Source organism: Streptomyces sp. NPDC088817 (genome assembly GCF_044750345.1).
Lineage (GTDB): Bacteria > Actinomycetota > Actinomycetes > Streptomycetales > Streptomycetaceae > Streptomyces.
The window spans coordinates 1-112,374 of sequence record NZ_JBIVJN010000012.1 but is presented as its reverse complement, the minus strand read 5'-3'; the positions used below and the strand labels follow the sequence as shown (position 1 = coordinate 112,374).

Here is a 112,374-nt window from a genome sequence, read left to right as displayed (position 1 = left end):
CTGTGGGTGGTGCTGCCCTACCTCGCCCTCGCCGTCTTCGTCCTCGGGCACATCTGGCGCTACCGCTACGACAAGTTCGGCTGGACCACCCGTTCCTCGCAGCTCTACGAGAAACGGCTGCTGCGGATCGGCAGCCCGCTGTTCCACTTCGGCATCCTCGTCGTGCTCCTCGGCCACATCGGCGGCCTGGCCGTTCCCGAGAGCTGGACACGGGCGGTGGGCATCAGCGAGACCACCTACCACTGGCTGGCCGTCGTCCTCGGCACCATCGCCGGGCTGTGCACGGTGGGCGGTCTCGCCATCCTCATCCACCGCCGCCGCACGGTGGGTTCGGTGTTCTCCGCCACCACCCGCAACGACAAGGCGATGTACGTCTCGCTCACCGTGACCATCGCGCTCGGACTGTCCGCGACCGTCGCCGCCAACGTCGTCGGCGGGGGCTACGACTACCGGCGGACCATCTCCCCCTGGTTCCGGTCCATCTTCGCCGTGCAACCGCGCCCGGACCTGATGAGCGGCGTACCGCTGCTGTTCCAACTCCACGCCGTCAGCGCCATGCTGCTCTTCGCCGCCTGGCCCTTCACCCGGCTGGTCCACATGCTCACCGCGCCGCTCGGCTACCTCACCCGCCCCTACATCGTCTACCGCAGCCGCGACCCCCGCCTCGGCACGCGGCCGCCCCGACGCGGCTGGGAACGCATCGGATGACGGCGGGCGCCGCCACCGTAATTCGGTGGCGGCGCCTCACCGCGCTCCCCTACGGTGAGGCGCGCGACCAGCGGAGGCCGACGGCCCTCGCTGCCGGTCGGCTCCGGTGCGCTGAGCTCCCGTGAGTTCCGGTGAGTTCTCGTTGAGAAAGAGGAGGTGTGACCCATGGCTGTCTCGGTGATGGGCGCTGCCCGCAATCCCAGGATCATCCACTCCACCTCCGCGGCCACCGGCTGACACCGCCACGCCCGCGCACACCCGCGCGGGCCGTCGGGGCCGCCCTCGTGAAGGGTCCCCCCCTTGGGTACCTCCGCTTCTTCCGTTCCTTCCGTTCCTTCTCTCCCTTCTCTCCCTTCTCTCCCTTCTCTTCCGTCTTCCGTCTCACCGCACCCTCTCGCCCCCTACGGCTGGGACGAGGGCTGGGAGACGGCCTTCACCCCGTACACCGCCGAAGGCCTGCTGCCGGGCCGGGTGATCCGCGTCGACCGGGGACAGTGCGACGTCGTCACCGCCGGCGGTGTGCTGCGCGCCGACACCGCGTTCGTCACCCCGCACGACCCGCTGCGGGTGGTGTGCACCGGCGACTGGGTCGCCGTCGAGCCCGGCGGCAACCCGCGCTACGTCCGTACGACACTGCCGCGCCGCACCGCCTTCGTGCGCTCCACCTCCTCCAAGCGGTCCGAGGGGCAGATCCTCGCCGCCAACGTCGACCACGCGATCGTCGCGGTGTCCCTCGCCGTCGAACTCGATCTCGGCCGTATCGAGCGCTACCTGGCGCTGGCCTGGGAGTCGGGCGCGCAGCCGCTGATCGTCCTGACCAAGGCCGACCTCGTGCCCGACGCGACGGGACTCGGGTACCTCGTCCAGGACGTGGAGACGAGCGCGCCCGGCGTGCCCGTGCTGCCCGTCAGCGCCCTGACCGGGGACGGGCTCGACGTCCTCCTCGCCGTCGTCTCCTCGGGCACGTCCGTGCTGCTCGGCTCGTCCGGAGCGGGCAAGTCCACGCTCGCGAACGCGCTGCTCGGCGACGACGTCATGGTCGTACAGGCCGCGCGCGACGTCGACGGCAAGGGCCGGCACACGACCACCACCCGCAACCTGCTCGCGCTGCCCGGCGGCGGTGTGCTGATCGACACCCCGGGGCTGCGCGGAGTGGGCCTGTGGGACGCCGAGGGCGGGGTCGGACAGGTGTTCTCCGAGATCGAGGAGCTGGCCGGGCGGTGCCGGTTCCACAACTGCGCCCACGACAGCGAGCCCGGGTGCGCGGTGCTCGCCGCCCTCGACGCCGGTGAACTGCCCCAGCGGCGGCTGGAGAGCTACCGCAAGCTCCTGCGCGAGAACCAGTGGATCGTCGCCAAGACCGACGCGCGGCTGCGCGCGGAGATCCGGCGGGACTGGAAACGCAAGGGCGCCGAGGGCCGGGCCGCGATGGAGGCCAAGCGGGGGCGGTGGCACTGACTCGTCACCTTGGCCGCAGTGTCCGATTTCCGCCAGCGGCGTCCCCGTGCGGGGGCGGACACTGGACGGCGTGATGGACGAGGACAGCAGGTACGAGGCCGTACGCAGCCGGGACGGCCGGTTCGACGGGGAGTTCTTCTTCGCCGTCGAGACGACCGGGATCTACTGCCGTCCCAGCTGCCCGGCCGTCACCCCCAAACGGCACCACGTGCGGTTCTACGCCACGGCGGCCGCCGCGCAGGGCGAGGGCTTCCGCGCCTGCCGGCGCTGCCGGCCGGACGCGGTGCCCGGCTCCGCCGACTGGAACGTCCGGGCCGACGCCGTCGGGCGGGCCATGCGGATGATCGGCGACGGCGTGATCGACCGGGAGGGCGTCGCCGGACTCGCCGCGCGGCTCGGCTACAGCGAGCGGCAGGTGCGCCGACAGATCACCGCCGAACTGGGCGCCGGGCCCGTCGCGCTCGCCCGTACCCAGCGGGCGCACAGCGCGCGCGTCCTGCTCCAGACCACGGACCTGCCGGTCACCCGGATCGCGTTCGCGGCCGGGTTCGCCAGCGTGCGGCAGTTCAACGACACGATGCGGTCCGTCTACGCCGCGACCCCCAGCGAACTGCGCGCCACCGCCCGCAGAGCCCGGGGCCGCCCCGAGGCACCCACCGCGGGCATCCCGCTGCGGCTCGCCCACCGGGGCCCCTACCAGTCGGGCCCGGTCTTCGACCTGCTGGAGCGCGAGGCCGTGCCCGGCGTCGAGGAGATCGGCGGCCCGCCCGGCCGGCGGACCTACCGGCGCACCCTGCGTCTGCCGTACGGCACCGGGACCGTCGCCGTGGACGAGCGCTCCGGCGCGCCGCGGACCGGGTCCGGCGCCCATCCGGGCGGCTGGCTGGAGGCCCGGCTCCACCTGACCGACCCGCGCGATCTGACCACGGCCGTGCAGCGGCTGCGCCGCCTGTTCGACCTGGACGCCGACCCGTACGCCGTCGACGAGCGGCTCGGCGCGGACCCGCGGCTGGCCCCGCTGGTCGCCGTCCGGCCAGGACTGCGCTCGCCGGGCTCGGCGGACCCGCCGGAGACCGCGATCCGCGCGCTGGTGGGCCCGGCGGCCGCCGCCGAGCTGGTACGGCGCCACGGCAAGGCCCTGGACGCGCCCAGCGGCACGCTGACCCACCTCTTCCCCGAGCCTGACGCCCTCGCCGGGGCCGAGCCGGACGGTCCCCTGGGCGCCCTGGCCGCCGCCCTCGCCGACGGCGCCGTACGGCTCGACCCCGGCGCCGACCGCGACGACACGCACCGCGCGCTGCTCGCCCTGCCCGGCCTCGATCCGGCCACGGCCGCCGTCATCCGCACCCGCGCCCTCGGCGACCCCGACGTGGCCCCGCCCGGCGCGGACACCCCCGAAAGCTGGCGCCCCTGGCGCTCGTACGCCCTGCGGCACCTGTGTGCCGCCGAAGAGCTGGAGACGACCCCATGACCACGCACCCGCTCACGACCCCTGCCGGTACGACGTACTGGACCACCCTCGACAGCCCGCTGTGCCCGCTGCTGCTGACCGCCGACTCCTCCGGCGCGCTGACCTCGCTGTCCGTGCCCGGCCAGAAGGGCGGTCGCGAGGTCCAGGCCGCCTGGCGGCGGGACGCCGGGCCCTTCCGCGAGGCCGAGGAACAGCTCCGGGCCTACTTCGCCGGTGAACTCAAGGAGTTCCGGCTGCCGTTGCGCACCTTTGGCACCGAATTCCGGGAGCGGGTGTGGGCCGCCCTCGACGACGTTCCGTACGGCTCGACGACCACGTACGGCGAGATCGCCGCGCGGATCGGCGCTCCCCGCCCCGCCGTCCGGGCCGTCGGCGGAGCCATCGGCGCCAACCCGCTTCTGCTGCTGCGTCCCTGCCACCGCGTGATCGGCGCGGACGGTTCCCTGACCGGGTACGCGGGCGGCCTGGAGCGGAAGGTGCGGCTGCTCACGCTGGAGGGCGCGCTGTAGCCGCCTCAGCCGTGGCGTTCACGGGCCACCCAGCCCCGTTCGTAGGCGTGCCAGCCCAGTTGGAGCCTGGTGCTCACCCCGGTCAGCTCCATCAGCCGCTTCACCCGGCGCTGCACGGTCCGCAGGCCCAGGTCGAGCTGCTTGGCGACGCTCGCGTCGGTCAGCCCGGCCAGCAGCAGCGACAGCACCTCCAGGTCGATGGCGTCGGGGCCGTCCGGGCCCTCCTCGGTCACCCCGGACGCCCCGAGCCGCAGCGGCAGCGCCTGCCGCCACACCGACTCGAACAGCCCGTACAGCAGCTCCAGCATGCCGCTGGCGTGCACGACCAGCGCGGTGGGCTCCGGGGTGTGCGAGGTGAGGGGCACCATGGCCAGCGTGCCGTCGGCGACGACCAGTTTGGTCGGCACCGTCTCGACCACCCGCACCTCTTCGTCGCGGCTGAGCGCGGCGGTCAGCTCGGTGACACCGTTAGGCCGGTCCAGTACGGCGCGCTCGAGGACCACCCGGTAGCGGACCCCGCGGGCGACCGCCTGCTCCTCGGCGTGGTTCTCCAGCGAGGAGACGGCGATCGGGTTGCCCGTGACCAGCGCGCACACCTCGTCGCTCGCCCCGAGCTGGAGCTGGAGGAAGCGCTGCGCGACCGCGGGGGCGCCGGTGACCACCTCGACCAGGTCGTGCACGGCGGGCTCGGAGGCCGCGGCGCGGAACTCCTCGGCGAGCAGCGCGGCGGCCAGTTCCGCCCGTTCCAGTTCGTGGCGCTGCTGGGTGAGCAGTGCGCCCAGCGCCACCCCGGGCGGCGCGGCCACCCAGCGGCCGGGCCGGGTCGGGGACTGGGCGGCGAGTCCGTACCGCTCCAGGTGGCGCAGGGCGTGCTCGGTGTCCCGCTCGCCGAGCGTCAGCCGGCGCGCGAGATCGGGGACCTCGGCGGCGCCCACGGACACCAGGGCCCGGTACGCCGCCTCATGTGTCTCGTCCAGGCCTATCGCTGCCAGCATCAGCTGCTGTCCCTCCCCTTTCGGAACCACGGCATCGCGTTGCGCGGCGCGTCGGCGGTGGCGGGAAACAGCCACGGCGCAAACCCGCCGCGGCACATCATCGCTGTACCACCGGTCACTCTGACAAGGTGGCGCCACCGAGGCATCGACGAGTGCCCGGTGTCCGGCCACCGGTGTGGCCTGCGCGGATACGCGGCCCGTGCGGTGGCCGGGGCGTCCGGCGGCCCCGGCCCGCCGTGCCCGGTCCGGACACGGGGGGCCGCGTCGGGGTGTTCCGGACGGCGGGGTTTCGGCCGACCGGACCGTGGTCGCGCCGGGCGGCTCCTCCGTGGGGGGTGGAGCCGCCCGGCGACTTCGTCCGGATTTCCCCATGCCCCGTTCCCACGGGGCCCGTGCGGTGGACAATTGGCGGCATGAGCCAGCAGGGGGGACGTCCCACCGGTCAGGACGACGACTGGTGGGGCCAGTTGTACAACGACTTCGCCGGGGACACCGGCCCCGCGTCCGAGGCCGACACCCTGGACGACCGCTTCGCCTCGGCGACCGGAACGCTGGGCGGCCCGACCCGGGGCACGCCACCACCCGCCCCGGCCGACGGCCCGGCCAACGCCCCGTCTCCGGAACGCGACTGGTGGCGAGACACCCCCGACACCGCACCGGAGGCCCCGCCTTCGGGTACGGCCCCGTCCGACGGCCCGGCGCCGGGGGTCGCTTGGGGGTCCGGGGCGGATTCGAGGGTGACCAGGGACGAGGGACGCTCGGCATCGGAATGGCCGCCCCAACCGCCCACCTCCACCGAGGAACCGGGCGAGAGCCGACGGCCGGGGTCGGCCGAGCCGACGCCCTGGAACGCCACCGGTTCCGGTCCGGGCGGTTCCTCGCGGAGGGGGGCTGCCGACTCGGCCGGTGCCGCTGAGTCGGCGTCGTGGGGTGACACTGGCTCTGGTTCGGGGGGTTCCTCGCCGAGGAGCGCCACCGACTCGGCCGGGCCCGCCGAGTCGACGCCCTGGGGCGTGACCGGCTCTGGTTCGGGCGGCTCCTCGCCCAGGAGCGCTGCCGACCCGACCGGCCCCGCCGCGAGGCGGCCCCCGTCCTCGTCACCTCCTCCGTCCTCGTCACCTCCTCCGTCCGCGCCCCCGTGGGCGTCTTCGCCTCCTGCGTCCTCGCCTCCACCCGCGCCCGCTTCTACGCCCTCGTCCTCGCCTCCATCCGGGCCGGCTTCTCCGCCCCCGTCCTCGCCTCCGCGAGCGTCCGTGCCCGCGCCCGCCTCTCCGCCCCCGTCCTCGCCCCCGGAAGCTTCCGTGCCCTCCGTCCCACCCGCTCGTCCGTCCTCCGCCGCGCCTCCGCCGCACTCCGCACCTCCTCCTCCGTCGGGATCCCCGGACGTCGTAGGGGGCTCCGGGCGTGGGGTGGTGTACGTCGCTGCGGGTGCTCGCGAGGACGGGCTTGCCGTTGCCTATGTCGGATCCCGGCCGCCCACCTACGCGGCCGAGCCCACCGCGTTGCCGGTGGCCGATCCGGAGGGGCTGGACGACGTGGTGCCGGACACCGTGCTGGACGGGGCCGCGTACGGGAGTTGCACGCTGCGGGCGGCGTCGGTGCGCGGGGACTCCGCGAGGTACCGGGGCGAGTCGCGGCGCGACGCGATGCTCACCGCGCGCTTCGGCGCGGGGGACCAGGCACTCGTGCTGGTCGCGATGGCCACCGGCCCCCGCGCCGCCCCGGGCGCGCACCGCGCGGCCGCCGAGGTGTGCCGTTGGATCGCCGAGGCCGTGGGCCGCAGCCACGAACGGCTGACCGAGGACATCCGCGCCGCCCGGCGCGGCGACCTGAAGTCCGGCCTGCACCGACTCACCGACCGCAGCCTCGGCAGACTCCGCGCGGACGCCGCCGAACAGGGCGTGGACCCGGGGCAGTACTCGGCCGGCCTGCGCTGCCTGCTCCTGCCCGCCGACCCCGACTGCCGCGTGCGCGTGTTCTTCGGCGTCGGCCCCGGCGGCCTGTTCCGGCTGCGCGAGGGCGAGTGGCAGGACATCGAACCCGGTGTCGCCGAGACGCCCGGCCACCCCGTGGTCGGCTTCGGCTCGCCGCCGTCCGGGACGCCGGACGGCGACCGGCTCACCATCGACCTCGGCATCACCACCCCGCCGAACCCGTACGACCCGGCCCCCGAACCGCCCCGCGAACCCTTCCGCTTCCGCGCCTCCGTGGCCCAACCGGGTGACACGCTGCTGATGTGTACCGCCGGTCTGGCCGACCCGCTCCGCGGCGAGCCGGAGCTGTCCGCCCACCTCGCCCGACGGTGGTCCGAGCCCGCCCCGCCGGGCCTCGCCGCGTTCCTCGCGGACGCCCAGGCGCGGGTCAAGGGATACGCGGACGACCGTACGGCCGCCGCCGTGTGGGAGGCGTGAGCGCCGGGGCTGTGCCTTCATGGAGGCTGAGGATCCGCGGCAGACCGAAGGGGTGCCCGAGAGCCATGGCCAAGCAGAGCGTCGCAGAGCAGTTCGTCGACATCCTCGTCCGCGCCGGGGTCAAGCGCCTGTACGGCGTGGTCGGGGACAGCCTGAACCCGGTCGTCGACGCGGTCCGCCGCAACGCCGCCATCGACTGGATCCACGTCCGCCACGAGGAGACCGCCGCCTTCGCGGCCGGCGCCGAGGCCCAGATCACGGGGCATCTGACGGCCTGCGCCGGCTCCTGCGGGCCCGGCAACCTGCACCTGATCAACGGCCTGTACGACGCCCACCGCTCCATGGCCCCGGTCCTCGCCCTCGCCTCGCACATCCCCTCCGGCGAGATCGGCCTCGGCTACTTCCAGGAGACCCACCCCGACCGGCTGTTCGCCGGGTGCAGCCACTACAGCGAACTGATCTCCAACCCCAAGCAGATGCCCCGGCTGCTCCAGACGGCCATCCAGAACGCGGTGGGACGCCGGGGCGTCAGCGTGGTGGCCCTGCCCGGCGACATCGCCGCCGAGCCCGCGCCCGAGCGGTCCGCCGAGACCGCCATCGTCACCTCCCGGCCCACCGTCCGGCCCGGCGACGCCGAGATCGACCGGCTCGTCGAGCTGATCGACGAGGCCGACCGGATCACCCTCTTCTGCGGCAGCGGCACGGCGGGCGCGCACGCGGAGGTGATGGAGTTCGCCGAGCGGATCAAGTCCCCGGTCGGGCACGCGCTGCGCGGCAAGGAGTTCATCCAGTACGACAACCCGTACGACGTCGGCATGAGCGGACTGCTCGGCTACGGCGCCGCCTACGAGGCCACCCACGAGTGCGACCTGCTGATCCTGCTCGGCACGGACTTCCCGTACAACGCCTTCCTGCCCACCGATGTGAAGATCGCCCAGGTCGACGTCCGGCCGGAGAACCTCGGCCGCCGCTCCCGCCTCGACCTCGCGGTGTGGGGCGATGTGAAGGAGACCCTGCGCTGTCTCGTGCCGAGGGTGCGGGTCAAGACCGACCGGCGTTTTCTGGACCGGATGCTGAAGAAGCACGCGGACGCCCTTGAGGGGGTCGTCAAGGCGTACACGAGGAAGGTGGACAAGCACGTCCCGATCCACCCCGAGTACGTGGCCGCCGTCCTGGACGAAGTGGCCGACGACGACGCCGTGTTCACCATCGACACCGGCATGTGCAACGTCTGGGGCGCCCGTTACATCTCGCCCAACGGGCGCCGCCGCGTCATCGGGTCCTTCTCGCACGGCTCGATGGCCAACGCGCTGCCGATGGCGATCGGCGCGCAGTTCACCGACCGCCGCCGTCAGGTCGTGTCCATGTCCGGGGACGGCGGATTCGCCATGCTGATGGGCGACTTTCTGACCCTGGTGCAGTACGACCTGCCCGTGAAGGTCGTCCTGTTCAACAACTCCTCCCTGGGCATGGTCGAGTTGGAGATGATGGTGGCGGGACTTCCCTCCTACGGCACGGCCATGAGGAACCCCGACTTCGCCGCCGTCGCCCGCGCCTGCGGCGCCCACGGCGTCCGGGTGGAGAAGCCGAAACATCTCGCCGGCGCCCTGAAGGAGGCCTTCAGCCACAAGGGCCCCGCCCTCGTGGACGTCGTCACCGACCCCAACGCCCTGTCGATCCCGCCGAAGATCAGGGCCGAGATGGTCACCGGGTTCGCGCTGTCGGCGTCGAAGATGGTGCTGGACGGAGGCGTCGGCCGGATGGTGCAGATGGCCCGCTCCAACCTGCGCAACGTGCCCCGCCCGTAGGCCCGTCGGGAGAGCGGCGGCTCCGGACATCCGGACGTGGGCCATTCCACATGACTGGCGAGCGCCCTACGGGGCATGGATCTCCGTGAACGTGTTCGAACCGGAGGGGAACCGACATCGGCACGCGGACGGGGGACATGGAGAGGCAGGCACGAGGGGGCGGTCCCGCGAAGGCCGGGGCCTCCTCGGCTCGTACGACGGAGGAACACACCGAAAGAGCGGCGGACGCACGGTCGGACGGCTTACCCGGGTGGCCCGTGCCGCCCCAGCTCAGACGCAGGCTGGGACGGGCCGACCTCAAGGCGGTGCCCGAGGCACGACGGGCGCTGCGCGCACTGCTGCGCCACTGGGGCGGGCCGGGCACGTCGGACGTCGCGGAACTGCTCACCAGCGAACTGGTCACCAACGCGCTCGTCCACACCGACGCCGACGCGGTCCTGACGGCCACCGTGTCCACGCACGGACTGCGCGTCGAGGTACGGGACTTCGTGGCCCGCCGGCCCCGGCCCCGGGCCCAGGGGACGGGCGAGAGCACCGGCGGGCGCGGCCTGGTCCTGGTGCAGTCCCTCGCCGACACCTGGGGCGTGTGCATGCACGGCGTAGGAAAGTCCGTCTGGTTCGAACTGGGCGCACAGGCCGCGTGAAACGGGTGGGGCGCGGCCCGCACGGCCGCGCCCCACCCGTCACCGGTCCGATCGACCGGTTCCTAGCCGAACTGCTGCTCCAGGTCCTTGAGCTTGCGCTCCAGGGAGTCGAGACGCGGCAGAGCCATTGTGTCGTCCTCCGCGGTGAGGTCCAGGGCGCCGCTCTCGGAACCCTTGCGGACGGGCTGGAGGGACGGGCGCGTGAGCGCCGGAAGCTCCGCCGCCGCTATGGCAGGCTCCGCGGTGACCTGGCTGGAGCCGCGCTCCAGGGCCTGCTGCTCCGTCTGCCGCGCGCCGCGCCCGACGAAGCCGCGGTGACCCCGGCTGAGCGCCTTGAGCTGCGCCCGCTCCATGCGCTCCTGCTCGCGCCGCACCCGCCGGTTCTCCGTCTTCTGACGCTCGTCCTCGCGCACCTCCTCGACCGCCTCGTCCAGGCTGCGCACGCCCTCCAGGAGCATCAGCGACCAGGCCTTGTAGGTCTCACGCGGCGCCCGCAGCCAGCGCACTATGCGGATCTGCGGCAGCGGGCGCGGCACCAGACCCTGCTCGCGCAGGGCGGCCCGGCGGGTCTGCTTCAGCGCGCGGTCGAACAGGACCGCGGCCGAGAGCGACATGCCCGCGAAGAAGTGCGGCGCCCCCGCGTGGTCGAGGCCCCTGGGCGCGTGCACCCAGTTGAACCAGGCCGCGGCGGCGGCGAACATCCACACGAGTATGCGGGAGCCGAGCGCCGCGTCACCGTGGCTGGCCTCGCGCACCGCGAGAACGGAACAGAACATCGCCGCGCCGTCCAGGCCGAACGGCACGAGGTACTGCCAGCCGTCGCTCAGGCCGAGGTTCTGCTCGCCGAAGCCGACCAGGCCGTGGAAGGAGAGCGCGGCGGCCACCGCCGCACAGCAGAACAGCAGCACGTAGGAGGCTGTTCCGTAGACGGCCTCCTTGCGCCTGCGACGCTCCTCGCTGCGCTCCCACGAGTCGTCCGCGCTCGCGTTCTCCCCGGAGGAGCGCTTGCCGCGCACGAGCACCGCAACCGCCGCCAGCACGCCCAGGAGCAGCACGGCGCCCGGAAGCAGCCAGTTCAGCGATATGTCGGTCAGTCTCATCTGGGGTCCCTTGCATTGGGATAGGGCGTAACGCCCGCCATAGTGACCCAATCCCAGCGGCCCTCAGGGGTTTTCGGGGCAAGAGGCCGCCAAGGAGGTGCAAGGGGATGCCCGGGGCGGCGTTCTGCTCGAACTGCCGCTTGAGGGGCGGGAGTTGAGTTCGAATAAGACTACCCATACGGATGGTTCCGCGGATAGTTCCCGCGGCAGGTGAGGATTTTGTGAATCACCTGTGACCTTGTGGGCGTCCCAGTCGCAGATGATCCTACGCGATCGCGGGGGGTGGGATGGACCACCGGGCCGGGTTCGTCCCGGTGTGACGGGGATTCAACCCGTGGCCGCGGCCGTCAGTTTGGCGATCCGGTCCGTGTCGCGGGTGCGCGGGCAGGTGACGCACGGGTCCTCGGGGCGCACGGTGTAGAACATGCAGCAGCTCGCCCGGTCGCGGGTGGGCAGCGACTCGCCGTGCGGCCCGGTCAGCTCCCGGAAGGCGGCGGAGCCGACGTACGGCCGGGTCGCCCCCGGCAGCAGCAGTTCCAGTTCGCGCATCGCCCGCCGCCGCTCGCCGAACAGATGGGCGACGTACCAGAGCCCCTCGACGATCTCGTCGGTCGCCATGCCCCACAGGGCGCGCCCGCGCCGGCGCATACGGGGGCCGAACCCGGTCAGCACGGGCTCAAGGTGCTCGGCGACGGCCGCGCGCAGTTCGGCGCGCAGCGCTTCCTCGTCGGGCACGACGCGCGCGCCGGGCAGCGCGGCCGCCGGGTCGCCCGGCAGGCAGGCGAAGGCGGTGGGGCGTACGGCCATGCGGCCCGCGGCGCGGTCGTAGGAGACGTGGGTCACGGGGAGGCGGGGCACCCGGCGGTGCAGGAACCACGGCACGGTGAACAGCAGGCAGGCGGGCCAGGCGTAGCGGTGCAGTCCGAAGCTCGCCACGACGTCCGGGCGGGCCGGTGTGCCGTAGTCCCGCAGCACCTGGGCGTCGTCCCAGGCCAGAAAGGCGTCCAGGCCGGTCCCGCCCGCCGCGAGGGAGGCGGCCGGAGTCCAGCCGCCGCCGTCCGGGACGGGCTCGCCGGGGCCGGGCTCCGTCACCGTGAGGCCGGGAAAGACCTCGGTGAGGCGGGCGTAGGCGTCCGCCACGGCCGAAGAGGGCACAGGCATGCCGGATCCACCGTTTTCACGTCGACTGTAGGTAAGGCTTACCTTACTTCACTCAATCGGAATGTGAAGCCTTGGCCTACAGTGCCTAAGGTGCTTGACGGCCGGGCGACAACCCGCCGTAATGACCACAAGCACCTCAAGCACCCCAAGCCCGGAGGAGAACCGTGAAGCAGGGCGCGCAGGACTCCACCGGCATCCGGACCTCCGGGGCCGGCGGGAGCGCCGTGCCGCGTGTGCCGCGCCAGCCGCAGGCCGGGCGCCTGCGGCGCGAGCAGGAAGCCGCTGATCCGCGGCGGGAGCGGAAGGCCGCGGGCGGCCCGGCGGAGGGCGTCCGCGGCGAGCACACGCACGGCGAACCGCCCGTGCCGGGCCCCCGGCCCCTGGTGAGGCGCTCCTCCGTGCGCGGTCAGATCCTGCAGGCCCTGCGCACCGCCCTGGTGGCGGGGGAGCTGAAACCCGGCGAGGTCTACTCGGCGCCCGCGCTCGGCGAGCGGTTCGGGGTGTCCGCGACGCCCGTGCGCGAGGCGATGCAGCAGCTCACGCTGGAGGGCGCCGTGGAGGTCGTGCCCAACCGCGGCTTCCGGGTGGTCGAGCGCGACGGCCGTGAGTTCGCCGAACTGGCCGAGGTGCGGGCCCTGCTGGAGGTGCCGGTGATGCTGCGGCTGGCCCGCCGCGTGCCCGTCGAGCGCTGGGCCGAACTGCGGCCGCTCGCCGAGGCCACCGTGCGGGCCGCGTCCTCCGGCTGCCGGGCGACCTACGCCGACGCCGACCGCGCCTTCCACCGCGCGGTGCTGGCCCTCTCCGGGAACGAGCAGCTCGTCCAGATCGCCGAGGACCTGCACCGCCGCGCGCAGTGGCCGCTCGTCGGCGGCGCCGTGCGCCCGGCCCGCGCCGACCTGCTCGCCGACGCGGCCGAACACACCGCCCTCCTCGACGCCCTCGTCGCCCGCGACGTGGAAGTGGTCCGCACCCTGGCCACCGAACACTTCGCGGGAGCGGAGTAGCGGAGTAGCGGAGTAGCGGACCAGCGGGACGGCGGACTGAAGGGCGCGGGCCGTGGGCGGCCCGCGCCCTGTTCAGACCGTCGCCGCGCCCGGTGTCGGTGGGGCCGGGGTCAGGCGGTGGGCCAGCCAGGTCGGTACGCCGCCCAGGAGACGGAACAGACGGCGGGCCTCCTCGCGCAGGCGGGACGCCTCCGGTTCGGATTCCGTGTCGGCCAGGGAGACCAGGGCCGGCGCCGTGCCGACGAGGTAGCCCAGCTCCTCGCTGATGCGGAGCGATTCCGCGAAACCGTTCCGGGCCTCGGCCAACTCGCCGTCCCGCAGCGCCAGTCCGGCCAGATGGCGCCAGGTGAAGGAGAGCAGCAGCGTGTCGGCGTGGGCGACCGCGCCCGCGTGCGCGCGGCGGAACGCGGCGTGCGCGGCCTGCGGGGACCGGGTGAGGTTCTCCGCGATCAGACCGCGCCGGAAGTCCAGCAGGGCCCGCCCCGGCGCCCCGGGCGGCACCAGCGCAGCGGCCCGGCCGAGCGCCGACCGCGCCTCGTCCGCCCGGTCCCGTACGCCGTGCAGCGTGGCCGCGTAGGCAAGGTACCCGCGTTCACAAGCGGCCGCGCCCCGCTCCTCGTCGGTGTCGGCCAGCGCCTCCGCGGTGCGCAGCGCGTCCTCGGCCTCCTCCCAGCCCGCCTCGGTGTACAGACAGCGTTCGACCAGCAACGCCGCTCTCTGGAGCGCGGCGGCCGCGGTGGCCGACTGGAGCAGCGCCGCCGCGTCGGCCCAGCACGCGCGTGAGCGCAGCCGCCATACCGCGGTCTGGAGTGGATCGTCACCAGGGGTCGTTCCGTTACCAGACATGGCGGTATGCGCCACGTTGCCCTCCCCGAGCACGCCATCGAGCCTTGAGTGGTGGCGGCATCTCAGCACGAAATCCGTGGCCCGGCCAAGAGGATGGGTGAAAAATTTCACAAAGTCGTGGGACGGAGGAGGGCGCAGGTGGCGCGCCCCCCTCGTCCGTCACGGCCTCAACTCATGCGCAGCGCCAGGAAGAAGTCCAGCTTGTCCTCCAGACGGGACAGGTCACGGCCCGTCAACTGCTCGATACGCCCGACCCGGTAGCGCAGCGTGTTGACGTGCAGGTGGAGCCGGGTGGCGCAGCGGGTCCAGGAGCCGTCGCAGTCGAGGAATGCCTCCAGGGTGGGGATCAGCTCGGCCCGGTGCCGGCGGTCGTACTCCCGCAGCGGGTCGAGGAGCCGCGCGGTGAAGGCGCGGCGCACGTCGTCCGGGACGAAGGGCAGCAGCAGCACGTGGGAGGCCAGCTCCTGGTGCCCGGCCGCGCAGACGCGTCCCGGGCGCGCCGCCGCGACCCGCCGGGCGTGCCGGGCCTCCTCCAGCGCCCCGCGCAGCCCCTCGGCCGAGTGCACGGTCGCGCTGACGCCCAGCGTGAGCCGCCCGTCGCCGTCGAGTCCGGCCGACAGCGGATCGCGTACGGCCTCCAGGAGCGCGTCGGCGAGGATCCCGGTCTCGGAGCCGTCGTGCTCGGCCGGGACGGCGGGGAGCGGTACGAGCGCGACCGCCTCGTCGTCCGTGTGGGCGACGGCCGTCCGGGCGGCGGGCTCGGGACCGCCCCCGGCCGTCCCCCCGCCCGAGGAGCCCGGGGGAGCGTCGACGAGGATCTCCTCCAGGAGCGCCTGGGCGATCCGCCCGCCCTCGCCCTGCCCGTCGTCCCACTCGACGCTCGCCACGACCACCTGCCAGTGCGGCGCCGCCCCGACACCGGGCAGCAGCACCGGCGCGGCCACCCTCAGCCGCGCGGCGACCTCCGCGGGCGGCGCGCCGGTCTGCACCAGCTCCAGCACCTCCTGGGCCAGGCGCCTGCGCACCGTGCGGGCCGCGTCGCGGCGGTCCCGTTCGACCGCGATGAGCTGGGTGACGCCCTGGAGCAGGTCCAGCCGCTCGTCGGGCCACTCGCCCGCGTCCGCCTCCACGGCCAGCAGCCAGTCCGACAGCACCGTCTCGCGCACGTCCGGCTCGGTCTGCGGGGCTTGCGCGGGCTGCGCGGCCTGCGGCGAGCGGCCGCCGCGGATGGGGAACAGCGAGTACGTCGCCGGGCCCAGCGTCACCCGGTGCGGGGCGCGCCGGCCGGTGCGGGCGGCCGACAGGTACTCGGCGGCGAGCCGGGCGCACACGTCGGGGGCCGGCGCCGGCCCCGGCACCCCGGGCCCGGCGATGAGCCGGCCGGTGGGCGAGAGCAGCCAGGCCCGCAGGTCCAGGTCGGAGCCCAGCAGGTCGAGGACCACGTCCGGGCCGCCGCCCGCCGGGCCGGCCGTCATCATCCTGCGGTGCCGCTCCACCACGGCGGCCAGGTCACCGGCGCGCTCGCCGGACACCTGCCGCACGACGTGCTCGGTGATCGTCGCGAACGCCACCGACTCGTTCACCGCGAACAGCGGCAGCCGGTGCCGGGCGCAGGCCGCCACCAGGTCGTCGGGCGCGGGCCCCAGTTCCGCCTCGCCCGCGGCCAGGGCGGCCACCCCGGCCCGTACCAGGATGCGTACGAACGGCTCGGAGTCGGCGGCGTCCCGGCGCCAGGCGAGCCCCGACAGCACCAGCTCACCGCCGGAGAGGTAGCGGCTGGGATCGCGCAGGTCGGTGGTCATGACACCCCGGACGGTGCGGTCCAGCTCCTCCTCCCCGCCGAGCAGCTTCAGGCCCAGCGCATCGGTGTTGTCCAGCAGGGCGCGCAGCCGCATTCTCGTCGCCGCCGTTCTGTGTCTCGAAAACTACGATGGATCATGTGGCGAGGGCCCGTCCGTGTGGCCGGGCAGCAGCTCCGCCAGGAGGTGAGACCGCGTCCCCTCGGCCACCGCTGTTTCCAGGGGAACGGAAGAGGTTTCTGAAGGCCTCGTTTCATACGAATCTACAAGATGCCCGCGCTGGCCAGCCAAACCCTTCATGGTTTCGGTGACTGACCGGGCCGGAGCGGTGAACGGTGTACTGACCCCACTCCGCGTAAAAGGGACAGGAACGAGCCGGGCCCGCCGCACACGGATTGGCTCAATCCGTACGACTCACGACGACTCAAGAGACGAAGAAGAGAGCCGGTCATGGACTTCCTTCGCCCCGCCACCTGGGAGGAGGCGCTCGCCGCGAAGGCCGAGCACCCCGCCGCCGTGCCGATCGCGGGCGGCACCGACGTGATGGTCGAGATCAACTTCGACCACCGCCGGCCCGAGTACCTCCTCGACCTGAACCGGGTCGCCGACCTCCAGGAGTGGGAGGTCGGAGAGGACGCCGTGCGGCTCGGCGCCTCCGTTCCGTACACGAGGATCATGGAGAACCTGCGGGCCGAGCTGCCGGGCCTGGCCCTCGCCTCGCACACGGTCGCCTCCCCGCAGATCCGCAACCGCGGCGGGGTCGGCGGCAACCTCGGCACCGCCTCCCCGGCGGGCGACGCCCACCCCGCCCTGCTGGCGGCCGGCGCCGAGGTCGAGGTGGAGTCGGTCCGCGGCTCCCGCCGCATCCCGATCGACGACTTCTACACCGGCGTCAAGCGCAACGCCCTGGAGCCCGACGAGCTGATCCGCGCCGTCCACGTCGCCAGGGCCGACGGACCGCAGCAGTTCTCCAAGGTCGGCACCCGCAACGCCATGGTCATCGCCGTGTGCGCCTTCGGCCTCGCCCTGCACCCGGAGACCCGGACGGTGCGTACCGGCATCGGCTCGGCCGCGCCCACGCCCGTCCGGGCCAGGGCCGCCGAGGAGTTCCTGAACGCCGCGCTCGACGAGGGCGGCTTCTGGGACAGCGGGGAGATCATCACCCCGTCGGTCGCCAGGCAGTTCGCGCAGCTCTGCTCCGCCGCCTGCAACCCGATCGACGACGTCCGGGGCACCGCGAGCTACCGCCGCCACGCGGTGGGCGTCATGGCCCGCCGGACACTCTCCTGGACCTGGGAGTCCTACCGCGGCGCACGAGGCACCGCCTGTCAGAGGGGAGGCGCTGCGTGATGCGCGTCAACTTGACCGTCAACGGACGACCGCAGCAGGCCGACGACGTCTGGGAGGGCGAGTCCCTGCTCTACGTCCTGCGCGAGCGGCTGGGACTTCCCGGCTCCAAGAACGCCTGCGAGCAGGGCGAGTGCGGCTCGTGCACGGTGCGCCTCGACGGTGTGCCGGTGTGCTCCTGCCTGGTCGCCGCCGGGCAGGCCGAGGGTCGCGAGGTGGTGACCGTCGAGGGCCTGGCCGACTTCGCCGAGCAGCGGTCGCGCGGCACCGAGGCCCGCGGTACGACGCTGGAGGACGCCCAGCGGTGGCAGGCGGCGGGCGCGCAGACCGGCGCGGGCGGTGAACTCTCGCCGATCCAGCAGGCGTTCATCGACGCGGGCGCCGTCCAGTGCGGGTTCTGCACCCCGGGTCTGCTGGTCGCCGCCGACGAGATGCTGGAGCGCAACCCCGACCCGACCGACGGGGACATCCGCGAGGCCCTGTCGGGCAACCTGTGCCGCTGCACGGGCTACGAGAAGATCATGGACGCGGTCCGCCTGGCGGCCGCCCGGCAGTCCGAGGGGGTCTGAACATGGCCTCCTCCGAGACCTCCACCACGTTCGGCCGGGACCGCGGCCCCACCGGCGTCCCCACCAAGGTCACCCAGGGCTCCGGGACCAGGGGCGGCATCGGCGAGTCCACGCTCCGCCCGGACGGCATCCTCAAGGTCACCGGCGAGTTCGCGTACTCCTCCGACATGTGGCACGAGGACATGCTCTGGGGCCAGATCCTGCGGTCCACGGTCGCGCACGCCGAGATCGTCTCGATCGACACCGCCGAGGCCCTCGCCATGCCGGGCGTGTACGCCGTGCTGACGTACGACGACCTGCCCACCGAGGTGAGGAACTACGGCCTGGAGATCCAGGACACCCCGGTCCTGGCCCACGGCAAGGTCCGCCACCACGGCGAGCCCGTCGCCGTCGTCGCCGCCGACCACCCGGAGACCGCCCGCCGCGCCGCCGCCAGGATCAGGGTGGAGTACCGGGAACTGCCGGTGATCACCGACGAGGCCTCCGCGACCGCGCCGGACGCCGTCCTCGTTCACGAGAACCGCACCGACCACCACGTTGGTCACGTCCCGCACCCCAACATCGTGCACCGCCAGCCCATCGTCCGTGGGAACGCCGAACAGGCCGCGCAGAGAGCCGACTTCGTCGTCAAGGGCGAGTACCACTTCGGCATGCAGGACCAGGCATTCCTCGGCCCCGAGTCCGGGCTCGCCGTGCCCGAGGAGGACGGCGGCGTCCACCTCTACGTCGCCACCCAGTGGCTGCACAGCGACCTGCGCCAGATCGCCCCGGTGCTCGGACTGCCGCCGGAGAAGGTCCGTATGACGCTGTCCGGCGTCGGCGGCGCCTTCGGCGGGCGCGAGGACCTGTCGATGCAGATCCACGCCTGCCTGCTGGCGCTGCGCACCGGCAAGCCCGTCAAGATCGTCTACAACCGGTTCGAGTCCTTCTTCGGGCACGTCCACCGCCACCCGGCCAAGCTGTACTACGAGCACGGGGCCACCAAGGACGGCAGGCTCACCCACGTCAAGTGCCGGATCGTGCTGGACGGCGGCGCGTACGCATCCGCCTCGCCGGCGGTCGTCGGCAACGCCTCCTCGCTCGGCATCGGCCCCTACGAGGTCGACGACGTCGACATCGAGGCCATCGCCCTCTACACCAACAACCCGCCCTGCGGCGCCATGCGCGGCTTCGGCGCGGTCCAGGCGTGCTTCGCCTACGAGGCGCAGATGGACAGGCTCGCCGACGCCGTCGGCATGGACCGGGTGGAGTTCCGGCAGCTCAACGCCATGTCCCAGGGCACGATCATGCCGACCGGGCAGCCGGTCGACTCCCCGGCCCCGGTCGCCGAACTCCTGCGCCGCGTCAAGGCGATGCCGATGCCGCCGGAGCGCCAGTGGGAGAGCTCCGAGGGCGCCGACGTCCGGCAGCTGCCCGGTGGCCTGTCCAACACCACGCACGGCGAAGGCGTCGTCCGCGGGGTGGGCTACGCGGTCGGCATCAAGAACGTCGGCTTCTCCGAGGGCTTCGACGACTACTCCACCGCCAGGGTCCGCGTGGAGGTCGTCGGCGGCCGGCCGGTCGCCACCGTGCACACCGCGATGGCGGAGGTCGGCCAGGGCGGCGTCACCGTCCACGCGCAGATCGCCCGCACCGAACTGGGCGTCACCCAGGTGACCATCCACCCGGCCGACACACGGGTCGGCAGCGCCGGTTCGACGTCCGCGTCCCGGCAGACGTACGTCACCGGCGGCGCCGTCAAGAACGCCTGCGAGCTGGTGCGCGAGAAGGTCCTGGAGATCGGGCGCCGCAAGTTCGGCTCCTACCACCCGGCCTGGGCCACCGCCGAACTCCTGCTGGAGGGCGGCAAGGTGGTCACCGACGGCGGCGAGGCCCTCGCCGACCTGGCGGACCTCCTGGAGGACGAGGCCGTCGAGGTGGAGGCGGAGTGGCGTCACCGGCCGACCGAACCCTTCGACCTGCGCACCGGTCAGGGCAACGGCCATGTGCAGTACTCCTTCGCCGCGCACCGCGCCGTCGTCGAGGTCGACACCGAACTCGGCCTGGTGAAGGTGATCGAGCTGGCCTGCGCCCAGGACGTCGGCAAGGCGCTCAACCCGCTGTCCGTCGTCGGACAGATCCAGGGCGGCACCACCCAGGGCCTCGGCGTGGCGGTCATGGAGGAGATCGTCGTCGACCCGAAGACCGCGAAGGTGCGCAACCCGTCCTTCACGGACTACCTCATCCCCACCATCCTCGACACGCCGACCATCCCCGTCGACGTGCTCGAACTCGCCGACGACCACGCGCCGTACGGGCTGCGCGGCATCGGCGAGGCCCCCACCCTGTCGTCGACACCCGCCGTCCTGGCGGCGATCCGCAACGCGACGGGGCTGGAGCTGAACCGCACGCCGGTCCGGCCGGAGCACCTCACCGGCATGTGAGCCCACGGCGTCCGAACCGCTGAACCCCCGGGGGGAGTTCGCCCCCCGGGGACCCCAACTGTTCGTCTCGGGCCGTCCCCCGGGTCGTCCATTCCCAGATCCCGCATGCCCGTCCACGGCATCGGGTGTCCCTGTGAACCTTGGGAGATGGCCCATGACCCAGCAGTCAGTGGAGCCGAGGACCACCGCCGAGGACGCGGGCGCGGGCAGCCGCGTCCCGGCGGGCCGGTCCTGGCTCGACCGCTACTTCCACATATCCCGGCGGGGGTCCACGGTCGCGCGTGAAGTGCGCGGCGGCGTCACCACCTTCATCGCGATGGCGTACATCCTGCTCCTCAACCCGCTGATCCTGTCCGGCAAGGACGCCGCCGGCGACACCCTCGGCCAGAAGGCCCTGATCACCGCGACCGCGTTCGCCGCGGCCCTCACCACCCTGCTGATGGGCCTCGTCGGCAGGGTGCCGCTCGCCCTCGCCGCCGGGCTGTCCGTCTCCGGTGTGCTGTCCTCGCAGGTCGCGCCGCAGATGACCTGGCCGCAGGCGATGGGCATGTGCGTGGTCTACGGCGTCGTCATCATGCTGCTGGTGGTCACCGGCCTGCGCGAGATGATCATGAACGCCATCCCGCAGGCGCTCAAGCACGGCATCACCATCGGCATCGGCCTGTTCATCGCGCTCATCGGCTTCTACAAGTCCGGCTTCGTGCACCAGGGCAGGTCCACGCCGCTCGCCCTCGGCCCGGCGGGCGAACTCGCCGGCTGGCCGGTGCTGCTCTTCGCCTGCACCCTGCTGCTGATCTTCATGCTCCAGGCCCGCGACGTCCCCGGCGCCATCCTCATCGGCATCGTCGGCGGCACCGTGGCGGCGGCCGTCCTGAACGGCGCGGGGGTCGTCAAGGCCGACGCCTGGGCCGGCGGCGCGCCCGCCCTGCACGGCAGCGCGGTGTCGGTGCCCGACTTCTCGCTCTTCGGGCACGTCGAGTTCGGCGGCTGGGGACAGGTCGGCGCGATGACGGTCGGCGTGATCGTCTTCACCCTGGTCCTGGCCGGCTTCTTCGACGCGATGGCCACCGTCATCGGCGTCGGCACCGAGGCGAAGCTGGCCGACGCACAGGGCCGGATGCCCGGCCTGTCCAAGGCGCTGTTCATCGACGGCGCGGGCGGCGCGATCGGCGGAGTGGCCGGCGGATCCGGGCAGACCGTGTTCATCGAGTCGGCGACCGGCGTCGGCGAGGGCGCCCGCACGGGACTCGCCTCCGTCGTCACCGGCCTGTTCTTCGCGGCCTGCCTGTTCTTCACCCCGCTCACCGCGATCGTCCCGCAGGAGGTCGCCGCCGCCGCGCTGGTGGTCATCGGCGCCATGATGCTGATGAACGCCCGGCACGTGGACTGGGCCGACCGGTCCACCGCGATCCCGGTCTTCCTCACCGTGGTCCTGATGCCGTTCACGTACACCATCACCACGGGTGTCGCCGCGGGCGTCGTCTCGTACACCGCCATCAAGGCCGCGCAGGGCAGGGCCCGGGAGATCGGCGCCTTCATGTGGGGCCTGACGGCGGTCTTCCTCGTCTACTTCGCACTCCACCCCATCGAGAGCTGGCTCGGCGTGCGCTAGAACCTCTCGCCCGCCCTCCCCACGACCGTCGCAAGGAGACCGACAGATGCTGGACATCGCCGAGGAACTGGACCGGTGGGTCGCGCAGGGACGCGACTTCGCCGTGGCCACCGTGGTGGCCGTCGGCGGCAGCGCACCGCGCCGGCCGGGTGCCGCCCTCGCGGTGGACGCCGAGGGCACGGCCGTCGGCTCCGTCTCCGGCGGCTGTGTGGAGGGCGCCGTGTACGAGCTGTGCCGGCAGGCGCTCGAGGACGGCGAAACCGTCCTGGAGCGCTTCGGCTACAGCGACGAGGACGCCTTCGCCGTCGGCCTGACCTGCGGCGGCGTCATCGACATCCTCGTCACACCGCTGCGGGCCGCCGATCCGGCCCGTGCGGTGGCCGCGTCCGCGCTGGCCGCCGCCGCGCGGGGGGAGGCGGCGGCCCTGGCGCGGATCGTGTCCGGCCCGACGGGGCTGCCGGGCCGGGCCCTGCTGGTCCGCCCGGACGGTTCCCGGGAGGGCCATCTCGGCGGTCACCCGGAACTGGACCGCACGGTCGCCGCCGAGGCGTCCGCCTTCCTGGACGCCGGACGCACCGGCACCCTGGAGATCGGCGAGCGGGGATCGCGCTGCGGCGCCCCGCTCACCGTCCTCGTCGAGTCCGCCGTGCCGCCGCCCCGGATGATCGTCTTCGGGGCGATCGACTTCGCCTCGGCGCTGGTACGCGTCGGCAAGTTCCTCGGCTTCCACGTCACCGTGTGCGACGCCCGGCCCGTCTTCGCCACCCGGGCGCGCTTCCCGGAGGCCGACGAGATCGTCGTCGAGTGGCCGCACGAGTACCTCGCCCGCACCGGCGTCGACGCCCGTACGGTGCTGTGCGTTCTGACCCACGACGCCAAGTTCGACGTCCCGCTGCTCAGGCTGGCGCTGCGCCTCCCGGTCGCCTACGTCGGCGCCATGGGCTCCCGCCGCACCCACCTCGACCGCAACCGCCGGCTGCGCGAAGTCGGCGTGACCGAACGGGAGCTGGCGCGGCTGCGGTCCCCGATCGGCCTCGACCTCGGCGCCCGTACGCCCGAGGAGACGGCCCTGTCGATCGCCTCAGAGATCGTCGCCGCCCGGCGCGGCGGCAGCGGGATGTCCCTCACCGGCGCGCACACCCCGATCCACCACGACGGCCTATCGACGGCCAACGGGCGGATCAGCTGGGTGGCCTGACGTCACGACAGCTCTACGAGGACTGCCTGAGCAGCCGGTTCATCGCCCGCCCGAACACCGAACGGGCCGCGCCGCGCAGTGGCTCGTCGAAAAGACCCGGCAGGAAGCGGACCCGCAGCTCCTCCCGCCACACCACCCGCGTCCGGCCCCCGGGACCGGGCCGGACCTCGAACTCGGCCCAGCCCAGCACCACCCGGCCCCGCTTCTCCACCCGGCACAGCCCCGGCTCGCCGTCGGCCGGCGGACGCCAGACGGTGACCTCCATCGGATCGTCGAAGCCGAGCGGGCCGATCCCCGAACGGGCCACGAACACCGTGCCCTCACCGGTCGGCGCGGGCGTGACCACGCGGATACGGGTCAGCGGCACCGAGTCGGCATGCCGCGACCACCACGTGATCCGCCGCCACGCCTCGTCGAGGGGGAGCGGCGCGGTGCGTTCGAGCGAGAAGTTGACCACGGCACGATCGTAGGCAATCGGGGGCACCCCACCGCGCTTTCGCCACCCGCTCACACGGTTGGCCGAGCGCCCCGGCGCACCGCGGACCGGCCGCCGCGCGCAAGGCGGTGCGTCAGGGCTCCGCCCGGCGGCACAGCAGCCGCAGCACGCAGAACAGCGTCACCGGCCACACCGCCGCGAACGCCCAGATCACGCCCGGCTCCGCGGTGACGGCACCGGCCGTCAGGAGGGCGAGCGAGACCGCCGTCAGCAGCATCACGGCCCACATCGGAGGGGCGTAGGACGCCACCCGGGAGAGGACCGGCAGCCTGCGCCCGGACCGCAGCCGCCGGACCAGACGGCGGTCACGGCTCAGGGCGCGTTCTATCTCGTTCAGGATCCGCTGTTCGCGGTCGGGGAGTCGGCCTGTCGACACTGTTGCTCCTACGGGGAACCGGTCTGCCGTGAGTCCTCTCCGACTGCCCCTCCCACCCCGGACTAACCGGCGCGCCGAACCGCGCCCGCGGCATGTGGCCGGAAGGGTGCCCCGGGGTACCCGGTCGGCAGGGCGGAAGGAGGGACGCCCATGAGGTTCGAGGACCGGACGCAGGCCGGCCGGCGATTGGCCGAACGGCTGCGCCCCCGGTACGAGGCGGGCGCACTGCCCGACCCCGTCGTGCTGGCGCTGCCCCGCGGCGGTGTCGCGGTGGCCCGGGAGGTCGCGCGGGCGCTGGACGCCCCGCTGGACGTGGTCGTGGTCCGCAAGATCGGCGCGCCCTCGCAGGAGGAGTACGGCCTCGGCGCGATCGCCGGGGAGGACCCGCCGCTGTTCGACAAGACGGCCCTGCACCTGCTCGGCCTCACCGAGGAGGACCTCGCCCCGGTGGTCGAGCGCGAACGCGCCGAACTCCGCCGCCGCACCCGCCGCTACCGCCACGGCCGCCCCGCCCTCGACCTGCGCGGACGTACCGCGATCGTCGTCGACGACGGCCTGGCCACCGGCTCCACCGCCCGCGCCGCGCTGCGGCACGTGCGGCGCGGCTCGCCCGCGCACACCGTCCTCGCCGTCCCCGTCGGCGCTCCCGAGGCCGTACGGGCGCTGAGCGGCGAGGCCGACGAGCTGATCTGCCTCCACCAGCCGTCCTGCTTCACCGCCGTGGGCGTCTGGTACGGCGACTTCGAGCAGCTGACGGACGAGGAGGTGCTGCGGGCCCTGACGGACGGCTGAGAGGAGGCACGCCCGTGCCCCGCATGGACCCCGGCGAGGCGCGCCGCCGGTTCCTCGCCGCCCGGGTGGCGCGGCTGGCCACGGTGGACGCGGCGGGCCGCCCGCACCTGGTGCCCACGGTGTTCGCCGCCCTCGGCGACGACGGCCTCGTCACGGCCGTCGACCGCAAGCCGAAGACCACGACCCGGCTCGCCCGCCTGCGCCACATCGAGGCCACCGGGTCCGTGTCCCTGCTGGCGGACGACTACGACGAGGACTGGGACCGCCTGTGGTGGGCCCGCGCCGACGGCGACGCCCGGATCGTGCCGCCCGACGCGGACGACGAGCGGACCGTGGCGGAGTACGGGACCGCGCTCGCCCCGCTGCTGCGCAAGTACCCGCAGTACCGCGAGGTCCCGCCGCACGGACCGGTGATCGCGATCACCGTCCGCCACTGGACGGGCTGGTACGCCACCGAACCGCCCCTCGCCGCCGGCGACCGCGGCCCCGGCGAAGGACCGCCACGTCCCTGACGGAAGAGGACCGACGAAAGAGGACAGATCCTGTCCTCGATGGCCGCTACCGTGCGGCCATGACGAAGACGACGACCACCGCGTCGGCCCCCGTGCTGGGTGCGCGCGCCCTCAACCGGGCGACCCTGGACCGGCAGTTGCTGCTGCGCCGCGCACCGCTGACGGCCGGGGCGGCCGTGGAGCACCTGGTGGGCCTCCAGGCGCAGAACGTCAGGCCGCCGTACTACGCGCTCGCCGCCCGCCTCGACGGTTTCGCGCCGGAGCGGCTGGCGGAGCCGATGGCCGCCCGCGAGGTGGTCCGCATCGTCACCCTGCGCTCCACCATCCACACCCACACCGCCGACGACTGTCTCACCCTGCGGCCGCTCGTGCAGGGCGCCCGTGACCGCGAGCTGCACCTGTTCCGCAAGGGCCTGCACGGCGTCGACCTCGACCGGCTCACCGCGCTCGCCCGCGACCTCGTCGAAGCCGAGCCGCGCACGATGGCCCAGCTGCGCGCCGCGCTCGGTGCCCAGTGGCCCGACGCCGACCCGCAGGCCCTCGGCGTCGCCGCCCGCTGCCGGCTCCCGCTGGTGCAGGTCACCCCGCGCGGACTGTGGGACAGGGGCGGGCAGGTCGCCCTCACCACCGCCGAGCACTGGCTCGGCCGTCCCGCGGCCCCCACCCCTCGGGAAGGGGACCACCGGGAAGGGGACCACACCGCCCTCGAAGCCGCCGTCCTGCGCTACCTCGCCGCCTTCGGTCCGGCCTCCGTCCGGGACATGCAGACCTGGGCGGGCCTGACCCGGCTGCGCCCCGTCTTCGAACGCCTCCGACCCCGGCTCCTCACGTTCCGGGACGACGGCGGCACCGAGCTGTTCGACCTTCCCGGCGCTCCCCGGCCCGACCCGGACACCCCGGCACCGCCCCGCTTCCTGCCCGAGTACGACAACCTGCTCCTCTCCCACGCCGACCGCGCCCGCGTGGTGCCCGCGCGGTACCGGGGCCGCAACGCGACGGGCAACCAGGCCCATCGCACCCTCCTCGTCGACGGCTTCCTGGCGGGGCTGTGGAAACCGGAGGGCGACACCCTGGTCATCGAGTCCTTCGACCCGCTGACCCGGGCGCAGCGGCAGGACGTGACCGCCGAGGCCGAGCGGATGCTCGCCGCCCTGCACCCGGGGGCGTCGTACGACATACGGTTCGGGACCGTCGTAGGACGGTGAGGCTCCGGAAAGCCGGGGCGTGGACGTGGAAAGGGGGCGTTGCGGGCCGCTCGTGGTGGCTCGCAACGCCCCCTGGCTTCACCGGGGCGCGGCGCTCAGGTCAGAACCTGCTCGGTCACGAGGCTGGAGAAGGAGGCCAGCCGGGTGTAGACACCCGGCCGGCCCGCCTCGGCGCAGCCGTCGCCCCAGGAAGTGATCCCTGCCAGGACGCCCCCGATGAGCAGGGGACCGCCGCTGTCGCCCTGGCAGGTGTCTACGCCACCGGATGTGTATCCGGCGCAAACCATGTCGCTCGCGACGAAGTCGGAGCCGTAGGAGTCGCGGCAGCCGCTGTCGGACACGACGGGCACCGCCGCCGTCCGCAACTGGTCGGAGGAGCCGCCGTCCTTGCCGCGGGTGCCCCAGCCCAGGACACGGGCGGTCATGCCGGGCGCGTACACCCCGCCGCCGGTGGGGGAGACGTACGGCGCCGTGGCGTACGGCATCGGCGCCTTCAGGGTGAGCACGGCCACGTCGGCGCCGCTGACGGCGTCCGTGTAGGCCGGGTCGAACCAGACCCCGCCGACCTCGCCCACCGTGCCGTCGGTGCCGTCGAGGCGGGTGCGTCCGCCCACCACGCGCAGGCTGTCCGCGATATCGCCGACCACGCAGTGCGCGGCGGTGACCACCTTCGTGGGGGCGACCAGGGTGCCGCCGCAGAACTGCGCGCCGGCCGCGTCCGTGATCTGCATGACGAACGGGTACTCCGCCGTCGTGGTCGCCGTGCCGCCGACGACCGGCCGGGGAGCGGCGGCCGCGGAGGGTGCGGTGAGCGCGGCCGCGGCAGCGCCGACCGCGACCGCGGCGGCGGTCCGTCTGGCGCGGGTGAGGCCGGACATGCGTCTCCTCTGGGCAGGCCGTCGGGGGATCGCGCGGGCGGGGGAGCACGGGGGTCGTGGGGTCCGTGCTCGGGTCCCGTGTGCCCGGGCGAGCGGCACGCCCCTTACGCTAGGACCGGGCCCACCCTCCTCCAATGAGGGAACTCCCTAGGGGAGCCGGGCAGGGAAATCCCTCGGTCCCGTCCCGGTGGGCTCCGGCGGTCCGCTCTCGTCGCGCGGCGCGCCCCGGTGCCGGTCCTCACTGCGTTCACGCGGTCGTCCACGCGGTCAGTCAACCCGCGCCGCGCTCACTTCGCGCGCCGGCCTGCCGCCAATCGGACGATGTCGACGCGCGACCGGATCCCCAGCTTGCGGTAGACCCGGGTCAGGGTCGCCTCCACCGTCTTGACGCTGATGAACAGCCGCGCGGCGATCTCCCGGTTGGTCGCGCCCTCCATGACCAGCGACGCCACCTGACGCTCCATCGCCGCCAGTCCGTCCAGCGCCGCCGGGGCCACCTCCGGCTGCCGCGCGGGCCGGGCGGCGGCGGCCTCCTCCACCCGGCGCAGCCACGGCAGCGCGCGGCAGCGCCGGAACAGCCGTGCCGCCTCGTCGTACGCCGTCGGCCCCGGCGCGGGAGCCGCTTCGCCCCGGCCGACTCCCAGGGCCGGGGCGAGGGTGCGCAGCCGGGCCAGCGCGAACGCGGCTCGGGCTTCCTCCAGACCGTTGCCGAGTTTCGCCAGCCGGTCCTGTGCGGACGTCAACTGGGCTATGGCGGCGTCCCGTTCGCCGTGCGCGGCGCGCACCTGCGCCTCGGAGCGGTCGAGGACGGCCAGCACGCTCTCGCGGCCGAGCCGCAGCGCGTGCTCGCGGGCCGCGTCGATGACGCGCCGGGCCTCGGTGAGCTCCCCGGTCCGCACCAGGGCCTCCGCGAGGTCGCCGTGCCAGCGGCCGCGTGCCGGATCGGTGATGTTGAGTCCCAGCTCCAGCTCCCGGACCCGGTACAGCGCCGTCACGGCGGCCTGGTCGTCCCCGGCCACCAACTGGGCGTGCCCCAGGGCGGTCAGGGCGCGCGAGAGGTACATCTGGTCGCCGTCCTCCTCGGCGTGCCCCACCGCCTCACGGGCCAGCGCCAGCGCCCGGTCGGTGCTGCCGCCGGAGGCCTCGGCGAGGGAGGCGAGGGTGGCCGAGGCGCTCTCGCCGATGCCGGTGTCCCGGGCCATCCGCAGGCTCTCCCGGGCCAGGTCGAGGGCCCGGCCGCAGTGGCCGGAGCGCAGTTCGGTCTCGCCGAGCAGCCGCAGGAAGTGCACCTCGCTCTCGACCATGCCGCGCCGCCGCACCTCGCGCAGCAGCGCGGTGATGGTCGCGCGGGCCTCGGGCAGCCGGTCGCTCATCAGCAGCCAGCGGTAGCGGGCCGAGCCGACGCCGTTGTGATGGCAGGCCACGTAGGGGTCCTGAGGCTCCCTCAGCGCCCGCTTGATGGTGACCGGTGCGTTCGGATGCCCCATCAGGGTCTCGGTGGAGGCCTGGAAGGCGAGCGCCATCAGCTCGATGCGCCGGTCCCGGCCGCGCTCCGCCAGTTCGGCGGCGTGCGCGGCCTCCTGGCGGGCCTCGGCGAAGTCGCCCTCCACGACCAGTCCGCGCCAGGCGAGCTGGTAGTGGACCAGGGCGAGCAGCCGGGGGTCGTCGCCCGCGTCGGCGAGCGCCTGCGGGAAGACCCCGTCCACGTCCCCGAGGGCCTGGCCGGCCGACTCGATCACCACCATCCAGGCCCGCACCCGTTCGGCGGGCACGGTGGCCCGGGTCAGCACCTCGCGGGCTATGTCCCGGGCGAGGTCCACCTCGCCGGCCGTGATGGCGTCCTCGGCGGCCTGCAACCGCCGGTCGTCCGGGCCCGGTTCGCTGCCGGGCGGGGTGTGCCGGGCGGCGAGCAGGCCCAGTGAGGCGGCTACCGAGGGCGCCCCGCGGTCCCGGGCCAGCGCGGCGGCCTCGGCGAGCCGGGAGGCCACCTCAGGGTCGGTGCCGGTGGTGGCCAGGGCCAGGTGCCGGGCCCGTTCGATGGGGTCGGGTGCGGCGGTGGCCAGGGCGGCGTGGGCGGCCCGCCGCTCCTGGGCGGGCGCCTCCGCGTACAGGGCGGCCGATATCAGCGGGTGCGCGAACCGAACGGCGGGGCCCTCCGGTTCGGTGGCCAGCAGGCCGAGTTCGGCGGCCTGCGCGCACTCCCCCTCGGCGTTGCCGCGGCCGGCGGCGTGCAGCAGGGCGGGGGTGGGGCGGGCGCCGGCACTGGCCACCAGCAGGGTGCGGCGGGCCTCGTCCGAGAGCATCTCGAGGCGGCTCAGGACGAGGGCGCGCAGCGAGGTCGGCACCGGCAGCGGCTCGCCGGGCCGGGGCGGGGTGGGGCTCTCGGCCAGGGCGCGGCCCAGCTCCAGCGCGAACAGGGGATTGCCGCCGCTGGTGCGGTGGATGTCGCGGACGGTGGAGCGGGGCAGGTTGGAGTAGCCGCGGTGGCCGAGCAGGGCGGAGACCTGGGTACGGGTCAGCGGGCCCAGCCGGACGGAGAGGGTGTCGGGCGGGCAGGCGCGCAGATGGCGGTCGTACTCCTCCTCCTCGGTCCGCACCGCGCACAGCATCTGCACGGGCGTCTCGCCGAGGCGGCGGGCGGCGAAGCCGAGCAGTTCGGCGCTGGCCGAGTCCAGCCACTGGAGGTCGTCGGCGACGATCAGGACCGGGCCCTTCGCGGCGAGCGCGCGCAACGTGGAGAGCACGGCGAGGCGCAGGGCGAGTCCGTCGCGCTGGAGGGTGGACTCGCCGCGGCCGGTGAGCGCCGACTCCAGCGCGGTGTGCTGGGCGGCGGGCAGCTTGCCGGACACCTCGTCCAGGACCAGGCCGAAGAGGTCGGCCAGGGCGAGGAAGGGCAGGTGGGATTCGGACTCGGTGGCGGAGCAGCGCAACACGATGCGGGCGCTCGGGGCGTATTCCGCGGCCAATGCCCGCAGCACCGTCGACTTTCCTATTCCGGCCGGGCCGTGCAGCAGCACACTCCCACCGCGCGCGAGCTGCTCCCGCGCCGCAGCGGAGGGCTCCTCCTGGCCGATGACCAGCTCGGAACGGCAGTTCGCAGGGCCCTTCAAGTCCCGTCGCACGGTCACCGCTCCCCTCGAGTGTCGTGTTCGGGCCAAATTCTAGGCAACCCGTCCGTGAATTTCGGACAGCCGGGGAGGTGAGCGAAATAACAGCGCCCGAAGCATGGCCATATTCAAAGCACCACTGAATGAATACGACCCCCGTGGGCGGACGGGCGGACGGGTGGACGGGCGGGCTGGCGCGGCCCGGGTCGGCGGGGGCAGCGGTCCTACGGCAATACCCCCGCCCGGCGGGCCGAGGCCACCGCCTCGCCCCTGGTGTGGGCGCCCAGTTTGCGCATGGCCGAGCGGAGGTAGCTCTTGACGGTCTCCGGGCTCAGGCCCAGGCGGGACGCCGCGGTGGCGTTGGTCGCGCCGGCGGCCACGCAGGTCAGTACGTCGATCTCGCGCGGGGCCAGGCTGACACCCGCCACCGGGGTGGCCACCGGGGTCAACAGGCCACAGACGTCGAGGAGTTCGGCGCGCAGGGCGGGGTCGGAGATCCGCGGGGCCAGGGCGCGCAGGGCCGCGTGGGCCTCGCGGACCTGCTCCCAGGCCGCCCCGTCCGCCGGGTCCGGGGCGCGCACCGTACGGGACGCGGCCAGCAGGTCCCGCGCCCGCTCCTGGGCCACCAGCGCCTGCTCCACGTCCCGCGCCGCCTCCACGGCCGCGCCCAGCGTCCGGTCGCCCAGCGGCTGGGCTGTGCGCAGTGCGCCGTACAGCACGCCGCGCACCCGGCGCCCCACCACCACCGGCACGGCCAGCACCGAGCGCAACCCCTCCGCGGCGACCGGGACGTCGTACTCGTGACTGATCCGCGGCGACAGCGAATAGTCGGTGACCGCGCACGGGCGGCCCAGCGCCACCGCCTTGCCGCCGAGCCCGTTGCCGGAGTTCACCGCGAGCGCCCGGAGCGCGCACGTCGTCGTGCCGGTCAGCTCGCTGATCCGCACCCGCGGCCGGCCCGGCTCGACCAGACCGCCGAAGGCGACCGGAAGGCCCGTCGCACGCCGCAGCCGCACCAGCGCACCACGGATCTCCGCCGCCCCGGCCGCGTCCGCCCTCACCCGCTCGCCCCTTCGCCGTGGACCGTCCGGACCCGCCCGCCCACCACACCCCCGTTCGGGGGTAGTGAGACACACATCACGGATTACACGATGGCAGAGAGCCGCCCGGCAATGGTCCGGAACCAAGGAGGACAGATGACGACGGCGACGGAGCTCTTCCGCAGGGCGCGGGACTTCCTGCTGGAACACCGTGAGGACTACGCCACCGCCTACACCGGCTTCGAGTGGCCCCGCCCCACCCACTTCAACTGGGCGCTGGACTGGTTCGACGCCGTCGCCGAGGGGAACGACCGCACCGCCCTGCACATCGTCGAGGAGGACGGCACCGAGACACGCCTCTCCTTCGCCGAGATGTCCGAGCGTTCCAGCCGCGCCGCGAACTGGCTGCGCGACCGCGGCGTCGCCGCCGAGGACCGCATCCTCGTCATGCTCGGCAACCAGGCCGAGTTGTGGGAGACCGCGCTCGCCGCGATGAAGCTGCGCGCGGTCGTCATCCCCGCCACCCCGCTGCTCGGCGCGGCCGACCTGACCGACCGCGTCGAACGCGGCCGGGTCAAGCACGTGATCGCGCGCGCCGCCGACACCGCCAAGTTCGCCGATGTCCCCGGCACCTACACCCGCATCTCCGTCGGCGGCCTTCCGGAGGAGGGCTGGGAGCCCTACGAGGACGCCTATGTCGCCCCCGCCGGATTCGTCCCGGACGGGCCCACCCTCGCCGACGACCCGCTGATGCTGTACTTCACCTCGGGCACCACGGCCCGCCCCAAGCTGGTGGAGCACACCCATGTCTCGTACCCCGTCGGGCACCTGGCCACCATGTACTGGATCGGCCTGAAGCCGGGGGACGTGCACCTCAACATCTCCTCGCCCGGCTGGGCCAAGCACGCCTGGTCGAACCTGTTCGCGCCGTGGAACGCCGAGGCGACCGTCTTCATCCACAACTACACCCGCTTCGACGCCGCCCGTTTGATGGCCGAGATGGACCGCGCGGGCGTCACCACCTTCTGCGCCCCGCCGACCGTGTGGCGCATGCTGATCCAGGCCGACCTCTCGCAGCTTCGCACCCCGCCGCGCGCGGCCGTGGCCGCGGGCGAACCCCTCAACCCCGAGGTCATCGAGCAGGTCCGGCGCGCCTGGGGCGTGACCATCCGGGACGGCTTCGGGCAGACCGAGACCGCCGTGCAGGTCTCCAACAGCCCCGGCCAGCCGCTGAAGACCGGCTCCATGGGCCGGCCCAGCCCCGGCTACCGCGTCGAACTGCTCGACCCGGTCTCCGGCGCGCCCGGCGCCGCCGAGGGCGAGATCGCGCTCGACCTGTCCGCGCGCCCGGTCGGCCTGATGACCGGCTACCACGGCGACCCGGAACGCACCGCGGAGGCGATGGCCGGCGGCTACTACCGGACGGGGGACGTCGCCTCAAGGGACGAAGAGGGATATCTGACGTATATCGGACGCTCCGACGATGTCTTCAAGGCGTCCGACTACAAGATCAGTCCGTTCGAGCTGGAGAGCGCGCTGCTGGAGCACGAGGCGGTGGCCGAGGCGGCGGTCGTGCCCGCGCCGGACCCGCTGCGGCTGGCGGTGCCGAAGGCGTACGTCGTCCTCGCCGAGGGCTGGGAGCCGGACACCGGCACCGCGAAGGCCCTCTTCGAGCACTCCCGGGAGGTGCTCGCGCCCTACAAGCGCATCCGCCGCCTGGAGTTCGGCGAGCTGCCCAAGACCGTCTCCGGCAAGATCCGCCGGATCGAGCTGCGCGAGGCGACGGCCCAGGGCTCGGCGAACGAGTACCGCGAGGAGGACTTCCGGTGAGCGAACCTCGCGTCAGCGAGCCGTCCTACGCCCACGGAACCAGCGGCACACCGCTGCTGGGCGACACCATCGGCGCCCGCCTCGACCGGTCGGTCGCCGCCTTCGGCGACCGCGAGGCGCTCGTCGACGCGCCCTCCGGACGCCGCTGGACCTACGCCGAGTTCGGCGCCGCCGTCGACGAGGTGGCCCGCGGACTGCTCGCCAAGGGCGTGGCCAGGGGCGACCGGGTCGGGATCTGGGCGGTCAACTGCCCTGAGTGGGTGCTCGTCCAGTACGCCACCGCGCGCATCGGCGTGATCATGGTGAACATCAACCCGGCCTACCGGGCCCACGAGGTGGAGTACGTGCTCCGGCAGGCCGGCATCTCGCTGCTGGTCGCCTCGCGGTCCCACCGGGGCACCGACTACCGGGCACTGGTCGAACAGGTCCGCGGCAGGTGCCCCGAGCTGCGCGAGACGATCTACATCGGCGATCCGTCGTGGGACGCGCTGACGGCGGCCGCGGCGGAGGTGCCGGCGGATCGACCGGCCGCCGTCCAGGCGGAGTTGAGCTGCGACGACCCGGTCAACATCCAGTACACCTCGGGCACCACGGGCTTCCCCAAGGGGGCCACGCTCTCCCACCACAACATCCTCAACAACGGCTACTGGGTGGGCCGTACGGTCGGCTACACCGAACAGGACCGGATCTGCATCCCCGTTCCGTACTATCACTGCTTCGGCATGGTCATGGGTAATCTGGCGGCCACCTCGCACGGCGCGTGCATGGTGATCCCGGCGCCGTCCTTCGATCCGAAGGCCACCCTGGAGACGGTCCAGCGGGAACGCTGCACCTCGCTGTACGGGGTGCCGACCATGTTCATCGCGGAGCTGAACCTCCCCGACTTCGCCTCGTACGACCTGTCGTCCCTGCGCACTGGCATCATGGCGGGCTCGCCCTGCCCGGTGGAGGTGATGAAGCGGGTGGTCGCCGAGATGCACATGGAGGAGGTGTCCATCTGCTACGGCATGACCGAGACCTCGCCGGTCTCCCTCCAGACCCGGATGGACGACGACCTCGAACACCGCACCGGCACGGTCGGCCGTGTCCTGCCGCATCTGGAGGTCAAGGTCGTCGACCCGGCCACCGGGGTCACCCGGCCCCGCGGCACGGCGGGTGAGCTGTGCACCCGCGGCTACAGCGTGATGCTCGGCTACTGGAACGAGCCGGAGAGGACCGCGGAGGCGGTGGACGCGGGCCGCTGGATGCACACCGGGGACCTCGCGGTGATGCGCGAGGACGGGTACGTCGAGATCGTCGGCCGCATCAAGGACATGATCATCCGTGGCGGCGAGAACGTCTACCCGCGTGAGATCGAGGAGTTCCTCCACGGCCACCCGAAGATCCGCGACGTCCAGGTGGTCGGCGTGCCGCACGAGAAGTACGGCGAGGCGGTGCTGGCCTGCGTCATCCCGCTGGACGCGGACGACGCGCCGACCCTGGAGGATCTGCGGGCCTTCTGCGAAGGCCGGCTCGCCCACTACAAGATCCCGACCCTGCTGCGGATCCTGGACTCCTTCCCGATGACCGTCTCCGGAAAGGTGCGCAAGATCGAACTCCGCGAGAAGTACGCCCTGTGAGCGGACGGCCGGCGCTCACGCACCCGGAGTGCGTGGAGCGCCGGCCGCGCGGTTCACCGGCCGCGGGGCGACCCTCGCCATGGACACCCTTCAGAGGCTGCGGGCGGTGATGTCGCCCCGGGAAGTGGTGGCGCGGATGTCGAGTTCCACGGTGCCGTCGTTCTTGAGGGCGTTGCTGACACGGCCGTAGCCGGTGTCGGCGTCCAGCGCGGCCGAGACGCCGCCGGCGGCCACGACCGAGATGTCGCCGGACTGGGTGCGGAGCACGACCGTGCCGCGCACGGCCTCGTTGATCCGGATGTCGCCCCTCGGGGTGCTGATCTCCGCGGGGCCGCCCAGCCGGCCGACCTCGACATCGCCGTCGACCGCGGTGAGGCGGACGCTCGCGGCCTCGTCGATCTTGATCTGACGGTACGCGCCCTCGAAGACGACGTCGCCGAGGCGGCCGACGCCGCGGAGTTCGGAGCCGGCGGCCTTGCCCTCGACGCGGGAGCCGGCGGGCACCTGGACGGTGACCTCAAGGGATCCGGAAGGACCGAAGACCTGGTTCCGGGCTTCGGGGGCGTGGACCCGCAGAACGCCGTCGGCGTAGGCGACGGTGGTCTGCTCGGCGGCCTGGACGTCACGCTTCTTGGAGACGTCGGCGGGCAGGACCTCGACGGTGGTGTCCGCGCGGTCGGCGGCGATGAACTGGACGCGTCCGGCGGGGATGTCCAGGACGACGGAGATCGGGGCGGGGGTGTCGAACTTCTGCATCATGCTCTCCTGTGCTCGCTCGTTGTTTCCGATGTCAGAAACGCTACGTTGCATTCCAGGAACCATCAACATGCTTGTTGCACTGAAATGGCATTCATGCAGGCTGGGGCCGAAAAAGTGTTGCAACGGTCGCGCCGGTAATGCAACGACGACTGCTCCGGTCGTTGCAATGGGTGATGAGTGAAAGCTAGGGTGAGAGCCGGGGACACCACGAAGGATCAGCAAGGAGATCGCGATGCCGGGAGGCAGACTCACCCATCAGGAGCGTCAGCAGATCGCGCTGGGGCTGGCCGACGGCCTCCCCTACGCCGAGATCGCCCGCCGCCTCGACCGTCCGACGTCGACGGTCACGCGTGAGGTGATGCGCAACGGCGGCCCCACCGCCTACCGCGCCGACCTGGCCCACCGCGCCACCGAACGGCGCGCTCGCAGGCGCGGGACGGCCCCGTCCCGCAGGCCGGAGTCGGTCGCCCAGTCGCACGGCCGCGACGCCGAGGCCGTGGCCGAGTACGAGGAGACGCTCACCACCGTCCTCATGGCCTCGGGCCTGCCCAAGATGACGGCCAGGGTGCTGACCTGCCTGTTCACCACCGACGCCGGCAGTCTCACCGCGTCCCAGCTCGCCCAGCGCCTCCAGGTCAGCCCGGCCTCCATCTCCAAGGCGATCGCCTTCCTGGAGAGCCAGAGCCTCGTTCGCAGGGAACGCGACGAACGCCGCCGCGACCGGTACATCGTCGACGACGAGCTCTTCTACCAGGCGACGATCGCCAGCGCCCGGTCCAACGACCAGCTCGTCGAGACCGCACGCCAGGGCGTCGCCGTCCTCGGCCCCCACACTCCCGCAGCCACCCGTCTGGAGAATATCGCCCGCTTTCTCGACTTCATCAGCGAAAGCATCACCCGCGCCGCCGAGCAGGCCCGCGAGGTCCTCCACACCAAACCCGGAACGACCTCGCACGACTCCCCCCGGCCGGGTCCGGGTCGCGAATAGACGGGCTGTCGGGCTCCGTCGAACCCCTGCCCGCTCGGGGAATCCGCCGCCCGGGGTCACTGTCTGCCCGCTCTTGACGCACTTCGCGGGCCCCACTTACATTGCTTCCAGATAGTAGAAAGTATTTTCCGCTATACGGAATAGTCACAACCGCGGGGCGCGACGGGCGTGCGAATCCGACAGCCGAAGACAGCCGAAGCAGGAGAACTCGATGGCTCGTATGACCGCTGCCCGTGCGGCAGTTGAGATCCTCAAGCGCGAGGGCGTCACCGCCGCGTTCGGTGTGCCGGGCGCGGCGATCAACCCCTTCTACGCGGCGCTCAAGGCGTCCGGCGGCGTCAACCACACCCTCGCCCGCCACGTGGAGGGCGCCTCGCACATGGCCGAGGGCTACACGAGGACCCGCGCGGGCAACATCGGCGTCTGCATCGGCACGTCCGGCCCCGCCGGCACCGACATGATCACCGGGCTGTACTCGGCCACCGGCGACTCCATCCCGATCCTGTGCATCACGGGCCAGGCCCCGACCGCCGTGATCCACAAGGAGGACTTCCAGGCCGTCGACATCGCCTCGATCGCCAAGCCGGTGACCAAGATGGCCGTCACCGTCCTGGAGGCCGCGCAGGTCCCCGGCGTCTTCCAGCAGGCCTTCCACCTGATGCGTTCCGGGCGTCCCGGCCCGGTCCTGATCGACCTGCCGATCGACGTCCAGCTCACCGAGATCGAGTTCGACCCGGAGACGTACGAGCCGCTGCCCGTCTACAAGCCGGCCGCGACCCGCGCCCAGATCGAGAAGGCGATCGCGCTGCTCAACGAGTCCGAGCGGCCCCTGATCGTCGCGGGCGGCGGGGTCATCAACGCCGACGCGTCCGAACTCCTGGTGGAGTTCGCCGAGCTGACGGGCGTTCCGGTCGTGCCGACTCTGATGGGCTGGGGCGTCCTGCCCGACGACCACGAGCTGAACGCGGGCATGGTCGGCCTCCAGACCTCGCACCGCTACGGCAACGCGACCTTCCTGGAGTCCGACTTCGTCCTCGGCATCGGCAACCGCTGGGCCAACCGCCACACCGGGAAGCTGGACGTCTACACGGCCGGCCGGAAGTTCGTCCACGTCGACATCGAGCCCACCCAGATCGGCAGGATCTTCGCCCCGGACTACGGCATCGCCTCCGACGCGAAGGCCGCGCTGGAGCTGTTCGTCCAGGTGGCCCGCGAGCTGAAGGCGGCCGGACGGCTGCCCGACCGCTCCGCGTGGGCCGCCGCCGCGCAGGAGAGGCGCGCGAAGCTCCAGCGCCGTACGCACTTCGACAACGTCCCGATCAAGCCGCAGCGCGTCTACGAGGAGATGAACAAGGCCTTCGGGCCCGAGACCCGGTACGTCTCCACCATCGGCCTCTCGCAGATCGCCGGCGCCCAGATGCTGCACGTGTTCAGGCCGCGGCACTGGATCAACTGCGGCCAGGCCGGACCGCTCGGCTGGACCGTCCCGGCCGCGCTCGGTGTGGCCAAGGCCGACCCTGAGGCGTCCGTCGTCGCCCTCTCCGGCGACTACGACTTCCAGTTCATGATCGAGGAACTGGCGGTCGGGGCGCAGCACCGGATCCCGTACGTCCACGTGCTGGTCAACAACTCCTATCTGGGCCTGATCCGCCAGGCGCAGCGCGCCTTCGACATCGACTTCCAGGTCAACCTGGAGTTCGAGAACATCAACTCGCCCGAGCTGGGCGTGTACGGCGTCGACCACGTCAAGGTCGCCGAGGGTCTGGGCTGCAAGGCGATCCGGGTGACCGACCCGGACGAGCTGGGCGCGGCTTTCGAGCAGGCCAGGAAGCTGGCCGCCGAGCACCGTGTGCCGGTCGTCGTCGAGGCGATCCTGGAGCGGGTCACCAACATCTCGATGTCGGGCACCAACGACATCGGCAACGTGGTCGAGTTCGAGGACGTCGCCACCGAGCCGGGTCATGCCCCGACCGCCATCAGGGCCTTGAAGGTCTGACGCGCACGTCGATCGAAGGGGGCGGCCCGCCAGCTGGGGCCGCCCCCTTCTCGCTGTTCCGGCGTGCCTCGGCGGTGCCGTCACGCGGAGGCGCAGCTGAAGCCGCCCGAGCCGCCGCCCCAGGAGTGCGGCAGCTCGCCCTCGGTCGTTCCGCCCCGCCCGAGGAGCCCCGCCTCCCGCGCGAAGCGCGGCATGAGCCGGGTCAGCGCCGGGTTCCCGTACAGGGCCACGGCCAGCAGCCGGTCGTCGGCCGACAGGCCCTTTCCGGCCGTGGGCAGCGGGTGCCGGTCCCGCAGGTCCCTCAGGGCCTGCCGGCCGGCCCGGGTGCGTCCGGGCGGGAAGACGCGCAGCAGGCCGGCGTCGGTGAGCTCGTGGCGCAGGTCGGTCAGCGCGCGGGCGACGGGCTCGCGATCCAGTAACTGCCGCATGCCCGCGGGGCGGTAGAGAGCGGCGTGGACGGTCTTCGTCAGGTGGGGGAGGGCGCCGCGGGCCGGTCCCGTGGTGCGCATCGTGCCGCCGCGTCCGGGACCGACGGCGTCCTTCGCCCGCAGGGCGAGCACGGCGACGGTGACGGCGGCGCGGCGGCCGCCGCGCAGGAAAGCGATCTCGTGCGGCGCGAGGCGGTTCGTCGCGTCACTGTCCATGGGAACCCCCAGCGGCCGGAACGGAGCCCGCCACCCCCGTACCGGCGGGCCCCGTCGAGAGGAATGTGCCCGCTCCGGGGGGTGCCCGATACCTGCGGGCCCGGCTTCAGAGCATGATTTGAGCATGCCGTAGCCCCCCTACGCCCACTGCCGTAGCCACCCGGCCTCCCGTCCGACCCGGCCACCTCACCACTCGGGCCCCGCCAGGCATCACCACACTCCGGCCTGGGGCCCGACGTTTCGGCCTCCGGCCTGCGTCCGGCCTGCGTCCGGCCTGCGTCCGGCCTGGCGGCCCGGCCTGGCGGCCCGGCCTGCGCCCGGCCCGCGCCGGGTCATCCGGTCTGCGGTCCGGTCGCTCCCGGGCCTCCGGGCGCCCCCGGTCCGTCGATCCGGCTGCCCGGAGTCGTCAGGTGTCGTCGTGGGCCGGTAGGCCCGGCCAGTTGTCCGGGCCGCCGCCCTGCCATTCGATGAGGTCGCTCTCCTCCACCTCTACGCGGTCCAGGTCGGCCAGGCGGAGGATCTCGACCACGTCGTCCAGGTGGGACGCGAGTCCGAGGGTCACGTCGCCCTCGGTCACCCGCCGGGAGCCGTCCAGGGCCGGCGCGTGCACCACGATGTGCGGATGCTGCGTGGGGTAGTTCATGTCCTCAAGCCTCCTGACCCTCAGCCTCCTGCCGTGGCACCCGGTCCGCACGCCGAGAAGCGCCGGACCCGGGTGACGACCCGGGTCCGGCGCTTCCGCCGCCAACCGCTTGGTTGCCGTCCGACGGCGCGAGACTGGGCGCGACAGGACGTTCGCGCCGCCGGACGGGATCAGAGGGCCTCGCGCCAGGAACCGCACGCGCGAGGCGGAGGGCCGGGACCGCGGCGGGTGCGACGGCTCCGGGACGGCCTCCCTCAGGTCGAGAGGACGCTCCCGTCGCTTTCACCACCGCACTGGCTCACACGCCGCCGCGGTCCCTGTGCCCTGCCCGCACCGCCGTCGGGCGGCCACCCCTCATCCGGGTCGCCCGACGGCCCGGGCGGGCCGTACGCGTACGGGATCCGGGGCATGACCTCCCGGCGGACCCCGTACGCGGCTCGGTGTCAGTCCTCGCGCAGGGCGCGCACCGCCTCCTCCACGCGCCTGCCGTAGTCCGGGTCGGCGGCGTGGAAGTGCGCGAGGTTCTTCCTGATCACGTCGTCGCGGGAGACCTGCGCGAGGCCGCCGGCGATGTTCGCGACCAGACGCCGCTTCTCCTCCTCGGACATGAGCCGGTACAGCTCGCCCGCCTGGAAGAAGTCGTCGTCCTTGGTGTGGGCGGGCGCCGCGTGGGTGCCCGTGTGGCCGTTCACCGCGAGCGGGGCCGACAGCGGACGGCCGGTCTCGACGGGGCCGTCGTGGGAGTTCGGCTCGTAGTTCTTGGCGTACCGGCCCTGGGAGTTGGCCGCCATGAGGCCGTCGCGGCCGTAGTTGTCCGCGCCGCCGGGTACCGCCTTCGGGGCGTTCACCGCGAGCTGGGTGTGGTTGACGCCCAGGCGGTAGCGGTGGGCGTCGGCGTAGGCGAACAGCCGGCCCTGGAGCATCTTGTCCGGCGACGGGCCGATGCCCGGCACGAAGTTGTTCGGGGAGAACGCGGCCTGCTCGACCTCGGCGAACACGTTGTCCGGGTTGCGGTCCAGGACCAGCCGGCCCACCCGCCGCAGGGGGTGGTCCCCGTGCGGCCAGACCTTGGTCAGGTCGAAGGGGTTGAAGCGGTAACCGGCCGCCTCGGCCGCCGTCATGATCTGGACGTACAGCGTCCAGGACGGGCGCACCCCGCGCTCGATGGCCTGGAGCAGGTCCGTCTGGTGGGAGGCCGGGTCCGTGCCCGCGATCTCCTGGGCCTGCTCGGTGGTCAGGCAGCGGATGCCCTGGTCCGTCTTGAAGTGGTACTTGACGAAGAAGGCCTCGCCGTCGGCGTTCGTCCACTGGTAGGTGTGCGAGCCGTAGCCGTTCATGTGGCGGTACGACGCCGGGATGCCGCGGTCGCCCATCAGCCACGTCACCTGGTGCGTGGCCTCGGGGGCGTGCGCCCAGAAGTCCCAGACGTTGTCCGGCTCCTGACGGCCCGTGAACGGGTCGCGCTTCTGCGAGTGGATGAAGTCGGGGAACTTGATCGGGTCCTTGATGAAGAACACCGGGGTGTTGTTGCCGACGAGGTCGTAGTTGCCCTCCTCGGTGTAGAACTTCACCGCGAATCCGCGCGGGTCCCGCACCGCGTCCGCGCCGCCGAGGGAGTCCGCCACGGTGGAGAAGCGCACGAACACCTCGGTGCGCTTGCCGACCGCGCCCAGGAAGTCGGCGTGGGTGTAGGCGGTGACGTCGTCGGTCACCTCGAAGTACCCGTGGGCGCCGGAGCCGCGGGCGTGCACCACGCGCTCCGGGATGCGCTCGCGGTTGAAGCGCGCCAGCTTCTCCAACAGGTGCTGGTCCTGGAGGAGGAGAGGGCCGCCGATGCCGGCGGAGGCGGAGTTCTGGTTGTCGGCGACCGGGGCGCCGGACTCGGTCGTGAGCACGCGCTTCGACATCGGGGACCTTCCGTGCAGAGTGCATGCGGAAATATGTTTCCGCTTCGTGGAGTTTCCGCTGGCGTGGAGCCTAGGAGCGGCGCGATCGCCTCGTCAACAGTTTGTTGAACAAGAGGTGGTGGCAATCCGGACGGCGCCGCCGCCTGGGCGCGACATGACAGATGTCGGCGGCGGCGCCGTCCGGAGGTCCGGGGGGCCGGTCAGACCTGGGCGCCGGAGAGGCGCTCCACGGCCCGCAGCAGGGCCGAGTGATCCAGGCCGCCGTCGCCCTGCGCGCGCAGGGAGGCCACCAACTGGGCCACCACGGCGCCGACGGGCAGGGCGGCACCCACGGTGCGGGCCGCGTCCGTCACGATTCCCATGTCCTTGTGGTGCAGGTCGATACGGAAGCCCGGCTTGAAGTCGCGCTGGAGGAAGTTGTCCTTCTTCCGTGTCAGCACGGTCGAGCCCGCCAGACCGCCGTTCAGGACGTCCAGCGCCGCCTTCAGGTCCACGCCCGACTTCTCCAGGAAGACCACGGCCTCGGCGCACGCCTGGATGTTGACGGCGACGATGAGCTGGTTGGCGGCCTTCACGGTCTGGCCGGAGCCGTGCGGACCGCACAGCACGATGGTCCTGCCCAGCGCCTCGAAGAGCGGCTCGGCCGCGTCGAAGTCGGCCTGCTCGCCGCCGACCATGATCGACAGCACCGCCTCGACGGCGCCCGCCTCACCGCCCGAGACGGGGGCGTCCAGGACCCGGATTCCCTTGTCCTTGGCGGCGGCGGCCAGATCGATCGAGGTCTGCGGGGTGATCGAGGACATGTCGATCAGCAGCGCGCCGGAGCGTGCGTTCTCCAGGATGCCGTCCGGGCCGTACGCGATGGCCTCGACCTGCGGCGACGCGGGCACCATCGTGACGATCACGTCGGCGTCCCGGACCGCCTCGGCGATCGAGCCCGCCGCGGTGCCGCCCGCGGCGGTCAGCCGGTCCAGCTTCGCCTGCTCCAGCGTGTGGCCGGTGACGTCGTAGCCCGCCTTGATCAGGTTCTCGGACATGGGGGAGCCCATGATGCCGAGGCCGATCCAAGCAACCTTGGGGAGGGTGGTGGTCATGTGCGGGTGCCTTTCTGACTTCTGTGCTGCGTCTGGGAGTCGGGGCCCGGTGAAAGGGGTCCGGGTGGGTCAGCGGGCCGCTCGGGCCACGGCCGGCAGCCACCCGAAGGCCTCGGCGCTCGGGCGATCGCCCGGCTTGTACTCCAGGCCGACCCAGCCGTCGTAACCGGCCTTCCCCAGCTGGTCGAGGAGGTCCTCCAGGGGGAGCGAGCCCGTGCCGGGCGCGCCGCGGCCGGGGTTGTCCGCGATCTGGACGTGGCCGGTCCGCGCGGCGTACCGCTCGATCACCGACGGCAGGTCCTCGCCGTTCATGGACAGGTGGTACAGGTCCATCAGGAACCTGGCGTTGCCGAGACCCGACGCCGCGTTCACCTTGTCCACCACCTCGACGGCGGCGGGGGCGCTCACCAGCGGGTACAGCGGCGACTCCGGCTTGTTGAGCGCCTCGACCAGCAGGATCGCGCCGATGCCGTCGGCGGCCCGGGCCGCGAGGACGAGGTTGTCCAGCGCGAGCGCGTCCTGCTCGGCCGGGTCCACGCCCTCGACCCGGTTGCCGTACAGGGCGTTGAGGGCCGTGCAGCCGAGGGACCGGGCGAGCTCCGCGGCCACGTCGATGTTGGCGCGGAACCGCTCCGACTCCTCACCGGGCACGGACAGCGCGCCGCGGTCGGGGCCCGGGAGCCGTCCGGCGTAGAAGTTCAGGCCGGTGAGCTGTACGCCCGCGTCCTCGATCGCCTTCTTCAGGGCGTCGGTCGCGGCACGCTCCGGGGTGGGGGAGTCGATCCACGGCCACCACAGCTCGACCGCGGTGAAGCCGGCCGCGGCGGCGGCCGCCGGCCGCTCCAGGAGCGGGAGTTCCGTGAAGAGGATCGACAGGTTGACGTTGAAGCGCTGGTCTGCGAATCCCATCAGGGCCGCGCTCCCTTCCGTTGTCGCCGGTATTCCGTATTGCGGAAGTTTGTTTCTGCTTAATGGAAGACTGCCGGGGGGTGTCGCGGCTTGTCAAGAGGGTGCGGGCTCCCGCATGGATCCCCGCCGCGAGGGGCTGCCCGGTAACCGGCCCGCGCGTTAGGTTGTGCGCGTGCGATTGAGAGTGGAGTTCACGACCGAACCCTTCGATCTGGACGAGGCCCCCCAGCACGCGCTGGTGGCACGGGAGGTCGTCGAGGACGCCGAGCTGGACGCCGTGGACGTCGGCCCGTTCGGCAACACGGCCGAGGGGGGCGCCGAGGTCGTCCTGGACGCCGTGGACGCCCTGCTGCGCAGGACCCTCGGGGCCGGCGCCACCCGGATCTCCCTCCAGGTCACCGTGCTCGGGGAGGACGCGAGGTGATCGGGGAGGAGTCCTTCATCGCGGCCCTGAAGCCGCTGGTCGACGCGATCGGCGGCCGGATGCTCCCGCCCGACGAGGCGGGCCCCGACGACGTCGTGCTCCTCTGGGAGGGTGACGTCGCCGTCGCCGTGCGCCTGCCGCAGCTCGCCGACTCCCTGGACCACATCCTGGCCGCCATGGAGCGCAGGAAGGGCATGCCGCTCGCGGATCTGGACCGCAAGGCCAAGCAGGAGGTCGTGCGGGTCCTGGAGTCGCGCGGCGCCTTCTCCGTCCGGCACGGGGTGGAGACCGTGGCGAGCGCGCTGGGCGTCAGCCGCTTCACCGTCTACAACTACCTCAACCGCGACAAGCAGAGCTGAGCCACAGCCGGGCAGGACGACGGCCCGGAATTTTCAACAAACTGTTGACGCGGTGTTCGTCAGGGCGTTAGCTGTCCGCAGCCCGTTCCACGCGAAGGCCGTCAACAGCCCACGGAGGCTCCCGTGACTTCGACCTCAACGCCACCGGGCCTCGCCCGATTCAACGCCCTCCCCGAAGACGCGGCCCGAGTCGCCCTTCTGGAGGCGTGCGCCAGCACGGCGTGGGCCGACCGGCTGCTGGCGGCCCGCCCCTGCGACACCCCCGACGACCTCGAAGCCGTGAGCGACGCCGCCATGGCGGAGCTGACCCCAGCGGACCTCGAGGAGGCGATGGCCGGCCATCCACCGATCGGCCGTCCCAAGCCCGGCGACCCGGCCTCGGCCCGCGAACAGCGCGGAATGGCCGGCGCCTCCGAGGAACTCAAGGCCGAGATGCTCGACCTCAACCTGGCCTACCAGGACAAGTTCGGCCACGTCTTCCTCATCTGCGCCACCGGCCGGACCGGCGAGCAGATGCGCGACGCGCTCAAGGAGCGGATCGGCAACGCGCCGGAGCAGGAACGCGAGATCGTCCGCAGCGAACTGGGGAAGATCAACCGCATCCGGCTCGCCCGGCTGCTCGAAGACGCCTGAGAAGACGCCCGAAGAGGAAACCATGAGCACCGAGACCACCGCCTCCGTGTCCACGCACATCCTGGACACCTCCGCCGGCCGCCCCGCCGACGGCGTCGCCGTCCGCCTTCTGGCCCGCTCGGGCCGGGAAGCCGACTGGCAGGCGCTCGGCGGCTCCTCGACCGACGCCGACGGGCGGTGCAAGGACCTACCGGCACCGCCGGAGGGCACCACCCACGTACGGCTCGAGTTCGACACCGAGACGTACTTCGCCAAGAAACAAGCCGCGGCCCAGCAGGACGCCCCCGCGCTCCGGGACAGCGAGAACGGCCGGCCCGTGTTCTTCCCCGAGGTCACCATCGCCTTCGCGGTGGTGCCCGGCGAGCACTACCACGTTCCGCTGCTGCTCAACCCGTTCGGCTACTCCGTTTACCGAGGGAGCTGACCGACACCATGACCCGTTTCGTCCTGGGACAGAACCAGTACGGCAAGGCCGAGAACCGAGTCGTCAAGATCACGCGTGACGGCGACACGCACCACATCAAGGACCTGAACGTCTCCGTCGCCCTGTCCGGCGACATGGAGGAGGTCCACCGCAGCGGCTCCAACGCGAACGTCCTGCCGACCGACACCACCAAGAACACGGTGTTCGCCTTCGCCAAGGAGCACGGGATCCGGAGCGCCGAGGACTTCGGCGTCAGGCTCGCCCGCCACTTCGTGGACAACACCGAGCCCATCCACCGGGCCCGCATCCGCGTCGAGGAGTACGCCTGGGAGCGGATCGAGACCTCGCAGTCCGGCGCGCGCTTCGTCGGCTCGGAGGAGATCGCCCACTCCTTCGTCCGCAAGGGCCAGGAGACCCGCGTCGCGCAGATCACCTACGACGGCCACGGAATCCAGGTGCTCTCCGGGTTCAAGGACCTGACCGTACTGAACTCGACCAACTCCGAGTTCTTCGGCTTCCTCAAGGACAAGTACACCTCCCTCCCGGAGGACCACGACCGCATCCTCGCCACCACCGTCTCCACCTGGTGGCGGCACAACTGGAACGGCATCGACTCCGACGCCCCCGACTGGGAGCGCTCGTACAACGGAGTGCGCAAACACGCGCTGCAGGCGTTCGCCGAGACCTACTCGTACTCGCTCCAGCAGACCCTCTTCGAGATGGGTGTGCGGGTGCTGAACTCCCGCGACGAGGTCGACGAGATCCGCTTCTCGATGCCCAACAAGCACCACTTCCGCTCGGACCTGTCGCCCTTCGGGATCGACAACGAGGCCAAGGACGGTGCCGTCTACTACGCCGCCGACCGCCCGTACGGCCTGATCGAGGCCACCATCCTGCGGGACGGCGCCGAGCAGCTCATCCCGGTCGACATGACAAACCTCTGACGCGGGACGCGCGCCACCGGACCCGCTCCGGACCGGTGGCGCGCCACACCGGAGGGAACGAAATGGCACTGCCTGCTCAAGGGTCCGTCGAAGGCCCGTGTTCCACCCCGCCGGTGCACACCGAGGACGCCGTCACGTCCGTGCACCCGGTGGACGAGAGACTCCACCCCTCGCGGCTCGCCCCCGCCGCGCTCCAGCACATCGCCGCCATGTACGCGGGCGTTGTCACCCCTCCGCTCATCATCGGCCAGGCCTGCGGACTCGACATCGCGGCCCGCACCCGGCTCATCGCCGCCAGCCTGCTGATCGCCGGCGTCGCGACGATCCTCCAGACCATCGGCGTCAAGCAACTCGTGGGCAACCGCCTGCCGTTCGTGAACGCCGCCTCCTCGGCCGGCATCGCCCCGATCCTCGCCATCGCCGAGACCAACACCAAGGGCCACCAACTCCCCGCGATCTACGGCGCCGTGATGGTCGCCGGCGCCTTCTGCCTGGCCGTCGGCCCGTTCTTCGGCAGGCTGCTGAAATACTTCCCGCCGCTCGTCACCGGCGTGGTGATCACCCTCATCGGGGTCACGCTGATGCCCGTGCCCGTCGGCTGGGCGCAGGGCGGCGACAGGACCGCCGCCGGCTTCGGCTCCATGAAGAACCTCGCCCTCGCCGCGTTCACCCTCGTCGTCATCCTGCTGATCCAGCGCTTCGGCAAGGGCTTCGTCAAACAGGTCGCCCTGCTGTTCGGACTGCTCGTCGGCACCCTGGCCGCGCTCCCGTTCGGCATGGCCGACTTCCGCGGCATCACCTCCGCCCCCCTCGCCGCGCTGCCCACCCCCTTCGCCTTCGGCACGCCCGTCTTCCAGCCAGCGGCCATCCTGTCGCTGTGCATCGTGATGCTGGTGCTGATGACCGAGTCCAGCGCCGGCATGCTCGCCCTCGGCGAGATCTGCGACCGCCGCGCCGACGCCCGGACCATCACCCGCGGACTGCGCACCGACGGCATCGCCACCCTGCTCGGCCCCGTCTTCGGCGGCTTCCCCACCTCCGCCTTCGCCCAGAACGTCGGCGTCGTCTCACTGACCCGGGTGCGCAGCCGTTACGTCGTCGCCGCCGCCGGCTCCGCCCTGCTCGTCCTCGGCGCCTTCCCGGTCCTCGGCGCGGTCGTCTCCCTGGTACCGATGCCGGTCCTCGGCGGCGCCGGCATCGTACTGTTCGGCTCGATCGCCGTCAGCGGCATCCGCACCCTGTCCGAGGCCGGACTGGACGACAGCTCCAACATCATCCTGGTCGCCGTGGCCCTCGGCGCCGGCATCATCCCGCTGGCCGCCCCCACCTTCTACACCCAGTTCCCGGCCTGGGCCCAGACCGTGCTCGGCTCCGGGATCAGCGCCGGCGCCATCGCCGCCGTCCTGCTCAACCTGTTCTTCCACCACCTCGGCACCCGGAGCGGCACCGCTCCGGCACTCAAATCCTCCTAGGGTCCTGCCGTGCCCTCCCCGCGGACGTCCCACGTCCACGGGCCGCCACCAAAGACAAGGAAGCGCAATGGCACCATCGGCAGCCCAGCGCGTTGTCATCGAGAACTGCGCGATCGCGACCGTCGACGCGGACGACACCGAGTACGCCCTCGGACACCTCGTCCTCGCCGGCAACCGGATCGAGTCGGTCGGCGCGGGCAAGGCCCCCGAAGGGCTGAAGGACGTAACACGCCGGATCGACGCGAGCGGCCATCTGGCCACGCCCGGTCTGGTCAACACCCACCACCACTTCTACCAGTGGATCACCCGGGGCCTGGCCACCGACCACAACCTGTTCGACTGGCTTGTCGCGCTCTACCCGACCTGGGCGCGCATCGACGAGGAGATGGTCTCCGCGGCGGCCCGCGGCTCGCTGGCGATGATGGCCCGCGGCGGCGTCACCACCGCCATGGACCACCACTACGTCTTCCCGCGGGGCTCCGGAGACCTGTCCGGCGCGATCATCCGGGCCGCCCGCGAGACGGGCGTCCGGTTCACCCTCGCCCGCGGCTCGATGGACCGCGGCGAGAAGGACGGCGGATTGCCGCCGGACTTCGCCGTGGAGACGCTCCAGGACGCGCTCGCATCCACCGAGGAGACCGTGCGACAGCACCACGACGCCTCCTTCGACGCCATGACGCAGGTCGCCGTCGCCCCCTGCTCACCCTTCTCCGTCTCCACCGAACTGCTCGAGCAGGCCGCCGAACTGGCCCGCCGGCTCGGCGTACGGCTGCACACCCACGGCTCGGAGACGGTCGAGGAGGAGAAGTTCTGCCACGAGCTGTTCGGCAGGGGACCCACCGACTACTTCGAGTCCACGGGCTGGCTGGGCGAGGACGTGTGGATGGCGCACTGCGTCCACATGAACGACTCCGACATCGCCGCCTTCGCCCGCACGAGGACCGGCGTGGCGCACTGCCCCTCGTCCAACGCCCGCCTGGCGGCCGGAATCGCGCGTGTCCCCGACATGCTGGCGGCCGGCGTCCCGGTCGGCCTCGGCGTCGACGGCACCGCCTCCAACGAGTCCGGCGAACTCCACACCGAACTGCGCAACGCCCTGCTGATCAACCGCCTCGGCGCACACCGCGAGGCGGCCCTCACCGCCCGCCAGGCACTGCGCCTGGGTACCTACGGCGGCGCCCAGGTGCTCGGCCGGGCCGGCCAGATCGGCTCACTGGAGCCGGGCAAGCTGGCCGACCTGGTGCTGTGGAAGATGGACACACTGGCCCACGCCTCGATCGCCGACCCGGTGGCCGCCCTGGTCCTCGGCGCGGCGGCACCGGTCACCGCCTCCTTCGTGGACGGGCGGCAGATCGTCGAGGACGGCCGGCTGCTGACCGCCGACGAGGACGCCATCGCCCGCGCCACACGGGCCGAGGCACAGCGGCTGGCGCGGATCACTGCGCGAAGCTGACCGATTCAAGGAACTCCGGGCGGGAGGGACGGCTCCCGACCGGTAGCCGTGGACCCGAGCGGGGTCCACGGCGGGCCGGCTCCGGGGCGCGCTTGGACACGCGCCCCGGAACGGTCCTCCGTCGCCCACCGCGGGCCCCCGAGGGCCCGTCCCCGGTCCCTCCCCCAAGCTCTCGGCTTCGCTCGAGCAGGGAGGTACCCCCATGCCCACACGCACCACCTCCTTGACACCCACGTCGAAGACGACGTGTCAACCGACCGGAGGAGCAGCCGTGGCCGCTCACCCCACGTCCCGCGACGAGGCACGACAGCCAGCCGAGTCCACCACCCACCCCGTGGACGAGAAACTCCCCGTCCTGAAGATGGCGACCAGCGGCCTCCAGCACGTGGCCGCCATGTACGCGGGCGTCGTCGCCCCGCCCCTGATCGTCGGCGCGGCCGTCGGCCTGTCCGGCACCGAGCTGACCTTCCTCACCGGGGCCTGCCTGTTCACGGCCGGTCTCGCCACGTTCCTTCAGACCCTCGGCATCTGGAAGATCGGCGCCCGGCTCCCCTTCGTCAACGGCGTCACCTTCGCCGGTGTCGCCCCCATGACCGCGATCGTCGCCTCCACCAAGGACAAGTCCGACGCCCTGCCGATCATCTTCGGCGCGGTCATCGTGGCGGGCGTCCTAGGCTTCCTGGCCGCGCCGATCTTCTGCAAGGCGATCCGCTTCTTCCCGCCCGTGGTCACCGGCACCGTGATCACCCTCATCGGCGTCTCCCTGCTGCCCGTCGCCTTCGGCTGGGCCCAGGGCCCCAATCCGGCCGCGCACGACTACGGCTCGGCGACCAACCTCACCCTCGCCGGCATCACCCTGGTCATCGTGCTGCTGCTGCGCCGCTTCACCCGCGGCTTCGTCAAGCAGATCGCGGTCCTGCTCGGCCTGGTCGCCGGCACGATCATCGCGATCCCGTTCGGGGTCACGGACTTCGGCCCGGTGGCGGAGGCGCGGGTGGTCGGCTTCCCGACCCCGTTCCACTTCGGCGCGCCGCAGTTCAAGGTCGCCGCGATCCTGTCGATGTGCGTGGTCATGGTGGTCTCGATGACCGAGTCCACCGCCGACATGCTGGCCCTCGGCGAGATCGTGGAACGCCCGGCCGACGAGAAGACGATCGCCGCCGGCCTGCGTGCCGACACCCTCGGCTCCGCCCTCAGCCCCCTGTTCAACGGCTTCATGTGCAGCGCCTTCGCGCAGAACATCGGCCTGGTGGCCATGACCCGGATCCGCAGCCGCTTCGTGGTGGCCTTCGGCGGCGGCTTCCTGGTCCTGATGGGCCTGTGTCCGATGGCCGCCTCGCTCATCGCCGTCGTACCGCGCCCGGTGCTCGGCGGCGCGGGCGTGGTCCTGTTCGGCTCGGTCGCCGCCAGCGGCATCCAGACCCTGGCACGGGCCGGCCTCGACAAGGACAACAACGTGCTGATCGTCGCCGTCTCGATCGCCGTCGGCATCATCCCGATCACGGCGCCGAACTTCTACCACGCCTTCCCGGAGACCGCCCGGATCGTCCTCGACTCCGGCATCTCCACCGGTTGCGTCGCGGCCGTCCTGCTCAACTTCGTCTTCAACCACCTGGGCAAGCCGGGCTCCGTGGGCGCCCAGGACGTCACTCACCCGATGGAGGCGGGGGAGGAGATCGCGGTGGTGCGCTGACCCCCGCGGGACGCGGGGTGAAAGGGGTACGGCGGCTTCGCCGTGCCCCTGCCTCTCACACCCTGCGCGGCGAGGCCAGCAGGTACCGGGCCCTCGTGCGGGGCTCGGTGTACTCCCCGGCCTGCCAGCCCGCCCGCTCCAGCGCGGCCGCGCACGCCCGCAGCGCCGCGCCGTCGGGCCCGTACACCGCGACCGCCTCCGGCTGCGGGGTCGCCCGCACCCGGTAACCGCCGGCGCCCGGCCCGTCGGGCCGCAGCCCCGCCGCCTCCAGGGCGAGCGCGGCGGCCCGCACCAGATGCGCGCGCTCCCAGCCACACGGCCGCTCGACGGCACCGTCCGGATTGGTCATCCGGCGCAGCTCCAGCAGCCCCTGCCAGGCACTGTGCACCTCGCGCACCCGCCCGGGACCGTCGTACGGCTCCTCCTCACCGCCGACGCGGGCGGAGAACACACCGGTACCGTCGGCCGCCTCCCCGGCCGGGGAAGCCTTCTCCTCCTTATCTCCTTCTTTCTCCTCCCGTATTCGATGCCCGGCGGGAGTGAGGAAATGGTCGTGCGGCGGGCGCGGGTGCCGGAACGCGAGCCCGCGCTTCACCAGCGCCGCGAGCTGCGCCTCCGTACCCCTGAGCCGGCCGGTCACGGGGTCGGCGGCGTCGATGACGCGGCGCTGCGCGGCGGTGGGCGGTCGAGTCACGGCGCGGCCTCCCCGTATCGTCGGACGGTCGTCGGTCAGCTGCTTCGAAGAGTAGGACCCGGCACTGACAACGACCCGCAGCCGCTCACGCCGAAGGCGCCGCCTGGATGTTCCAGCCCGCGATCACCGGCCGCCCGTGCTCCGTGCCCAGCCGGCCCACCGTGCCCGTGGCGAGCTGGAACAGCGCGCCCGCCGACGGCGGCAGTCCGAGCCGCCGGGCGGTGAGCACCCGCAGGAAGTGCCCGTGCGCCACCAGCAGGACGGCCGCCCCGGTGTCGGCGAGCGCGGCGTCCACCTTGCCCAGCATCCGGTCGGCCCGCTCCCCGACCTGTTCCACGCTCTCCCCGGGATGCTCCGGCGGTCCCGGGGCGACGCCGTCCGTGAACAGGAACCAGCCGGGACGCGTCCGCTGGATCTCGTCGGTCGTGATGCCCTCGTAGCCGCCGTAGTCCCACTCCCGCAGATCGGCGTCGACCCGCGCGTCGTGGACCCCGATCAGCTCGGCCGTCTCCCGCGCCCGCTGCGAGGGGCTGACGAAGGCCGCCCCGATCCGGTACGAGCGGATCAACGGCGCCAGCCGCCGCGCCTCTTCCTGCCCGTGTTCGGTGAGCGGTACGTCCGTCCATCCGGTGTGGCGCCCGGACCGCGACCACTCGGTCTCCCCGTGCCGTACGAGAAAGAGATCACCCATGCCTCCCAGGCTACGAGCCCGCCCCCGCCCACCCGCGGACGCACGCGCCCACGGCGGGGCCTCGCGCCCCGGGCACTTTCGGAGCACGGACCGGCACCGCGACATCACCACCGCGCCGCAGGCGAGGAACGTGACGGCATGTTGGCCGAGCAAGGCGACGGTTACTTGTCACCGCGACCACCAGGTTGTCCACGACCACATCGAGCGGTACGGCAAGCACTCGGCAGATCCGTCGCGGACGGCGCACCTGGCCAGGGGTTGCTGGTTCGACTGACGGGGCGGAGCGGGGTATTTGGCCGTCTCAAATCGATCTTGGCGACGATTTCGTCCTTGTGCAACCTTTCACGTTCGCAGCAGGTCTGGTCTGTCGGGTCAGCAGACCCACAGAGCAGACTTGGGGAACAAATGCGTATTCGCGCCACTGTTGCCGCTGTCTCCGGCACCCTGGCCCTGTCCGCCTTCGCCGTGCCGGTTTCTCATGCGAGCAGCCCATCGTTCGCGCTGACGGGGGCGGACGCCGCCCCGGTGATCAGCAAGGTCGTTGTGAACAGTGGAAAGCCGATCGTGCTCGGTACCACCGCCACCAAGAAGGAGACGGTTTCCGTCACCGCGTCCCACTCCTCGGGCATCGAGGACGCTCTCTCCTACATGTGGAGAGGCCGCGACAGCAACCCGAATCTGTACGGCTTCGGGTTCCACCCGGACGGGGAAAGGGCCAAGTGCAGGTCCGCGAAAGCCACAACCTCGACCTGTACCTTCATCATCACGGTCGATCCCGGATACCTGTGGAACACCAACGCCACGACCTGGCGGGTCTACGCCGCAGCATGGGGCAAGGACGGGAGCTTCACCGAGAATGACAAGTTCTCCTCGGTCAGGTTCCAGCGGCTGTCACGGCTGACGGTCAAAGCCTCCCCGAAGCCCGTGAAGAAGGGCAGCACCATTACGGTCACGGGCAAGCTGGACCGGGCCGACTGGGACACCCGTAAGTACGCGGGCTACACGTCCCAGTCGGTCAAACTCCAGTTCCGGAAGAAGAACAGCAGCACATACACCACCGTCAAGACGGTGAAGAGCTCCAACACCGGCACGCTGAAGACCACGGTCAAGGCAGTGAAGGACGGCTACTGGCGCTGGAGTTTCGCCGGTACGACCTCGACTCCCGCAGTCAACGCCACTGGTGACTTCGTCCACGTGAAGTAGTTCCGCAGCGCGCAGTAGCGAGAGAACCGAAGGGCTCGGCAGGCTGGGCCCTTCGCCCGCGTGACCTCCGCAGTTCTCCGTGGCTCCGCGTCGTCGAAGCTCCCTGTGGGGCATGGGGGGCACGCTTGGAACCTGGCTATGCGGTCGGCAACGTGAACTCGCTCACCGTGTGCCACGAACCTGGTGTGTCACTCCCAGCGATCAAGCGGACGCGGTCGATTCGGGCCTGGATCGGCAGCTCCGCTTCCAATTCCGTGGCTGCCTGTTGCATGGAGAGGAGATCAGCCAGGTGCGTGCTCCCGACAGTCAGGTGCGGCGTCGGGTCTGGATGTGCTCCCCGGTACGGCGGACACTCAGGGAACTGACGCACCCCGGCTTCAGTGAGCGCGCGGAACGGCGCATCGGGGTCTGGCGCCAGCCACATGACGTCCTGTCCGAACCATGCGACCTGGGAGAAGGTGCAGGTGAAGGCGGGCACCGTTGCCAAGCATGCTCGCAGATCGTCGATCACGCTCTTGGTGATGCGGTCAGGCATGAGGAACGGATAGAGGACCGTGATGTGCGCCGGAACGGGACAGGATGCCGTGTGGTCAAAGATGTGCCGGAAGGGCCCCACGACCGCCTCCGCCTCAGGTATGGGAGCGATGATTGCCGTCTTCGTTGCGCCTGCGAGATTGTCCACGCGCACACTCAACACCATCCGTGACGCGCCAACCGGCCATACATACTGAGGTCTGACGTGCGCCTACATGGTCGCCGACTGTCATCGTTTGTCAACGTCGGTTCGCCTCGGGCGGCTACATGACGCTCGTCGAGGAACGTGACGAAACCGGGGATGCCGCCCCAAGTCACGTTCCATGTACGCTGCCCGGTCCGCCAGGGCGGTGGCGGAGTCCTGGAACGCGTCGTGGGCGTCATCCATGTGCGGGCGGACTATTTCGCCGAACTTCTTCCGGAAGGCTTAGACCGGTTCGCTTCGGCGACTTCGGCGTCCAACTCCTCGAAGGACTGTTTGGCCGTCAGTAGTGGTTACCCGAACGCGCAGTTGAGTGGGTCACTCGGTGCGGTGGAGGATGGGGGAACGCGCCATGGTCGCTCGCACGGGAGTCTACGGTCGGTGACCGTGAAGTTGGTGGTGCAGGTGAGGCTGCTGCCTACGCCCGTGCAGGCGGCGGCACTCGAGGCGAGCCTGCACGCCTGTAATGAGGCGGCGACTTGGGCGAGCGGCGTTGCGTTCGACAAGGACGTGAAGAAGAGCTTCGCGCTGCGTGAGCACGCCTACCGTGAGATCAAAACGCGGTGGGGGCTGGGCGCGCAGGCTGCCCAGCATGTGATCAAGAAGACCTGCGATGCCTACGCCACGCTGCGAGCGAACCTGAAGGCCGGAAATCTGGGCAGGCCGGGTTCCAAGCGCTACCGCAGGGCCGCCGAGAAGCCGATCGCCTTCCGGGCGGAGAGTGCGCAGCCCTACGACGACCGGATGCTGTCCTGGCAGATACCCAAGCGGCGGATCTCGATCTGGACGACGGCCGGGCGGGTGAAGGACGTGGCGTTCACCGCCTCTGTCGAACAGCTGGCCACCCTGGCCCGTTACCGCCGGGGCGAGTCGGACCTGCTGGTGCGGGACGGCATGTGGTTCCTGAACGCCACCTGCGATGTCCCCGAGCAGCCGCCGAACACCGATCCGGTGGACTTCCTCGGCGTCGACCTGGGCATCGTGAACATCGCCACCACGTCCGACGGCGAGATCATGGCCGGACGGGAGCTGAACCGCACCCGGGTCAGGGAACGCAAGCTGCGGGCGAAGCTGCAAAAGAAGGGCACCCCGTCCGCCAAGCGCCGCCTGAAGAAGCGGCGGCGCAAGGAGGCGCGGCGGGCGAAGGACATCAACCACAAGATCGCGAAGCATGTCGTGGCCGAGGCAGAACGCACCGCTCGCGGGGTCGCCCTGGAGTATCTGACGGGCATCCGCGAGCGGGTACGGCTCCGCAAGCCCCAACGGGCCACCCTGCACTCCTGGGCGTTCCACCAGCTCGGGCAGTTCATCGCGTACAAGCCCCGCAGGGTCGGGGTACCGGTGGTGTACGTCGATCCGGCGTACACCTCCCGCACCTGCGCCGAGTGCGGGCACATCGACAGGGCGAACCGGGTGAGCCAGGCCCGGTTCGCGTGCCGGTCCTGCGGATTCGTTGATCACGCGGACCGGAACGGCTCCCGCAACATCCGCGCCCGAGCGTGGGAGTTGTGGCGACGCGGGGCTGCGTCAACGGCCCCTGCCCCAGCACCGGAGCAGACGCGCCGGGCCGGGGCTGGACGCAAACGCAGCGTCATACCCAGTGACGCCCGTTGTGCAAACGCGTCACCTCGGTGACGAGTAGTTGACAGGCAGGTTCCGGAAGTCGCGCCGAAGTCCCGCGGCCGACTCCGGGACCGTAGCACGGCGCGGGTGGCGGGCTCGAAGGGGTTTCCGCACGGTGCCGGACCCTACTGCCGGTAGCCGCCGAGGAACCGGCCGATCCTGCTGATCGCCGTGTCCAGGACGTCGGCGTGGGGGAGCGTGAGGATGCGGAAGTGGTCGGGGGCGGGCCAGTTGAAGCCCGTTCCCTGCACCACCTGGATCTTCTCGCGCAGCAGCAGGTCCAGGACGAATTTCTCGTCGTCGTGGATCGGATGGACCTTGGGGTCCAGGCGGGCGAACGCGTACAGCGCGCCCCTGGGCTTCACGCACGTCACGCCCGGGATCTCGTTCAGCTTCCGCCAGGCCACGTCGCGCTGTTCGCGCAGCCGGCCGCCCGGCGCGGTCAGCTCGCGGATGGACTGGCGGCCGCCGAGGGCGGCCTGGATGGCGTACTGGGCGGGGGCGTTGGCGCACAGGCGCATGGAGGCCAGCATCGTCAGGCCCTCCAGGTAGTCCTTCGCGTGCTGTCCGGGGCCGGTGACCACCAGCCAGCCGGAACGGAAGCCCGCCACGCGGTACGTCTTGGACAGGCCGCAGAAGGTGAGGACGACCAGGTCGGGGGCGAGCGCCGCGGTGGAGTGGTGGACGGCGTCGTCGTAGAGGATCTGGTCGTAGATCTCGTCGGCGAGGACCATCAGGCCGTGGCGGCGGGCGAGGTCGAGGATGCCTTCGAGGATCTCCTTGGGGTAGACCGCGCCCGTCGGGTTGTTGGGGTTGATGATCACGACGGCCTTCGTACGGTCGGTGATCTTCGCGGCCATGTCGTCCAGGTCCGGGTACCAGTCGGCCTGCTCGTCGCACAGGTAGTGGACCGCCTTGCCGCCCGCCAGGGTCGTCACCGCCGTCCACAGGGGGAAGTCCGGGGCGGGGACGAGGATCTCGTCGCCGTCCTCGACCAGTGCCTGGACGGCCATCGAGACCAGTTCCGAGACGCCGTTGCCCAGGAAGACGTCGTCGACGTCCACCTCGAGACCGAGGGTCTGGTAGCGCTGGGCGACGGCCCTGCGGGCGGAGAGTATGCCGCGCGAGTCGGTGTACCCGTGCGCCCGCGGCAGCATCCGGATCATGTCCTGGAGGATCTCCTCCGGCGCCTCGAAGCCGAAGAGCGCCGGGTTGCCGGTGTTCAGCCGCAGCACGCTGTGGCCGGCCTCCTCCAGTGCGTCCGCGTGCTCGATCACCGGGCCGCGGATCTCGTAACAGACCTCGCTGAGCTTGCTCGACTGCCGGAACTCCATGCGCCGCATCCCTCCGGTGACTGATCCTGCTTGGTTTTACCAAGTGAGAGCTTGGAAAGTCCAACAACGCGTCTACACTGCCTCGCATGTCGCCTCGACGTAGCTACGACCAGTTCTGCTCCGCCGCCCGCGCGCTCGATGCCGTCGGGGACCGCTGGACCCTGCTGATCGTCCGGGAGTTGCTGGCCGGGCCGCGCCGCTACACCGATCTGCACGCCGACCTGCCGGGAGTGAGCACGGACATGCTCGCCTCACGGCTGAAGGACATGGAACGGGACGGGCTGACGACCCGGCGCCGGCTGCCGCCACCCGGAGCCGCCCACGTCTACGAACTCACATCACGAGGTCGGGAGTTGCTGCCCGTGCTGCGCGCGCTCGGGGAGTGGGGGCAGGCGGAGCTGGGGGAGCGGCGGCCCACCGACGCACTGCGCGCCCACTGGTTCGCGCTGCCCCTGCTGCGGGCCCTGGAAGAGACCGGAGTCGAGGCGGGCGTCGTCGAAGTCCGGCTGGACGAAGGCGACTTCCATCTGTACGTCGGAGCCGAGGAGGGCGCGCTCTACGGGTACGGCCCCGCCCCGGAGGAACCGGACGCCCGGCTGGCTCTGGACTCCGCCACGTGCACGGCCGTCAGCCGCGGGGAGTTGGGCCTCGCGGAGGCGCTACGGGACGGACGCGTCGAGGTGACCGGAGGCGGCCCCGCCGCCAAGGCCCTGCGCGCGAACGGGGCATGAGCGAAGGCCCGCCCCCCGAGGGGAGCGGGCCTTCACGGTTCGTGTCGGGCGAAGGTGTGTGTCAGACCCCCGGCGGCATCCGCGAGGGGCGACCCGATCCGCGTGTCAGCGCGTATCCGCCGATGCCCGCCAGCGCGGCCAGGACGCCGCCGATGCCGGTCCACACCCAGCGGTCGGACCACCAGCCGGAGGACCAGCCGCCGTCGGGTTCGATGCTCGACAGCACGGCCGACTTCTTCTTGCCGCCGTCGTCGTTCGAACCGCCGCTGTCCTGCTCGGACTTGACCGCGATGCCCGGGGTCAGCGGCTGCGCGAGCGAACCGTCGACCGCGGCCGCGCCGCCGATCTCCTTGGACTCGGCCTTCACCTCGGCGCTGACCGGCAGCCCCAGGTCGGACGCCGGCAGGCCGACCGCCGTCAGCCGCACGTAGTACGTGCCCGGCAGCGGGTCGTTGGCCCACGGCTCGGCCCAGGCCCGCACCGTGCGCAGCACGCAGGCCAGGTCGACCGATGCCGTGCCCTGGCCCGCGGTGCGGGTCTGCACGCCGTACTGGCAGGACTGGCGGCGCCGCAGACCGTCGTAGACGTCGATCTGCCACGTCTGCGAGGCGTGCGAGTCGGGCAGCTTCACCGTCGCCTTGACGGTGGGGCGCTGCCCGGCGTCCGCGGCGAACGACCAGTACATGTAGTCGCCCGTGGAGCCGTTGGCGGTCGCCTGCTGCCCCTGCTCGATCTCGGTCGCGCTACGGAAGGAGGTGCCGGCCTGGCTGGGCGCCCCGCTGTCGCCGGACGGGTCCGCCGAGGGCGACGAGTCGGCGGCCGCGGGGCCCGCGGCCAGCCCGAGCGCCAGCAGTGCGGCGCCCAGCACACGGTTGATACGCATCAGTTCGTCCTCCAGATCGCGACGCGCCAACGCGACACCCAGCCCCACAGCAGGCCCGCGACGAAGCCGGTCAGCACCAGCGCGCCGAGCAGCCACCAGCCGCGGCCGAGACCGAAGGAGGCCACGTCGCTCGACTTGCCCGGACCGTCCACCACGTCCACGGTCAGCTCCAGCGGCATGCCCGGAGTGGTCTTCACCCCGGAGGCCGCCGAGAAGGCGTTGGTGATCTGAAGGCACACGGTCTCGGCCGGGGCGCTCTCGTCGTCGCTCTCCGGCTTCGGGTAGCGCAGACCCGTGGAGATCACGTCCGTACGGCCGTTGCCCGCCGCCTCGCCGCGTACGATCTCCCGGCCATGCTCCGTCACGGCGCGCACCAGCAGGCCGTAGTCGGGGTCGACGGCACGGTCCGCGGCGACGCTCACCGAGGCCCGCAGCTCCTGACCCGGGTTGACGTCCACCCGGTACCAGCGCTGCTGCCCGAACTCCTCACGGTCGGTGTAGAGACCGGACTTGAGCGTCGGAGCCTTCGCGCACTCGGTGGCGCCCTCCGCGGCCACCGGCGTCACCACCGGGTCGGCCGCCCGGTCGACCAACTGGCCGACGCGGTCGCTGAGTTCCTCCTTGTGCTGCACGGAGGTGTAGGTGCCGCCGGTCGCCTCCGCGATGCAGATGAGCTGGTCGCGGGTCTTGGCGTCGGGCACCAGGCCGAGGGTGTCGATGGTCAGACCGATGCCCTTGGCCGCTATCTCGCGGGCCACCTCGCACGGGTCCAGCGGCTGGCAGGTGTCCTCACCGTCGGTGATCAGGACGATCCGGCGCATGCCGTTGCCGCCGTCGAGGTCGGTGGCCGCCTTCTGCAGCGCCGGTCCGATCGGGGTCCAGCCGGTCGGCACCAGCGTCGCCACCGCCGTCTTGGCCTCGGTCCGGTTCAGCGGGCCCACCGGGTAGAGCTGGGCGGTGTCCTTGCAGCCCGTCTGCCGGTCGTTGCCGGGGTAGTTGGCACCGAGGGTGCGGATTCCGAGCTGGACCTCCTCCGGGGTCGCGTCGAGCACCTCGTTGAACGCCTGCTTGGCCGCGGCCATCCGCGACCCGCCGTCCATGTCCCGGGTCCGCATGGACCCGCTGACATCCAGGACGAGTTCGACCTTCGGGGCGTCCTGCCCCTCCGTCTCGTCGGCTACCGCACCGGTGGGAAAGGCCATCCCCACCGTCAGGGCGGCGAGCAGAGCACAGACTCCCGCCGCCAGCCGTTGTCTTGTGATCATCGGCGGATCTTATTGATCCGACGCGCCGGGGACCAAAACGAGCGGGTTGGGCAGCACGGTCCACTGGTCGCCGGGGGTGCCGGGAGACAGCCGCATCAGCGTCAACGCCTTGGCCGGAACAGGCTGTTCGCGCAGCGCGACGAGGTCCGGGGTGCGCGGCAGCTCCCCTACGGCCGGCTCCAGCGCGGCCCGCAGCGCCGCCGCCGATCCGGCCGTTCCCGCCAGCGCGCCCGCCACCAGCGAGCCGAACAGCTTGCGGCGCAGGGCGGTCGGGTCGTCGGTGAGGTTCCGGGCCGGCAACTCCGGTACGGCGATACCGTGCCGGGAGAGCCGGGCGGGACTGATCCGGATGTCGGCGAGGTCGCGGTAGACCAGCCGCAGCGGGGAGCCGGACCCGGACAGCACCACGAGCAGGTTCTGGCCGTGCGCCTCCAGGGCCACCCCCAGCTCCAGCAGATGCAGGCCGACGGTCAGCGCCAGCCGCGTGAACTCCCGCATCCAGGCGGGCGAGTCGGGCAGGTCCGTGGTGGGCAGCGCCGCCACCGGCACGACATGCTCCCCGGGCGCCGCGTACGTCCGCGGCGACTCGCGCCACAGGGCGGCCAGTTCGGGGGAGCCCGCGGTGGCCGCGCCCAGTGTGCGGGTGATGTGCAGCAGGCCGTCCGTGCGGGCCGCCAGGTCCACGGCGAAGTCCGACAGGGCGGCGGAGGCGGTCACCGAGCCGACCGAGATGTCCCGGACCGAGGACGTCAGCCGGGCGCTGAGCGAGGTCTTGACATGCGGTCCGCCGGGCACGGCCAGCGTCCGCAGCGACATCAGCGGATGCGCCGCGAGGACACGTTCCGCACGGGGCTGCTCGAGCACGTGCGCCGCCTGCCAGGGATGCACGGGGATCAGCAGCCGCCCGCCGTCCCGCAGATCCTCCGGCCACGCCCCGCTCACCAGGCAGTCCCGCTCCGGGACGGGTAGCAGGCCCAGCTCGACCGACGGCCGGTGCTCGGGCCCGTACGCGAGCTGCTCGGCGACCGAGAAACCCGGCCGGGAACGGCAGTTGGGGTGGAACGGGTGACCGTCGACGACCCGCTGCTCCCACTGCCAGTCCGTCACCGGCCACTCCCGTGGGGAGGCCGCCCCCTCGGGCGGCTGGTCGGCCCGCGACAGCGCCAGCGAGGCGACACTGTGTCCCAGTTCGGCGGCGAGGGAGCCGCCGTGCGGCACGGCGAGGTCGCGCATCAGTCGCGCCGGATCCTCGTGGACCGTCCCGGCCAGACGTACGGCCGTGACGTACCCGGAGGTGGCGTACGGGTCCGGTGGCGGACCCTCCAGCAGGCGGCCGTCGCGCAGCCGCAGGACGAGCGCGTTCCGCGTGCGCTCCCGGCCGGTGATCCACGGCAGCGGCTCATGGGCGAGCGCCCGCCACAGCCGGGTCAGTACGGCGGCCCGCGCGCCGCGCAGCCGCGCCGCGTACCGTGGGGCCAGGTCGGGCCGCACGGCGGCCAGCTCCTCGGCGACCTCGGTCTCGGTGGCTGGGGGACGGTGCACGGTCGGACTCCTCCGATACGGGCGGGCGTCAGGTCGGCGCGCGCCGGGCAGACATACTGATCACCTTCGCACCGTGTGGACTTATGGACCGAACGGACCGAGTAAAACGCATGGAGTTCACGCCCCCCACCGACGGCACCGCGCCTGACACCGGCGACATCGCGTCCCTGACAGGCGACCTCGCGGAGCGCGCCGACGCGTACGCGGCCGCGCCCCTGCTGAACTGCCTGCTCCGCGAGGTCGCGCAGCCGTGCCGGGACTCGGACGGGTCCCGCACGTACCGGCTGCCGGGCGGAGGCCGGCTGCTGCGGGTGCGCGGCGGGCGGCGGCCCACCGCGCCGGAGGTGTACGCAGCGGACGGCTGGCAGCGGATCGGCCACCCGGAACTGGTCAAACTCGTGACCGAGGAGCTGCGCCGGTACACGGGCCTGTCCAACGACGAACTGCCCGCCGAGATGATCGACAGCCGGGAGGCGGTGGCGGCGCTGCTCGCCGCCCGCGACCGCGCGCCCGTGCCCGAGGACCCGTACGTCCGCTCCGAGCAGTCGCTCGTCACCGGCCACCCGTACCATCCGGCGCCCAAGGCGCGCGGGGGCGGCCCGGTCGCCTCCTGGCTGCCGTACGCGCCCGAGGCGCACGCCCGCTTCCCGCTGGTGCTGCTCGGGGTGCGCGAGGACGTGGCCGTCGAGGAGGGCGACACCTCGGCGCTCGGCGCGCTGGGCCAGGCCCCGCCCGGCTACCGCCTGCTGCCCGCCCACCCCTGGCAGCTCGACCTGGTCGGCCGCGACCTGGCCGGGGCCTTCACCGACGGGCGGCTGCTGCGGCTGGGCACGACGGACCGCGCGGTGTGGCCCACGGCGGCCGTCCGCACCGTCCATATCCCCGACGCGGACCTCTTCCTGAAGTTCAGCCTGGACGTACGGATCACCAACGACGTACGACGGCTGTGGCGGCGCGACCTGCGCGAGCTGCGCCGCACCGACACGGCCGTCGTGACCGCGTTCGGCCGGCTGCCGGGCCCGGCGGCCTGGCTGTCCGACCGCGGCTACCGCACCGCCGCGTTCGCCTTCGAGGAACTCGCCGTCGTCGTCCGCGACGGACTCGGCGAGCACCTGGTGCCCGGGTCGACCCCGCTGCTCGCCGCCGCCCTGGCCGAGGGCTTCGGCGGCAACCCGCTGGACGGCCCGGTGGACCCGGCACTGTGGTGGGAGGCGTATCTGCGCCAGGTCGTACCCCCCGCCCTCGGGGCCTTCGCCCGGCACGGCGTCGTCCTTGAGGCCCATCTGCAGAACTCGCTGATCGCCGTGGACGCCGACGGCATGCCCGTGCAGGCGCTCTTCCGGGACGCGGAGGGCGTCAAGCTGGTGCCGGACGTCCCCCGGGCCGCCGGATGGGAGCGGCTGGTGTACTGCCTGGTCGTCAACCATCTCGGTGAGATCGCCGCCGCCCTCGCCGAACGCCACCCGGGCCTCGACCCCTGGCCCGCCGCCCGCCGCGAACTGGCCCGCCAGGAGCTGCCCGAGGCCGCCGCCCTGCTCACCTCGCCCACCGTGCCCGGCAAGACGAACCTGCTGCTGCGCTGGACGGGCGCGGACGGCGCGGCGGCCCGTTACCAGCCGCTGCCGAACCCGCTGGTCACCACCCGAATCCCGCGCTGACCCCGGCGGGTGCGGCGAACGGCGCTCCGGCGCGTGACGGCCGCCCGTGGGTCAAGGCGTGCTCAGCCGCGCAATTCTGACGCCCCCTCATGCAGCCGTCCTGGTTTTGGAGAGATCGAGACAAACCGTTCACCCGCCGTTGGGATACCGGCCGGGAGTCACGGTTTTACTCGCTTCGCCTTGTTCGGTCGTACCCGGGTTCCAGTTGCCCCGTGCCGCCGTTCTCCAATTTCAGGAGCGACTCCATGTCTCTTCCTCTTCCGAGGAACTCCCGGTCCCGTCGGACTCTGGTCCGGGCCACCGGCATCGTGCTTGCCGTGACCGGTCTCAGCAGCTTCCTCGCGGGGCCTGCCGACGCCAACCCGGCCGGTACCGCACTGGTGATCAACGAGGTGTACGGCGGGGGCGGCAACTCCGGCTCCACCTACACCAATGACTACATAGAGCTCTTCAACCCGACCGACGCGGCCGTCAGCGTGAGCGGCTGGTCGGTGTCGTACTTCAGCGCCAAGGGCAACCTCGGCGGGACGACGGCCCTCTCCGGCAGCGTGCCGGCCCACGGCTACTACCTGGTCCAGGAGGCGAAGGGCACCGGCGGCACCACGCCGCTGCCCACACCCGACGTGAGCGGTCAGCTGGCGATGTCGGCGACCGACGGCTCGGTGACGCTGAACGACGCCGCCAGTGCCGTCATCGACACGGTCGGCTTCGGCACCGCCTCGGTCGTCGAGGGCGCGGCCGCTCCCGCGCCGAGCAACACCACGGCCGTCACTCGCGTGACCCCTGGTGTGGACACGGACAACAACAGCGTCGACTTCACCACTCGTCAGCCCGCCCCCAAGAACTCGGGCAACGCGCCCGGCGACGGCGGCTCGGGCGGCGACGGCTCGGGTGGTGACGCCGGCGAGGTGACGATCGCCGAGATCCAGGGCACCAACACCGACACCTCGCCGCTGGCGGGCAAGACGGTCACCACCGAGGGTGTCGTCACGGCGGTGTACGCGACCGGCGGGTTCAACGGCTTCTACATCCAGACGGGAGGCTCCGGCGGCACCGTCGCCGACGACAAGACCCCGGGAGCCTCGGACGCCGTGTTCGTCTACGGGTCGCAGGCCGCCGGCACCGTGGCCATCGGCGACAGCGTCCAGGTGCGCGGTACGGTCCAGGAGTTCGCGGGCACCACCGAGATCATCTTCCCGGCCGTCACGAAGCTGTCCACCCCGCTGCCGTCCGTCACGCCCCTCAGGATCGCGTGGAGCGACCTGGAGACGGACGCCCAGAAGGAGGCGCACGAAGGCGAGCTCATCGCGCCCCAGGGCGACTTCACGGTGACGGACAACTACAACACCAACTTCTACGGGCAGATCGGGCTGGCCGCCGGCAACAAGATGCTGCGCCAGCCGACGGACGCGGGCACCGCCGGCAGCGACGCCGCGCAGCAGGCCGCCGACTACAACGCCTCCCACGCCATCACTCTCGATGACGGAGCGAGCGTCGGCTACACCGCCACCGGCGCCGCCGCCAGCGACCCGCTGCCCTGGCTCACCGCCGACAACTCGGTCAGCGTGGGCGCCAAGGTGACCTTCCACAAGCCCGTGGTCCTGGAGTACCGCAACTCGCTGTGGAACTTCCAGCCGACCGGCCAGGTCAAGGGCGCCGGCACGGACATCGTCACCTTCTCCGACACGCGCGCCCAGAAGGCGAAGCCGGCGGCCGTGGGCGGCGAGGTCCGCCTCGCGACCTTCAACGTGCAGAACTACTTCCCGATGACGGGCGACCTGTACATCGCCAAGGGCCTGGGGAAGTGCTCCTTCTACAACGACCGCCAGGGCAACCACATCGCGGTCAACGACTGCGGTGCCACCGGCCCGCGCGGTGCCGCCGACGAGGTCAGCTTCAAGCGCCAGCAGAGCAAGATCGTCACCGGCATCAACGGTCTCGGGGCCAGCGTGGTCTCGCTGGAGGAGGTCGAGAACTCGGCCAAGTTCGGGCAGGACCGCGACACGGCGCTCGCGGGCCTGGTCGACGCCCTCAACGCCAAGGCGGGCGCTGGCACCTGGGCCTTCACTCCGTCGCCGGCGGCCGTGGACCGGCCTGCGGTGAGCGCCGAGGACGTCATCCGGACCGCGTTCATCTACAAGCCGGCCGACGTCTCCCCGGTGGGGGTCTCGCACATCCTGAAGGACCTCTCCGGTCCCGGTCAGGACTTCTCCATCGCGCGCGAGCCGCTGGCCCAGGGCTTCAAGGCCTTCGGCACCAACGACTCCGACGCCTTCCTGGTCGTGGCCAACCACCTGAAGTCGAAGGGCGGAACCGGCGCCGGTCTCTACCCCGGCGACAAGGAGGACCCCCGCCCCGCCTACAACCAGGGCGCCTACAACGAGACGCGCACGCACCAGGCGCACGACATGCTCGGCTTCGCGCAGGAGCAGGCGCAGGCGCTGAAGACGGACAAGGTGTTCCTCGTCGGCGACTTCAACGCCTACAACCACGAGGACCCGATGGAGTACCTGTACAGCCAGGGCTACAGCGACCTCGGGTCGGCGTACGACCCGGACCACTACTCCTACGCCTTCCACGGCCTCCAGGGCACCCTCGATCACATCGTCGCCAGCCCGGCCGCGCGGTCGATGGTCACCGGCGCGACGGTCTGGCAGATCAACGCCCAGGAGTCGGTCGCCTACAACTACAGCCGCTACAACTACAACGTCACGCAGCTCTTCAACGCCGACGACCCGTTCTCGGCCTCCGACCACGACCCCGTCGTCGTCGGCCTCAACACGCGCTCGGAGTCCGGGAAGATCGCCTCCAAGGTCGGCCTCAAGGTCACCCCGAACAAGGTCGTGGTGAACAAGACCGAGGCCATGGCGCACGTGACGGTCACGGCCGCCGGCGCCAAGCCGACCGGCACCGTCACGGTGACCGTCGACGGCCGGACGTGCGGCGCCAAGCTCAGCGGCGGCGTGGCGAACGTCAAGCTGCCGGTGTTCCGCAAGGCGGGCACGCACACCGTGACGGTGAAGTACTCCGGTGACGCCAAGGTGCTCGCCGGGACGGCTGACGCGTCGGTGACGGTCACCACCAAGTAGGACGGGAAAGCGCGCACGCGCGGACGCGCGCAGGCCGACGGGAGCCTGCCCTCCGGGGCAGGCTCCCGATCGTGCGACCCGCGGCGGCCCCCGGGGACGTCATGCCTTGTGCTGCATGCTGCGCCGTGCGGGGCTGCCCTGCTCGGCGGCCTTCGGATCCTTCTCGTCGGCCTTGGAGCGCACGCCGTCGGCAATGCGCTTGCCGATCGTCTCGTCGATGTTCGACCAGTACGTGAAGGCCCGCTCCAGGACCGGTTCGCTGACCCCGTTGAGGAGGTGTCCGACGACGTTGTCGACCAGACGGTCCCGCGCGGCGTCGTCCAGGACCTGGCGGACCAGCGTGCCGGGCTGCCCCCAGTCGTCGTCCTCGGGGTGGGAGACGTACGCGGTACGGACGATCTCGCCGTCGGCCGTCCAGCTGGGCGGCGGTCCGAAGCGGTCGGGGTCGGCGGCAGGACCGCCCTTGGAGTTCGGCGCGTACACCGGATCGGTCCGCTTCCGGTACGCCATCGCCCCGTCCTTCGAGTAGGTGTGGACGTCGACGATGGGGGCGTTCACGGGAAGCTGCTGGTAGTTGGCGCCGATGCGGTGCCGGTGGGCGTCCGCGTAGGAGAACAGCCGGGCCAGCAGCATGCGGTCCGGACTCGGCCCGATCCCGGGGATGAAGTTGTTGGGCTGGAACGCCGCCTGCTCGATCTCCGCGTGGTTGTCGGTCGGATTGCGGTCCAGCGTCATCCGGCCGACCGGAATGAGCGGGTAGTCGCCGTGCGGCCACACCTTGGTGAGGTCGAACGGGTTGAAGCGGTAGTGCGCGGCCTCCGCGTACGGCATGACCTGCACGTACAGGGTCCAGCTGGGGAAGTCGCCGTCACGGATGTGCTCGAAGAGATCGCGCGTGTGGTAGTCCGTGTCGACGGCGGCCATCTGGTCGCCCTCGTGCTGGGTGAAGAACTCGATCCCCTGGTCGGTCTTGAAGTGGTATTTCACCCAGAACCGCTCACCCCTGGCGTTGATCCACATGTAGGTGTGGGAGGTGTAGCCGTTCATGTGGCGCCAGCTGCGGGGGATGCCGCGGTCTCCCATCAGCCAGGTCACCTGGTGCGCGGACTCCGGCGAGAGCGTCCAGAAGTCCCACTGCATGTCGTGGTCGCGCAGGTTGTTGTCCGCGCGGCGCTTCTGGGAGCGGATGAAGTGCTGGAACTTCATCGGGTCCTTCACGAAGAACACCGGCGTGTTGTTGCCGACCATGTCGTAGTTGCCGTCGGTGGTGTAGAACTTCACGGCGAAGCCGCGCGGGTCACGCCAGGTGTCGGGGCTGCCCCGCTCGCCGGCGACCGTCGAGAAACGGATGACCAGGTCGGTGCGGGTGCCCGGCTGGAACACGGTCGCCATGGTGTAGGCGCTGACGTCCTCGGTCACCTCGAAGTGGCCGAAGGCGCCGCTCCCCTTGGCGTGAGGCTGGCGCTCGGGAATCCGCTCCCGGTTGAACTGGGCCATCTGCTCGATCAGGTAGGCGTCCTGCAGCAGGACCGGCCCGCCCGGGCCCAGGGTGAGCGAGTGCTCGTCACTCTCCACCGGCGCGCCGGAGTCCGTCGTGGTGGCGGGATGGAACTCCGTCATGAGTCTGCCCTTTCGTTGTGCCGGTGCTCCATGCACTTCCACCTTCGCGTGACCGTGAGGACCCGTGCTAAACACGCCACCGCCGAATGCGGTGCGAGGATCTTTCGATCCCGGCTGTCACGCTTCGTTACCATGGAGTTTTCCCGGGTCGCACCGCATCGGAGCCGGCCGTGGAATGTCAGGCAAGCGACCCCTGGGGCATTGGAAGATGATGAGAGAGGTCACCGCAACCCACTACATCGAGCCCCTGCGGTCCGGCGGCTCGGTGCCCGGCGTCGTCGAGGCCGACGACCTGGGGACGTACGTGGTCAAGTTCACCGGCTCCGCGCAGGGCCGCAAGGCGCTGGTCGCCGAGGTCATCGTGGGTGAGCTGGCGCGCGCCCTCGGACTGCGTTTCCCCGAGCTGGTCCTCGTGCACTTCGACCCGGTGATCGCCGCGCACGAACCGCACCAGGAGGTGCGCGACCTGCTCGACGCGAGCCCGGGCGTGAACCTCGGCATGGACTACCTGCCGGGCGCCGCGGACTTCACCCCCGAGGTCGCCGAGCACTTCCCGGTGGACCCCGTGGAGGCGGGCCGGATCGTCTGGCTGGACGCGCTGACCGTCAACGTGGACCGCACCGTCCACAGCTCCAACCTGATGGTGTGGCCGACCTTCGGCACCGCGCCGCCGCGCCTGTGGCTCATCGACCACGGCGCGGCCCTGGTCTTCCACCACCGCTGGGACGCCGCGGAGCCGCAGAAGGCCTACGACTTCCGCCATCACGCCCTCGGCCGGTACGCGCCGGACGTGCGCGCCGCCGACGCCGAGCTGGCCCCCAGGGTGACCCGCGAGCTGCTGCGGTCCGTCCTCGCCGAGGTGCCGGACGCCTGGCTCGCCGACGAGCCCGGCTTCGCCACCGCGGACGACGTCCGGCACGCCTACGTCGACCACCTGGCCGCCCGCGTCGAGGCGTCCCCGGCCTGGCTGCCCACCGACTTCCCCAGCCGCGAGGAGCTGGCGGCGGAGGAGTCCCGGCGCGCGGCGCGTACCCGGGCGGGCCGCCCGGACTGGCTCAAGACCGTCCCCGACCTGCACGGCAGACCGGCGGCCGCACAGGACTGGTCCGCGCACCTGGGATGAGCCGGGGCACGACGCGCGACGGCCCCGGAGACGAGAGTTCCGGGGCCGTTCGACGCGGTGCGGGGGGTCAGCCCTTGAGCTGCTGGTACGCCGGCAGGGTCAGGAAGTCGGCGTAGTCCTCGTCGAGGGAGACCTGGAGCAGCAGGTCGTGGGCCTGCTGCCAGTGACCGGCGGCGAAGGCATTGTCGCCGATCTCCTCGCGGATGTTCTGCAGTTCCTCGTCGGCGACCTTGCGGGCCAGTTCCGGCGTGACCTTCTCGCCGTTCTCGAACTCGACACCGGCGTTGATCCACTGCCAGATCTGCGAGCGGGAGATCTCCGCGGTGGCCGCGTCCTCCATCAGGTTGAAGATGGCGACCGCGCCCAGTCCGCGCAGCCAGGCCTCGATGTAGCGGATGCCGACCTGGACGGCGTTGACGAGGCCCGCGTACGTCGGCCTGGCGTCGAGGGAGTCGATCGCGATCAGGTCGGCCGCCTCGACGTGCACGTCCCCGCGCAGCCGGTCCTTCTGGTTCGGCCTGTCGCCGAGGACCTTGTCGAAGGACTCCGCGCAGATCGGCACCAGGTCGGGGTGGGCCACCCAGGAGCCGTCGAAGCCGTCGCCCGCCTCGCGGTCCTTGTCGGCGCGGACCTTCTCGAAGGCCACCTTGTTGACCTCGGCGTCCCGGCGGGAGGGGATGAAGGCCGCCATGCCGCCGATCGCGTGTGCGCCGCGCTTGTGGCAGGTGCGCACGAGGAGTTCGGTGTAGGCGCGCATGAACGGAGCCGTCATCGTGACCGCGTTGCGGTCCGGCAGGACGAACCTGGGCCCGCCGTCACGGAAGTTCTTGACGATGGAGAACAGGTAGTCCCAGCGGCCCGCGTTCAGCCCGGCGGCGTGGTCGCGCAGCTCGTAGAGGATCTCCTCCATCTCGTACGCGGCGGTGATCGTCTCGATCAGGACGGTGGCGCGGACGGTGCCCTGCGGGATGCCGACGTAGTCCTGGGCGAAGACGAACACGTCGTTCCACAGCCGCGCCTCCAGGTGCGACTCCGTCTTCGGCAGGTAGAAGTAGGGGCCCTTGCCGAGGTCGAGCAGACGCTTGGCGTTGTGGAAGAAGTACAGGCCGAAGTCGACGAGGCCGCCGGGCACCTGGGTGCCGTCCGCGTCGACGAGGTGACGCTCGTCCAGGTGCCAGCCGCGCGGGCGCATGACGACCGTGGCGAGTTCGTCGTTCGGGCGCAGCGCGTAGGACTTGCCGGAGCCGGGGTCCGTGAAGTCGATGTTCCGGGTGTAGGCGTCGATCAGGTTGAGCTGGCCGAGGACGACGTTCTCCCAGGTGGGGGCGGAGGCGTCCTCGAAGTCGGCGAGCCAGACCTTCGCGCCCGAGTTGAGCGCGTTGATGGTCATCTTGCGGTCGGTGGGACCGGTGATCTCGACCCGGCGGTCGTTCAGGGCCGCGGGGGCGGGGGCGACCTTCCACGAGTCGTCCGCGCGGATCGCGGCCGTCTCCGGGAGGAAGTCGAGCGTGGAGGTGCGGGCGATCTCGGCGCGGCGCTCCGCACGGCGGGCGAGGAGTTCGTCGCGGCGCGGGGTGAACCGCCGGTGCAACTCGGCCACGAAGGCGAGCGCCGCGTCGGAGAGGACCTCATCCTGCCGGGGCAGGGGCTCGGCGTCGACGATGGCCAGCGGGGACGGCGCTGGTGCGGACATGAGCTGTCACTTCCTTCGGGGGAGCTTCTTCGGCGAACCACGTTCAGTGCCACCTTGCCGTGGCACCGGGTGCCCATGGCCACGAAAGCGGCATACCGCACCCGGGGGGCGACGGGTGCTTCTGAAATGTGGATAGTAGTTTCCTCATGGTGGAAGTTCAAGGTGTGTTGATGTCGAGAATCTTCGGGTCGAGGGAAGGTGGCGCTCGGTGCCGTCCCGCTCACTCAAGGTGGCCCAGGTCGGCCTCGGTGTCGATGTCGTACGCCCGTGCCACGTCCCCGCACTCGACGAGGGTGATCGCTCCCTCGTGCGCCCTCAGATAGGCGCGTGCCCCCCGGTCGCCGGTCGCACTCGCCGCGACACCGTCCCAGTGGGCCGCCCCGAGGAGCACCGGATGACCGCGCACGCCGTCGTACGTGGCCGAGACCAGCGCGCCCTCGTCCCGGTACGCGGCCCGCACCCGGGCCACCGCCTCCGCGCTCACGCCGGGCTGGTCCACGAGCAGGACCAGGGCGGCCCGCGCCCCCGTGCCGGCGAGGGAGTCCAGTCCGGCCCGCAGCGAGGAGCCCATGCCCTGCTCCCAGTACGGGTTGTCCACGAGCGCACAGCCGGGCAGCTCCGCGCGCCGCCGCACCTCGGCCGACCGCGCACCCAGGACCACGTGGACGCGCTCGCATCCGGCCGCCCGCAGGGTCCCGACCGCGTGCTCCACCAGCGGCCGGCCCCGGTGCGCGAGCAGGGCCTTGGGCTGCCCGCCGAGCCGGCGCCCGCCGCCGGCCGCCAGCACCAGTCCCGCGATCTCGTCCTCTGTGCGTGTCATGGCTCCTGCATACCGCGCACCGGCCGTTGTCGAGCCGGTGTGCGGGGGCTGAATTTCGGTCCCCGCGGTGGCGCGCCCGGGCCCGGGTGGCGTTTACTGATCTGCGTCCCCCGGCGCCCGACCCGCTCCACAGGGATGTCCGACGGGACCACGGAGGGGACGGCGCACGACGGCGTGCGAGGGGGAGGGGCTGTGTTGCGGAGCTTGGACCGGCGGCCGGCGACCGGCGGCAAAGAGGATCCCAGAGTGACGGAACTGCGGACCGCGGTGGCCCGGCTGCGCCGCGAACTCGCATCGTATCCGGCGGAGTTCACCGACCGAGTCGTCGCCGAGGACGAACTGGCCGCACTCGCCGCGATGACCACCCACGGCACCCCCGAACTCCCGCGCCTGCGCCGCTCCCTGCTCCTGATCGCCGGCTCCATCGGCTCGGTCAGCGCCCTGGCGTCCGGACTGTCCCAGGTGCGTACGGCGGTGGACCTGTTCGGCGAGCAGCCGCGAGGCTGACGAGCCGACGGCGACCGGGCGCCGGGCCACGCCGGCGCCCGTGCCCGCAGACCGGGTTCCGCGCAGGCAGGCTCTTGGTGTCCGTGTCCCTCACGGCCTCAGGCGCCGGATGAGGCCCCGCTCGGTCGCCGCCGCCACCGCCGCGGTGCGCGACTCCACGCCCAGCTTGGCGTAGATGTGCACCAGATGGGATTTCACCGTGGCCTGGCTCAGGAACAGGTGCTTGCTGATCCGGAGGTTCGACAGGCCGTCGCGGACCAGTTCCAGCACCTCCAGCTCGCGGCGGCTGAGCGCGGCCGCTGGCGTGCGCATGCGGTCCATCAGCCGGTGGGCGACCAGGGGCGCGAGGGCCGAGCGGCCGGAGGCGGCGGTGCGCACCGCGGCGGCCAGTTCCCGCGGCGGCGCGTCCTTCAGGAGGTAGCCGGCCGCGCCGGCCTCCACCGCGGCGAGGATGTCCGCGTCGGTGTCGTACGTGGTGAGCACCAGGACGCGCGGTGCGCCGGGTCGTGCGGTGATCGCCGCCGTCGCCTCCGCGCCGTGCGCTCCGCCCGGACCGAACTGCAGATCCATCAGCACCACGTCCACACCCCCCGCCGCGGCCAGCTCCACGGCGCGTTCCGCCGTCGGCGCCTCCCCGGCGATCTCGAAGTCGGGCTCGGCGGCCAGCACCGCCTTCAGGCCCGCGCGGACCACGGGATGGTCGTCCGCCAGCAGCAGCCGGATCGTCACGCGCCGCCTCCTGAGTCCGGGTACGGCAGCGTGACCGCCACCGCGGTGCCCTGGCCGGGCGACGACTCCACGGTGAACGTCCCGCCCAGCGCCTCCGCCCGCGAGCGCATCGCGGGCAGCCCGAAACCGCCGTCCGCCGTCCGGCCGGGCCGTGCGGCGGAGTGCTCGGCACCGGGGTCGAAACCGGCACCGTCGTCGACGACGTCCAGCGCCACCGCCGTGTCCATGAAGCTCAGGGTGATCTCCGCGCGCCGGGCGCGGGCATGCCGCAGGGTGTTGCCGAGCGCCGACTGGGCGATCCTGAGCAGTGCCACCTCGTAGGGGGTGGGCAGCCCGGCCGGGGCGCCGCTCACCGTGAAGCGGACCTCGGGCGGGGCGGCCGGGCCCGAGCACAGCCGTTCCAGCGCTTTGGCCAGCGAGCCGCGTTCCAGGTCCGGAGGGGTCAGCGCGTGCACGAAGCGGCGGGCCTCGGCGAGGTTGTCCTGTGCGGTCGCGCGGGCCTGCTCGATGTGCGCGGCGGCCGGTGAGCCGTCGGGCAGCGCGCGCTGGGCGGCGCGCAGCAGAAGCTGGATGCTGGACAGGCCCTGGGCCAGCGTGTCGTGGATCTCCCGGGCCAGCCGCTCCCGTTCGGCGAGCGTGCCGGCGGTGCGCTCGGCGTCGGCCAGCTCGGCGCGGGTGGCCACCAGTTCCTCGATCAGCTCACGGCGCCGCTCGCTCTCCCGGTACAGCGCCTCGTAGCCGAGGACCGTGGCGACGGCCACCCCGGCGCCGAGCAGCGGGCCGATGAAGGCGCCCACGCTCAGCCGTTCTCCGTGCCCGACGAAACCGGCGATGGCCGCGCCCGCGGTCACGGTGACCGCGGGCAGGCCCCAGCGCACGGGCAGCAGATGGAGCTGGAGGAAGTACAGCGGGAAGGCCGCCCACACCGCTTCGGGGGAGAACGCGAGCAGCACCAGCCAGGCCGCGCAGAGCGCCGCCAGCCACACCGCGGCCACGCGCTGCGAGCGGTGGGTGGCCGGGCTCAGCGCGCCCCAGGCGAACACCGCGCCGGTTCCCAGCGCGGCCGCCACGGTGGCCGCGTCGTGCGCGCGGGCCGCGGCGAGCACGAGCAGGCCGGCGAACAGCGCGTACAGGCACAGGCGCAGCGTGGCGACGACGGGGGAGCGGGGGCGGATGTCCATGACGGGTCCAGGGTAGGCGGGCCGGGCGGTGCGCCGGTCAACCGAAAGTTCGAAAGTCGGCTGCTTCCTACGATCCGCGACAGCCGTGCCCCGGCGCGATGCCTGGCGGGGGCGGCGCCGCGCAGGGTGGACGGCATGTTCGTCGCATGGAGAGACCTGCGGTTCGCCAAGGGGCGGTTCGCCCTGATGGGAGCCGTCGTCACACTGATCACCCTGCTCGTGGGGCTGCTGTCCGGACTCACCGCCGGGCTCGCCGAGGAGAACGTCTCCGCGGTGCGGGCCCTGCCCGCCGACCACCTCGCCTTCGCCGCGCCGCCCGGCGGCCGGCCGGTGTCGTTCACCGGTTCCTCGCTGCCGCCCGAGGCCGTCCGGCGATGGGCGGAGCGCGCTCCGTACGCGGAGCCGGTCGCGATCCGCACGCTCGACGCGGCCGCCGGGAGCCGCACGGCGGCGGTGTCCGAGTTCGCCGTACGCCCGTCGGCCGGCATCGCACCGAAGGGCGTGGCGCCAGGGCGGGCCGTGCTCTCCGCCAAGGCGGCTTCCGCACTCGGCGTCGCCCCCGGCGACCGGGTCCGGCTCGGCTCCGCCACCTGGACCGTGGCGGCCGTCGCGGGCGGCGCCTCCTACAGTCACACACCCGTGGTGTGGACGGCGTGGGACGGCGGCCGGGCGACCGTGATCGCGCTGCGCACACGGGGCGCCGACGTCCCGGCCGTGGACCGGACCGCCGGCACGAGGACCCTCGCCAAGGACGACGCGCTGACCGCGATCGGCTCCTACCAGGCCGAGAACGGCTCGCTGCAACTGATGCGCGGCTTCCTGTTCGCCATCTCCGCGCTGGTCGTCGGGGCGTTCTTCACGGTGTGGACGATCCAGCGGTCCCCCGACATCGCCGTGCTCAAAGCGCTCGGCGCCTCCACCCGCCACCTGCTGCGCGACGCGCTGGGACAGGCCGCGGTGCTGCTCACCGGCGGGACGCTGCTCGGCACCGGGCTCGCGGCCCTGACCGGTGCTGCCCTGGTGCGGGGCAGCGCGGTTCCCTTCGTACTCGACCCACCGACCGTCCTGCTGCCCGCCGCGGTGATGGCCGCCCTGGGCGTGCTGGGCGCCGGCCTGTCCGTCCGGCGGATCACCGCCGTCGACCCGCTGACCGCGCTGGGAGGCGTGCGATGAGCCTGTTCCTCGACGACATCACCCTGACCTACCCCGACGGCGACGGCAGGCTCACCGCCCTGGACCGGGTACGCCTCGAGGTGCCCGCGGGCACGGTCACGGCGGTGGCCGGGCCGTCCGGCTCGGGCAAGTCCAGCCTGCTCGCGGTCGCGGCCACGCTGATCACGCCGGACAGCGGACGCGTGTGCGTGGACGGTACGCCGACGGGGGAGCTGAGCGCCGGGGAGCGGGCGGTGCTGCGCCGCCGCAGCATCGGGATCGTCTTCCAGCAGCCGAACCTGCTGCCGTCCCTGACGGCGGCGGAGCAGCTGGAGGTGATGGCCCGCCTCGACGGCCGCCGGCCGGCCGCGGGCCGGGTCCGCGAGCTCCTGGCCGCGGTGGGCCTCGCCGACCACGCGCACCGGCGCCCGCACCAGCTCTCCGGCGGTCAGCGCCAGCGCGTCAACATCGCCCGAGCGCTGATGAACGACCCTTCCGTCCTCCTGGTCGACGAGCCCACCAGCGCCCTCGACCACGAACGCGGCGCCGCCGTCATCGACCTGCTGACCGGCCTCGCCCGTGCCCGCGGCACGGCGACCGTCCTCGTCACCCACGACCGCGCCCACCTGAGCGCGGCGGACGCGGTACGGGAGATGAGGGACGGCCTCCTGGAGCCGGTCGGCCGGGGAGTGTGAGCCGCGGTCGGCCGGGGCGGGGGTCGACCGGGCCGAGCCCGTCCCCGCGCCGCTCGGCCGGGGGTCAGGCCGCCGGGCCCGAGCTGGCCAGGGCCTTGGAGAGGTCCCGTGCCACCTGCTGGAGGACCGGGACGATGCGTTCCGTCGCGGTGTCCGTGACACGGCCCGCCGGGCCGGAGATGGAGATCGCCGCGGCCGTGGGGCTGTCGGGGACGGTGACCGCGAGGCAGCGGACGCCGATCTCCTGCTCGTTGTCGTCGACCGCGTAGCCGAGCCGGCGGACCTCCGCCAGGGCCGCCAGGAAGCCTTCCGGGGTCGTTATGGTCTTGTCGGTGGCGGCCGGCATCCCGGTGCGGGCCAGCAGCGCGCGCACCTCGTTGTCGGACGTGTGCGCGAGCAGCGCCTTGCCGACACCCGTGGAGTGCGGCAGCACCCGGCGGCCCACCTCGGTGAACATCCGCATGGAGTGCTTGGACGGCACCTGCGCCACGTAGACGATCTCGTCCCCGTCCAGCAGCGCCATGTTCGCCGTCTCGCCCGTCTCGTCCACCAGCCGGGCCAGGTACGGCCGGGCCCAGGTGCCGAGCAGCCGCGCGGCGGACTCGCCGAGGCGGATGAGGCGGGGCCCGAGCGAGTACCGGCGGTTCGGCTGCTGCCGTACGTAGCCGCAGGCGACCAGGGTCCGCATCAGCCGGTGGATGGTGGGCAGCGGCAGACCGCTCGCGGCGGAGAGCTCGCTCAGACCCACCTCGCCCCCGGCGTCCGCCATCCGCTCGAGCAGGTCGAAGGCGCGCTCGAGGGACTGGACCCCACCGGTGGCGGGGCCGGCGGAGGCGGAGGACTTGCGCTCGTCTGACGGCGGCACGTCGCATTCCTTTCTGCGGGTGTGGCCGCATGTTACCGGCCTGGTCGGATGCCCACCCAGGCCTGTCATGGACCGTTCCTGCCGATCAGCAAGGGTTTGTCCATATCCTCGTCTGAATTACGGGCTGACCCTTGACGGTGCTCTCGGTGAAAACTACGTTCTGGCCACCGGAAGTTTACTTCCGTTCTGTGGAAAACACCGAACGTTCCCCCACCTTCCCCTCCCCGGGAGCCCGTATGCCTCCTGCTGTGGATGACCGATCGTCCGTGGACACCGGCAACACCGCGAGTTCTGGCCTGTACACGTACGACCTCGCCCCCACGAAGAGAGAAGGGCGCCGCTGGGGCGCCTACAACGTCTTCACGCTCTGGGCCAACGATGTGCACAGCCTCGGCAACTACGCCTTCGCGATCGGACTGTTCGCGCTCGGCCTGAACGTGTGGGGCATCCTGGCCGCCTTCGCACTCGCCTCTCTCCTGCTCTTCCTCCTGCTCACCCTGTCCGGGTTCATGGGACACAAGACGGGCGTCCCGTTCCCCGTCATGAGCCGCATCGCGTTCGGCATCAAGGGCGCGAAGATACCCGCCGGCGTCCGCGGCGGCGTCGCCATCGCCTGGTTCGGCATCCAGACCTATCTCGCCGCCTCCGTGCTGAGCGCGCTGCTCGTGGCCATGTTCCCCGGCCTGGGCGGCCTGGAGAAGCACTCCGTGCTCGGGCAGACCCTGCTCGGCTGGATCACCTTCATGGCCCTGTGGCTGCTCCAGGTCCTCATCGTGAGCTACGGCATGCAGATGATCCGGCGCTACATGGCCTTCGCCGCGCCCACCACCCTGATCACCATGAGCGCCCTGGCCGCGTGGATGTTCTTCCGGGCGGGCGGATCGATCTCCCTGTCCGACGGCCACCCGCTCTCGGGCGGCACGATGTGGATGCACGTCCTGCAGGCCGCCGCGCTGTGGGTGGTCATCTACGGCACCTTCGTGCTGAACTTCTGCGACTTCACCCGTTCGGCCAGGAGCCGCGCCTCGATCGTCCGCGGCAACGTGATCGGCATCCCGGTGAACATGCTCTTCTTCGCCGTCATCGTGGCGGTCCTGTGCGGCGCGCAGTTCAAGCTCGACGGACAGATCATCACCAGCCCCACGGACATCGTCCGCACCATCCCGAACATGATCCTGCTGGCCGCGGCCTCGCTCGCCCTCATCGCCCTGACCGTCGCGGTGAACCTGCTGGCCAACTTCGTGGCACCGATCTACGCGCTGGTCAACCTCTTCCCGCACCGGCTGAACTTCCGCCGCGCCGGCCTGGTGAGCGCGTGCGTCGGCCTCGTGATCACACCGTGGAACCTCTACAACAACCCGATCGCGGTGGAGTACTTCCTCGGCGGCCTCGGCGCCCTGCTCGGACCGCTGTTCGGCGTGATCATGGCCGACTACTGGCTGCTGCGCAGGGCCCGGGTCAACGTCCCCGACCTCTACACCGAGGACGCGCAGGGCGAGTACCACTACCGCCGCGGCTACAACCCGCGGGCCGTCTGGGCCTTCGTGCCCTCCGCGGCCATCGCCGTCGTCCTCGCGCTGGTGCCCGCCTTCCACGCCGTGGCCGGCTTCTCCTGGTTCGTCGGCGCCATCCTCGGGGCCGTCCTCTACTCCGCCATCGCCGACCGTGACGTCCTGATCCGGGACGTGGACGGCGAGGCCATCGCGGTCGCCGCCGAATGAGCCGCGCCCGCGCCGCGCACCGCACCAGCCGTCCAGCAGCATCACCAGAAAGCCGACCATGCGCATCCTCGTCGTCAACGTCAACACCACACGGTCCATCACCGACTCGATCGGTGAACAGGCGGCCACCGCGGCGTCGCCCGGCACCGAGATCGTCCCGCTGACCCCGTCCTTCGGAGCGGAGTCCGTCGAGGGCAACTACGAGAGCTACCTCGCCGCCATCGCCGTGATGGAGGCCGTGCGCGCCTACCCGGAGCCCTTCGACGCCGTGATCCAGGCCGGCTACGGCGAGCACGGACGCGAGGGCCTCCAGGAACTCCTCGACGTACCCGTCGTCGACATCACCGAGGCCGCCGCGAGCACCGCCCAGTTCCTCGGCCGCACCTACTCCGTCGTCACCAGCCTGGACCGCACGGTCCCGCTGATCGAGGAGCGCCTCCACGTCGCCGGGCTCAGCGCCCGCTGCGCCTCCGTGCGCGCCAGCGGACTCGCCGTGCTCGATCTGGAGCGGGACGAGAAGGCCGCCGTCGCGGCGATCGCCGACCAGGCCGCCCGCGCGGTGGAGGAGGACCGGGCGGAGGTGATCTGCCTCGGCTGCGGGGGCATGTCCGGGCTCACCGAGCGCGTCGCCGAGCGCACCGGGGTCCCCGTCGTCGACGGTGTGACCGCCGCCGTGACGATCGCCGAGTCCCTCGTCCGGCTCGGCCTGTCCACCTCCAAGGTGCGCACGTACGCCCCGCCGCGGCCCAAGCGGATGGTCAACTGGCCGCCGAGCGCGCGTTGACGCAGGTCGTGCGTCGTGCGTGCGGGCTGCCGCGACAAGGTCCAGTCCGCCAGGGAGGTCTTGACTCATGAGCCACGGCCATGAAGACTCCGTCTACAGGAAACTCGTTTCCGCTCTCCGGAATACTGCTGGTTTCGTGGGTGAGCGACAGTGAACAGAGGAACCGCACCGAAGGAGGGGCGTCCGTTGCCCGACGTACAACTCGTACTGCGCTCCACGCGCGTCGTGACCCCCGAGGGCGTGCGCCCCGCGTCCGTCACCGTCGCCGACGGCCGGATCGTCGCCGTACTGCCGCATGACGCCGAGGTGCCGGCGGGCGCGCGGCTGGAGGACGTCGGCGACGACGCCCTGCTGCCGGGTCTCGTCGACACCCACGTCCATGTGAACGACCCGGGACGCAGCGACTGGGAGGGCTTCTGGACCGCCACCCGGGCGGCGGCCGCCGGAGGCATCACCACCCTCGTCGACATGCCCCTCAACTCGCTGCCGCCGACGACCACCGTCGACAACCTCCGCGTGAAGCAGGAGGTGGCCCGAAGCAAGGCCCACATCGACGTCGGCTTCTGGGGCGGCGCCCTCCCGGACAACGTCAAGGACCTGCGCCCCCTGCACGACGCGGGCGTCTTCGGCTTCAAGTGCTTCCTCTCGCCGTCGGGCGTCGACGAGTTCCCCGAGCTGAACCACGACCAGCTGACCGCCTCCATGGCGGAGATCGCGGGCTTCGGCGGACTGCTCATCGTGCACGCGGAGGACCCGCACGAACTCGGGCTCGCCCCCCAGCTGAGCGGCCCGAAGTACGCCGACTTCCTGCAGACCCGGCCCCAGGTCTCCGAGGACAGCGCCATCGAGGGCCTCATCGCGCTGGCCCGCCGGCTCGGCGCGCGGGTCCACATCCTGCACCTGTCCTCCTCCGGAGCGCTGCCGCTGATCGCCGCCGCCAAGCGCGACGGCGTCCGCCTCAGCGTCGAGACCTGCCCGCACTACCTCACCCTCACCGCCGAGGAAGTGCCCGACGGGGCCAGCGAGTTCAAGTGCTGCCCGCCGATCCGCGAGGCCGCCAACCAGGACCTGCTCTGGGCCGCGCTCGCCGACGGCACCATCGACTGCGTCGTCACCGACCACTCGCCGTCCACCGTGGACCTCAAAACATCCGACTTCGCCACCGCCTGGGGCGGCATATCCTCGCTCCAGCTCAGCCTGTCGGCCATCTGGACGGAGGCGGCCCGGCGCGGCCACGGCATCGACGACGTGGTCCGCTGGATGTCCGAGCGCACCGCGAACCTCGCCGGTCTCGACCGCAAGGGCGCCATCGCGCCCGGCCGGGACGCCGACTTCGCGGTCCTGGCCACCGACGAGACCTTCACCGTCGACCCGGCCGCGCTCCAGCACCGCAACCGCATCACCGCGTACGCGGGCAAGACCCTGCGCGGCGTCGTGAAATCCACCTGGCTGCGCGGCGAGCGCGTCTACGACCCCGCGCTCGACGACCGCTTCACCGAACCCACCGGCCGACTTCTGGAAAGGACGAACTGATCATCGTGACGGCGACCCTGAGCTTCACCGGCGACGCGAACCCCTACGGCGGCGGCGACCCCTACGCCGACTACCGTACGGCCGACTTCCCCTTCACCAGGCACGCCAACCTGGCCGACCGCCGGCTCGGCGCGGGCGTCATCGCCGCCAACGACGAGTTCTTCGCCCAGCGCGAGAACCTGCTGGTGCCCGAGCGGGCCGACTTCGACCCCGAGGACTTCGGGCACAAGGGCAAGGTCATGGACGGCTGGGAGACCCGCCGCCGGCGCGGCGTCTCGGCCGAGCACCCCTGGCCCACCGAGGACGACCACGACTGGGCGCTGATCCGGCTCGGCGCGCCCGGCGTCGTCCGCGGCATCGTCGTGGACACCGCCCACTTCCGCGGCAACTACCCGCAGGCCGTCTCCGTCGAGGGCACCTCGGTCGAGGGCGCCCCCACGCCCGCGGAACTCCTCGCCGACGACGTGAAGTGGGCGACCCTCGTCCCGCGCACCGCGGTCGGCGGCCACGCGGCCAACGGCTTCGAGGTGAACGCCGAGCAGCGCTTCACGCACCTGCGTCTCAAGCAGCACCCCGACGGCGGCATCGCCCGCCTGAGGGTGTACGGCGAGGTCCTGCCCGACCCGGCGTGGCTGGCCGCGCTCGGCACCTTCGACGTGGTGGCGCTGGAGAACGGCGGCAGCGTCGAGGACGCCTCCAACCTCTTCTACTCGCCGGCCACCAACACCATCCAGCCGGGCCGTTCCCGCAAGATGGACGACGGCTGGGAGACCCGCCGCCGCCGCGACCAGGGCAACGACTGGATCAGCTACCGCCTCGCCGGGCACACCGAGATCCGCGCCCTGGAGATCGACACCGCCTATCTCAAGGGCAACAGCGCCGGCTGGGCGTCGGTCTCCGTCAAGGACGGCGAGAACGGCGAGTGGACGGAGATCCTGCCGCGCACCCGCCTCCAGCCCGACACCAACCACCGCTTCGTGCTGCCCGCGGCGGCCGTCGGCACGCACGCGCGCGTGGACATCTACCCGGACGGAGGCATCTCCCGGCTCCGCCTGTTCGGCGCGCTGACCGAGCAGGGCGCGGCCGCCCTGGCGGCCCGCCACCAGGAACTGGGCGGCTGACCCGTCCGCGCCCGCGGGGCGTCCCGTCCGCACGGACCGGCACGCCCCGCCCGCCGGATCCGGCGGGGCCGATGAGTTTCGGGGGACGGTGGGGTCTGTACTGAGGAGAAGACCCCACCGAGAGAGAGGCACCCGCCATGGGCAAGCTCGTCGTCACCGGTTTCGTGAGCATCGACGGCGTCCACCAGGCGCCCGGCGGTCCCCAGGAGGACGACCGCGACGGCTTCACGCAGGGCGGCTGGAGCGTTCCGTACGGCGACGAGGACTTCGGCCGGTTCATGACCGAGGTCTTCGACCGCGCCGGAGCCTTCCTCCTCGGCCGCCGCACCTACGACATCTTCGCCGCGTACTGGCCGCAGGTGACCGACCCCGCGAACCCGGTGGCCTCCCGCCTCAACGGCCTGCCGAAGTACGTGGTCTCCACGAGCCTGACCGACCCCGCCTGGCAGGGCACCACCGTGATCTCCGAGGACCTGGCCCAGGAGGTCGCCGCGGCCAAGGAGCGCACCGAGGGCGAACTCCAGGTCCACGGCAGCGGCGACCTCGTCCGCTCCCTGCTGGCACTGGACCTCGTCGACACGGTGCACCTGATCACGTTCCCCGTCGTCCTCGGCGCCGGGCGCCGCCTGTTCGCGGAGGGCACCGTCCCGACCGCCTTCGCGCACACCGGTGGCCGTGTCACCGGGGCGGGCGTGTCCATCCAGTCGTACGACGTGGTGGGACGCCCGCGATACGGCTCCTATCAGGATTAACTCCCCGCGAATTCACTGAACTTGACGGTGAACTCCTGGACTTGTCATTGACATGCCACTATCTACGCGCGTCATGATGAGCCCATGACATTCCCCCCGCGCAGCACCCGCATCGGCGCCGCAGGCGCCCTTCTGTCCGCCCTCCTCGTCGGCGGCACCGTCGCCGCCGCCCCGGCCGACGCCGCCGCGACGGCGGTCGGCAGCATCTGCTACAGCGCGCTGCCTTCGCAGGCGTACGACACGCTCCGTCTGATCGACAAGGGCGGTCCGTTCCCGTACTCCCAGGACGGCGTCGTCTTCCAGAACCGTGAGGGTGTCCTGCCCCAGCAGTCGAACGGGTACTACCACGAGTACACGGTCGTCACCCCGGGCTCCTCCGACCGCGGCGCCCGGCGCATAGTCACCGGTCAGAAGACGCGGGAGGACTACTACACCGCGGACCACTACGTCACGTTCAAGCTGGTCAACTTCGGCTGCTGAACCACGAGCCGACCGCACGTCCCTCGCCCCGCGGCCCCTCCACGCACAACGGCCGCGGGGCGAGCGGCTGCCCGGCCCCGGTCCCGGCCCGGACGGGCGAGGCGGGGCCGGGCGGCCGCACGTGGGTGCCGTGGGGACCCGCGTCGGCGCGGGTCAGGGGCGCGGAGCGCTCAGCGTCCACAGCGCGGCGAGCAGGGCGGCCGCGCACAGCGCCAACCCCACGGCGGCCACCAGGCTCTCGCCGATGAAGAGCGCGCCCGCCGTGGCGCCCGCGACGAGCCCGAACGCGGCCATCCGGGCACCCGGCCACCACCAGGGCCGCGCGGAGAGCGTCGCGGTGTCGACCGGGATGAAGGAGTCCGTCAGGGCCGTACGGACCACCGCGTACTCGTCGAGGAGCACACGCCGTGGCGCGACGTGCCGCCGTCGCCCCAGGGGCACGAGACGGGTGCCGTCCGACAGCCGTACCACCACCGCGCGGCGCGAGCCCGCCCCGTGATGGGCGCTCACCTCGACGGGACCGTTGAGCTCGTCCAGCACGGGATGCCACATGATCCGCTGCCAGACGGCCGGCCGGTCGCTCACACCCGACTCGGTGAGCCTGAGCCACAGGGTCTCCGACACCATCCGCGGGGAGGCGGGCCGGGCACCGCAGTGCACCGTCGCGGTCATCGGGCGGGGCGGCCGCCGCGCCGCCCACCAGAAGCGCAGACCACGCCGGGCCCACACCGCGCACAGCAGGGCGGCCGTGACCCCGGCGAGCAGGATGGGGACGAACAGGTCGTCCTCGGCGACCGTCTCCTCCGGGTCGCCGGGGAAGCCCCGCGGGTCCTTCGCGTCCGGGTCGTAGGCGACGGGGAAGCGGCGGCCCCTGGTGTAGCGGTCGGTGTCGTAGATCTCGAAGCGCTGCACGTGCTCGCGGCCCGTGCCGTCCTTCCAGCGCACCCGGATGTCCCCGGTGTCCCCGAGGTCGTCCTCGACGACCATGCCGGTGGCGTGCGCGGTGGCCCGGTCGCGGGCCTGGCCGTAGGCGTGCCCGTGGAAACCCAGCCAGCCCGCGAACAGCGCGAATCCGGTCAGGGCGGCCGTCACGCCCAGCAGGGCGACGCGCAGGGCGGGGCCGGGGCGTCTCATGCTCTCTCCGCCTTCTCGGTCCCGGCCTTCTCCAGCAGGGCGTGGACGGGCGCCGGGTCGCCGCCGTCCACGGCCGTGACGAGCACGTCGTACAGGTCGACGACCGTGCCGTCCGGCGCCGTGAGTACCGAGCTGAGCCAGCGGGAGGTGCAGGACCAGCCGGCTTCCAGCAGCAGCGGTGTCAGGGTCGCACCCATGGCACTGGTCAGTACCTGGCTGCCGAGCCTTCCGCGCACGGCGGCCGGCAGTTGCCGCAGTTCAGGGCGGATCCGGCGGGCCAGGCCGTACCAGTCGCCGTCGGCGACGGTGTCCAGAGCCGCCCGCAGCGCCAGGGTGGGGGAGGGCTGCCCGGTCGCGGCCGCCAGCGCCTCCGCGCGGTGGCCGCCGTCGGCGGGGAGGCGGAGCTTCTCGGGGTCGAGCTGGAGGAGGCGCACCGGCTTCAGGTCCTCGGGCCGGAGGGCGCCGTCCGCGCTGGGCGCCTGGAGCGTCCCACCGGGTCCGTCCGCGCAGGCCAGACGCCGGACGCACCACTCGGCGACCGTCTCGGCGTCACGCAGCACGAGCGGAGCCGAGCCGTACGCCGTGCGGGTGCCGGTCTGCGGCAGCGCCGCCGTCCGTACGGCCGTCGGCGGATGGGTGGCCATCGCGTAGACGTCCAGGGCCTCCTCCTCGGCGTCCTCGCGGGCGGCTCGCTTCCGCACCAGGGGGTCCTGGAGGGCGAGGTCGAACGCCTCGTAGAGGTCCACCGGGTAGGTGGCGTCCTCGGCCAGGTCCTCCACCCAGTCCTGCGCGAGCCCGTCGAACGCCGCGTCGATCACGGCGACCCGCTCGACGGCCTCGCGCACGGCGTCACCGCCCACCACCCGGGCGGCCTCGGCGTCGGCCGCCAACTCCTCCTGCCATGGGATCGGCTGGGTCGCGCGCAGCAGGGGAGCGGCCAACGGGGCGAGCGGCCGCAGGCGGCCCTCGAGCCGTTCGGCGACCGCGGCGCGAGCCGCCAGCAGGGCACGAGTGCGGCGGTCGTCGAAGTGACGTTCGTGGGCCAGCTCGTGCGCGATCACCGCCGCCAGTTGCGTGGCCGAGAGCGACCGGATCAACGGCAGCCCGATCAGCAGCGCGTAGGCGTGCCCGCCCGCGATCCTCACCCGGCCCGTGAGCACCGCCGGCTCGGGGAGGATCCGCACCAGCAGCGGAGCGCCGAAACCGGTCCGCTCGGCCATGTCCCGCACCAGCGCGGCGAGTTCCGGCTCTTCCTCGGGACGTACCGCCCGGCCCGGCAGGGCCTCGGGGAGAACGGCCCTCGTGTACACGGCGGGGAGCAGCCACAGCAGCGGCAGCGCGATCATCTGCCAGACCCCCCAGACCAGCCCCCCGGCCGCGATCAGCAGGAAGAAGCCGATCAGCGGCAGCCAGGCGACGGCTGCCATGGCCGCGGTGAACGACCACGCGCGAACCGCCGAGACCTGCGGCCCTCCGGATATGCGACCGTCCATCACGCTCCTGTCGTGCCATGAGGTGTCGGCGGATTCTGTCATAACCATTTCAAGCCCACGGACGCCGAGCGGTGCGTACGCTGCCGACCGCGAGCGGCCCGTAGTTCGCCGCCCCCGAGCGACGCTCGGGCACCGGCCACCGCCGGCCCGGTCGAGCGCGCCCGGCGCTGGTGGGCGGTCGGTCATGTGCGCTTGGCGACGGTGGCCGTGTGGTCGGGGCCTGGTGGCGGGTCGGTCGGTCGTCCACGGCCGGTGGCCGGGGCTGCCTGGTCGGGTGCGCCGGGCAGTGGTGGCCTGTTGGCCATGTGTGACTGGCGGATCGGGCCTTCCTGCCATCCGCGCCCCGGCTGCGGGCCGTCCGGGCCAGGGCGCCGGCGGGAACGGACGCCAGGGAGGGGGAGGTTGTGGCCGGGGGCGGGGCGGGGGAGATCCCAGCCGGAGCCGGAGCCGGAGCCGGAGCCGGAGCCGGAGCCGGAGCCGGAGCCGGAGCCGGAGCCGGAGCCGGAGCCGGGGTCGTGTGGGCCGGAGTTGGGTGGGGTTGTGTCACACGCTGACCGGTTCAGGGGCGTAGGACCACGCGCCTGCCGTGGAGTTCGCCGTGTTCCATGCGGCGGTGGACCTCCGCCGTGGCGCTCAGGGGCTGGTACTCGACCGAGCGGGGGATTAGGCCGCCTGAGGCCAGGAGGTCGTTGACGGCGGACGCCGCCTCGGCCAGTTCCGCGGCCGTGGCGTTGGAGATGGCGAAGCCGCGCACGGAGCCGTCCTTCATGTAGAGCGGACCGACCGGCAGGGTCGGCTCGTCGCGGGCACCGGACAGGACGACGACGCGCCCGCGGTGGGCGAGGAGACCGACCGCGGGCGTCAGGTCGTTGCGTCCCGAGGTGTCGACGTGGACGCCGACACCGGACGGGACGAGCCGCGCCAGCCGCGCCGCCAGATCGGGGGCGTGGTAGTCCACGACCTCCGCCGCGCCCAGGGAGCGGACGTACTCGTGGTCACGCGGGGCGGCCGTGGCGAGGACGCGTGCGTGGGCCCGGTGCGCGAACTCCACCAGCGCGCTGCCCACGTTGCCGGCCGCGCCGCCGACCAGCACCGTCTCTCCGGGGCGCAGCCCGCCGTGGGTGAAGAGCGCGAGATACGCGGTCGCGGCGGGATGGAACACGGCCACCGCCTCTTCCGGGCGTACGTCCGGAGGCAGCCGGTAGAGACGGTCGGCCGGCACCACGGCCCGTTCGGCGGCCGCACCCTGCCGGCCGTCGTGACCCAGGCTGTTGCACCACACCGTCTCACCGACGGCGAAACCGGACCCCGTGGACGCCACCGTGCCGACGAGGTCGCGCCCGACCACGAACGGAAACGGCAGCGGCGTCCGGAACAGCCCCGACCGGACGAAGGTGTCCACCGGATCGACCACGGTGGCCACCACGTCCACCAGCACCTCACCCGCCCCCGGCACAGGATCGGGCAACTCGCCGAAGCGAATGACGTCGGGCGACCCGAGGTGTTCGACATAGGCGGCACGCATGACCGCCGATTCTCCCACCGCGGGGCCCGCGCGGCCCGTCAGCGGAAGACGGCCCTGTCCGCGCCCGCGATCTCCGCCAGGCTCACCGGACGGTGTTCGCGGCGGGAGACCTCGCAGGCCTCGGCGATGCGCAGGGCCTGGAGGGCCTCGCGGCCGTCGCACGGGTTGGGGCGCTCGCCGTGCAACACCCCTACGAACGCCTCCAGTTCGGCCTCGTAGGCGGGGCCGAAGCGTTCCAGGAAGTCGGGATAGGGCTTGTCCGCGGCCGGCGGGCCGGTCGGCTCGGTGGACGCGATCGGCGTCCGGTCGTCGAGTCCGACGACGATCTGGTCCAGCTCACCGGCCAGTTCCATGCGCACGTCGTAGCCCGCGCCGTTGAGGCGGGTCGCGGTGGCCGTGGCGAGCGTGCCGTCGTCAAGGGTGAGCACCGCCGCGCCGGTGTCGACGTCGCCCGCCGCGCGGAACATCGCGGGGCCGGCGTCCGACCCGGCCGCGTACGCGCTGACGACCTCACGGCCCGTTATCCAGCGCAGCATGTCGAAGTCGTGAATGAGCGCGTCCCGGAACAGCCCGCCGGACAGCGGAAGCCACTCGGGCGGCGGCGGTGCCTGGTCGGACGTGAGCGCGCGCACCGTGTGCAGACGCCCCAGGCGACCCGAGCGCACCGCCTCGCGGGCGCCCGCGTAACCCGTGTCGAAGCGGCGCATGAACCCCATCTGAAGCACCGTGCCCGCGGCTTCGACCTCGGCGAGCGCCTGTAATGTCCCCGGCAGGTCCAGGGCGATGGGTTTCTCGCAGAACACCGGCAGCCCCGACCGCGCCGCCCGGCCGATCAGTTCCGCGTGGGCCGAGGTCGCGGTGGTGATCACCACCGCGTCCACCCCCCAGGTGAATATCTCGTCCACCCCCGGTGCCGCCGTCTCACCCAGCCGCAGGGCGAGGGCCTGTGCCCGCGCCGGATCGGCGTCCGTGAGGATCAAGGAGCCGACCTCTCGATGGCGGCTGAGTGTGTTCGCGTGGATGGTGCCGATGCGGCCCGTACCGATGACCCCGATGCGCATGGGAACAAAGTGGGGGCGGACCCCTGACCCTGTCAATCCGCATGTCCGGACAATCGGACTTCACTACTTCCCGTCATCCGGTCGCGGAGCTACGCTCGGCCCGTGCCGAAACCAGAAGTGGACCCCACCGTCTCACTCGAACTCCGTGTGGACCGGAGTTCGCCGGTACCGCTGTACTTCCAGCTGTCCCAGCAGCTCGAGGCCGCGATCGAGCACGGCAGGCTCACCCCCGGCAGCCTGCTGGGCAACGAGATCGAGCTGGCCGCCCGGCTCGGCCTGTCCCGGCCCACCGTCCGCCAGGCCATCCAGTCGCTGGTGGACAAGGGCCTCCTGGTGCGCCGCCGCGGCGTCGGCACCCAGGTCGTGCACAGCCGGGTCAGGCGCCCGCTGGAACTGAGCAGCCTCTACGACGACCTGGAGGCGGCCGGGCAGCGCCCGTCGACGAAGGTCCTGGTCAACACGGTGGTCCCGGCCTCCGCCGAGGTCGCCGCCGCCCTGGCGGTGGCCGAGGGCGAGGAGGTCCACCGCGTCGAACGGCTGCGCCTGGCCCACGGCGAGCCGATGGCGTACCTGACCAACTACCTGCCGTCCGGACTGCTCGACCTGGACACCGGCCAGCTGGAGGCCACCGGCCTGTACCGGCTGATGCGCGCCGCCGGGATCACCCTGCACAGCGCCCGCCAGTGCATCGGCGCCCGCGCCGCCGCCCCCGCCGAGGCCGAGCGGCTCGCCGAGGCCGAGGGCGCCCCGCTGCTCACCATGCAGCGCACCACCTTCGACGACACCGGCCGCGCGGTGGAGTACGGCACGCACACCTACCGCCCCTCCCGCTACTCCTTCGAGTTCCAGCTCCTCGTACGGTCCTGACGGCCCCCGTACGGCTCCGACCACCCTCCTCATGTCCGGACAATATGACCGGTCATCGCTCCCCGGCCGCGGAACCAGGCACTCCGGTGTCCGATAATGGAACGTTCGGGGCTGGTGGGATCACCCACGGCCCCTCGCGTACGTTCGGGCACAGCAAGAAGGGCACGGCCTCGTGGCACGCTTTCCAACCTGGGTAGTCATCGCGCTGGCAGGGGCACTGTCCCTGTCGCTGGCGGGGTGCAGCAGCACCGGCGGCAAGCGGGCGGAGGACGCCCGCAAGGCCGCGGCGGCCCAGGGCAGGGCCGCGGTGAACACCCCCCGCTGGACCTTCGCGATGATCACGCACTCCGGGGACGGCGACACGTTCTGGGACATCGTGCAGAGCGGCGCGAAACAGGCCGCCGTCAAGGACAACATCAACTTCCTGTACTCGCACGACGCCCAGGCCCAGCAGCAGGCCCAGCTCATGGACGCCGCGGTGGACAAGAAGGTCGACGGCATCATCGTCACCCTCGCCAAGCCCGAGGCGCTCAAGGCCGCCGTGGCCCGCGCCGAGAAGGCCGGCATACCGGTGGTCACGGTCAACTCCGGATCGGCGCAGTCCAAGGCGTACGGCGCCCTCACGCACATCGGCCAGGACGAGTCCGTCGCCGGCGAGGCCGTCGGGCAGGAGCTGAACGCGCGTGGACGGAAGAAGGTGCTCTGCGTCCTGCACGAACAGGGAAACGTCGGCCACGAGCAGCGCTGCGCCGGGGTGGCGAAGACCTTCTCCGGCACGGTCGAGAACCTCTACGTCAACGGCACCAGCATGCCCGACGTGCAGGCCGCGATCGGCGCCCGGCTCCAGGCGGACAGGTCCGTCGACGCCGTCGTCACGCTCGGCGCCCCGTACGCGGACACCGCCGTCAAGGCGAAGGCCGACGCCGGCAGCCGGGCCGAGGTCGACACCTTCGACCTGAACGCCAAGGTCGCCGCCGAACTCAAGGACGGCACGCTCGGCTTCGCGGTCGACCAGCAGCCCTACCTCCAGGGCTACCAGGCCGTCGACCTGCTCTGGCTCTACAAGTACAACGGCGACGTCCTCGGCGGCGGCCGGCCGGTGCTCACCGGCCCGCAGATCGTCACCAAGGACCAGGCGGCCACGCTGGAGGAGTACACGCGGCGGGGCACCCGATGAGCGGCACCACCACCGGCCGGCCCGCGGCCCCCGCCGAGACCGCTGCTGCCGAAACGTTTCTGCGGGCGTCGGCGCTACGCGGGCTGCTCACCCGCCCCGAGCTCGGCTCGGTCGTCGGCGCGATCGCCGTCTTCGTCTTCTTCGCCTGCGCCGCGGACGGCTTCCTGCGCGCCTCCAGCCTCAGCACCGTCCTGTACGCGTCCTCGGTGATCGGCATCATGGCGGTTCCGGTCGCGCTGCTGATGATCGGCGGCGAGTTCGACCTGTCGGCGGGCGTCATGGTGACGTCCTCCGCGCTGGTCTCCTCGATGTTCAGCTACCAGATGACCGCGAACGTCTGGGTCGGGGTCGGCGTATCACTGCTGGTCACCCTGGCGATCGGCGCCTTCAACGGCTTCATGCTGACCCGTACGGGGCTGCCCAGCTTCATCGTCACCCTGGGCACCTTCCTGATGCTGACCGGGATGAACCTGGGCCTCACCAAGCTGATCGACGGCACCGTCTCCACCAAGTCGATCGGCGACATGGAGGGCTTCCCCAGCGCCCACGCGGTGTTCGCCTCGACGCTCACCCTCGGCGGCGTCGACGTCAAGGTCACCATCCTGTGGTGGCTCGGCCTGGTCGCCGTCGCCTCCTGGATCCTGCTGCGCACCCCCACCGGCAACTGGATCTTCGCGGTCGGCGGCAACAAGGACGCGGCCCGCGCGGTCGGCGTACCGGTCACCCGGACCAAGACCGGCCTCTACATGGGCGTGGCCCTCGGCGCCTGGATCTGCGGTCAGCACCTGCTGTTCTCCTTCGACGCGGTGCAGTCCGGCGAGGGCGTCGGCAACGAGCTGATCTACATCATCGCCGCCGTCATCGGCGGCTGCCTGATCACCGGCGGACACGGCAGCGCCATCGGCTCGGCGGTCGGGGCCCTCCTGTTCGGCATGACCAGTAAGGGCATCGTCTTCGCCGAGTGGAACCCCGACTGGTTCAAGTTCTTCCTCGGAGCGATGCTGCTCCTCGCGACCCTGCTCAACACCTGGGTCCGCAGGCGGGCGGAGGCCACCAAGTGACCGACATCGAAGCACGTACCGGCACGCGGGCCGAAGCACGCACGCCCCTCGTGGAGCTGTCCGGCGTCAGCAAGCACTACGGCGGCGTCCGCGCCCTGGAGGACGTCGGCCTGGAGGTCCACGCCGGGGAGATCACCTGCGTCCTGGGCGACAACGGCGCCGGCAAGTCGACCCTGATCAAGATCATCGCGGGCCTTCACCAGCACGACGGCGGCGTCCTGCGCGTCGAGGGCGAGGAGACCCGGCTCACCTCCCCGCGCGACGCCCTGGACCGGGGCATCGCCACGGTGTACCAGGACCTGGCGGTCGTGGGCCTCATGCCGGTCTGGCGGAACTTCTTCCTCGGCTCCGAGCTCCGCAGGGGGACCGGCCCCTTCAAGCGCCTGGACGTCGCCCTCATGCGCAGGACGGCACGGGCCGAACTGCTGCGGATGGGCATCGACCTGCGCGACGTCGACCAGCCCATCGGCACCCTGTCGGGCGGCGAACGCCAGTGCGTCGCCATCGCACGCGCGGTGTACCTCGGCGCGAAGGTGCTCGTCCTGGACGAGCCGACCGCGGCGCTCGGCGTGAAACAGTCGGGTGTGGTGCTGAGATATGTGGCGGCGGCCCGCGACCAGGGCCTGGGCGTTGTGTTGATCACCCACAACCCGCATCACGCGTACCTCGTAGGTGACCGGTTCGTCCTGCTCAGGCGGGGAACCATGGCCGGCCACCACACCCGGGACGGGATCACCCTGGACGAGCTGACCCGGCAGATGGCCGGCGGCAGCGACCTGGACGATCTGCGCCATGAACTTCAAGGGTCCTGAGGGCCTGGGAGGTTGTGGCATCATGCGGCTCCGCGGCGCGGGCGCGACGGCTCCCGTGCCTCCGTATCCGGTACAAGTACCGGCACAAACCGGGCGCCGCCCCCGCGGTGCCCCGTACGGAACCCTTAACCACCGTGCGGCAGAATCGGGCCCGATGAGCACCTACCGCGACCTCACCGCCCCCATCGGCTCCCGACGCGCCCCCGTGCTGCGCACGGTCGGCACCCGGGAGCGGCGCTCCCACCTGACCGCGCCCCGCGTCCCCACGGTGGGCATCGACATCGGCGGCACCAAGGTGATGGCGGGCGTCGTCGACGCCGACGGGAACATCCTGGAGCGGCTCCGCACGGAGACCCCGGACAAGTCCAAGAGCCCACGGGTCGTCGAGGACACCATCGTCGAACTGGTCCTGGACCTGTCCGACCGGCACGACGTGCACGCGGTCGGCATCGGCGCGGCCGGCTGGGTCGACGCCGAGCGCAACCGGGTGCTGTTCGCCCCCCACCTGTCCTGGCGCAACGAACCCCTGCGCGACCGCCTCTCCGAACGCCTGTCCGTGCCGGTCCTGGTCGACAACGACGCCAACGCCGCCGCCTGGGCCGAGTGGCGCTTCGGCGCGGGCCGCGGCGAGGACCACCTCGTCATGATCACGCTGGGTACCGGTATCGGCGGCGCGATCCTGGAGGACGGCCAGGTCAAACGGGGCAAGTTCGGGGTCGCCGGCGAGTTCGGGCACATGCAGGTCGTGCCCGGCGGTCACCGCTGCCCGTGCGGCAACCGCGGCTGCTGGGAGCAGTACAGCTCGGGCAACGCCCTGGTGCGGGAGGCGCGTGAGCTGGCCGCGGCCGACTCCCCGGTCGCCTACGGGATCATCGAGCACGTCAAGGGGAGCATCCCCGACATCACCGGGCCGATGATCACCGAGCTGGCCCGCGAGGGCGACGCCATGTGCGTCGAACTCCTCGAGGACATCGGCCAGTGGCTCGGCGTCGGCATCGCCAACCTGGCCGCCGCCCTCGACCCGTCCTGCTTCGTCATCGGCGGCGGGGTCTCCGCGGCCGACGACCTGCTGATCGGCCCCGCGCGCGACGCGTTCCGGCGGCACCTCACCGGCCGCGGCTACCGCCCCGAGGCCCGCATCACCCGCGCCCAGCTCGGCCCCGAGGCCGGCATGGTCGGCGCCGCCGACCTCGCCCGTCTCGTCGCCCGCCGCTTCCGGCGCGCCAAGCGGCGCCGGGTCGAGCGGTACGAGCGTTACGAGCGGTACGCGCAGGCGCGGCGCGAGGCCCGGGAGGCGCTGTGACGATGTCGCTGCCCCGCCAGGCGGCGCCTCCGGACGGCCGGCCACCGCGCGTCGAGGACCGACGGCGCCGCAACCGCCGCAGGTCCCTCACCCTGCTGATCATCGTGCTGCTCATCGGCGTCCCGGCCGGCTACCTGGTGATCTCCGCCAACCAGAGCCGCGACAGCGGCAAGGACAAGGAGGCCCGGTACGCGGTGAAGGGCCTCGCGCCCGGCTACCCGTCCAAGGTCCAGCGCCGCCTCTACCAGGTCCCGATACCGCACCCGGCCGACCAGGTCTCCTACTACGAGACCAACAACTGGAAGACCAGCCGCCTCTACGTCCAGTTCCGGACCACCGAACCGGGCCTCACCTCCTTCCTGGAGGCCATGGGCGTCAACCGCGGCGACCTGAAGGAGGGCACCGTCACCGTCGGCGCCCGCGACAAGAAGACCACCGGCTGGACGTTCACGAGCACCGGCCCCTGGTGGGGCCTCACCCACAGCCAGAAGAACCCCGCCCCCACGCAGGACGTGGTCGTGAACCTGTCCAACCCGGTCCTGCCGATGGTCTACGTCGTCTCCCGCACCGTCCCCTGACCCCGGCCGCTACCCGTCCCGGGCCGCCGGAGCAGATCGGCCGCCGGAGCCGATTGTCAGACCCCGCCCGTAGAGTCGAGGACGACTGGACCGGACAGCGGGCGGGAGGTGACAGAACGTATGAACGACATGGCGGCCGGCGCGACGGCCACAGCGGCCGCTCCGTCCCACGCGACGGACACGGCACCCGTGTCCCCCCGCCTCGCCGCGCTCTTCCTCCCCGCCCCCCTTCCCCGCGACAGCCGCATCGCCTTCTGGGACCCGACCGGCGACGTATGGGCGGGCAACGGATCCGCCGATCCCGCCGCCGACCCGGCGCACACGGAGCTCACCGTCGTGCGGCGGCACGGGCAGGGGGCCCGGCGCAGGAGCACGCCCGCGTTGACGCTGCCGATCGAGGACGCGCTGCCGCACCTCGTCCGGGCACGCCACGATCCGGCGGCCCATCCCGCCACGGCCTGCTGGGGCGCCGCCGCCCTCCACGCGCTGCGGCTCGTCGCCCGTGGACGGCTGCTGCCCGGCCTGACCGCCACCGGGCACGACGCCTGGCGCGCGGGCCCCCTCGACCCGGACGACCTCGCCCACCTGCGCGCGATCGCCGCCGCCCTGCCCCACGAGGGCCACGCCGTCCCGCTGCCCGGTGCTGGCCCGCTGCGCCTGCCCGAACCGGAGGCGCTGCTGCGCGCCTTCCTCGACGCGGTCGCCGACACCCTGCCCCGCACCCCGGCCGCACCCCACACCTGCGGGAAACCCTTCGCCGCCCGCTTCCCGCAACGCCTGCCGGACGCCCACGACTGGGCGGCCGAGGTCGCCGCCGGCATGGACGCGGGCGTACGCGTCTCACTCCGCCTGGACCTGTCCGCGCACGACCTGTTCGACGGCCAAGGCGTCGGCGGCGACGGGACCGCCCGCGGCGCCGGCGCGGCGATCGTCCAGGTGCACAGCCTCGCCGACCCGACCCTCGTCACCGACGCGGCGGCCCTGTGGGCGGGCGAGGCGGACCCGGCCTTCGGCCCACGCGCACGCGTGGACGCCGCCCTGGCCGTACGGCGCGCGGCCCGCGTCTGGACCCCGCTGGACCGGCTCTCCGAGCAGGAGGTGCCCGACGTCCTCGCCCTCTCCGAAGCCGAGGTGAGCGAACTGCTCGGCGTGGCCGCGACCCGGCTCGGCGCGGCCGGCGTCGCCGTGCACTGGCCGCGCGACCTGGCCCAGGACCTCACGGCGACCGCGGTGGTGCGTCCCTCGCCGGGATCCGCCAAGGACGGCACCGGCTTCTTCGAGGGCGAGGAACTGCTCCAGTTCCGCTGGCAGTTGGCCCTCGGCGGCGATCCGCTCAGCGACGCCGAGATGGACGCGCTCGCCGAGGCCCACCGCCCGGTGGTGCGGCTGCGGGACCGCTGGGTGCTCGTGGACCCGGCCCTCGTCGGCAAGGCCCGCAGGCGCGACCTCGGCCTGCTCGACCCGGTCGACGCGCTGTCCGTCGCTCTCACCGGCACCGCGGACGTGGACGGCGAGACGGTCGAGGCGGTGCCCGTCGGCGCGCTCGCGGCCCTGCGGGACCGGCTCACGGCCGGCGTACGGCCCGCCGAACCGCCACCGGGCCTCGACGCCACCCTGCGCGACTACCAGCTGCGCGGCCTGAGCTGGCTCGACCTCATGACCTCCCTCGGCCTCGGCGGCTGCCTTGCCGACGACATGGGCCTCGGCAAGACGGTCACCGTCATCGCCCTGCACCTCAAGCGGGCGCACCGCGAACCCACCCTGGTGGTGTGCCCGGCCTCCCTGCTGGGGAACTGGCAGCGGGAGATCACCCGGTTCGCGCCCGGCGTCCCCGTCCGCCGCTTCCACGGCCCGGACCGCTCCCTGGACGGCCTCGACGGCGGCTTCGTGCTCACCACGTACGGCACGATGCGCTCCGCGGCACCCCTGCTGGCCGACTCGTCCTGGGGCATGGTCGTCGCCGACGAGGCCCAGCACGTCAAGAACCCGTACTCGGCGACCGCGAAGGCGCTGCGCACGATCCCGTCCCCCGCGCGCGTGGCGCTCACCGGCACCCCCGTGGAGAACAACCTCTCCGAACTGTGGGCCCTGCTCGACTGGACCACCCCCGGGCTCCTCGGCCCGCTGAAGTCCTTCCGCGCCCGGCACGCCCGCGCGGTGGAGACCGGCGGGGCCGAGGACAACGGCGAGGCCGTGCGGCGCCTCGGCCGCCTGGTACGCCCCTTCCTGCTGCGCCGCAGGAAGTCCGACCCCGGAATCGTGCCCGAGCTGCCGCCCAAGACGGAGACGGACCACCCCGTCCCGCTCACCCGCGAACAGGCCGCGCTGTACGAGGCCGTGGTGCGCGAGTCGATGCTCGCCATCGAAACGGCCGAGGGCATGGCCCGGCGCGGGCTGGTCCTGAAGCTGCTGACCTCGCTCAAGCAGATCTGCGACCACCCGGCGCTCTACCTCAAGGAGGAGCACGCCCGCGGCGGCGAACGACTGGTGGCACGCTCCGGAAAGCTGGCGCTGCTGGACGAGCTGCTGGACACCCTGCTCGCCGAGGACGGTTCGGCGCTGGTCTTCACCCAGTACGTCGGCATGGCCCGCCTGATCACCTCGCACCTCGCCACCCGCGCGGTCCCCGTGGACCTGCTGCACGGCGGTACGCCGGTCCCGGAGCGCGAACGGATGGTGGACCGCTTCCAGAGCGGCGAGACCCCGGTCCTCGTGCTGTCCCTGAAGGCGGCGGGCACGGGCCTGAATCTCACGCGCGCGGGCCATGTCGTCCACTTCGACCGCTGGTGGAACCCGGCGGTCGAGGAGCAGGCCACCGACCGCGCCTACCGCATCGGCCAGACCCAGCCGGTCCAGGTGCACCGACTGATCACCGAAGGCACCGTGGAGGACCGCATCGCCGAGATGCTCGCCGCGAAGCGCGCCCTCGCCGACGCGATCCTCGGCGCGGGCGAGTCGGCGCTCACGGAACTGACCGACCGCGAGCTGTCCGACCTGGTCTCGCTGCGGAGGGAGGCCTGATGGACGAGCGACCCGCCGACGTGGCACGCCGGGCCCTGCGCGCCGCCCGGGAAGAGCGGTCCCGGACACCCGACGGACCCGCGGAGCGGCGCGGGCCCGTGCCGGACGACCCGGCCGGTCCGGGGAGCCGTCCCGGGGACGCCGCCCGGGACGCCCTGCGCCGCGCGGTCTCCGCCCGGCACGGCGCCGTCACCGCGGACGACGAGGCTGGGCATGGCGAGGGCCTGGCGGACGACGGGACCGGGCGCGGCGAGGGTGTCGCGGACGACGGGACCGGGCGCGGCCAGGGTGTCGCGGACGACAGGGCCCGACATGGCGACGGCATCCGGGACGACGGGGCCCGGCACAGCGACGTCACCGAGGACGACGGGGCCGGGCACGGCGAGGGCATCGCGGACGACGGGACCGGGTACGGGCCGTCGAAGGCAGCGGCGGACACGGAGGCCGCGAGGGCTGCGAGGGCCGCGAAGGACACGGAGGACACGGAGGGCCCTGAGGAGTCGGCACCCCGGCTGGCGGCGCCCTCCGGCGCTCCCGCGGATGGCGCCCCTGCGGACCCTGCCCCTGCGGACGGCGCTCCCGCGGAAGCCGCTCCCACGAACGACGCCCCGCCGTCGCGCCCCGCAGGGGCGCGTCCCTCGGAGGCCGCGCGTGAGGCGCTGCGCGGCGCCCTGGCCCGGCGCGCGGCCCGTGCGGAGCGGTCCCGGGAGGAAGCCGCGCAGGCGGCGATCAGGGCCTCTCACCGTGCGACCCCGTCTCCGCGCCGGGCACCCCGTCCGACGCCCGCCGACCCCCCGGCCGGAACCACCGCCGAACACGGCGGCGCGCTCACCCACGCCCACGCGCCGACCGGCGCCTTCCGGATGCCCCCGGCACGGCCCGACCACGCCCCGGATGTCGGCGACGACGGCCCGGCGGACCAGGGAAGTCCCGAGCCCTGGACGGAGGACCCCTGCACCACGAGCGTCCCGGCGGCCCTCCCGACCACCACCGGGGCCGCCACGCCGCAGGACACCTCGACGCGCGCGGCCACGGCGTACCGCACCTCACAGGCCCGCGGCCCTGCCGGCTCCCACGCGGAACCGTCGCCCACCCCGTCCGCCGGCACTCCGCACCACACGCCGCAGGAGGCCATCCCCGGCGTCCCCTCCGGGATGCCCCGCACCATGGCCTCCCCCCGCCGGGACGGCGAACTTCGGCGTACGTTCCCGGCGTTTCCGGCCCGGGAGGCGGAAGGGGAGCGGTTCGCCGAGACCTGGTGGGGCGACGCGTGGATCGACGCGCTGGAGGAGGGCGCGCTGGACGCGGCGCGACTGGCGCGCGGGCGCGGGTACGCGCGGACGGGGCACGTGGACGCCGTCACGGTCACCCCGGGACTGGTCCTCGCATACGTGCAGGGCAGCCGGCCGCGCCCGTACCGGGTCCAGGTGCGGCTGCGGACGCTGGACGACGCCGACTGGGACCGGTTCCTGGACGCCGTCGCCGAACGCCCCGGGCACATCGCCGCACTCCTCGACAAGGAGATGCCCCAGTCCCTCGCCGACTGCGGGGTGCCGCTGCTCCCCGGCCCGGGCGACCTGGAACCGCACTGCAGCTGCCCGGACCGCGGCCACCCCTGCAAGCACGCCGCCGCCCTCTGCTACCAGACCGCGCGCCTGCTGGACGCGGACCCCTTCGTCCTGCTGCTGCTTCGCGGCCGGGGCGAGCGCGAACTGCTGGACGCCCTGTCCCGGCTGAACGCCACCCGCGCGGCCCGCGCCGCGCAGGAGCGGGAACCGGAGCCGTTCCCGGGCGTACGCGCGGCCGACGCGCTCGCCGAGAGCCGCCGTCCGCCGCTGCCCGCGCCGCTGCCCGCGCCTCCGCACCCGGAACAGCCCCCGGTGTACCCGGCGGCACCGGGCGGCCCCGACCCGTTCGCCCTGGACCAGCTGGCCACCGACGCCGCCGCCCGCGCCCACGCCCTGCTCACCACCGGCCGCGACCCGGTGGGCGGGCTGACCCTGTGGCAGGACGCGGTACGCCTCGCCGCCGCCCGCCCCGGCTCCGGACTGACCGCGGCCACCCGCTCCCTGTACGCCTCGCTCGCCTCGGTCACCGGCCGCACCACGGCCGAGCTGGCGCGCGCGGTGGCGGCCTGGCGCCAGGGCGGCGGGGAGGGACTCGCCGTCCTGGAGGAGCCCTGGGACCCGCCGGCCGGCCGCTTCGACCGGGCCCGGCCGCTGCTCCTCGCCGCCGACCTGCCCGCCTTCCGCCCCTGGCGCAACCGGCTCACCCACCCGCGCGGCCATCTCCAGCTCCGGCTGGGCCGGGACGGCCTGTGGTACGCGTACGAATCGGAGCAGGACCGCGACGACTGGTGGCCCCGCGGCACCCCCGACCTGGACCCGGTCGGCGCCCTGACCGGTCTGGGCGCGCCGGGCGCCCTCTGACGACCCCGGGCACCCGTACGTCCGCGTACGCCCGCGAGGGTTCTACGGACCGGCGGTGCGTTGCAGGGCGACCACGGCGGCGTCGTCGGAGAGGCGGCCGCCGACGTGGTCCAGCAGGTCGGCCCGCAGGTGGTGGACCAGAGCCACGGGACTTTCCTGCGCCCAGGAGACGGCCCGATCGGCGAGCGGGTAGAAAAGGCCCCTCGGGTCGCGTGCCTCGACCACACCGTCGGTGTACAGCAGCAGCAGGTCCCCGGGCTCCAGCAGGAAGGTGTCCACCCGGTACTCCGGCGTGCTCAGCTCACCCAGCCCCAGCGGCGGCGCGGGAGCGCTGGGCTGCAGTGTGACGACCTGCCGTTCGCGCAGCAGCAGGGGCGGAGGGTGCCCGCAGGACACCATCTGCGCCTGCGGCTGAGCGTCGGGGATGTCGATGATCGCGGCCGTGATGAAGCATTCCCCCTCCTCATCCGGCTCGGTGGGCTCGGCCAGGTTCCAGCACACGCTGCGTTCCAGGTAGGACATCAGCTCGGGCAGGGCCGCCTTCCTGCGTGCGGCCTCCCGGAACGCGCCCAGCAGCAGCGAGGCGTCGCCCATCGCGGTCAGGCCCTTGCCCATCACATCGCCGATGATGAGCCTCGTGCCGAACGAGGTGCGCACGGCCGCGTACAGGTCACCACCGATCAGCGCCTCCTCCTGGGCCGCCATGTACACCGACGCCACCCGCAGCGGCCCGATGCGACGGGGCAAGGGCCTGAGCACCACCCGCTGCGCGGCCTCCGACACTCTTCGTACCTGCTCCAGCTCACGGGTGTGCCGCTCGCGCAGATAACGGAACACCGTGACGACCACCGAGACCACGACCAGGGAGATGATCTGCGCGCCGACGCTCTCCGTGGTCAGGAGGTGGCCCACCGCACCGACTCCGAGCAGGGCGGCCACGGCGATGACACCGACCAGGGCGGTGAGGAAGGGACTGGCGAAGGAGGCGGTGATCGCGGGGGCCACGATCAGCAGGGGCCCCAGCGGCACATGGGGCCCGGTCAGCACGTCGGCGACGATGATGGCGGCGATCAAAGCGAGCGGTACCGCGAGCAGGGCATCGCTGGCCTGCCACGAGATGCCCTGCGAGATCTGCCGCCAAAGACGCATGCTTCCTGCTTACCACCCCCCACTGGGGCGCGGCAGCCCGGAAGGCCCGTTTCAGCGGGGCGCGCGACGGGTGGCCAGGACGAGCGGCAGAAGCGCGGCCAGCGCGCCGTTTCCCCAGGTGAGAGTGGCTACAGAGGCACTCCTCCGCACCAGGCAGGGGCAGGAAGCCGATACCGTCGGCGGCCCACACCAGGAGGTCGGTGGCCGGCGGCATGAGGTCGGTGGCCGGCGGCATGAGGTCGGTGAACAGCGGGGATCTGTCACGAGGCCGAATCAGCGGAGCGGTCCGAAGCCGTCACGGTTCCCGATCCCCGGCCGTGAACTTCTTCCAACCTGGTTGCTGGGTAGGCCAGTTGGCGTGGAGGGACGGGCAGTGCGCGACGCCAGGTTTCGGGAGACGCCGACACCCGCTCCCAGGCACGGCCCACCCCGGCGCAGGACGCGCAACTGTTCCTCGTCCAGTTCCGCCGTGTGCATCCGTAGTGCGTCGACTTCCAGGCCGACAGTGCCGGACAGAGCCATGGGCGCTTTTTACGGAGCGGCCCGCCCGTTTTTCCGGTGGTGCCGAGAGGGGACGGTCGTCACAAGGTTGGCCCCGGTCGCCGGTAGTACGCTGGAAACAGCGAGGGCATTCCGCGTCGTCAGCGGCCATGTCGGCGTGGTCGTCGGGGAACAGGAGAACGGGTGCCCGCACATCGCACCTGGATGAAGGTTCACGCCATGAAGGACCTTTTCCATACGCTCGGACGGCGTGTGGCGTCATGTGGGAAATCCGGTCGGTGAACCACGGCCGCTGACCGCCGTGGAGGACCGTACGAAATCTTGGGAGTACGAGGGCGGTGCGGGCCCTGACCTGCAACGGGGGCGGCCGGGGCGCAGGAGGGACCGGATGACCGACCGAGAAGACGACGAAGACCAGAGCCCTGTGGGGGCCATCGGCCGGGTGACCGTGTCCATCCCTCCGGGCGGCCCGGGGGAAGTGCTCGTGGCGGTACGCGGCGGGACCGAGGCATTCGCCGCGTGGTCGCGGCATCCCATACCCAAGCACGAGCGCGTCATTGTCGTGGACCGCACCTCGGCCCGCTCCGTGGTCGTGGAGCACTTTCCCGACCCGTGATTCACGATTCCCGTGAATCACGACCCCGACAGGAGAATTCCATGCTGTTCTGGCACGTTCCCGCCCCCGACCAGGCAATGCTCATTTCCGGGTCGAAACGCCGGGCGGAGGACACACAATTCCGGATCGTCACCGGACACGGGAGCTTCGTCTTCCCCGTCAAACAGAAGGCCCGCTTGCTGTCCCTCGCGCTGCGCGAGGCCGAGATCACCGAGGACTGCGTGACGCAGCAGGGCATTCGCCTCAGGGCCCGAGCCGTCGCGGTGTTCAAAGTGGGTGACGACCCCGCGTCCATAGCCAACGCGGCCCGCCGTTTCCTGGCGGAACAGAACGCCATGGAGGAACTCGTGGGCCGGATCTTCGCCGGACACCTGCGCTCCATCATCGGCGGGCTGACGGTCGAACAGATCATCCGTGAACGTGATCGCGTCGCGCAGGAGGTCAAAGAAGCGAGCCACACCGAGATGGAGAAGCTGGGCATCGTCGTCGACGCCTTGCAGATACAGGAGATCGAGGACGTCTCCGGGTACATCGACAACCTGGCTGCCCCGCACGCCGCCGCCGTCGCCAGCCAGGCACGCATCGCGCAGGCCAAGGCCGACCAGGAAGCGGCCGAACGCGAACAGCAGGCCGCGGCGCTGAAAGCCGAGTACGAACGGGACACCGCCATCAAGCGTGCGGGGTTCCTCGCCGAGACCGAGCAGTCCAACGCCCGCGCCGCGCAGGCCGGTCCGCTGGCCCAGGCGAGGGCCACCCAGGAGGTCACGGAGGAGCAGACCGCCCTGGCCCGGCGCCAGGCAGGACTGGCTGCGCAGCGGCTGGAAGCGGAGGTGCGGCGCCCCGCCGACGCGGAGGCCTACCGCCGGCGCACCCTCGCCGAGGCCCACCGCGATCAGGCCAAGTTCGAAGCGGACGGCGCCGCCTACACCGAGCGGACCATCGCGCAGGCGCAGGCCGACGCCAACAACGCCCGCGCCGCCTCTCTCAGGGACGGCAACCAGGAACTGATCGCGGCCAACCGCGTCGTGGAAAACCTGCCCGCTCTCGCAGACGCCGCGGCCCGCGGTCTCGCGGGCGCCACTCTCACCGTCCTCAATGGCGCGACGGGGGTCAGCGAGGTGGCATCGGGGATCGTGGGCCAGGGCATGGCGATCCTCGACGCGCTCAAGAAGTCGACGACGATGCCACCTGGCGTGAACGGCGACCGGCCTCGGCCCACCGAGAAGGCGTGAACGGCACGCGGGCGATCTGCTCCTCGGGAATCGCCGCCTCTTCGGCCTGCAGGGTGGGCGCGGCCAGTGACTCGTCCAGCAGCCGAGCTTGAGCAGGTCGTCCGCGTACGGTGCTCGCAGCGGCATCATGCCGACGGCCCGGTCTACCTGACCGGGCCCTCGTTTTCTCCTGGCTGTTCGTCAGGCATGTCCAGGATGGCCTCTCGGGTGTACCGAGGGCTCCCTGGGGGTTTGGACAGCGCCAGGCCCAGGGTCTGCACGATGCGCAGAGCAGAGTCCCGGATGGACTGATCGTCCTTCTCGGGCGCCGCCGTGCTCCTGATCTCGTCACACACCCGGCTGAACTGCTCAGTGCTGATCGTCTGCCGACTTACCGGTTGCGCCATGGTGCGCTCCTCCTGGAAGAGCGGGCCGTTCCACCCGCTCTTCCAGAAAGCGCTGGGCACACGACAACGGCAACCGGAGAGGGAGCCGGCGCGAGGGCGCTCGACCAGAGCCGCTGTGGGCTGATGAGAGGAACTGCTGGAGGACGTCGCGTTCCGTGAGGGGGCGTGCGTCGGAGGTGCGGGGGAGCGGCGTGGGTGTCCGGCGTCGGACCAGGGCAGGATCCAGCCCGGACCGCGGGGGACACGGGTCACCAGTAGTGGCGTCGCCCTGCGACCGCGTGTCCCATCGCGCCGAGGACCCACAGGACGGCTCCGACGACCGCCAGGATGATCCCGATGGTCCACAGGATGGATATCCCGGTGACGAAGCCGACGACGAGCAGAATGACGCCCAGGATGATCATGATTTCTCCAGTGGGGAGTAGTTGCCGGTTCCCCTGTGGACCGCGGAAGGCCACAAGGGCGTGGACGCGGGGAGGGCCGTCCCTCTCGTTACTCCGCGCGGTGCGGTTTGTGCTGGACGACCTGTAGGCGGACCTCGGTGGGCATGTCGGGGAGGCCAGTGGATCGGCGGGCGGTTCGGAGCGGGCCGTCGCAGAGGGCAGCGAGGGCGGCGCCCGGTGCCCTCTGCGGGGTGAGGGTGAGCCTGACGCGGGTGCGGGGGTGGCCGGGTCGGCCGGTGATGCGTACGGCCGCATGCTCGACTCCCGGCAGGGTACCGGCTTCGGCGGCGATCGCGTCGCTGAGTGCTCGGTCGCGCAGTTCTACGCCTTCCTGCGGAGGTGTGCCGCCGACGGACAGTCCTCCGGGGCGGCGCCGGCGCAGTTGGGCGAGTAGCCACCACAGGGCGACCAGGGCGAAGACGGCGAGGGCGGCGATGACAGCGGGCCACCACCACCAGCCCTGGCTGCTCCAGCGAGCCCGGTCGGCGGAGCCGAGCAGGACGTCGTCCGGGGTGATCAGGGGCCAGCCGACGGGCGGGACCAGATGGTTTCGCCGGTAGACGTCGAACCCGGCGAAGAGGATCAGCAGGCCGCCGCCGAGCAGGACCAGTCCGGCGACGGTCAGCAGGCTGCGGTTGAGTACGGGTCGCGGCGTCATGGTGCGGACTCCGGGTCTGGGGTTCTCCGGTCAGTCGGTGCGCTGCCGCATTCGCACGACGATGCGGGGAGGGCGGGCGAGGGCGAGCCGGTCGCGCTCCTCGTCGAGGACGGCGGTGAGGTCGTCCTTCACCTGTTGAGGGTCGCGGAAACGGACGTCCGCGCGGGCCTTGACGCGGTGGCGGCGCACCCGGACGCGGGCTTTGCTGACCCCGGGTACCCGCATGGCGGCGTCGCGCAGTAGAGCGGCGGTGCCATTGCGGTCCAGGGAGGCGCGCAGCCGGGGCGCGGGGGAGCGCAGGGGCAGCCAGTGGCGTAGGCCGGGGGTGAGGGCCAGGACGATCAGCCAGACGCCGACGGCGGCGGCCACGGCGGCTCCCGTGAGCATCCACACGTCGTCCACGGGGCGGGTGGCCAGTGCGTCGGTCAGGTGCCGTCGCCAGGCTGCCGCGGGGCGTCCCACCCGTACGGCGACGACGTCGACCAGCGCCGCGACCGCCGCCACGAGAGTCACCGAGGCGACCAGCGCGGCCGGAAGGCGGCGCGCGGACCACGGGCGGTGGGTCCGGTGCCCTCCGTCGCGTTCGCCGGCCGTCGGGTTCGGCGGGGGCGTGTGGTGTTCTGGCGGACCGGGCTCTGCGGGCTCCTTCGTCAGCGGCACCGCGGCACGGCGCGGGGGTGGCGCGGAGTCGCGGGCGGGAGGGTCCGGGTCGGGTGTCATTCCGGTCCTCCTTCCTGCGTGGTGGGCCCGGCGGTGCGGGCCGGAAGGCTGGTTACAGGACCCGCCCGCGGTTCGCGCCGGAGGCGGTCACCAGCCGTCGGACGGTGAGGGTGACCTCTCCCACCCGCAAGCCGGTCAGCCGGGCCACCCGTTCGGCGACGTCCTGCTGGATCAGCTCGCAGACATGGGGGATGTCGGTGGAGTAGGGCAGCTCCATCGTCAGGTGCAGACGCACCGATCCGCTCCGGACGGTGGCCGAGGCGCTGGGTGCAGCCGGTCCGCTCGGGGGCGGGAGGGCGGCCCGCCGGGACTGGGCCGTGCGTGCGGCCCGGGTGGCGATACGGGCGACCACCCTGTCCGGAATGACGGTGGCGCCCCGCTCGGCCGGTGGCGGGAGGCCGGCAGCCGGCGCCGGCGGGCCGGACCCTTCGCCGGGAGGCGGGGAGCCGGGCCGGGTCCTCACCGCCGCCTCCGCGCACGGAGGTCGAGGTCGCCCTGCAGGACGAGGCCGACGATCAGCCCCGCCGCCCCCAGGACAAGAACCAGAAGGAACGCCCAGAAGCCGCCGAAGTAACCGGCGAAGCCCAGGGCCATCCCGGCCGCGAGGCCCGTGGTCGCTGTGTTCATGATGCACTCACCCGTCTCGCGAGCGTCGTCCGCGTGATCAGCCGCTTACGCCGGGACGCGGCGGTGGCGGTGGTCACGGCGGATCACCTCACGCGGCCCTCGTCCGGTCCGGACTCTTCCTCCTCGTCGGGAAGGTGGACGTCGTCGACGGCGATGTTCACCTCGACGACCTCCAGTCCCGTCATCCGCTCCACCGCGCTGATCACGTTGGAGCGCACGTCGCCGGCGACGTCGACGATGGAGACGCCGTACTCGACGACGACGTCCAGGTCCACGGCGGCCTGCCGCTCGCCGACCTCGACCTTCACTCCTTGTGCGACGCTGCCGCCTCCGCCGGGCACGCGCTCCCGCACAGCGCCGAAGGCACGGGCCATGCCCGCCCCGAGGTTGTGGATGCCCGGTACCTCGCGTGCGGCCATGCCGGCGATCTTGGCCACCACTCCGTCCGCGATGGTGGTCCTCCCCCGGGTCTCGGCCGGGGCTCCGGCTCCGGTACGGCCCTTCAGCGCGCTCACGCCCGCGTCGGGTCGGCTGCCCCCGCCGACGCTGGTGATGTTGTCCGTCATGGCGGTCGCCTCGATCGGTAGGTCGGTCGGACACCGGCGTGGTGCCCGTCGAAAGGTTGGACATGCGGGGCGGCGGACCCCTCACACACGTGGTGTGTGATGTGCGTCACATGCGAGGGGGTGGGTACCCGATCGTCCTGAACATGAGCAGGAGCGGCATGATCGAACGGACCGGTTCTTCACTTCTGGGAGGCGACCTGCCGGATGGGTTGCTGGCTGAGCGGGCTGCCGAGGGGGACGAGGACGCCTTCGCCGTTCTCGTGCGGCGGCACAGCCGTCCTCTCCTCGGCCTGGCCCACTGCATGCTCGGTGACGCCCAGGACGCCGAGGAGGCCGTTCAGGACGCCTTCGTCAGCGCTTGGCGGCGACTGCCGGAATACCGCCACGACGCGGAGTTCCCCACCTGGATGTACCGCATCACCGTGAACCGCTGCCTGAACTCGCGACGCCGCCGACCACCACCTCTTCGACTGGACGCCGTCGCCGAACCCGCCACGGGCGACGCGTGGAGCCAGCCCGCCCGAGCCGCGGAGGAGGACGCGGAGACGGCCGCCCTGACGTGCGCGCTCGGCGAGCTGGACGCCGGACAGCGTGTCTGCTGGATCCTGCGGGAACTGCAGGGCCTGCCCTACAAGGAGATCGCCGTCGTGACACAGACCAGTGAGCCAACAGTGCGCGGCAGACTGTTCAGGGCACGCAGGTCCCTGAAGGAGGCGATGGCCCCATGGCGCTAGACGACCCGCACGCGCGGCCTTCCGAACCGCCCGGAGACGACGGGCCTCCCGGCCGCCCGGCCGTCGGCGACGCGGCTCCGCTCGCAGGTGACGAGGTACTGACCTGCGGCCGACTGCTCAGCCAGGTCTGGGAACAGGTACAGGACGCGACGCCGACCGCGGATCCGCACACCATGTCATGTCCCCAGTGCCGCGAGGCGGTCGAGGGGCTGGCCAGGCTGAACGCGGCCACGCGGGCGCTGCGTGCCAAGGACCCTCCCGGCCTGCAGGCACTGGTTGACCGCGTCATGAGCATCGTCAGGGCCGAGGTCCGGCTCGGACGGCTGCTGCCACTGGCCGACACGATGCTGGATCTGCTGATCGCCGAGAGCGCCGCGGTGAAGGTGCTGCGGCACGCCGCGGACACGGTCCCCGGGGCGAGGGCCGAAACCTGCCGGCTCGTGCCCGTGGGCGGCACCGGCGTGCAGGTGACCATGACCCTGGCCGCCGCCCTCGACCGCCCGCTGCCCGACAGGGTCGATCAGGTGCGCGGATCGATCACCCATGCCGCCGTACAAGCCCTGGGCATGGACGTGTCGGCCGTCGACATCATCGTGGTCGACGTACTGGAGCCCCCCTCGTCCCTAGGCCCTGCGGGCTCGAGCCAGAACACGGGCGGTGGTGTCTGATGGCTGCCACCGGAACGCCGCCTCCCCCCGGAGTCGCAGCCTCGGCGGCCCTCGCGGTGCCCGGAGTGGCCGGCCTGCAACCCCGCCTCGCCCACCGCCTCACGGCAGTCGCCTCGCCCGCAGGACCGGAGACGACAGCTCAACGCACCCGCGAGGCCGGCGTCCGCGTCGACCGGGTGCCCGACGGCTCGGGATGGCACGTCGAGGTGCGCTGCGTCCTGACCGAAGGCTTCCGAGCGGTGGACACCGCCCGGAACGTCCATGACCAGGTACGGGCCGCTGTCCTCTCCTACCTCGCCGCACACGACGCCCCGGTGGCGGTCACCGTGACGGTCAGAGTCACGGTCACCCGCATCGCCGTCCGGGACCACACAGTCTGAGCGCCGCACACGACGGCCGGCGACGTCCTCGACGTACAGGATCACGACGGCGAGAGCGACCGACGGGCACGATCCGAGCACGAGGCGTGACGGCTGCAGGACGGCTCACCGCGCGTCGGATGTCTGCGCACCCCGAAGGGAGAACCCCAGCAGAGACCGGGGAACTCACGCTTGCGCTCGCGGGTTTCGTTCGGTGTGAGCCGGTCGGCGAGACCGAACGATCAGGCGATCCCGATGCCGCGCACCAGCAGCAACGCCACGTCCACCACCGCCACGGCGACCGCTGCCGCGAACGCCGCTCGCTCCCGGCGGCGTCCCAGCACCGTCCCCGCCACCGCGACCAGGCCGGCCGTCGCGAGCGCCGCCACTCCCCATCTGCCGGGTGGTCCGGCGGGCCCCAGCGCCAGAACCACGGACGCGGTGACCAGCGGGACCGGCAGCAGCAGCCGCGCGCCGTCCGCGCCCAGCCGGTGCGGAAATCCCCGTACACCCGTCGCCAGATCCCCACGGATATCCGGCAGCACGTCGCCCAGATGGGCACCGACCCCCAGCAGTGCCCCGGCGGTGACCATCCACCAGGCGGGCCAGGGCTGCCCTGGGAGCCCCAGCGCCACGAACGCCGGAAGCGCGGCGAAACCCACCGCGTACGGCGCCCAGGACCACGCTGTCGACTTGAGCCGCAGGTTGTACGCCCACGCCGCCGCCACTCCAGCCAGGTGAACGACGCCCGCCCACACGCCACATGCGAATGACAACGGCACGCACAGCGCCAGCGCGGCATACGCGGCCACCCACATCTGCATCACACCCACCGCGCCGCCGACGACGGGTTTGTCACGGCGGCCGGCGGCGATGTCCCGGCACGCGTCGAACGCGTCGTTGCACCAGCCGACGGACAACTGCCCGCTCAGAACGGCGGCGGTGGCCAGCACACAACGCGCGGCGCCCTGGCCGGCGGTCACGCCAGCGCTGCTGTCAGCGCGGTGACCGCCGCTACTCGATCGACGCACGGCTGGCCGGCCGACTCGGACTGCGACCGGACGTCACGAGACTGCCCCTCTTCGGCCTGGGATGCGCCGGCGGCGCTGCCGGCCTGGCCCGTATGCACGACTACCTGCTGGGCCGGCCCGACCACGTGGCGGTCCTGCTGTCGGTCGAACTGTGCTCGCTCACCTTCCAGCGCAACGACGCCTCCATGGCCAACCTGGTCGCCACCGGGCTGTTCGGCGACGGTGCCGCCGCGGTCGTCGCCTTCGGCGCGGACCGCTCGGACGAGACCGTCGGCCCGACGATCGTGGACACCCGCAGCCACCTGTATCCGGACACCGGGCGCGTCATGGGCTGGGACATCAAGAGCTCCGGCTTCCAGGTCGTCCTCGACCCGAAGGTCCCCGACGCCGTACGCCGCTACCTCGCCGATGACGTCGAGGGATTCCTCAGCGACCACGGCCCGAAGCCGAAGGACGTGACTGCCTGGGTCTGCCACCCCGGCGGGCCCAAGGTCCTTCAGGCCGTCACCGAGGCCCTCGATCTGCCCGCCGACGCACTCGACGTGACCTGGCGTCACCTGGCCGACGTGGGCAACTTGTCCTCGTCGTCGGTGCTGCACGTGCTGCGCGACACCCTCGCCGAGCGGCGCCCGCCGCCGGGCACCCCGGGTGTGCTGCTGGCGATGGGACCCGGCTTTGCCTGCGAACTCGTCCTGCTGCGCTGGTAGTTCGGACCAGCGAAGGACACAGGACACAGGACACAGGACACATGATCTGGTACGGACTGCTGGTGGCCGCCGTCGCCGCCGAGCGCGTCGCCGAACTCGTCGTCGCCCGCCGCAACGAACGGTGGACCACCGCCCGCGGCGCGACGCTGACCGGGCAGGGCCACTACCCGGCAATGGTCGCCCTTCACACCGGCCTTCTGGTCGCCTGCCCGGCCGAGGCATGGCTGGCAGACCGGCCCTTCGTACCCGCCCTGGGCTGGCCGATGCTGGCCGTGCTGGCGGGCGCCCAGGCACTGCGGTGGTGGTGCATCCACACCCTGGGACCCCGTTGGAACACCCAGGTGATCGTCGTACCCGGCCTGCCGCTGGTGACGAGCGGTCCCTACCGGTGGCGGTGGCTGCGGCATCCGAACTACGTGGCCGTCGTCGCCGAGGGCGTGTCGCTGCCTCTGGTACACACCGCCTGGGTTACCGCGGCCGCGTTCACGGTACTCAACGCCGCGCTGCTCACCGTGCGCATCCGCTGCGAGAACCGGGCGCTCGCCGCCGCGACCACGCCGGCGTCGGCGTGATCGACGTACTGGTGGCCGGCGGCGGACCCGCCGGACTGGCCGCGGCCATCCACGCAGCGCTCGCCGGCCTGGAGGCCGTCGTCCTCGAACCCCGGACCGCGCCCGTGGACAAGGCCTGCGGAGAAGGAGTCATGCCCGGTGGTGTCGCCGCGCTGCGAACACTGGGCGTCGAGGCCACCGGCCGCGAACTGCGCGGCATCCGCTACGTGGACGGCACAACCCGCGCCGAAGCGGCCTTCCGTGGCCGGAGGGGGCGGGGAATCCGCCGTACGACGCTGCACTCCGCACTGCACCAGCGCGCGCTCAGCCTTGGCGTGCGCGTCCTGCCGGGCAAGGTCGGCGAGGTACACCAGAGCGCGGACACGGTCACCGCCGCGGGAACCACGGCCCGTTGGCTGATCGCCGCCGACGGTCTGCACTCCCCTGTGCGCCGCAGCCTGGGGCTGGAACTGCCGAGCCGCCCCCACGGCCGCTACGGACTTCGCCGGCACTACCGCGCGGAGCCTTGGACGGACTTCGTGGAGGTCCACTGGGCCCGGGACGGCGAGGCCTATGTGACACCGGTCGACGACGACCTTGTGGGCGTCGCGGTCCTCAGCCGCAACCGCCGCGGCTACGACGAGCACCTGGCCGGCTTCCCCGCCCTCACCGCGTCGCTGCGCGGCTCGGCGGCGACGCAGGTACGCGGAGCCGGTCCACTGCGGCAGCGGGTGCGGCGCAGAACCGCCGGCCGTGTCCTGCTCGTCGGCGACGCCGCGGGCTACCTGGATGCCCTCACCGGCGAGGGCATCGCCCTCGCACTCGCCACGGCCGGGGCCGCCGTCCGCTGCCTGGCCGCCGGGCGACCGGACGAGTATGAGCGTGCCTGGGTGCGGCTGACCCGGCGTCACCGGCTGCTCACCGGGGCCCTGCTGGCCGCGAGCGGCCGCCCCGGCGCCGCCCGCCTCATCGTGCCCGCAGCGTCCCGGATGCCTTCCGTGTTCTCAGCCGCGGTCCACGCACTGCAGTAGCGGCCCGGCCTTGTTCACCCCGAAACCGAACGAAGCCGACCGCACGCGCTTTCCGCGCCGGCGGAGGCCGATCGGGTGGCGAGCGTACTGCCTCCACAGGGGAAGGACCCCGGGGACCTCCTCGCTAGTCCGCCCGGCGTCGAAGGCCGCCCTGAGGCGCGACGTGACCCGGCCGGTTCCGGCTCTCGCGGCATAATGCAGTCCGTCTTCCCGCGAGCCCCCGCGATAGGGGCTTCCGTGATACATGAGAGGGTCGGACGGGTGAGCGAGACATCACCGAACACCCTGCAATACCGCTTTGACGGGCGCGAGGACGCTCCTGTCCTGATCCTGGCTCCCTCACTGGGCACGACCTGGCACAGGTTGTAGAGACCGTCCAGGGATGTCTATGCCAGTCCAGCGCGGGCATGAAACCGCAGGTCAGGGCTTCCTGGTCCGGGAGCGGCTGC

100 protein-coding genes and 1 pseudogene (1 of these 101 only partly in view) are annotated in these 112,374 nt (G+C 72.4%); 59 read left to right on the top strand and 42 right to left on the bottom strand.

All coding sequences use genetic code 11. The features are described 5' to 3' along the window. From narI to ACIP4X_RS22560, 4 genes are all read left to right on the top strand, one after another. Nucleotides 1–708: the 3' portion of a respiratory nitrate reductase subunit gamma gene (gene narI, locus ACIP4X_RS22575; RefSeq protein WP_358734436.1), read on the top strand. The gene continues 63 nt to the left of window position 1, outside the view; the window shows 708 of its 771 coding nt (coding positions 64–771); the start codon falls outside the window, past its left edge; its stop codon occupies nt 706–708. Between the two features lie 300 nt (nt 709–1,008). Beyond that, nucleotides 1,009–2,166, top strand: a complete 1,158-nt coding sequence (rsgA, locus tag ACIP4X_RS22570) for a ribosome small subunit-dependent GTPase A (protein WP_391459473.1) — start codon at nt 1,009–1,011, stop codon at nt 2,164–2,166. A 73-nt stretch (nt 2,167–2,239) separates the two neighbouring features. Then, nucleotides 2,240–3,637: an AlkA N-terminal domain-containing protein gene (locus tag ACIP4X_RS22565; RefSeq protein ID WP_391459582.1), complete on the top strand. Its 1,398-nt coding sequence runs from the start codon at nt 2,240–2,242 to the stop codon at nt 3,635–3,637. Then, complete coding sequence (locus ACIP4X_RS22560; RefSeq protein WP_401350187.1) at nt 3,634–4,146, top strand: methylated-DNA--[protein]-cysteine S-methyltransferase; 513 nt, start codon at nt 3,634–3,636, stop codon at nt 4,144–4,146. The genes ACIP4X_RS22565 and ACIP4X_RS22560 overlap by 4 nt, the downstream gene beginning before the upstream one ends. Before the next feature lie 5 nt (nt 4,147–4,151). Here ACIP4X_RS22560 and ACIP4X_RS22555 read toward each other — a convergent pair whose 3' ends face one another. Beyond that, nucleotides 4,152–5,141 carry a helix-turn-helix transcriptional regulator gene (locus ACIP4X_RS22555; protein ID WP_358734430.1) on the bottom strand — a complete coding sequence of 330 codons (990 nt, stop codon included), beginning with the start codon at nt 5,139–5,141 and terminating at the stop codon, nt 4,152–4,154. Between the two features lie 1,409 nt (nt 5,142–6,550). On the opposite strand from ACIP4X_RS22555, the gene ACIP4X_RS22550 reads away from it, so the two are divergent. The 3 genes from ACIP4X_RS22550 to ACIP4X_RS22540 all read left to right on the top strand — a co-directional run bounded on the left by ACIP4X_RS22550 (nt 6,551) and on the right by ACIP4X_RS22540 (nt 10,004). Further along, a complete protein-coding gene (locus tag ACIP4X_RS22550; RefSeq protein WP_391459469.1) occupies nt 6,551–7,552 on the top strand; it encodes a protein phosphatase 2C domain-containing protein in 1,002 nt (333 codons plus the stop codon). Nucleotides 7,553–7,617: 65 nt separating this feature from the next. Further along, nucleotides 7,618–9,360: a pyruvate dehydrogenase gene (locus ACIP4X_RS22545; RefSeq protein ID WP_358734427.1), complete on the top strand. Its 1,743-nt coding sequence runs from the start codon at nt 7,618–7,620 to the stop codon at nt 9,358–9,360. Between the two features lie 257 nt (nt 9,361–9,617). Beyond that, nucleotides 9,618–10,004, top strand: a complete 387-nt coding sequence (locus ACIP4X_RS22540; protein WP_358734425.1) for an ATP-binding protein — start codon at nt 9,618–9,620, stop codon at nt 10,002–10,004. Nucleotides 10,005–10,066: 62 nt separating this feature from the next. On the opposite strand, the gene ACIP4X_RS22535 is transcribed toward ACIP4X_RS22540, so the two are convergent. Beyond that, the gene (locus ACIP4X_RS22535; RefSeq protein WP_358734423.1) at nt 10,067–11,104 is read right to left on the bottom strand and encodes a DUF2637 domain-containing protein; all 1,038 of its coding nucleotides are present in this window, start codon (nt 11,102–11,104) and stop codon (nt 10,067–10,069) included. A 327-nt stretch (nt 11,105–11,431) separates the two neighbouring features. Next, entirely contained in the window at nt 11,432–12,265 is an 834-nt protein-coding gene (locus tag ACIP4X_RS22530) for a (2Fe-2S)-binding protein (RefSeq protein WP_391459466.1), read from the bottom strand. A 164-nt stretch (nt 12,266–12,429) separates the two neighbouring features. Here ACIP4X_RS22530 and ACIP4X_RS22525 point away from each other — a divergent pair, with 164 nt between their 5' ends. Further along, entirely contained in the window at nt 12,430–13,269 is an 840-nt protein-coding gene (locus ACIP4X_RS22525; RefSeq protein WP_391459464.1) for an FCD domain-containing protein, read from the top strand. 72 nt (nt 13,270–13,341) lie between these two features. Here the strand turns inward: ACIP4X_RS22525 and ACIP4X_RS22520 are convergent, their stop codons facing one another. Both ACIP4X_RS22520 and ACIP4X_RS22515 read right to left on the bottom strand, forming a co-directional pair. Next, entirely contained in the window at nt 13,342–14,115 is a 774-nt protein-coding gene (locus tag ACIP4X_RS22520; protein WP_358734418.1) for a hypothetical protein, read from the bottom strand. A gap of 167 nt (nt 14,116–14,282) precedes the next feature. Beyond that, on the bottom strand, nt 14,283–16,010 hold the full coding sequence (locus ACIP4X_RS22515; RefSeq protein WP_358734416.1) for a PucR family transcriptional regulator ligand-binding domain-containing protein: 1,728 nt from the start codon (nt 16,008–16,010) through the stop codon (nt 14,283–14,285). Between the two features lie 354 nt (nt 16,011–16,364). Between ACIP4X_RS22515 and ACIP4X_RS22510 the strand changes: the two genes are divergently transcribed. The 5 genes from ACIP4X_RS22510 to ACIP4X_RS22490 all read left to right on the top strand — a co-directional run bounded on the left by ACIP4X_RS22510 (nt 16,365) and on the right by ACIP4X_RS22490 (nt 23,063). Beyond that, nucleotides 16,365–17,264, top strand: coding sequence for a xanthine dehydrogenase family protein subunit M (locus ACIP4X_RS22510; protein ID WP_358734414.1), 900 nt, complete (start codon nt 16,365–16,367; stop codon nt 17,262–17,264). Further along, nucleotides 17,264–17,830, top strand: coding sequence for a (2Fe-2S)-binding protein (locus ACIP4X_RS22505; protein WP_358734412.1), 567 nt, complete (start codon nt 17,264–17,266; stop codon nt 17,828–17,830). The genes ACIP4X_RS22510 and ACIP4X_RS22505 overlap by 1 nt, the downstream gene beginning before the upstream one ends. 2 nt (nt 17,831–17,832) lie before the next feature. Next, nucleotides 17,833–20,253 (top strand): molybdopterin cofactor-binding domain-containing protein, encoded by a 2,421-nt coding sequence (locus ACIP4X_RS22500; protein WP_391459461.1) that lies wholly within the window; start codon nt 17,833–17,835, stop codon nt 20,251–20,253. Between the two features lie 154 nt (nt 20,254–20,407). Further along, entirely contained in the window at nt 20,408–21,865 is a 1,458-nt protein-coding gene (locus tag ACIP4X_RS22495) for a solute carrier family 23 protein (protein ID WP_391459459.1), read from the top strand. Nucleotides 21,866–21,911: 46 nt separating this feature from the next. Next, complete coding sequence (locus tag ACIP4X_RS22490; RefSeq protein ID WP_391459457.1) at nt 21,912–23,063, top strand: XdhC family protein; 1,152 nt, start codon at nt 21,912–21,914, stop codon at nt 23,061–23,063. Nucleotides 23,064–23,076: 13 nt separating this feature from the next. On the opposite strand, the gene ACIP4X_RS22485 is transcribed toward ACIP4X_RS22490, so the two are convergent. Next, a complete protein-coding gene (locus tag ACIP4X_RS22485) occupies nt 23,077–23,520 on the bottom strand; it encodes an SRPBCC family protein (protein ID WP_391459455.1) in 444 nt (147 codons plus the stop codon). 112 nt (nt 23,521–23,632) lie between these two features. Then, complete coding sequence (locus tag ACIP4X_RS22480; protein ID WP_358734406.1) at nt 23,633–23,935, bottom strand: DUF3040 domain-containing protein; 303 nt, start codon at nt 23,933–23,935, stop codon at nt 23,633–23,635. 150 nt (nt 23,936–24,085) lie between these two features. Here ACIP4X_RS22480 and ACIP4X_RS22475 point away from each other — a divergent pair, with 150 nt between their 5' ends. The 3 genes from ACIP4X_RS22475 to ACIP4X_RS22465 are packed head-to-tail and all read left to right on the top strand — an operon-like array spanning nt 24,086 to nt 26,444. Beyond that, the gene (locus ACIP4X_RS22475) at nt 24,086–24,727 is read left to right on the top strand and encodes a phosphoribosyltransferase family protein (RefSeq protein WP_391459453.1); all 642 of its coding nucleotides are present in this window, start codon (nt 24,086–24,088) and stop codon (nt 24,725–24,727) included. A 14-nt stretch (nt 24,728–24,741) separates the two neighbouring features. Beyond that, a complete protein-coding gene (locus ACIP4X_RS22470) occupies nt 24,742–25,239 on the top strand; it encodes a TIGR03668 family PPOX class F420-dependent oxidoreductase (RefSeq protein WP_391459452.1) in 498 nt (165 codons plus the stop codon). 59 nt (nt 25,240–25,298) lie between these two features. Continuing rightward, nucleotides 25,299–26,444 carry a DNA glycosylase AlkZ-like family protein gene (locus tag ACIP4X_RS22465; RefSeq protein WP_391459450.1) on the top strand — a complete coding sequence of 382 codons (1,146 nt, stop codon included), beginning with the start codon at nt 25,299–25,301 and terminating at the stop codon, nt 26,442–26,444. Nucleotides 26,445–26,539: 95 nt separating this feature from the next. Here the strand turns inward: ACIP4X_RS22465 and ACIP4X_RS22460 are convergent, their stop codons facing one another. The 3 genes from ACIP4X_RS22460 to ACIP4X_RS22450 all read right to left on the bottom strand — a co-directional run bounded on the left by ACIP4X_RS22460 (nt 26,540) and on the right by ACIP4X_RS22450 (nt 31,490). Continuing rightward, entirely contained in the window at nt 26,540–27,322 is a 783-nt protein-coding gene (locus tag ACIP4X_RS22460) for a serine protease (RefSeq protein ID WP_358734398.1), read from the bottom strand. Nucleotides 27,323–27,609: 287 nt separating this feature from the next. Then, on the bottom strand, nt 27,610–30,450 hold the full coding sequence (locus ACIP4X_RS22455) for an AAA family ATPase (RefSeq protein WP_391459448.1): 2,841 nt from the start codon (nt 30,448–30,450) through the stop codon (nt 27,610–27,612). Nucleotides 30,451–30,653: 203 nt separating this feature from the next. Further along, nucleotides 30,654–31,490 carry a LuxR C-terminal-related transcriptional regulator gene (locus tag ACIP4X_RS22450; RefSeq protein ID WP_391459446.1) on the bottom strand — a complete coding sequence of 279 codons (837 nt, stop codon included), beginning with the start codon at nt 31,488–31,490 and terminating at the stop codon, nt 30,654–30,656. Between the two features lie 135 nt (nt 31,491–31,625). Here ACIP4X_RS22450 and ACIP4X_RS22445 point away from each other — a divergent pair, with 135 nt between their 5' ends. Both ACIP4X_RS22445 and ACIP4X_RS22440 read left to right on the top strand, forming a co-directional pair. Beyond that, nucleotides 31,626–33,299, top strand: coding sequence for an AMP-binding protein (locus ACIP4X_RS22445; RefSeq protein WP_358734392.1), 1,674 nt, complete (start codon nt 31,626–31,628; stop codon nt 33,297–33,299). Next, nucleotides 33,296–34,918 carry an AMP-binding protein gene (locus tag ACIP4X_RS22440; protein ID WP_391459443.1) on the top strand — a complete coding sequence of 541 codons (1,623 nt, stop codon included), beginning with the start codon at nt 33,296–33,298 and terminating at the stop codon, nt 34,916–34,918. The genes ACIP4X_RS22445 and ACIP4X_RS22440 overlap by 4 nt, the downstream gene beginning before the upstream one ends. 90 nt (nt 34,919–35,008) lie before the next feature. Here the strand turns inward: ACIP4X_RS22440 and ACIP4X_RS22435 are convergent, their stop codons facing one another. Next, nucleotides 35,009–35,674, bottom strand: coding sequence for a DUF4097 family beta strand repeat-containing protein (locus ACIP4X_RS22435; protein ID WP_391459580.1), 666 nt, complete (start codon nt 35,672–35,674; stop codon nt 35,009–35,011). Between the two features lie 235 nt (nt 35,675–35,909). On the opposite strand from ACIP4X_RS22435, the gene ACIP4X_RS22430 reads away from it, so the two are divergent. Together ACIP4X_RS22430 and gcl are read left to right on the top strand one after the other, a co-directional pair. After that, a complete protein-coding gene (locus ACIP4X_RS22430; RefSeq protein ID WP_358734388.1) occupies nt 35,910–36,665 on the top strand; it encodes a helix-turn-helix domain-containing protein in 756 nt (251 codons plus the stop codon). A gap of 211 nt (nt 36,666–36,876) precedes the next feature. Continuing rightward, nucleotides 36,877–38,661: a glyoxylate carboligase gene (gene gcl, locus ACIP4X_RS22425; protein ID WP_391459441.1), complete on the top strand. Its 1,785-nt coding sequence runs from the start codon at nt 36,877–36,879 to the stop codon at nt 38,659–38,661. An 80-nt stretch (nt 38,662–38,741) separates the two neighbouring features. On the opposite strand, the gene ACIP4X_RS22420 is transcribed toward gcl, so the two are convergent. From ACIP4X_RS22420 to ACIP4X_RS22400, 5 genes are all read right to left on the bottom strand, one after another. Then, the gene (locus tag ACIP4X_RS22420) at nt 38,742–39,305 is read right to left on the bottom strand and encodes a TIGR04222 domain-containing membrane protein (protein ID WP_391459439.1); all 564 of its coding nucleotides are present in this window, start codon (nt 39,303–39,305) and stop codon (nt 38,742–38,744) included. A gap of 406 nt (nt 39,306–39,711) precedes the next feature. After that, entirely contained in the window at nt 39,712–39,948 is a 237-nt protein-coding gene (locus ACIP4X_RS22415; protein WP_358734382.1) for a hypothetical protein, read from the bottom strand. A 443-nt stretch (nt 39,949–40,391) separates the two neighbouring features. Then, nucleotides 40,392–41,855: a catalase gene (locus tag ACIP4X_RS22410; RefSeq protein ID WP_358734380.1), complete on the bottom strand. Its 1,464-nt coding sequence runs from the start codon at nt 41,853–41,855 to the stop codon at nt 40,392–40,394. A gap of 200 nt (nt 41,856–42,055) precedes the next feature. Next, nucleotides 42,056–42,949: a 2-hydroxy-3-oxopropionate reductase gene (locus tag ACIP4X_RS22405; RefSeq protein WP_391459436.1), complete on the bottom strand. Its 894-nt coding sequence runs from the start codon at nt 42,947–42,949 to the stop codon at nt 42,056–42,058. Nucleotides 42,950–43,018: 69 nt separating this feature from the next. Beyond that, complete coding sequence (locus ACIP4X_RS22400; RefSeq protein ID WP_391459434.1) at nt 43,019–43,858, bottom strand: TIM barrel protein; 840 nt, start codon at nt 43,856–43,858, stop codon at nt 43,019–43,021. 172 nt (nt 43,859–44,030) lie between these two features. Between ACIP4X_RS22400 and ACIP4X_RS22395 the strand changes: the two genes are divergently transcribed. The 8 genes from ACIP4X_RS22395 to ACIP4X_RS22360 all read left to right on the top strand — a co-directional run bounded on the left by ACIP4X_RS22395 (nt 44,031) and on the right by ACIP4X_RS22360 (nt 51,260). After that, on the top strand, nt 44,031–44,282 hold the full coding sequence (locus ACIP4X_RS22395) for a hypothetical protein (protein ID WP_358734375.1): 252 nt from the start codon (nt 44,031–44,033) through the stop codon (nt 44,280–44,282). After that, complete coding sequence (locus tag ACIP4X_RS22390) at nt 44,279–44,641, top strand: helix-turn-helix domain-containing protein (protein WP_358734373.1); 363 nt, start codon at nt 44,279–44,281, stop codon at nt 44,639–44,641. The genes ACIP4X_RS22395 and ACIP4X_RS22390 overlap by 4 nt, the downstream gene beginning before the upstream one ends. A 123-nt stretch (nt 44,642–44,764) precedes the next feature. Then, a complete protein-coding gene (gene uraD / locus ACIP4X_RS22385) occupies nt 44,765–45,274 on the top strand; it encodes a 2-oxo-4-hydroxy-4-carboxy-5-ureidoimidazoline decarboxylase (RefSeq protein ID WP_358734372.1) in 510 nt (169 codons plus the stop codon). Nucleotides 45,275–45,296: 22 nt separating this feature from the next. Next, nucleotides 45,297–45,698, top strand: coding sequence for a hydroxyisourate hydrolase (uraH, locus tag ACIP4X_RS22380; protein ID WP_358734370.1), 402 nt, complete (start codon nt 45,297–45,299; stop codon nt 45,696–45,698). An 8-nt stretch (nt 45,699–45,706) separates the two neighbouring features. Continuing rightward, nucleotides 45,707–46,642 (top strand): factor-independent urate hydroxylase, encoded by a 936-nt coding sequence (gene pucL, locus ACIP4X_RS22375; RefSeq protein WP_358734368.1) that lies wholly within the window; start codon nt 45,707–45,709, stop codon nt 46,640–46,642. A gap of 62 nt (nt 46,643–46,704) precedes the next feature. After that, entirely contained in the window at nt 46,705–48,114 is a 1,410-nt protein-coding gene (locus tag ACIP4X_RS22370; RefSeq protein WP_358734366.1) for a nucleobase:cation symporter-2 family protein, read from the top strand. A 67-nt stretch (nt 48,115–48,181) separates the two neighbouring features. After that, the gene (locus ACIP4X_RS22365; RefSeq protein ID WP_358734364.1) at nt 48,182–49,567 is read left to right on the top strand and encodes an 8-oxoguanine deaminase; all 1,386 of its coding nucleotides are present in this window, start codon (nt 48,182–48,184) and stop codon (nt 49,565–49,567) included. 361 nt (nt 49,568–49,928) lie between these two features. Continuing rightward, nucleotides 49,929–51,260, top strand: coding sequence for a solute carrier family 23 protein (locus ACIP4X_RS22360; RefSeq protein ID WP_391459578.1), 1,332 nt, complete (start codon nt 49,929–49,931; stop codon nt 51,258–51,260). 55 nt (nt 51,261–51,315) lie between these two features. Here the strand turns inward: ACIP4X_RS22360 and ACIP4X_RS22355 are convergent, their stop codons facing one another. Together ACIP4X_RS22355 and ACIP4X_RS22350 are read right to left on the bottom strand one after the other, a co-directional pair. Further along, complete coding sequence (locus tag ACIP4X_RS22355) at nt 51,316–51,954, bottom strand: hypothetical protein (protein WP_391459430.1); 639 nt, start codon at nt 51,952–51,954, stop codon at nt 51,316–51,318. 85 nt (nt 51,955–52,039) lie between these two features. Continuing rightward, nucleotides 52,040–52,645: a histidine phosphatase family protein gene (locus ACIP4X_RS22350; RefSeq protein ID WP_391459428.1), complete on the bottom strand. Its 606-nt coding sequence runs from the start codon at nt 52,643–52,645 to the stop codon at nt 52,040–52,042. Nucleotides 52,646–53,050: 405 nt separating this feature from the next. Here ACIP4X_RS22350 and ACIP4X_RS22345 point away from each other — a divergent pair, with 405 nt between their 5' ends. Beyond that, complete coding sequence (locus tag ACIP4X_RS22345; RefSeq protein WP_401350163.1) at nt 53,051–53,848, top strand: DUF5707 domain-containing protein; 798 nt, start codon at nt 53,051–53,053, stop codon at nt 53,846–53,848. A gap of 136 nt (nt 53,849–53,984) precedes the next feature. On the opposite strand, the gene ACIP4X_RS22340 is transcribed toward ACIP4X_RS22345, so the two are convergent. After that, nucleotides 53,985–54,530 (bottom strand): 2'-5' RNA ligase family protein, encoded by a 546-nt coding sequence (locus tag ACIP4X_RS22340; protein WP_401350160.1) that lies wholly within the window; start codon nt 54,528–54,530, stop codon nt 53,985–53,987. A 441-nt stretch (nt 54,531–54,971) separates the two neighbouring features. Between ACIP4X_RS22340 and ACIP4X_RS22335 the strand changes: the two genes are divergently transcribed. Next, complete coding sequence (locus tag ACIP4X_RS22335; protein WP_401350354.1) at nt 54,972–56,219, top strand: RNA-guided endonuclease InsQ/TnpB family protein; 1,248 nt, start codon at nt 54,972–54,974, stop codon at nt 56,217–56,219. A 113-nt stretch (nt 56,220–56,332) separates the two neighbouring features. Here ACIP4X_RS22335 and ACIP4X_RS22330 read toward each other — a convergent pair whose 3' ends face one another. Further along, a complete protein-coding gene (locus tag ACIP4X_RS22330; protein WP_401350158.1) occupies nt 56,333–57,541 on the bottom strand; it encodes a pyridoxal phosphate-dependent aminotransferase in 1,209 nt (402 codons plus the stop codon). Nucleotides 57,542–57,627: 86 nt separating this feature from the next. Here ACIP4X_RS22330 and ACIP4X_RS22325 point away from each other — a divergent pair, with 86 nt between their 5' ends. Beyond that, a complete protein-coding gene (locus tag ACIP4X_RS22325; protein WP_401350155.1) occupies nt 57,628–58,272 on the top strand; it encodes a winged helix-turn-helix transcriptional regulator in 645 nt (214 codons plus the stop codon). Between the two features lie 61 nt (nt 58,273–58,333). Here ACIP4X_RS22325 and ACIP4X_RS22320 read toward each other — a convergent pair whose 3' ends face one another. From ACIP4X_RS22320 to ACIP4X_RS22310, 3 genes are read right to left on the bottom strand one after another with little or no spacing between them, the layout of a single operon-like run. Next, complete coding sequence (locus ACIP4X_RS22320; RefSeq protein ID WP_391455258.1) at nt 58,334–59,155, bottom strand: hypothetical protein; 822 nt, start codon at nt 59,153–59,155, stop codon at nt 58,334–58,336. Then, nucleotides 59,155–60,420, bottom strand: a complete 1,266-nt coding sequence (locus tag ACIP4X_RS22315) for a VWA domain-containing protein (protein ID WP_358729939.1) — start codon at nt 60,418–60,420, stop codon at nt 59,155–59,157. Before ACIP4X_RS22315 ends, ACIP4X_RS22320 begins: the two co-directional genes overlap by 1 nt. Before the next feature lie 9 nt (nt 60,421–60,429). Then, entirely contained in the window at nt 60,430–61,962 is a 1,533-nt protein-coding gene (locus ACIP4X_RS22310) for an IucA/IucC family protein (RefSeq protein ID WP_391455255.1), read from the bottom strand. Nucleotides 61,963–62,045: 83 nt separating this feature from the next. Between ACIP4X_RS22310 and ACIP4X_RS22305 the strand changes: the two genes are divergently transcribed. Together ACIP4X_RS22305 and ACIP4X_RS22300 are read left to right on the top strand one after the other, a co-directional pair. Further along, entirely contained in the window at nt 62,046–63,620 is a 1,575-nt protein-coding gene (locus tag ACIP4X_RS22305; RefSeq protein WP_391455253.1) for an IucA/IucC family protein, read from the top strand. A 317-nt stretch (nt 63,621–63,937) separates the two neighbouring features. Further along, nucleotides 63,938–66,709, top strand: a complete 2,772-nt coding sequence (locus ACIP4X_RS22300) for an ExeM/NucH family extracellular endonuclease (RefSeq protein WP_358729942.1) — start codon at nt 63,938–63,940, stop codon at nt 66,707–66,709. A 99-nt stretch (nt 66,710–66,808) separates the two neighbouring features. On the opposite strand, the gene ACIP4X_RS22295 is transcribed toward ACIP4X_RS22300, so the two are convergent. Next, nucleotides 66,809–68,329, bottom strand: coding sequence for a catalase (locus ACIP4X_RS22295; protein WP_391455250.1), 1,521 nt, complete (start codon nt 68,327–68,329; stop codon nt 66,809–66,811). A 208-nt stretch (nt 68,330–68,537) separates the two neighbouring features. Between ACIP4X_RS22295 and ACIP4X_RS22290 the strand changes: the two genes are divergently transcribed. Beyond that, nucleotides 68,538–69,452 (top strand): HipA family kinase, encoded by a 915-nt coding sequence (locus ACIP4X_RS22290; protein WP_391455249.1) that lies wholly within the window; start codon nt 68,538–68,540, stop codon nt 69,450–69,452. Nucleotides 69,453–69,519: 67 nt separating this feature from the next. Here the strand turns inward: ACIP4X_RS22290 and aceB are convergent, their stop codons facing one another. After that, entirely contained in the window at nt 69,520–71,145 is a 1,626-nt protein-coding gene (gene aceB / locus ACIP4X_RS22285) for a malate synthase A (protein ID WP_391455247.1), read from the bottom strand. A gap of 220 nt (nt 71,146–71,365) precedes the next feature. Continuing rightward, nucleotides 71,366–71,965 carry a nucleotidyltransferase family protein gene (locus tag ACIP4X_RS22280; RefSeq protein ID WP_358729946.1) on the bottom strand — a complete coding sequence of 200 codons (600 nt, stop codon included), beginning with the start codon at nt 71,963–71,965 and terminating at the stop codon, nt 71,366–71,368. A gap of 192 nt (nt 71,966–72,157) precedes the next feature. On the opposite strand from ACIP4X_RS22280, the gene ACIP4X_RS22275 reads away from it, so the two are divergent. Then, nucleotides 72,158–72,472, top strand: a complete 315-nt coding sequence (locus tag ACIP4X_RS22275; RefSeq protein ID WP_358729947.1) for a DUF5955 family protein — start codon at nt 72,158–72,160, stop codon at nt 72,470–72,472. A gap of 90 nt (nt 72,473–72,562) precedes the next feature. On the opposite strand, the gene ACIP4X_RS22270 is transcribed toward ACIP4X_RS22275, so the two are convergent. Together ACIP4X_RS22270 and ACIP4X_RS22265 are read right to left on the bottom strand one after the other, a co-directional pair. Then, entirely contained in the window at nt 72,563–73,201 is a 639-nt protein-coding gene (locus tag ACIP4X_RS22270; RefSeq protein WP_358729948.1) for a response regulator transcription factor, read from the bottom strand. Further along, entirely contained in the window at nt 73,198–74,382 is a 1,185-nt protein-coding gene (locus tag ACIP4X_RS22265) for a sensor histidine kinase (RefSeq protein ID WP_358729949.1), read from the bottom strand. Before ACIP4X_RS22265 ends, ACIP4X_RS22270 begins: the two co-directional genes overlap by 4 nt. A 135-nt stretch (nt 74,383–74,517) precedes the next feature. Between ACIP4X_RS22265 and ACIP4X_RS22260 the strand changes: the two genes are divergently transcribed. Both ACIP4X_RS22260 and ACIP4X_RS22255 read left to right on the top strand, forming a co-directional pair. Continuing rightward, the gene (locus ACIP4X_RS22260) at nt 74,518–75,555 is read left to right on the top strand and encodes an FtsX-like permease family protein (protein WP_391455244.1); all 1,038 of its coding nucleotides are present in this window, start codon (nt 74,518–74,520) and stop codon (nt 75,553–75,555) included. Further along, nucleotides 75,552–76,229 carry an ABC transporter ATP-binding protein gene (locus tag ACIP4X_RS22255; RefSeq protein ID WP_358729951.1) on the top strand — a complete coding sequence of 226 codons (678 nt, stop codon included), beginning with the start codon at nt 75,552–75,554 and terminating at the stop codon, nt 76,227–76,229. Before ACIP4X_RS22260 ends, ACIP4X_RS22255 begins: the two co-directional genes overlap by 4 nt. A gap of 64 nt (nt 76,230–76,293) precedes the next feature. On the opposite strand, the gene ACIP4X_RS22250 is transcribed toward ACIP4X_RS22255, so the two are convergent. Then, on the bottom strand, nt 76,294–77,094 hold the full coding sequence (locus ACIP4X_RS22250) for an IclR family transcriptional regulator (RefSeq protein WP_358729952.1): 801 nt from the start codon (nt 77,092–77,094) through the stop codon (nt 76,294–76,296). Between the two features lie 236 nt (nt 77,095–77,330). Here ACIP4X_RS22250 and ACIP4X_RS22245 point away from each other — a divergent pair, with 236 nt between their 5' ends. The 6 genes from ACIP4X_RS22245 to ACIP4X_RS22220 all read left to right on the top strand — a co-directional run bounded on the left by ACIP4X_RS22245 (nt 77,331) and on the right by ACIP4X_RS22220 (nt 83,485). Further along, the gene (locus ACIP4X_RS22245) at nt 77,331–78,815 is read left to right on the top strand and encodes an NCS1 family nucleobase:cation symporter-1 (protein ID WP_358729953.1); all 1,485 of its coding nucleotides are present in this window, start codon (nt 77,331–77,333) and stop codon (nt 78,813–78,815) included. A 58-nt stretch (nt 78,816–78,873) separates the two neighbouring features. Beyond that, the gene (locus ACIP4X_RS22240) at nt 78,874–79,599 is read left to right on the top strand and encodes an aspartate/glutamate racemase family protein (protein ID WP_358729954.1); all 726 of its coding nucleotides are present in this window, start codon (nt 78,874–78,876) and stop codon (nt 79,597–79,599) included. A 186-nt stretch (nt 79,600–79,785) separates the two neighbouring features. After that, nucleotides 79,786–81,132, top strand: coding sequence for an allantoinase AllB (gene allB, locus ACIP4X_RS22235; protein WP_358729955.1), 1,347 nt, complete (start codon nt 79,786–79,788; stop codon nt 81,130–81,132). 5 nt (nt 81,133–81,137) lie between these two features. Further along, nucleotides 81,138–82,253 (top strand): allantoicase, encoded by a 1,116-nt coding sequence (alc, locus tag ACIP4X_RS22230; protein WP_358729956.1) that lies wholly within the window; start codon nt 81,138–81,140, stop codon nt 82,251–82,253. 137 nt (nt 82,254–82,390) lie between these two features. After that, on the top strand, nt 82,391–83,005 hold the full coding sequence (locus tag ACIP4X_RS22225) for a dihydrofolate reductase family protein (protein ID WP_391455239.1): 615 nt from the start codon (nt 82,391–82,393) through the stop codon (nt 83,003–83,005). Nucleotides 83,006–83,089: 84 nt separating this feature from the next. Beyond that, a complete protein-coding gene (locus tag ACIP4X_RS22220) occupies nt 83,090–83,485 on the top strand; it encodes a ribonuclease domain-containing protein (RefSeq protein ID WP_358729958.1) in 396 nt (131 codons plus the stop codon). Between the two features lie 153 nt (nt 83,486–83,638). Here the strand turns inward: ACIP4X_RS22220 and ACIP4X_RS22215 are convergent, their stop codons facing one another. The 4 genes from ACIP4X_RS22215 to ACIP4X_RS22200 all read right to left on the bottom strand — a co-directional run bounded on the left by ACIP4X_RS22215 (nt 83,639) and on the right by ACIP4X_RS22200 (nt 88,698). Then, nucleotides 83,639–84,619, bottom strand: coding sequence for a hypothetical protein (locus ACIP4X_RS22215; RefSeq protein WP_391455236.1), 981 nt, complete (start codon nt 84,617–84,619; stop codon nt 83,639–83,641). Next, nucleotides 84,616–86,112, bottom strand: coding sequence for a M48 family metallopeptidase (locus ACIP4X_RS22210; RefSeq protein ID WP_358729960.1), 1,497 nt, complete (start codon nt 86,110–86,112; stop codon nt 84,616–84,618). The genes ACIP4X_RS22215 and ACIP4X_RS22210 overlap by 4 nt, the downstream gene beginning before the upstream one ends. Before the next feature lie 559 nt (nt 86,113–86,671). Beyond that, nucleotides 86,672–87,637 (bottom strand): zinc-binding dehydrogenase, encoded by a 966-nt coding sequence (locus tag ACIP4X_RS22205; RefSeq protein WP_391455235.1) that lies wholly within the window; start codon nt 87,635–87,637, stop codon nt 86,672–86,674. A 38-nt stretch (nt 87,638–87,675) separates the two neighbouring features. Beyond that, a complete protein-coding gene (locus ACIP4X_RS22200) occupies nt 87,676–88,698 on the bottom strand; it encodes a Gfo/Idh/MocA family oxidoreductase (protein WP_358729962.1) in 1,023 nt (340 codons plus the stop codon). 117 nt (nt 88,699–88,815) lie between these two features. Between ACIP4X_RS22200 and ACIP4X_RS22195 the strand changes: the two genes are divergently transcribed. The 8 genes from ACIP4X_RS22195 (at nt 88,816) to ACIP4X_RS22160 (ending at nt 99,946) form a co-directional block, all read left to right on the top strand. Beyond that, a complete protein-coding gene (locus ACIP4X_RS22195; protein WP_358730163.1) occupies nt 88,816–89,565 on the top strand; it encodes a GntR family transcriptional regulator in 750 nt (249 codons plus the stop codon). Between the two features lie 172 nt (nt 89,566–89,737). Next, nucleotides 89,738–90,742 (top strand): sugar ABC transporter substrate-binding protein, encoded by a 1,005-nt coding sequence (locus ACIP4X_RS22190; protein WP_358729963.1) that lies wholly within the window; start codon nt 89,738–89,740, stop codon nt 90,740–90,742. Further along, nucleotides 90,739–91,803: an ABC transporter permease gene (locus ACIP4X_RS22185; RefSeq protein ID WP_391455232.1), complete on the top strand. Its 1,065-nt coding sequence runs from the start codon at nt 90,739–90,741 to the stop codon at nt 91,801–91,803. Before ACIP4X_RS22190 ends, ACIP4X_RS22185 begins: the two co-directional genes overlap by 4 nt. Further along, on the top strand, nt 91,800–92,615 hold the full coding sequence (locus ACIP4X_RS22180) for an ATP-binding cassette domain-containing protein (protein WP_391455230.1): 816 nt from the start codon (nt 91,800–91,802) through the stop codon (nt 92,613–92,615). The genes ACIP4X_RS22185 and ACIP4X_RS22180 overlap by 4 nt, the downstream gene beginning before the upstream one ends. Before the next feature lie 154 nt (nt 92,616–92,769). Beyond that, nucleotides 92,770–93,918, top strand: coding sequence for an ROK family glucokinase (locus tag ACIP4X_RS22175; RefSeq protein ID WP_358729966.1), 1,149 nt, complete (start codon nt 92,770–92,772; stop codon nt 93,916–93,918). Further along, complete coding sequence (locus ACIP4X_RS22170; RefSeq protein WP_391455227.1) at nt 93,915–94,496, top strand: sugar kinase; 582 nt, start codon at nt 93,915–93,917, stop codon at nt 94,494–94,496. The genes ACIP4X_RS22175 and ACIP4X_RS22170 overlap by 4 nt, the downstream gene beginning before the upstream one ends. Nucleotides 94,497–94,625: 129 nt before the next feature. Next, a complete protein-coding gene (locus ACIP4X_RS22165; protein WP_391455287.1) occupies nt 94,626–97,517 on the top strand; it encodes an SNF2-related protein in 2,892 nt (963 codons plus the stop codon). After that, a complete protein-coding gene (locus tag ACIP4X_RS22160; protein WP_358729968.1) occupies nt 97,517–99,946 on the top strand; it encodes an SWIM zinc finger family protein in 2,430 nt (809 codons plus the stop codon). Before ACIP4X_RS22165 ends, ACIP4X_RS22160 begins: the two co-directional genes overlap by 1 nt. A gap of 42 nt (nt 99,947–99,988) precedes the next feature. On the opposite strand, the gene ACIP4X_RS22155 is transcribed toward ACIP4X_RS22160, so the two are convergent. Beyond that, the gene (locus tag ACIP4X_RS22155; protein ID WP_358729969.1) at nt 99,989–101,095 is read right to left on the bottom strand and encodes a PP2C family protein-serine/threonine phosphatase; all 1,107 of its coding nucleotides are present in this window, start codon (nt 101,093–101,095) and stop codon (nt 99,989–99,991) included. Nucleotides 101,096–101,984: 889 nt separating this feature from the next. Here ACIP4X_RS22155 and ACIP4X_RS22150 point away from each other — a divergent pair. Both ACIP4X_RS22150 and ACIP4X_RS22145 read left to right on the top strand, forming a co-directional pair. Further along, nucleotides 101,985–102,212, top strand: coding sequence for a hypothetical protein (locus ACIP4X_RS22150; protein ID WP_326804798.1), 228 nt, complete (start codon nt 101,985–101,987; stop codon nt 102,210–102,212). Between the two features lie 41 nt (nt 102,213–102,253). Further along, nucleotides 102,254–103,444, top strand: a complete 1,191-nt coding sequence (locus ACIP4X_RS22145) for an SPFH domain-containing protein (protein WP_358729970.1) — start codon at nt 102,254–102,256, stop codon at nt 103,442–103,444. 143 nt (nt 103,445–103,587) lie between these two features. Here the strand turns inward: ACIP4X_RS22145 and ACIP4X_RS22140 are convergent, their stop codons facing one another. The 7 genes from ACIP4X_RS22140 to ACIP4X_RS22110 all read right to left on the bottom strand — a co-directional run bounded on the left by ACIP4X_RS22140 (nt 103,588) and on the right by ACIP4X_RS22110 (nt 106,844). Beyond that, nucleotides 103,588–103,830 (bottom strand): hypothetical protein, encoded by a 243-nt coding sequence (locus ACIP4X_RS22140; RefSeq protein WP_358729971.1) that lies wholly within the window; start codon nt 103,828–103,830, stop codon nt 103,588–103,590. 248 nt (nt 103,831–104,078) lie between these two features. Beyond that, nucleotides 104,079–104,234, bottom strand: a complete 156-nt coding sequence (locus tag ACIP4X_RS22135) for a DUF6131 family protein (protein ID WP_358729972.1) — start codon at nt 104,232–104,234, stop codon at nt 104,079–104,081. An 88-nt stretch (nt 104,235–104,322) separates the two neighbouring features. Next, a complete protein-coding gene (locus ACIP4X_RS22130; RefSeq protein ID WP_358729973.1) occupies nt 104,323–104,931 on the bottom strand; it encodes an alkaline shock response membrane anchor protein AmaP in 609 nt (202 codons plus the stop codon). A gap of 30 nt (nt 104,932–104,961) precedes the next feature. Continuing rightward, nucleotides 104,962–105,651, bottom strand: a complete 690-nt coding sequence (locus ACIP4X_RS22125; protein WP_358729974.1) for a DUF6286 domain-containing protein — start codon at nt 105,649–105,651, stop codon at nt 104,962–104,964. A 52-nt stretch (nt 105,652–105,703) separates the two neighbouring features. After that, nucleotides 105,704–105,886, bottom strand: a complete 183-nt coding sequence (locus ACIP4X_RS22120) for an Asp23/Gls24 family envelope stress response protein (protein ID WP_358729975.1) — start codon at nt 105,884–105,886, stop codon at nt 105,704–105,706. 224 nt (nt 105,887–106,110) lie between these two features. Continuing rightward, nucleotides 106,111–106,278, bottom strand: coding sequence for a hypothetical protein (locus ACIP4X_RS22115; RefSeq protein WP_326804805.1), 168 nt, complete (start codon nt 106,276–106,278; stop codon nt 106,111–106,113). A gap of 83 nt (nt 106,279–106,361) precedes the next feature. After that, the gene (locus tag ACIP4X_RS22110) at nt 106,362–106,844 is read right to left on the bottom strand and encodes an Asp23/Gls24 family envelope stress response protein (protein WP_358729976.1); all 483 of its coding nucleotides are present in this window, start codon (nt 106,842–106,844) and stop codon (nt 106,362–106,364) included. A 158-nt stretch (nt 106,845–107,002) separates the two neighbouring features. On the opposite strand from ACIP4X_RS22110, the gene ACIP4X_RS22105 reads away from it, so the two are divergent. Genes ACIP4X_RS22105 through ACIP4X_RS22095 form a run of 3 tightly spaced genes read left to right on the top strand, consistent with a single transcriptional unit; the run spans nt 107,003 to nt 108,626 of the window. Continuing rightward, a complete protein-coding gene (locus ACIP4X_RS22105; protein ID WP_358729977.1) occupies nt 107,003–107,578 on the top strand; it encodes an RNA polymerase sigma factor in 576 nt (191 codons plus the stop codon). Then, the gene (locus ACIP4X_RS22100; protein ID WP_358729978.1) at nt 107,569–108,246 is read left to right on the top strand and encodes a hypothetical protein; all 678 of its coding nucleotides are present in this window, start codon (nt 107,569–107,571) and stop codon (nt 108,244–108,246) included. Before ACIP4X_RS22105 ends, ACIP4X_RS22100 begins: the two co-directional genes overlap by 10 nt. Further along, nucleotides 108,246–108,626 (top strand): hypothetical protein, encoded by a 381-nt coding sequence (locus tag ACIP4X_RS22095; RefSeq protein ID WP_358729979.1) that lies wholly within the window; start codon nt 108,246–108,248, stop codon nt 108,624–108,626. The genes ACIP4X_RS22100 and ACIP4X_RS22095 overlap by 1 nt, the downstream gene beginning before the upstream one ends. Nucleotides 108,627–108,847: 221 nt before the next feature. On the opposite strand, the gene ACIP4X_RS22090 is transcribed toward ACIP4X_RS22095, so the two are convergent. After that, nucleotides 108,848–109,588: a UbiA family prenyltransferase gene (locus tag ACIP4X_RS22090; RefSeq protein WP_401350135.1), complete on the bottom strand. Its 741-nt coding sequence runs from the start codon at nt 109,586–109,588 to the stop codon at nt 108,848–108,850. A 35-nt stretch (nt 109,589–109,623) separates the two neighbouring features. Here ACIP4X_RS22090 and ACIP4X_RS22085 point away from each other — a divergent pair. The 3 genes and pseudogenes from ACIP4X_RS22085 to ACIP4X_RS22075 all read left to right on the top strand — a co-directional run. Beyond that, nucleotides 109,624–110,343 (top strand): annotated as a pseudogene (locus tag ACIP4X_RS22085) (type III polyketide synthase); the annotation flags it as partial. 41 nt (nt 110,344–110,384) lie between these two features. Next, a complete protein-coding gene (locus ACIP4X_RS22080; RefSeq protein WP_358729982.1) occupies nt 110,385–110,915 on the top strand; it encodes an isoprenylcysteine carboxylmethyltransferase family protein in 531 nt (176 codons plus the stop codon). Continuing rightward, nucleotides 110,912–111,925, top strand: a complete 1,014-nt coding sequence (locus ACIP4X_RS22075; protein ID WP_358729983.1) for an FAD-dependent monooxygenase — start codon at nt 110,912–110,914, stop codon at nt 111,923–111,925. Before ACIP4X_RS22080 ends, ACIP4X_RS22075 begins: the two co-directional genes overlap by 4 nt. Nucleotides 111,926–112,374 lie beyond the last annotated feature (449 nt).

What these genes read in the sequence shown, in the direction of transcription:
- ACIP4X_RS22565 (WP_391459582.1), top strand. Translation starts at nt 2,240, where the DNA reads ATGGACGAGGACAGCAGGTACGAGGCCGTACGCAGCCGGGACGGCCGG.
- ACIP4X_RS22560 (WP_401350187.1), top strand. Translation starts at nt 3,634, where the DNA reads ATGACCACGCACCCGCTCACGACCCCTGCCGGTACGACGTACTGGACC.
- ACIP4X_RS22555 (WP_358734430.1), bottom strand. Translation starts at nt 5,141, where the DNA reads ATGCTGGCAGCGATAGGCCTGGACGAGACACATGAGGCGGCGTACCGG.
- ACIP4X_RS22545 (WP_358734427.1), top strand. Translation starts at nt 7,618, where the DNA reads ATGGCCAAGCAGAGCGTCGCAGAGCAGTTCGTCGACATCCTCGTCCGC.
- ACIP4X_RS22535 (WP_358734423.1), bottom strand. Translation starts at nt 11,104, where the DNA reads ATGAGACTGACCGACATATCGCTGAACTGGCTGCTTCCGGGCGCCGTG.
- ACIP4X_RS22530 (WP_391459466.1), bottom strand. Translation starts at nt 12,265, where the DNA reads ATGCCTGTGCCCTCTTCGGCCGTGGCGGACGCCTACGCCCGCCTCACC.
- ACIP4X_RS22520 (WP_358734418.1), bottom strand. Translation starts at nt 14,115, where the DNA reads ATGTCTGGTAACGGAACGACCCCTGGTGACGATCCACTCCAGACCGCG.
- ACIP4X_RS22515 (WP_358734416.1), bottom strand. Translation starts at nt 16,010, where the DNA reads ATGCGGCTGCGCGCCCTGCTGGACAACACCGATGCGCTGGGCCTGAAG.
- ACIP4X_RS22510 (WP_358734414.1), top strand. Translation starts at nt 16,365, where the DNA reads ATGGACTTCCTTCGCCCCGCCACCTGGGAGGAGGCGCTCGCCGCGAAG.
- ACIP4X_RS22505 (WP_358734412.1), top strand. Translation starts at nt 17,264, where the DNA reads ATGCGCGTCAACTTGACCGTCAACGGACGACCGCAGCAGGCCGACGAC.
- ACIP4X_RS22500 (WP_391459461.1), top strand. Translation starts at nt 17,833, where the DNA reads ATGGCCTCCTCCGAGACCTCCACCACGTTCGGCCGGGACCGCGGCCCC.
- ACIP4X_RS22495 (WP_391459459.1), top strand. Translation starts at nt 20,408, where the DNA reads ATGACCCAGCAGTCAGTGGAGCCGAGGACCACCGCCGAGGACGCGGGC.
- ACIP4X_RS22490 (WP_391459457.1), top strand. Translation starts at nt 21,912, where the DNA reads ATGCTGGACATCGCCGAGGAACTGGACCGGTGGGTCGCGCAGGGACGC.
- ACIP4X_RS22475 (WP_391459453.1), top strand. Translation starts at nt 24,086, where the DNA reads ATGAGGTTCGAGGACCGGACGCAGGCCGGCCGGCGATTGGCCGAACGG.
- ACIP4X_RS22465 (WP_391459450.1), top strand. Translation starts at nt 25,299, where the DNA reads ATGACGAAGACGACGACCACCGCGTCGGCCCCCGTGCTGGGTGCGCGC.
- ACIP4X_RS22460 (WP_358734398.1), bottom strand. Translation starts at nt 27,322, where the DNA reads ATGTCCGGCCTCACCCGCGCCAGACGGACCGCCGCCGCGGTCGCGGTC.
- ACIP4X_RS22445 (WP_358734392.1), top strand. Translation starts at nt 31,626, where the DNA reads ATGACGACGGCGACGGAGCTCTTCCGCAGGGCGCGGGACTTCCTGCTG.
- ACIP4X_RS22435 (WP_391459580.1), bottom strand. Translation starts at nt 35,674, where the DNA reads ATGCAGAAGTTCGACACCCCCGCCCCGATCTCCGTCGTCCTGGACATC.
- ACIP4X_RS22430 (WP_358734388.1), top strand. Translation starts at nt 35,910, where the DNA reads ATGCCGGGAGGCAGACTCACCCATCAGGAGCGTCAGCAGATCGCGCTG.
- gcl (WP_391459441.1), top strand. Translation starts at nt 36,877, where the DNA reads ATGGCTCGTATGACCGCTGCCCGTGCGGCAGTTGAGATCCTCAAGCGC.
- ACIP4X_RS22420 (WP_391459439.1), bottom strand. Translation starts at nt 39,305, where the DNA reads ATGGACAGTGACGCGACGAACCGCCTCGCGCCGCACGAGATCGCTTTC.
- ACIP4X_RS22415 (WP_358734382.1), bottom strand. Translation starts at nt 39,948, where the DNA reads ATGAACTACCCCACGCAGCATCCGCACATCGTGGTGCACGCGCCGGCC.
- ACIP4X_RS22410 (WP_358734380.1), bottom strand. Translation starts at nt 41,855, where the DNA reads ATGTCGAAGCGCGTGCTCACGACCGAGTCCGGCGCCCCGGTCGCCGAC.
- ACIP4X_RS22405 (WP_391459436.1), bottom strand. Translation starts at nt 42,949, where the DNA reads ATGACCACCACCCTCCCCAAGGTTGCTTGGATCGGCCTCGGCATCATG.
- ACIP4X_RS22400 (WP_391459434.1), bottom strand. Translation starts at nt 43,858, where the DNA reads ATGGGATTCGCAGACCAGCGCTTCAACGTCAACCTGTCGATCCTCTTC.
- uraH (WP_358734370.1), top strand. Translation starts at nt 45,297, where the DNA reads ATGAGCACCGAGACCACCGCCTCCGTGTCCACGCACATCCTGGACACC.
- pucL (WP_358734368.1), top strand. Translation starts at nt 45,707, where the DNA reads ATGACCCGTTTCGTCCTGGGACAGAACCAGTACGGCAAGGCCGAGAAC.
- ACIP4X_RS22370 (WP_358734366.1), top strand. Translation starts at nt 46,705, where the DNA reads ATGGCACTGCCTGCTCAAGGGTCCGTCGAAGGCCCGTGTTCCACCCCG.
- ACIP4X_RS22365 (WP_358734364.1), top strand. Translation starts at nt 48,182, where the DNA reads ATGGCACCATCGGCAGCCCAGCGCGTTGTCATCGAGAACTGCGCGATC.
- ACIP4X_RS22360 (WP_391459578.1), top strand. Translation starts at nt 49,929, where the DNA reads ATGGCGACCAGCGGCCTCCAGCACGTGGCCGCCATGTACGCGGGCGTC.
- ACIP4X_RS22350 (WP_391459428.1), bottom strand. Translation starts at nt 52,645, where the DNA reads ATGGGTGATCTCTTTCTCGTACGGCACGGGGAGACCGAGTGGTCGCGG.
- ACIP4X_RS22345 (WP_401350163.1), top strand. Translation starts at nt 53,051, where the DNA reads ATGCGTATTCGCGCCACTGTTGCCGCTGTCTCCGGCACCCTGGCCCTG.
- ACIP4X_RS22330 (WP_401350158.1), bottom strand. Translation starts at nt 57,541, where the DNA reads ATGGAGTTCCGGCAGTCGAGCAAGCTCAGCGAGGTCTGTTACGAGATC.
- ACIP4X_RS22325 (WP_401350155.1), top strand. Translation starts at nt 57,628, where the DNA reads ATGTCGCCTCGACGTAGCTACGACCAGTTCTGCTCCGCCGCCCGCGCG.
- ACIP4X_RS22320 (WP_391455258.1), bottom strand. Translation starts at nt 59,155, where the DNA reads ATGCGTATCAACCGTGTGCTGGGCGCCGCACTGCTGGCGCTCGGGCTG.
- ACIP4X_RS22315 (WP_358729939.1), bottom strand. Translation starts at nt 60,420, where the DNA reads ATGATCACAAGACAACGGCTGGCGGCGGGAGTCTGTGCTCTGCTCGCC.
- ACIP4X_RS22305 (WP_391455253.1), top strand. Translation starts at nt 62,046, where the DNA reads ATGGACCGAACGGACCGAGTAAAACGCATGGAGTTCACGCCCCCCACC.
- ACIP4X_RS22295 (WP_391455250.1), bottom strand. Translation starts at nt 68,329, where the DNA reads ATGACGGAGTTCCATCCCGCCACCACGACGGACTCCGGCGCGCCGGTG.
- ACIP4X_RS22290 (WP_391455249.1), top strand. Translation starts at nt 68,538, where the DNA reads ATGATGAGAGAGGTCACCGCAACCCACTACATCGAGCCCCTGCGGTCC.
- aceB (WP_391455247.1), bottom strand. Translation starts at nt 71,145, where the DNA reads ATGTCCGCACCAGCGCCGTCCCCGCTGGCCATCGTCGACGCCGAGCCC.
- ACIP4X_RS22280 (WP_358729946.1), bottom strand. Translation starts at nt 71,965, where the DNA reads ATGACACGCACAGAGGACGAGATCGCGGGACTGGTGCTGGCGGCCGGC.
- ACIP4X_RS22265 (WP_358729949.1), bottom strand. Translation starts at nt 74,382, where the DNA reads ATGGACATCCGCCCCCGCTCCCCCGTCGTCGCCACGCTGCGCCTGTGC.
- ACIP4X_RS22260 (WP_391455244.1), top strand. Translation starts at nt 74,518, where the DNA reads ATGTTCGTCGCATGGAGAGACCTGCGGTTCGCCAAGGGGCGGTTCGCC.
- ACIP4X_RS22255 (WP_358729951.1), top strand. Translation starts at nt 75,552, where the DNA reads ATGAGCCTGTTCCTCGACGACATCACCCTGACCTACCCCGACGGCGAC.
- ACIP4X_RS22245 (WP_358729953.1), top strand. Translation starts at nt 77,331, where the DNA reads ATGCCTCCTGCTGTGGATGACCGATCGTCCGTGGACACCGGCAACACC.
- ACIP4X_RS22240 (WP_358729954.1), top strand. Translation starts at nt 78,874, where the DNA reads ATGCGCATCCTCGTCGTCAACGTCAACACCACACGGTCCATCACCGAC.
- ACIP4X_RS22225 (WP_391455239.1), top strand. Translation starts at nt 82,391, where the DNA reads ATGGGCAAGCTCGTCGTCACCGGTTTCGTGAGCATCGACGGCGTCCAC.
- ACIP4X_RS22220 (WP_358729958.1), top strand. Translation starts at nt 83,090, where the DNA reads ATGACATTCCCCCCGCGCAGCACCCGCATCGGCGCCGCAGGCGCCCTT.
- ACIP4X_RS22215 (WP_391455236.1), bottom strand. Translation starts at nt 84,619, where the DNA reads ATGAGACGCCCCGGCCCCGCCCTGCGCGTCGCCCTGCTGGGCGTGACG.
- ACIP4X_RS22210 (WP_358729960.1), bottom strand. Translation starts at nt 86,112, where the DNA reads ATGGACGGTCGCATATCCGGAGGGCCGCAGGTCTCGGCGGTTCGCGCG.
- ACIP4X_RS22205 (WP_391455235.1), bottom strand. Translation starts at nt 87,637, where the DNA reads ATGCGTGCCGCCTATGTCGAACACCTCGGGTCGCCCGACGTCATTCGC.
- ACIP4X_RS22200 (WP_358729962.1), bottom strand. Translation starts at nt 88,698, where the DNA reads ATGCGCATCGGGGTCATCGGTACGGGCCGCATCGGCACCATCCACGCG.
- ACIP4X_RS22185 (WP_391455232.1), top strand. Translation starts at nt 90,739, where the DNA reads ATGAGCGGCACCACCACCGGCCGGCCCGCGGCCCCCGCCGAGACCGCT.
- ACIP4X_RS22175 (WP_358729966.1), top strand. Translation starts at nt 92,770, where the DNA reads ATGAGCACCTACCGCGACCTCACCGCCCCCATCGGCTCCCGACGCGCC.
- ACIP4X_RS22165 (WP_391455287.1), top strand. Translation starts at nt 94,626, where the DNA reads ATGGCGGCCGGCGCGACGGCCACAGCGGCCGCTCCGTCCCACGCGACG.
- ACIP4X_RS22160 (WP_358729968.1), top strand. Translation starts at nt 97,517, where the DNA reads ATGGACGAGCGACCCGCCGACGTGGCACGCCGGGCCCTGCGCGCCGCC.
- ACIP4X_RS22155 (WP_358729969.1), bottom strand. Translation starts at nt 101,095, where the DNA reads ATGCGTCTTTGGCGGCAGATCTCGCAGGGCATCTCGTGGCAGGCCAGC.
- ACIP4X_RS22150 (WP_326804798.1), top strand. Translation starts at nt 101,985, where the DNA reads ATGACCGACCGAGAAGACGACGAAGACCAGAGCCCTGTGGGGGCCATC.
- ACIP4X_RS22145 (WP_358729970.1), top strand. Translation starts at nt 102,254, where the DNA reads ATGCTGTTCTGGCACGTTCCCGCCCCCGACCAGGCAATGCTCATTTCC.
- ACIP4X_RS22140 (WP_358729971.1), bottom strand. Translation starts at nt 103,830, where the DNA reads ATGGCGCAACCGGTAAGTCGGCAGACGATCAGCACTGAGCAGTTCAGC.
- ACIP4X_RS22135 (WP_358729972.1), bottom strand. Translation starts at nt 104,234, where the DNA reads ATGATCATCCTGGGCGTCATTCTGCTCGTCGTCGGCTTCGTCACCGGG.
- ACIP4X_RS22130 (WP_358729973.1), bottom strand. Translation starts at nt 104,931, where the DNA reads ATGACGCCGCGACCCGTACTCAACCGCAGCCTGCTGACCGTCGCCGGA.
- ACIP4X_RS22125 (WP_358729974.1), bottom strand. Translation starts at nt 105,651, where the DNA reads ATGACACCCGACCCGGACCCTCCCGCCCGCGACTCCGCGCCACCCCCG.
- ACIP4X_RS22115 (WP_326804805.1), bottom strand. Translation starts at nt 106,278, where the DNA reads ATGAACACAGCGACCACGGGCCTCGCGGCCGGGATGGCCCTGGGCTTC.
- ACIP4X_RS22110 (WP_358729976.1), bottom strand. Translation starts at nt 106,844, where the DNA reads ATGACGGACAACATCACCAGCGTCGGCGGGGGCAGCCGACCCGACGCG.
- ACIP4X_RS22105 (WP_358729977.1), top strand. Translation starts at nt 107,003, where the DNA reads ATGATCGAACGGACCGGTTCTTCACTTCTGGGAGGCGACCTGCCGGAT.
- ACIP4X_RS22100 (WP_358729978.1), top strand. Translation starts at nt 107,569, where the DNA reads ATGGCGCTAGACGACCCGCACGCGCGGCCTTCCGAACCGCCCGGAGAC.
- ACIP4X_RS22095 (WP_358729979.1), top strand. Translation starts at nt 108,246, where the DNA reads ATGGCTGCCACCGGAACGCCGCCTCCCCCCGGAGTCGCAGCCTCGGCG.
- ACIP4X_RS22080 (WP_358729982.1), top strand. Translation starts at nt 110,385, where the DNA reads ATGATCTGGTACGGACTGCTGGTGGCCGCCGTCGCCGCCGAGCGCGTC.